A 115,343-nucleotide genomic window follows, 5' to 3' on the forward strand; every position below is an offset into this window, starting at 1 on the left:
CCAGGCCGTACTCGAAACCATCGGCAAAACGGGTCGAGGCATTGACCATCACCGACGCGGAATCCACCTCGGTGAGGAAGCGCCGCGCATCCGTGAAGTTCTCGGTGATGATCGAGTCGGTGTGCTGCGAGCCGTAGTGGTTGATGTGCTCGATGGCCGCGCCCAGCGAATCGACGATGCGAATCGCCAGGATCGGCGCGTTGTACTCGGCAAACCAGTCGTCCTCGCTCGCTTCCAGCACATCACTGCCGAGCAGCGCGCGGGTGGCGGCATCACCGCGCAGCTCCACGCCCTTGTCGCGGTAGATGGCGGCCAGCGGCGGCAGTACGCGCGCGGCGATGGCTTCATGCACCAACAGGGTTTCCATGGCATTGCACGGCGAATAGCGCTGGGTCTTGGCGTTGTCGCAGACGCGGATGGCCTTGTCGAGATCGGCGGCAACGTCGACATAGACGTGGCAGACGCCGTCCAGGTGCTTGATCACCGGCACCTTGGCGTCGCGGCTGATGCGCTCGATCAGGCCCTTGCCGCCACGCGGCACGATCACGTCGACGAACTCCGGCATGGTGATCAGCGCGCCCACGGCAGCGCGATCGGTGGTTTCCACCACCTGCACGGCGGCGGCTGGCAAGTCAGCCTCGGCCAGGCCCTGCTGGATGCAGCGGGCAATCGCCTGGTTGGAATGAATGGCCTCGGAGCCGCCACGCAGGATGGTGGCGTTGCCGGACTTCAGGCACAGGCTGGCGGCATCGATGGTCACGTTCGGCCGCGACTCGTAGATGATGCCGATCACGCCCAGCGGCACGCGCATCTTGCCGACCTGGATGCCCGATGGCAGGTAGCGCATGCCTTCGATCTCGCCAATCGGATCGGGCAACGTGGCGACCTGGCGCAGGCCCTCGATCATCGAGTCGATGACCTTTGGCGTCAGCGCCAGGCGGTCGACCATGGCTGGCTCCAGGCCGCTGGCGCGCGCGGCGGCCAGATCCAGCTCATTGGCGGCGGCAAGCTCGGCGCGGGCGGCGTCGAGGGCGTTGGCGGCGGCCTGCAGGGCGCGATTCTTCTGCGCGGTGCTGGCCCGGGCGAGCACCCGCGAGGCCTGGCGGGCAGCCTGGCCCAGGCGGGTCATGTAGTCGTGCACGGACTCGGTCATGGCGGCGGAGGTCTGACGGTTGAAAAAAGGGGCTGATTATAGCCGGCCCGCGCCCCCGCGCACAGCCACGCCCGGCAAGCGGTCGGCAATCACTTGAAACCAGGGTTTGCGCCGCCTCTCGGGTAGACAGCCCGTTCGCGCCATGCCGTCGGTAACACGCCACGCCCAGCGCCAGAGCGACACCTGGCGCAACGGTGACACCCATGGCCAGGTGCCACCCGAAGGTTGGGTAAACAAAAACGGGGCGACTGTTTACCTTGGCAATCAAGCCCCGCCCGCTTCGCTGCCTCCAGCGCACCGGCGCCGCTGCTGCCATCAACACATGAAGTTGTCAGAGGCCCGCCATGCGCTACCGCACCCACTACAACGCCAGCCTGCTGAGTGGCGCACCGGATGTACTGACCATCGATGGCTGGCACCTGCAGTACCTGGCCTTTGCGAGCCGCGAGCGCGATGGGCGAGCGCCAGTGCTGTTGCTCGGTGGTGCCTTCCAGAGTTTTCGCTCATTCGCCCGCGAGGTCGACGAACTGCTGCGCGCCCATCCGGTGATCCTCCTCGACCTGCCGAGCCAGGGTGGCAACGCACAGCTCGCAGCCGAACTGAGCCTGGAGCAGTTGGCCGACCTGATCGCCGGATTCGTCGAACAATTGCAACTACCAGCGCTGATGCCCATCGGTCTGTCCTACGGTTCGGCCCTGGCCGCCCTGTTCGCCGCGCGCCACCCGCAGCATTGTGCGCGCCTGCTGCTTTCGGGCATCGCCGCCTTCGGCCGGCCAGGCGCCCGGCGGCTATTGGAGGAAGGCCTGGAACTGCTCGACGAGGGGCGCATGAGCGAATTTGCCCAAGGCGCAGTGACCAACCTGCTCAACCCCCTGCACCTGCAGGACACCGGCATCGCACCGGTGTTTCGCAAGGCGCTGCTGCGGCAGATCCAGCGCCTGACTCCAATAGAGATCGAGCGCTATCGGCAGAACAGCCTGCGCCTGCTGGCCTTCAAAGGCTTCGCCCGTCATCCACTCTGCCCGACGCTGGTGCTGGCCGGTGAACACGATCACTTCACCCAGCCCTGGGAGCACGCCCGCTTCGCCGCATCCTGCCCGCGCGCCGAGCTCGCCCTGATCCACCAGGCCGATCACCTGGCCCAGTTCGAGCGGCACGACGCCTGCGCAGCCCTGTACCAGCCGTTTCTCGCCGGCCACCGGCTGCCACTGCGTGCGGCTGGCAGCACCCGCGTGCCGCGCGAGCATTGGTTGACCCTGGAAAAGCGCAGCGAACCCAGGCGCGCGCCTCTGCAGCGCCAAGCCCTGCTGCGCCACGCCAGCGGCCAGCAGTGGCCCGTGGAACTCGACGAGCTCGGCTTCTTTGGCGGACATCTGCACGGCGACTTGCCGACCGACCTGCCCCAGCGCGGCTGGCACCTGCATCAACCCGGGCTTGCGCCATTGGCGCTACTGCCCCTGCGCCGCGACGCCCAGGGCCTGGCCTTCGTCTTCGCCCTTACCGAGGCCGAAGCCAGCCTGGCACTGGCCGAGCGCATCCACCCGGCACAGCTGCCGGCGGTGGCCTGCGCCTAGGCTCACACCCGCGCCTGAATCACCCGCACCAGGCCCGGCGCACGCGCAGGCTCCAGACCCAGGCTGGCCGAGTCGGTATCCGGATCCAGCACCTGAGCCTGCCTGAAGCCACAGCGCTGAAAGCCCGCGACGATCTCGGCGTGGTCGCGATAATGCAGCGGGTAACTGCCCCGGGTGAGCCGGCCGATCAGCTCGACGCCCCAGCGCAACTGGCGGTAGCGCGGATGCTCGCGCAGATCCGGATAAAGGTCGGTGACATAGCTGGCCTCGGCGAAGCCGCGCAGTTGCTCGGCCAGGCGCGTCCAGAACGCTTCGACGACTGCCAGAGGGAAGTAGTTGACCAGGCCCTCGGTGATCACCAGCAGCGGCCGCCGATGATCCAGCTCGGCGAACAGACTGGCCAGGCCATGCGCCCCCCGCTCCGCGAGGATGTCCACGCTGCGCACCTGATGCTCAAGGCTCAACCAACCCGCCTCGCGCAGCAGCAGGCGCTTGCGCGCAGCCATGGCCGGCAAGTCCGCCTCCACGTAACGCACATGCGGATAACGCTGGCGGAAGCGCCGCCCGCGCGGCGACAGGCCACAGGCGATTTCCACCACCTGGCAGACACCGTCTTGTTCGATGGCCTTGCGCAGCAGCGCATCGATCTGCAGGTGGCGCTGCAACAGCAGCCGTTCGATATCCAGGCCGAAGCCCGCTCGCGCACCCCAACTGAGCGGCCAGAGCAGGCGGTGCACGAAGCGGCCGAACGGGGTCACGAAGGTCGGATCGGAAAGTTGGTGGCGATACCAGACGTAACCGGTGTAATGCGCCGACGGACTGATATGGGCACTGCTGACTCGGGCGCGTTCAGGCATTTTTAAGATACTTGTTGTTATGCTCGCCGCCCCAGATTAGATCGCCGCGAGCCCCTTCGACAGATCATGCCCGCCGAACCCACCCTTAGTTTGCCCTGGCCCGGCGCACGCCCGCTGGCCGACGCCTTCTTCGACCGCGACGCACAGCAAGTGGCGCAGGAGCTGCTCGGCAAGGTGATCCGCCACCGCGCCGGCGACCTCTGGCTCAGCGCGCGGATCATCGAGACCGAGGCCTACTACCTGGTCGACAAGGGCAGCCACGCCTCGCTCGGCTACACGGAAAAACGCAAGGCGCTGTTCGCTGATGGCGGGCATATCTACATGTATTACGCACGCGGCGGCGACTCGCTGAACTTCAGCGCGCACGGCCCGGGTAATGCGGTGCTGATCAAGTCCGCACACCCGTGGATCGATGCCATCAGCGGTGCCGAGTCCCTGGCCGCCATGCAGCGCAACAATCCCGACAGCCAGGGCCGAGCGCGCCCGGCCGAACGCCTGTGCGCCGGGCAGACGCTGCTGTGCAAGGCGCTCGGTCTGAAGGTGCCGGACTGGGATGCACGGCGTTTCGACCTGACCCGCCTGTTCGTCGAGGATGTCGGCGAGCGCCCGCAACACATCATCCAGTGCGCGCGCCTGGGCATCCCCCACGGGCGCGACGAACACCTGCCCTATCGCTTCGTCGATGCGGCCTACGCCCGCCATTGCACGCGCAACCCGCTGCGTCGTGGCCAGGTCGAAGGTCGCGACTATCAATTGATCACTTCTTGTGGAGGTGCCGCATGAGCGCCTGGCTCGACACACTGACCAGTTGGCTGGGCAGCAACCCCGAGTGGCTGGGCCTGGCGATCTTTCTCATCGCCCTGCTCGAATGCCTGGCATTGGTCGGCATCGTCCTGCCGGGCGTGCTGTTGCTGTTCAGCGTTGCCCTGCTCGCCGGCAGCGGCGTGCTCAGTCTGTGGCAGACGCTGCTGCTGGCCTATGCCGGCGGCTTGTGTGGCGATGCGCTGTCCTACGCCCTGGGCCGGCGCTTCCAGAACAGCATCACGCGCCTGCCAATCCTGCGCAGTCACCCGCAATGGCTGGTGCATGCCGAGGCCTACTTCCGCCGTTACGGCGTGGCCAGCCTGCTGGTCGGGCGCTTCATCGGCCCACTGCGCCCGATGCTGCCGCTGGTCGCCGGCATGCTGAACATGCCGCTGGTTCGCTTCATCGCCGTCACCCTGGTGGCGGCGGCTGGCTGGGCCGTGGCCTACCTGCTGCCGGGCTGGGCCACCGGTGCGGCGCTGCGCCTGCCGATGGCGCAAGGTTTCTGGACGGAAGCGGCGGTGCTGCTGGTGGCCCTGGCCGTGATCCTGCTGCTGACTATCCAGGCCAGCCTCACGGAAAAACGCCGCGCCAGCCTGATCGCCGGCGGTCTCAGCCTGCTTCTGCTGTTGGGGATGATGCTCGGTTGGCCGCATCTGGATGCACTCGACCAGGGCCTGCTGGCCCTGGTGCAGGAACAGCGCCACCCCGAGCTGGACAAGTGGATCGTCGCCCTGACGCGCCTGGGCGACTTCCGCACGCAACTGATCGCCGCCGTGGTGCTCGGCATTCTGCTGCTGGCAGCCAGGCAATGGCGCCATCTGTTGTTCGCCAGCTCGACCCTGCTGCTCACGGCCCTGGCCAATGCCACCCTGAAAAACAGCTTTGCCCGCGCCCGCCCGGACATTCTCAGCGATCCGCTGACCAGCTTCAGCTTTCCCAGCGGCCACAGTTCGGCGTCGTTCGCCTTCTTCCTGGTACTCGGCGTGTTAGCCGGGCGTGGCCAGTCCGCGCGCCTGCGCCTGGCCTGGCTGGTGGTGGCGAGCCTACCGGCGCTGGCCATTGCCCTGTCGCGGGTCTACCTCGGCGTGCATTGGCCCAGCGACATCATCGCCGGCGCCCTGCTGGCCTCGGCGGTGTGCGGCCTGAGCCTGTCCTTCTGGCAACGCCAGGGCACGTTGCCGCCGCTGCCGGCGCGCCTGTGGTGGCTGGTACTGCCGGCCTGCCTGGCGGTACTCGGCGGCATGGCCACCTGGCAGTTGTCGGCGGCTTTGCTGCGCTACAGCTATTGAAGTCAGGCGTCGCCCTGCAGCTGTTCGAGCAACACCTGCAGGCGCTCCAGACGCAGGGTCGGATCGTCCTGCTGCAGCAGTTCGAGTTTCTGCGCCGGCTCCAGCGGCAACAGGTAAGCCAGTTGGTTGGCCAGTTGCTGCTGACCGTCGACCAGGCTGGCCATGCCCAAACCGGCCACCAGCGGATGCTCGGCCAATGCCGTGAGCAGCGCGGCCAGGTCGGCGTGCTCGGGCAGCAGCGGGCAATCGGCCTGCTCGTCCAGCCAGTGCACTTCGGCCACAGTCAACTGATCGGGCAACACCTGGGCACGTTCCACACGAAAACGCCGACCGCCTTCGACCCGAATGCCCAGCAGACCATTGGGCCGCTGCTGAAAATCCCGCACCAGCGCTTCGCAACCGACGGCAGCGAACTCACTGGCGGCCTCGCCCACTTCCCGCCCCTCGACGATGCACACCACGCCGAAGCCGCTGCCCTGCTTCATGCAGCGGCTGATCATGTCCAGATAGCGCGCCTCGAATATCTGCAAGTCGAGCATGCAGCCGGGAAAAAGCACGGTATTGAGCGGAAACAGAGGCAGGTTCATCGGCAGGCGGCCTTGCGCAGCTTATCGGTGCTGCGCAGTGTGCCAGAGAGCAGCGGCTGACTCACACCAGCAGGGCGATGGCCAGCGGCAGCAGCACGGCGGTGATCACCCCCATTAGGCTCATCGCCAGGGCGGCGAAGGCGCCGCACTCGTCGCTCTCCTGCAGCGCGCGCGCCGTGCCCACGGCATGGGCGGTGATGCCCAGAGCCATGCCCTGCGCGGCCGGGTGATGCACACGGCACAGGCGCAGGACGGACGGCCCAACGATGGCGCCGATGACCCCGGTGATCATCACGAACACCGCAGCCAGCGCGGCAATGCCACCGATCTGATCGGCCACCAGCATGGCAATCGGCGAGGTCACCGACTTCGGCGCCATGCTCATCAGCATGATCGGTTCGGCGCCGAATGCCCAGGCCAGGCCGACACCCATTACGGTGGCGAAGGTGCCAGCCAGCGCCAGGGTGATGATGATTGGCCAGAACAGTTGGCGAATGCGCCGCAGATTCAGGTACAGCGGCACGGCCAGGGCCACGGTGGCCGGGCCGAGCAACAGGGTCAGTGCGGCCACGCTGTTCTTGTATTCGGCGAAGCTCAGGCCGCTGAGCAGAAGGATGCCGATCACCGTCAGCATAGACACCAGCACCGGCTGCAGGAACACCCAGCGCGTGCGCTCGTAGGCGGCCATGGCCACCTGATACGCGCCGAGGGTGATGCCGATGCCGAACAGCGGGTGATGAGTCAGCGCCTGCCAGGCGCCCAGCCAATCAGCAGTCATGCGTCCTCCCGACGTTGCTGGCGTTCGATCAGTTTCTGCATCAGCCAGCCGGCGAAGGCCACCGAGATCAGCAGCGACAGCAGCAAGGCACCGGCCACCGACCAGAAGTCAGCGGCGATATCGCTGGCGTAGGCCATCACGCCCACCGCCGGCGGCACCAGGATCAACGGCAGGTATTTGAGCAGGCTGCTGGAGGCGACACTGAGCGACTCGCCCACCTCGCCGCGCAGCATGAGAAAGACGAACAGCAGCAGCATGCCGATGATCGGCCCCGGCAGCATGGGCAGTAACAACACATTGAGGACGGTGCCGAGCAATTGGCACAACACCAGCCAGGACAGGCCGCGCAGCAGCATGGTTGAGGTCTCCAGAAAACGAGCGATGGCCGCAGAGGGGGATCCGGGCATCTTTCAGGGCATGTCGGCCATTATAAGCGCGATGCCCTCTCCCTGGCCCTCGTCTTGCTTCTTCAGCCTGGCCTATGCCACGTCATTCATTGCGCCTAGGCAGGCTTGACCCGCTGCTGCCCCCATGCTGATCTAGCTCGCAGCGGTTCCACGTAGACAAGAAAAAACCTGCGTCCTCAAGGAGGAAACATGCCGTTAGTACCCGTAGCAGAACTGAAGGATCACGTCGGCAAGGAGCTCGGCAAGTCCGACTGGCTGACCATCGACCAGCAACGCATCAACCAGTTCGCCGAATGCACCGGCGACCACCAGTTCATCCACGTCGATCCGGAAAAGGCCAAGCACACCCCGTTCGGCAGCACCATCGCCCACGGTTTCCTCTCGCTGTCACTGATTCCCATGCTGATGGAAAACATCATGGTGCTGCCGCAGGGCCTGAAGATGGCGGTCAACTACGGCATGGACAGCGTGCGTTTCATCCAGCCGGTGAAGGTGGATTCGCGCGTGCGCCTGGTGGTGACCCTGACCGACGCCAACGAGAAAAACCCCGGCCAATGGCTGCTCAAGGCCCGCGCCGTACTGGAGATCGAAGGCCAGGAGAAACCGGCCTATATCGCCGAACCGCTGACCCTCTGTTTCGTCTGACCCCTCCGGCGGGCCTGCATGGCCCGCCTCGCCTCGCACGCCGATCACCGCCCCTGGATTGTCTACTGCAGCAGCACGCGCCCGCATGCATGGGGCATACTGCGTGCCGTTGTTCTCGACCAGGATGTCCGTCATGACCTCGATGCCCCTGCGCCTCGCGCCCCTTTGCCTGAGCCTGCTGCTCGTCGCCTGCGATGACGTACGCCAGGTGCTGCCGCCCAATGCCGTGCTGCCGGATGGCGGGCAATACCGCGGCGAACTGGTGAACGGTCTGCTGCAAGGCGCCGGCAGGCTCGATTACCGCAATGGCAGTTGGTTCGTCGGCCAATTCAAGGACGGCTTGCTGGAAGGTCCAGGCGAATGGCAGGGGCCAGGCGGCGAGCACTACCAGGGCGAGTTTCATGAGGGCATGTTCCATGGCCAGGGGGTGCTCACCTACAGCGACGGCAGCCGCTACGAAGGCGAGTTCGCGCGCAACCGATTCAATGGCGAAGGCGTGCTGGAACAACCCGGGCAACGTTATCAGGGCGAGTTTCGCGATGATCACTTCAACGGCCTGGGCACGCTGACGCTCACTGACGGCAGCAGCTTCCAGGGCCTGTTCGTCAACGGCCAGCCCGACGGCCAGGGCGTGCGCAAGGATGGCTACGGCAACCAGTACAGCGGCCAGTTCAGCCAGGGCCTGCTCAATGGCCAGGGCAGCTATACCGGCAGCGATGGAGATGCCTACAGTGGCGGTTTCCAGAACGGCGAATTCAACGGCAAGGGCCGCTATCAGAGTGCGGGTGGCGACGTCTGGGCCGGTGAGTTCGTCGACGGCGTGATGCAGGGCTCCGGCGAATACATCGGCGCCGATGGCAGCCGCTACCTGGGTCAGTTCGAAGACTGGCAGTACGAAGGCGAAGGCCTGCTGACGCTGGCCGATGGCAGCGTCTACCAGGGCCATTTCTCCGCTGGCGAATACAGCGGCGAGGGCCGCCTGGATCAGGCCGATGGCACGCGCCAGGCCGGTACCTGGCAACGCGGCCGGCTGATTCGCGACGCCGAAGGTCGCCTGCTGCCGGACAGCCTCGAACAAGGCCTGCTCAACCAGGGGCGCCTGCTCGAAGAGGCCATTGCCGCCATCCCCGCCTCGACCCCGGCGCGCGAACTCTATGCCTTGACCCTGGCCGGCGATGGCAAGCAGAGCGTGTTCATGCGCGAGGCCGACTACGTTGCCCGCCTGCTGCGCGAACGCTTTGGCGCCTATGGCAGCATCACCCTGGTCAACCACCGCGACCACCTCGCCGACCGCCCGCTGGCCACGCGCGAGAACCTGGCGCGCGCGGTCAAGGCCATCGCCGAACGCAGCGGTGCGGAAGATCTGGTGTTCATCTACCTGACCAGCCACGGCTCGCGCCATCACGAACTGAACCTCGACCAGCCACGCCTGCAACTCGACGATCTGCCGGCCAGCGAACTGGCCGCCGTGCTTGCCCCGCTGAAGGAGCGCAACAAGGTGGTGGTGATCTCCGCCTGCTACTCCGGCGGTTTCATCCCGCCGCTGAAGGATGACAAGACCCTGGTCATGACCGCTGCGCGTGCTGACCGGGTGTCCTTCGGCTGCAGCGAGGAGAACGACTTCACCTACTTCGGCCGTGCATTGTTCGCCGAGGCACTGGGCGAAACCGACAACCTCGAACGCGCATTCGAACTGGCCAAGGAACGCGTTGCCGAACGTGAACAGAGCGACGGCTTCGAACCCTCCGAACCGCAGATCTGGGCACCTCGCGAGGTGCTCCAGCAATGGCGCAACCTGCGCCAGAGCCAGGCCGAGCGCGCCTTGAGCGCCGTGGCCAGCAAGCCTGCAACCGACTAAGCTCAGCTGTAACGGACAAGAGACACGCGCATGCACCTGACCCCGCAGCACATCGTTATCGCAGGGGCCACCGGCCTCACTGGCGAGCACCTGCTCGACCGCCTCCTCAGCGAACCCACGGTGGCCCGCGTTCTCGCGCCCAGCCGCCGTCCGCTGGCCAGCCATCCGCACCTGGAAAACCCGGTCGGTGAACTCGACCAGCTCCTGCCCACACTCACCGGGCCGGTAGACACCGCCTTCTGCTGCCTGGGCAGCACCATCAAGCAGGCCGGCTCGCAGGAGGCCTTCCGCGCCGTCGATCACGACCTGGCGCTGGCCTTCGCCCGCCGTGCCCGGGAACTCGGCGCCCGCCACCTGGTGGTGATCAGCGCGCTCGGCGCCAACCCGCAATCCTCGGTGTTCTACAACCGCGTCAAGGGTGAAACCGAAGAAGCGTTGAAAGCCATGGGCTGGCCGCAACTGACCATCGCCCGCCCTTCGCTGCTGCTCGGTGCGCGCCGCGAGTTTCGCCTCGGCGAACGCCTGGCCGCGCCGCTGCTGCGCTGGCTTCCGGGCAAATACCGGGGCATCGACGCCTGCGCCCTGGCCCGCGCACTCTGGCGCCTGGCGCTGGAAGAACAGGACGGCGTGCGCGTGATCGAGTCGGCCGATCTGCGCCGTCTGGGGCGCTGACATGAGCACCCTGATCGATGCGCTGCAAGGCGCCGACATGCTGGAAATCGACGGCCTGCACGCCTGGCAGTTCGAACTGGATGACGCCCTGCTGCAACAGGCGGACGCCGACGCCACGCAGCCACTGCTGTGGATCGAATGCATGGACGGGCGCACCGCACGGCGCTGGCAGTTCAGCCTGGCCGCGGTGCGTGCCGCCACGCACGATGCGCCCAGCGACAGCTGGACGCTCGCCGATGCCAACGGCCCGCATGTACTGAAATGCTTCGCCGCCTTCCGTGGCGATAACCTCGACGACGAGGATGACGACGAAGCGCCATGAACCTTTACGAGCGCCACGTGCTGCCGCATCTGATCGACTTCGCCTGTGGCATGGGCGCGGTGATGAAGGCACGTTCGCAGCTCGTGCCACAGGCCCAGGGCCGTGTGCTGGAGATCGGCATCGGCAGCGGCCTCAACCTGGGTTTCTACGACCCGCAGCGGGTCGAGGTGGTGGTCGGGGTCGATCCGTCCGCTGCCATGCAGCGCCTGGCCCGTGAACGCGCCGCGCGCTGTCAGGTGCCGGTGGAGATGATCGCCCTGGAACTGGGGCAGATTCAGGCGGCGGACGCCAGCTTCGATGAGATCGTCTGCACCTTTACCCTATGCACCATCCCCGATGCGGTATCAGCCCTGCGTGAAATGCGCCGCGTGCTCAAGCCCGGCGGGCGCCTGCTGTTCTGCGAACATGGCCTGGCACCGGATCTGCCGGTGGTGCGCTGGCAAAAGCGCCTGACGCCACTGTGGAAACCGCTGGCTGGCGGCTGCCATCTGGATCGTGACATCCCCGCGCTGATCCTTGCTGGCGGCTTTCATATCCGCCAACTGGAAACCGGCTACCTCAGGGGGCCACGGCCGATGACTCACGTCTATCGAGGTTGGGCCGACTGAGCCACAGCGCTCAGGTGGCAACACGCAGCGCCAGCGGATCGACCAGCCCGGCGGCGATGGCCATGCCCACCAGTTCCGGCAACGTCTCGGCCTGCATGCGCTTCATCACCCGCGAGCGATACAGGTCGACGGTCTTCACGCTGATATCGAGCTGCTCGGCCACTTCACGATTGGTGTAGCCGCGCACCAAAGGCAGTAGCACGTCACGCTCACGCGGGGTGAGCTGATCGAGCCGCGCCTGTACCTCGGCCAACCGCGCATCGCGCCGTGGCCGGGCCGGACGGCGCTCCAGTGCCTGCTGCACGCTGTCGAGCAGCAACTGCTCGTTGTAGGGTTTCTCGATGAAATCCACCGCGCCGGCCTTGAATGCACGCACCACGATGGGCACGTCGGCATGACCGCTGACGAAGATCACCGGCAGGTCGATGCCACGCGCACGCATCTCCTCCTGCACATTCAGCCCCCCCATGCCGGGCATGCGCACATCGAGCAGCACGCAGGCATTGGCTGTCGGGTCGCAAGCCTCGAGAAAGGCCCGACCGCTGGTGAAGGGCACGCCTGTCAGCCCCACCGACTCCAGCAGCCAGAGCGTCGAGTCGAGCATGCCTTGGTCGTCATCGACCACATAAACCCGTTGTTGCATCTGTGTGCAGCTCCTCTTGTTGTTATCAGATCGTAGGGCGGACTCAGGAGCGAAGCGAACAGTCCGCCAATTCGCGCCACGCCACCGTCCAAACGGCGTACTGCTACGCGAGTACGCCCTACATCCAGTACGCCCTGCCTCGGATTACCTCTCGCTTTCCTCAACCTTGCCCAGTGGCAAACGACACTCCAGACACAGCCCGCCGCCCTCGGCCGGGAAGGCTTCCAGCGCACCGCCAAAGCCTTCGATGATGCTGCGACTCATGGACAAGCCGAGCCCCAGGCCATCGGCCTTGCTGGTGTAGAACGGCGTGAACAGCTTGCCCATCTGCTCGTCGCTGACGCCCGGTCCCTGATCGATCACCCGGATCGCCAGGCTGCCGTCCACTTCAACCGCCTCCAGACGCACCTGCGAGGGTGCGCCGGGGTGGCGTTCGCGGTTGGCATCGATGGCATTGCGCAGCAGGTTGAGCAGTACCTGTTCGAGCAGCACACGGTCGGCGAAGACCGGCGGCAGATTGTCCGGCAACAGGTCGCTGACCGCCACCTGCGCCGTACCGGCCTCCCAGTTGCACAGGCGCACAGCCTCGCGCGCCACCTCGGCCAGATCCAGTGCCTGCATGCGCCGCTGGCCCTTGCGCAGGAAGGCGCGCAGACGCTTGATCACGGCCGAGGCGTGGTTGGCGTGCTCGGTGATGCGCGCCAGGCCCTGGCCCACCTTGTCCACGCCGGCCGAATCGCCCCCGACACCCTGCAAATAGCGCTGGCTGGCACTGGCATAGTTGACCACCGCCGCCAGCGGCTGGTTGATCTCATGGGCGATGCCCGAGGCCAGTTCGCCCAGAGTGATCAGCCGCGTGGTGTGCGCCAGCTCGTCCTCCAGGCGGCGCTTGTTCTCCTCGGCCTGGATGCGCGCGGTAATGTCGCGCGACACACTGACCACCTCCACCACCGCACCGGTGTAGGTCTCGCGAATCGCGCGGCTGGCGGTCTCGAACCACAGGTAATGGCCATCGCGATGACGAATGCGATAGGTCATGGTGTGGTAGCCATCCTGCTCCAGTGCCTCGCGCGCCTGCTTGGCTTGCTGAGCCTGATCCTGCGGATGCAGCAGACTGTCGACCGCCATGCCGCGCAGCTCTTCCGGCCAGTAGCCGAGCAACGTCCAACTAGCGGGCGTGGCGTCGAGGAACACGCCGTCCGGGGTGTGCCGGGAAATCAGGTCGGTGGTGTTCTCGGTGATCAGCCGGTACAGCCGCCGTGCCCGCGCGGCCTCACGCTGCTCGCGAATTTCTCGGGTCGCTTCGCGGCAGCGCGCCAGCACCCGCTGCTCTGCCACATCGGGGATAAAGCTCCAGATCAGGATGCGCTCGCCATCCTGCGCTTCCACCGACTCCACGGCCCGCGACTGTTCCAGGCAGGCGCGTACCAGCGGCAGATGGTTGACCGGCAGCAGCTCGCCCACCTGCGCCAGCGAGCGTTCACCGAGCAGCCCCTGCAACGCCGCGTTGCTCTCCAGCAGGCGCGCATCGGAGTCCAGCAGCAGCGCAGGCTGCGGGTCGGCCGACAGCAACGGCGCACTGCGCGCCAATCCCGATGCCAGTTCGACCATCTGCACCAGCAGTTCGCGCAACCAGGGCAGCCATTCCAGACCAGCCGCTTCATCGACCTGCAACAACAGCACGCCCGGTTGCCCAGGCTGCAGTTGCAGGGCCAGCGCCTGACCATGATGCAGCGCGGCGCGGCGCAGACGCCCGGCCAGCCAGCACGGCAGCCGGCGCAGGGCGTCGAAGGTCAGACTCGCCTGCTCACCGAGCGCCGCAAATAGCGCTTCGTCGCTGGCCTCCAGCGGGTCGCCCATGCCCGGTGGCAGACGCGGCCCATCATCCTCCTGAGCGTAGGTGCGGCTGGCCGGCTGCCAGGCCAGATACCAGGCCTGGCGCACCTGCGGGCAACCCAGCAAGGCCTGGCGCAGGGCCTCGGCCCGCGCGCCCAGCGGCGGCGCCTCGCGCTGGATACGCAGCCAGGACTGCAGGGGAACGGCTGAGAGATGAGCGTCATTTTTCATATAGTAATTATTCTATAAAACCTTGGTACAACTTCCATACAAATTTGAAATGACCTATAAATCATCACCAGCAAGCTTCGGTAATGCCCGCATCATTACCGGAATAATCAGAGCTAACAATCAGCCAAAGGTGTATCCGCCATGTCGATCTACGAGCAGGGCCTCGGCCGCGCCGCCGTCAACCATGTTGCCCTCAGCCCCCTGAGCTTCATCGAACGTACAGCGGCGGTCTACCCGCACTACCCGGCCGTGGTGCATGGCTCGATTCGTCGCAACTGGGCCGAAACCTACGCGCGCTGCCGACGCCTGGCCTCGGCGCTGGCCGGCCGTGGCATCGGCCAGGGCGACACGGTGGCGGTGATGCTGCCGAATATTCCGGCGATGCTCGAAGTGCATTTCGGCGTGCCGATGATCGGCGCGGTGCTCAACACCCTCAACGTGCGCCTGGATGCCGAAGCCATCGCCTTCATGCTGCAGCATGGCGAAGCCAAGGTGGTGATCGCCGACCGCGAGTTCTTCGATGTGATCCACGCCGCCATCGGCATGCTCGATCACCCGCCGCTGGTGATCGATGTCGACGACCCCGAGTACGGCGAAGGCCAGGCGGTCAGCGACCTGGACTACGAGGCCTTCCTCGCCGAGGGCGACCCCGAGTTCGCCTGGCAGTGGCCGACGGACGAGTGGCAGGCCATCAGCCTCAACTACACCTCCGGCACCACCGGCAACCCCAAGGGCGTGGTCTATCACCACCGCGGCGCCTTCCTCAACGCCATGGGCAACCAGATGACCTGGAACATGGGCAACCACCCGGTCTACCTGTGGACGCTGCCGATGTTCCACTGCAACGGCTGGTGCTACCCCTGGACGATCACCGCCCTGGCGGGCGTGCACGTGTTCCTGCGCCGCGTCGACCCGGCGAAGATCCTCACCCTGATCCGCGACGAGCAGGTCACCCACCTGTGCGGCGCGCCCATCGTGCTCAACGCCCTGGTGAACATGCCGGCCGAGGCCAAGGCGGCCATCGATCACCCGGTCAAGGCCATGGTCGCCGGTGCCGCGCCACCCGCGAAGGTGATCGGCGCGGTGGAAGAAATGGGTATCGCCGTGACCCACGTCTACGGCCTCACCGAGGTCTACGGGCCGGTGACCCTGTGCGCCTGGCATGCCGAATGGGACGAGTTGCCGCTGGAGGAACGTGCCACCATCAAGGCGCGTCAGGGCGTGCGCTACCCGACCCTGGAAGGCGTGATGGTCGCCGACCCGAAAACCCTGGAGCCGGTACCGCGTGATGGCCAGACCATCGGCGAGATCTTCATGCGCGGCAACACCGTGATGAAGGGCTACCTGAAGAACCCCAGCGCCACCTCCGAAGCCTTCGAGGGCGGCTGGTTCCACACCGGCGACCTGGGCGTATGCCACGCAGACGGCTACGTGGAAATCCGCGACCGCCTCAAGGACATCATCATCTCCGGCGGCGAGAACATCTCCACCATCGAGGTCGAGGGCGTGCTCTATCGCCACCCGGCGGTGCTGGAGGCGGCCGTGGTCGCCCGCCCGGACGAGAAATGGGGTGAGACGCCCTGCGCCTTCATCACCCTCAAGACCGGCCAGCTGGTCAACGACAGCGACATCATGACCTTCTGTCGCGACCACCTGGCCAGCTTCAAGGTGCCCAAGACCGTGGTCTTCACCCAACTGCCGAAGACCAGTACCGGCAAGATCCAGAAGTTCGTCCTGCGCGACATGGCCAAGGCCCTCTGATCCCTTGTGGGAGGGGCTTCAGCCGCGAGCGTCGCCGCTACGACTGCATGGATGCAGGAGGTAGAGCGAAGCAGGATGCCCGAGCCGAAAGCGCCTCCCACAGACCGCAGCCCACCGTTTTCACAACAACAAGAACCGGCCCAGGCGGCCAACGGAGAACCCTCATGCAAATCTTCAAGCGCCGTGATGGCGACGAACAACCGCACTGGCCCCTCGGCCCGTTCAAGCTACGCCTGCCCTTCGTGCATTACCGCTGGGAAACCGCCGAGATGCTGCAGGCGCTGATCATGTTCGTGGTCAGCCTGGCGATGATTCCGCTGCTGGAGAAGTACCTCGGCCTGCCCTACGACGTGGCCTTGGCCTACGTGGTGGTGTGTGGCATCGGCTTCATGTTGCCGGCGCTGCTAGGCGTACCACTGGTGCCCGGCTGGATCACCCCCGGCATCCCGGTGGTACTGCTGTTTCTCGGCAACTACGAGCCCGGCCCGCAAGCGATCCAGGCGCTGTTCGCCCTGCAGTTCCTGGTGTTCGTGATCTTCCTGCTCCTCGGCGTCACCCGTCTGGGCAGCGCCCTGGTGCGGCTGATCCCCAACTCGATGAAGGGCGGCATCATCATCGGTGCCGGTATCGCCGCACTGATGGGAGAGATCAGCGCTGGCGGCCGCCTGGCCAACACGCCGATTTCCCTGGTGCTGGGCAGCCTGATCTGCCTGTACCTGATGTTTTCGGTGTCGTTCAAGGGCCTGACCGAGCGCGTGCCCTTCGCCCGCAAGATCGTCAACTACGGCATGGTGCCGGGCATGCTGATCGCCATCTTCATCGGCATCGCCGTGGGCGAATACAAGATGCCGGACGTGAAATGGGGCATCACCGCGCCGGCCTTCGGCGAGATGTGGAACTACCTGCCATTCAATGTCGGCTTTCCCGGCCTGGACGTATTCATGCTGGCGGTGCCCACCGCAGTGATCGCCTACGTGATCGCCTTCGGCGACATCATCGTCGGCCAGTCACTGATGCAACGCGCCGATGAACTGCGTACCGACGAGGTGATCGAAAACAACGTCGACCGTATCCACCTGGTCACCGCCATCCGCAACGCCCTGCACGCCTTCTTCGCGCCCTACCCGGGCCTGGCCGGCCCGCTGTGGACGGCCGTGGCGGCGACCATGGCCGAGCGCTACAAGTACGGGCGCAAGGCGATGGACTCGATCTACAGCGGCGCCGGCACCTTCTGGATCACCGGTTTCGCCGCGCTGTTCATGCTGCCGCTGGTCAGCTTCTTCCAACCGGTACTGCCGATCGCCCTGTCGCTGACGCTGATCCTGACTGGCTATATCTGCCTGATGGTCGGTTTCGAACAGCTCAACAACAACACCGAGCGCGGCATCGCCGGCACCATGGGAGTGGTGCTCGCCGTCTACGGTGCAGGCTGGGGCCTGGCCGCAGGCGCGGCGCTGTATATCCTGGTCGAACGCACCCATCTGCTTAAATTCACCAGCATCAAGGACAAACCGAACGAAGCGGCCGAGGCCGACTGAGTTCTTTCGTTCACCCAGCGCCGCGCCTGTCGCGGCGCTTCCGCTGTCGAGGTTGCACCATGCCCGAATTCAATGCCCCGTTGCGCGATATGCGCTTCGTCCTCCATGAAGTGTTCCAGGCGCCCAGCCTGTGGGCGCGCCTGCCGGCTCTGGCGGAAACCGTCGATGCCGACACCGCCGACGCCATCCTCGAAGAGGCGGCCAAGGTCACCGGTACGCTGATCGCCCCGCTCAACCGCAGCGGCGACGAGGAAGGCGCGCAATGGGTCGACGGCGACGTGCGCACTCCAACCGGTTTCCGTGAGGCCTACGCCACCTACACCGAGGGCGGCTGGGTGGGCCTCTCCGGCAACCCGAATTACGGCGGCATGGGCATGCCCAAGATGCTTGCCGTGGCCTTCGAGGAAATGCTCTACGCCGCTGGCTCCAGCTTCGCCCTGTACTCAGCGCTGAGCTCCGGCGCCTGCCTGGCCATCGACGCCCACGCCAGCGAGGAGTTGAAGACCACCTACCTGCCACCGATGTACGAGGGCCGCTGGGCCGGCTCCATGTGCCTGACCGAGGCCCATGCCGGCACCGACCTCGGCATCATCCGCACCCGCGCCGAACCGCAGGCTGATGGCAGCTACCGCATCACCGGCAGCAAGATATTCATCACCGGCGGCGAGCAGGATCTGACCGAGAACATCATCCACCTGGTACTGGCCAAGCTGCCGGACGCGCCGGCCGGGCCGAAAGGCATCTCGCTGTTTCTGGTGCCCAAGGTCATGGTGAACGCCGACGGCGGTCTGGGCGAGCGTAACGCGGTGAGCTGCGGCTCCATCGAGCACAAGATGGGTATCAAGGCCTCGGCCACCTGCGTGATGAACTTCGACGGCGCCACCGGCTACCTGATCGGCGAAGTGAACAAGGGCCTGGCGGCGATGTTCACCATGATGAATTACGAGCGCCTGTCCATCGGCATCCAGGGCATCGGCTGCGCCGAGGCGTCCTATCAGTCGGCGGTCGGCTACGCCCGCGAGCGCATCCAGAGCCGCGCCGCCACCGGCCCGGTCAACCAGGACAAGGTCGCCGACCCGATCATCGTGCACGCCGACGTGCGCCGCATGCTGCTGACCATGAAGGCGCTGAACGAGGGCGGTCGTGCCTTTGCCTGCTACGTTGGCCAGCAGCTCGACCTGGCCAAGTACGCCGAGGACGCCGGCGAGCGGCAGAACGCCGAAGCGCTGGTCGCCCTGCTCACCCCGGTGGCCAAGGCCTTCTTCACCGACACCGGGCTGGAAAGCTGCGTGCACGGCCAGCAGGTATTCGGCGGCCACGGCTACATCCGCGAATGGGGCCAGGAACAACTGGTGCGCGACGTGCGCATCGCGCAGATCTACGAGGGCACCAACGGCATCCAGGCACTCGACCTGCTCGGGCGCAAGGTGGTGGCCAATGGCGGCGCCGCGCTGCGCCTGTTCGCCGGTGAAGTGCGTGATTTCGCCCATGCCCATGAATCGCCCTTCGGTGATCGCCTGGTGGAAGCGCTGGAACGTCTGGAAGCAGTCAGTGGCTGGCTGCTGGAGCAAGCCAAGAGCGAACCCAACGCAGTCGGTGCCGCCTCGGTGGAGTACCTGTATCTGTTCGGCTACGTCGCCTACGCCTATATGTGGGCGCGCATGGCCGCCGTCGCACAGGACAAACACAGCGAAGACGAAGCCTTCTACGGCGGCAAGCTGGCCACCGCCGAATTCTTCTTCACCCGCCTGCTGCCGCGCACCCTGAGTCTGGAAGCAAGCATCCGCGCCGGTAGCCAGCCGCTGTATGGCCTGGCTGCCGAGCAGTTTTAGCAGGGCGGGTGCAACCCGCCGCCGAGCCGGCGGCCCTGCAAGGTTGAGCGTGTTGCGCGGTCGCTTCGGCGCCGCGCCTTTTTATTCCTCGTAGCCGGATGCAATTCGGCAAGAGTCGGCGGGCCGTGCCCAGAATTGCCCTGGGCTACAATCCCCTCCGCACCACAACCAATAACAAGAGTCCCTCATGCGAACCCTGACCACCCTCACCGGTAACAGCCAGAAACTCGACGGCGGCGCCATGTTCGGCAATGCCCCCAAGGCCCTGTGGCAACGCTGGATGCCGGCCGACGAGCAGAACCGCATCGACCTCGGTTGTCGCGCCCTGCTGGTGCAGGAAGACGAGCGCAACATCCTGGTGGAAACCGGCATCGGCGCCTTTTTCAGCCCCGAGCTGAAAGAGCGCTTCGGCGTACAGGAAGACCGCCACGTCCTGCTCGACGAACTGGCGAAGCTCGGCCTGAGCGACGCCGACATCGATATCGTGGTGCTCACCCACCTGCACTTCGACCACGCCGGTGGCCTGCTTGCCGCTTGGCAGGCGGACACGCCGGCGCGCCTGCTGTTTCCCAACGCACACTTCATCACCGGGCGCCGCCAGTGGCAGCGTGCGCGTCAGCCTCACGCCCGTGACCGCGCGTCCTATATCCCGGAGCTGCTGGATCTACTGGAAAACAGCGGCCGCCTGCACCTGATCGACGACCAACCGCACTGCGAGCTGCTCGGCCCGGACTGGCGCCTGCACTGGAGCGATGGCCACACTCCCGGCCAGTTGCTCCCGGAAGTGGCGATGCCCGGCGGGCCGGTGGTATTTCCGGGCGACCTGATCCCTGGCGCGCCTTGGGTGCACCTGCCCATTACCATGGGCTACGACCGTTTCCCCGAAGGGCTGATCGAAGAGAAACAGGCACTGCTGGCCGACCTGCTCGCCCGTGGCGGGCGCCTGGTGTTCACCCATGACCCGCAGATCGCCATCGGCCGGGTGTCATGCGACGAAAAAGGCCGTTATGGCCTGGATGAAGCGGCAAAGCAGGCCCATCTGCTGGCAACGTGATAGCGCAAGGTATTGACGCAGAGTGCGCCCGACGCGCAGCATGGCCGCTTCATACAGCCGTGGTCGTGACCACAACGGCGCCCCAGGACGGGCCGCGCCAGGCCAGAGGGAGGCTGGCCGCGGCCACTCGACAGTAACTGGGGAACCGCTTCATGAGCCTGGCCTCCGTTCGCGCCTTCTTCGCCGCCAAGGCGCCCGATATCACCATCATCGAACTGCCGTCGAGCACCGCCACCGTGGCGCTGGCTGCCGAGGCCCATGGCGTGACGCCAGGGCAGATCGCCAAGACCCTGGCCTTTCGCATCGCCGAACGCGACGTGCTGATCGTCGCCCGTGGTGACGCGCGCATCGACAATCGCAAGATGAAGGAGTGCTTCGGTGCCAAGGCGCGCATGCTCGATGCGCAAACGGTGGTCGAGCTGACCAGCCACCCGGTCGGCGGTGTCTGCCCGTTCGGCCTGGCTACGCCGCTGAGCGTCTACTGCGACCGTTCGCTACTGGCCTTCGACGAAGTGCTGCCAGCCGCCGGTGCCACGCATAGTGCCGTGCGCATCGCCCCGCAGCGCATGGCCGAGCTGGTGGAGGCCGAGTGGATCGACGTCTGTCAGGAAGTGGAAACCGAGGCCTGCTGACATACGCCAGCTTTTCCGGATTGCATGCGAGTTACAGCCCGCCACTGATCCCCAGATTCACACCCAGCGCGGTGGCCAGCGAGAGTGGCAACAACAGCGTATCGAGCAGCGCACTGGCCGGTAGATCGAGCCCGGCATAACGCGGCGCCTCAGCACCGAAGCGATCCAGCGGGCAGCAGCCGCCATTGATCGTGTACCAGTCCAGCCGGGTGCCGGCGTACACCACCGGTGCACCGGGCTTGGCTGCATCCAGGGTGCGCACGGTGGCGCACCCCGTCAGGCTCAGCAGCACCAGGCCAGACAGTAACAAGGGCTTTTTCATCCGCGCGTCGTCCTGATTTCGACCAGCTTGCCGTCGAGAAAGCGCAGGTAGCGGTAGACACCGTTACGCGGGCCATAGATCCATTGCTCGACCGTCACGCCACCGCCCTGCTGGGTACTGGCCGGGATGACTTCACGCTGATCCGGCTCACCACAGATGCGCAGCACATCGGTGGTGAGCTGGCCTTCATCGATCAATGCATTGCCGCAACGCATGGACGCCTGCGCCAAGGGCAGCAACCCAACCAGCAGTGTGGCGCCGAGTACGGCGCGAATGGCAATGGACATGCAGGTGCTCCCTAGTCTTCCGATACCAGATGATGCTCGCCCCAACGCGGCAGCATGTCCTGGGGAATGCCCAAGCAGTTGAGGATGCGTGCAACGACGAAATCCACCAGATCATCCAGCGTCTGCGGCTGATGATAGAAACCGGGCGACGCCGGCAGGATGGTCACGCCCAGATTCGACAGCTTGAGCATGTTCTCCAGGTGGATACTCGAATACGGCGCCTCGCGCGGCACCAGGATCAACTGCCGCCGCTCCTTCAGCGCCACGTCGGCAGCGCGTTCGATCAGGTTGTTGCAGGCGCCCGTGGCAATGGCCGACAGGGTACCGGTGCTGCACGGCACCACCACCATGGCGGTCGGCGCGCCGGAGCCGGAGGCCGCTGGTGCCATCCAGTCTTCCTTGCCATAAACACGCACCTGTCCGGGCGCCGCGCCGGTGTACTCGGTGAGGAACTGCGCCATGGCCTGCGGCTTGGCCGGCAAGGCCACGTCGGTTTCGGTGGCCATGACCAGTTGCGCGGCCTTGGAAATCAGGAAGTGCACTTCGCGATCTTCCTGCACCAGGCAATCGAGCAGGCGCAGGCCATATTGCGCGCCAGAGGCGCCGGTCATGGCCAGGGTAATGCGTTCGGGGCCGCTCATGGATGCTCCGTAGGGCGGGTGCAACCCGCCGGTTCTTGATCTGTGGCGGGTTTCATCCGCCCTACTGCTGGGCTATGCGTTTCAAGCCAGAGCCTTGGCCAGCTTGCCATGCAGGCCACCGAAACCACCGTTGCTCATGATCACCACCTGGGTGCCAGGACGCGCCAGCGCTTTTACGCCGTCGATGATCGACTCCAGCGAATCGCACACCCGCGTCGGGTTGCTTGCCTGCGCCACGGTGGCGGCCAGATCCCAGCCCAAGTTCGGCGGTGCGTACCAGAACACCGCATCAGCCTGTTCGGCGGACTCGGCCAGGCCATCACGGTGGGCGCCCAGCTTCATCGAATTGGAGCGTGGCTCGATCACCGCGATCACCTGGGTGTCATCACCGACGCGCTTGCGCAGGCCATCCAGGGTGGTGGCGATGGCCGTCGGGTGATGGGCGAAGTCGTCATAGACGGTCACGCCGTTCACCTCGGCGACCTTTTCCATACGCCGCTTGGCGTTGATGAATTTGCCCAGCGCCTCGATACCCAGCGCCGGCACCACGCCGACATGGCGCGCCGCAGCGAGCACAGCCAGGGCGTTGGCGACGTTGTGCTGGCCGGTCAGGTTCCACTCAACGGTACCCTCGACCTTGCCATCGAAGCTCACCTCGAAGCGCGAGCCGTCGGCGCTGAGCAGGCGCGCCTGCCATTGACCGTCTGCACCGGTGGTCTGCACCGGCGTCCAGCAGCCCATCTCGATTACCCGCGCCAGCGCGGTTTCGTTGGCCGGATGAATGACCAGACCTTCGCTGGGGATGATCCGCACCAGATGGTGGAACTGCCGCTCGATGGCCGCCAGATCCGGGAAGATGTCTGCGTGGTCGAATTCCAGGTTGTTGAGGATCGCCGTGCGCGGGCGGTAGTGGACGAACTTGCTGCGCTTGTCGAAGAAGGCGCTGTCGTACTCGTCGGCCTCGACCACGAAGAACGGCGTGTCGCCCAGCCGTGCGGAAATCCCGAAATTCTGCGGCACGCCGCCGATCAGAAAGCCCGGCGCCATGCCGGCGTGCTCCAGCACCCAGGCCAGCATGCTCGAACTGCTGGTCTTGCCGTGGGTGCCGGCCACCGCCATCACCCAGCGGCCCTGCAACACGTGGTCGGCCAGCCACTGCGGGCCGGACACATAGGGCAGGCCCTTGTTCAGCACGTACTCGACCGCAGGGTTGCCACGGCTCATGGCGTTGCCGACCACCACCAGATCGGGCGCCGGCTGCAGGTGCGCGGGGTCATAGCCCTGCATCAGCTCGATGCCCTGGGCTTCGAGCTGGGTGCTCATGGGCGGGTAGACATTGGCATCGGAGCCGGTGACGCGGTGGCCAAGTTCCTTGGCCAGAACGGCCAGCGACCCCATGAAGGTGCCGCAGATACCGAGAATGTGGATATGCATGGATGACCTCTGAAACGGGCCGTTTCAGCCCGGAAAGCTTGGCGCAGATTAGCACAGCGGCCCAACCGCCCCCATGCCCATCACTGCCGACTTTTGACCGGAGCCTGCGCAAAAGGTCGCACCCCGCCAACGATTTTCTCCAAAGCCAGGATGGACGAATGGGGCTTGCCAAGCATTCGGCATTGGCCATAGGCTCGACTGGTCTGACCGGTAATACCACAACAATGAATAGCGTTCGCGACGATACCTTCACAAGTACGGCGAACGCGACCGAACGGAGACCCCCGCCATGCTGCTCAAGCTCTGCTCACGCTCGATATTCCTGCAGGTCATCATCGGCCTGATCCTCGGCATCCTCGTCGGCGTCACGCTGCCTGAGCTGTCATCGCACCTCAAACCTCTCGGCGACGGCTTCATCAAGCTGATCAAGATGCTTATCGCGCTGATCGTCTTCTGCGTCGTGGTCAACGGTATTTCCGGGGCGGGTGATCTGAAGAAGGTCGGACGCATCGGCCTGAAGTCGGTGATCTACTTCGAGGTGCTGACCACGGTTGCTCTGGTCATCGGCCTCGCCGTGGCCTATGGCCTGGGGCTGGGCTCGGGAGCCAACATCGACCTGGCCAGCCTCTCCGGCAATGATGCAGCGGCGCTGAATTCCGGCGCGCACCTGCGTGGCCCGATCGAGTTCATCCTCGGCCTGATTCCCACCTCGGTATTCAGCGCCTTCGCCGAGAACAACATCCTCCAGGTGCTGCTGTTCGCCGTGTTGTTCGGCAGCGCACTGAACCTGGTGGGCGAACAGGCCGCCGGGGTGTCGAGGCTGATCGGCGAGGTCAGCCACGTGATCTTCCGCATCATGGGCATGATCGTGCGCCTGGCGCCCATCGGCGTGTTCGGTGCGGTGGCCTTCACCACCAGCCGCTACGGCCTCGAATCGCTGAGCCACCTGGGCGCGCTGGTCGGCGTGTTCTATCTCACCTGTGTGCTGTTCGTGGTACTGATCCTGGGCAGTGTGCTGCGCATCTGCGGTTTGCCGCTGCTGCCATTTCTGCGCTACTTCCGCGAGGAACTGGTGATCGTCTTCGGCACCGCCTCGTCCGATGCGGTATTGCCACAGGTGATGCGCAAGCTGGAACGCCTCGGCATTCGCAGCTCCACCGTCGGCCTGGTGATCCCCACCGGCTACTCCTTCAACCTGGACGGTTTCTCCATCTACCTCACCCTGGCCGTGGTGTTCATCGCCCATGCCACCGGCACGCCGCTTTCGGTTGGCGATCTGCTGACCATCCTGCTGGTGTCGCTGGTCACCTCCAAGGGGGCCCACGGCATTCCCGGCTCGGCACTGGTGATCCTCGCCGCCACCCTCACGGCGGTGCCGGCCATCCCTGCTGCCGGGCTGGTGCTGGTACTCTCCGTGGACTGGTTCATGGGCATCGGCCGGGCGCTGACCAACCTGACCGGCAACTGCGTCGCCACCGTGGCTATCGCCCGCTGGGAGAACGACATGGATCTGGCCCAGGCGCAGCGGTGCATCGCCGATCACGTTCAGGCCCGCGCGAATGGGGCTTCAGACACCTTGGCGCAGCCCGGTCGCACGGACGCCTGAGGCCCGGCAACCAGGCATGATGGCTCCATAACAGAGGGAAGGCTCAATGTTCGCGTCATCCAAACGCGTCGACTCGATCGTGCAGAAGCTGCTCGAACCCATCGAGCGCGGGCAGTGGGCGGCCGGGCAGATGCTGCCCGGCCAGCGTGAACTGGCCGAGCAACTGCAGATCAGCCGGCCGAGCCTGCGTGAAGCCATCACAGTCCTGGAAACCCTGGGCGTGCTGCGCTCCCTGCCTGGCAAGGGCGTATTGGTACTCGACAGCACGCCGCCGCGACTGGGCGATGCCGCAGTTGAGAGCCCGCCTCACGCCGCCCCCCTGGAGAACGTGCTGCAACTGCGCTACGCGCTGGAACCCTTCATCGCCGGCCTGGTGGCGCAGTCGGTCGACGACAACGCGTTGAGCCAGCTGCGCCTGCTGGTGATGGACATGCGCGAGGCCGTCGAGGATCGCAACACGCAGGCGCTGGCGAGCGCCTACACGGCCTTCCACCGCAAGCTGATCGCCATCACCTCCAACCCGATCTTCCTCAGCGTCTCCCAGCAAACCGCAGGCGCCCTGGCGCGCAGCGAAGGCCCGACGCTGCGCGAGCCGGAACACGCCGAACAGATCCTCGACGAACACGAGACCATCCTGCGCGCCATTCGCCGTCGCGACAGCGAGCTGGCCAGCCGCGCCATGCGCCAGCACATTCTCAACGAAGGCGATCGCCTCGGCCTGCAATTGCAGTTGCCGCCGACCTGAAGCGCTGCGACAGGCATGCCGGGGAACGCGACAACGCCATACCGAGCAGACCCGAGTAATTCAAACGCTTGCTTGGATTGCGCTTTCAACTGGCTTTGAGGCAGCATCGACTGGCCCGCTGGCACAACAGCTGCATCGCCACTCCAGCCCTTCTACAGAAGCCGAGGCCTTACCATGCGCATCGTCCAAGCCACCCTGGAGCACCTGGACCTGTTGACCCCGCTGTTCGTCAAATACCGCGAGTTCTACAACGAACTGCCCTACCCCGAGTCCTCGCGCAAATTCCTCGAGAAGCGTCTGCGCCGCAAGGAGTCGGTGATCTACCTGGCCATGCCCGACGACGAAGACAAGCTGCTCGGCTTCTGCCAGCTCTACCCCAGCTACTCCTCGCTGTCGCTCAAGCGCGTGTGGATCCTCAACGACATCTACGTGGCCGAAGATGCTCGCCGGCAACTGGTCGCCGACCGCCTGCTGCATACCGCCAAGCAGATGGCCAAGGAAACCAACGCCGTGCGCATGCGCGTGGCCACCAGCCGCGACAACGAAGTGGCGCAGAAGGTTTACGAGTCGATCGGTTTCCGCGAGGACGAGCAGTTCAAGAACTACGTCCTGCCGATCAACGAAGACTGAGATACCGGCCGCGCGCTGGCTTGCCGCAAGCATCCAGCGCCCTTAAGGTGGCCGGGTTTTCAGCCGCGAATCTTTCCCCATGTGGTCACTCAAGGCCTGGCGTCGCCGCCGCATCCTCGAACGCAACCCGATCGCCCCGCAGCTGTGGGGCGAGGTGCGCAAACGCCTGCCGATTCTCGACGGCCTGGATGATCTGGAACTGCAGCACCTGCGTGAACGCGCCGTGCTGTTCCTCCACGACAAGCACCTGACCGCCCTGCCCGGCGTCGAACTCGGCCCGTTCGAGCGCCTGTTGCTGGCGGCTCAGGCCCAACTGCCACTGCTGCACCTGGGTGATCTGGACTGGTATCAGGGTTTTCACGAGATCGTCCTCTACCCTGGCGACTTCCTCAGCCCGCAGCGCCACCGCGATGCCGCCGGCATCGAGCACGAATGGGACGACGAGCGCAGTGGCGAGGCCTGGCAGCAAGGCCCGGTGATCCTCGCCTGGCCCGGCGTCGAAAGCAGTGGCGGCTGGGGGGGCTACAACCTGGTGATCCACGAACTGGCGCACAAGCTGGATATGCTCGAAGGCGGTGCCAACGGCCTGCCGCCGCTGCACAGCGACATGCGCGTGCAGGACTGGGCAACGGCCATGCAGAGCGCCTATGACGCACTCAACGCCGAACTGGATGCCAACCCCGACGCCGAAACGGCCATCGATCCCTACGCCGCCGAAGCCCCGGCAGAATTCTTCGCCGTGACCAGCGAGTACTTCTTCACCGCCCCGGATCTGCTGGCAGACGCCTTCCCCGAGGTCTACCGGCAACTGGCATTGTTCTACCGCCAGGACAGCCTCGCCCGATTACAGCGTTTGCAGGCGGAACACCCTGACTACAAAGCGGTCGAAAACGCGACCAATGGCTGAGTAGCCCGCCGTAGTAACGCACCGCGAATACGCCTATAATGCGCCCCACTTTTTTGGCCCTCCCTGGGAGTTTCCCCCATGAGCTACAGCAAGATCCCGGCTGGTAAAGACCTGCCGAACGACATCTACGTTGCCATCGAAATCCCGGCCAACCACGCGCCGATCAAATACGAAATCGACCATGACACCGACTGCCTGATGGTCGATCGCTTCATGGCCACGCCGATGTTCTACCCGGCCAACTACGGTTTCATCCCGCACACCCTGGCTGACGACGGCGACCCCCTCGACGTGCTGGTCGTGACCCCTTACCCGGTTGCTCCGGGTTCGGTGATCCGCGCCCGTCCGGTCGGCGTCCTGCACATGAGCGACGAAGCCGGCGGCGACGCCAAACTGGTTGCCGTTCCGCACGACAAACTGAGCGTTCTGTACAAAGACGTCCAGGAATACACCGACCTGCCCGCGCTGTTGATCGAGCAGATCAAGCACTTCTTCGAGAACTACAAGGATCTCGAGAAGGGCAAGTGGGTCAAGGTAGAAGGCTGGGGTGGCGCTGAAGAAGCCCGCGGCCTGATCATCAAGGCAGTCGCGGCTTACCAAAAATAAGCCCTGACCACCTCCTAAAAGCCGGCCATAAGCCGGCTTTTTTATTGCCTGCTTCCGGGCAAAAACCAACCTCAGTTTCAACCATGAGACCGCCTCGCAGAGCGATACTGGCGCCATGCCTGCATTCGGCTCTGGTAAAGTCCGCAGCACGCCATAAGGACGTAGCTGGTCATGGATAAAAAATCGCTTTCCGAGCGCGACATCTGCAGCAAATACATCACCCCCGCCATCACCGCTGCGGGCTGGGATCTGCACAAGCAGGTGCGCGAGGAAGTCAGCTTCACCAAGGGCCGCATCATCGTGCGCGGCAAGCTGCACAGCCGTGGTGAGGCGCGCCGGGCCGACTACATCCTCTATCACCAGCCCAACCTGCCCATCGCCGTGATCGAGGCCAAGGACAACAAGCACTCCCTCGGCTCGGGCATGCAGCAGGCGCTCGGTTATGCCGAATCGCTCGACGTGCCCTTCGTGTTCTCCAGCAACGGTGATGGCTTTCTCTTCCATGACCGCAGCGGCACCGGCAGCCAGGTGGAAACCGCGCTGAGCCTCGACCAATTCCCCAGCCCGGACGAACTCTGGCAACGCTATTGCCAGTGGAAGGGCCTGGATGCCCCGGCCCAGCAGAAGGCGCAGGCGCCGTACTATGACGACGGCTCTGGGCGCGCGCCTTACTACTATCAGATGAACGCCATCAACCGCACGGTCGAGGCCGTCGCACGCGGGCAGGATCGCATATTGCTGGTGATGGCCACCGGCACCGGCAAGACCTACACCGCCTTCCAGATCATCTGGCGCCTGTGGAAGTCCGGGCAGAAGAAACGCATCCTCTTTCTCGCCGACCGCAACATTCTGGTCGACCAGACCAAGAGCAAGGACTTCAAGCCCTTTGGCCCGGCGATGACCAAGATCGCCAAGCGGCAGATCGACAAGTCCTACGAGATCTACCTGTCGCTGTACCAGGCCGTCACCGGCGCCGAAGAAGACAAGAACATCTACAAGCAGTTCTCGCCCGAGTTCTTCGACCTCATCATCATCGACGAATGCCATCGCGGCAGCGCCGCTGCCGACTCCGCCTGGCGCGAGATACTCGACTACTTCTCCAGCGCCACCCACATCGGCCTTACCGCCACGCCTAAGGAAACCAAGGAGGTTTCCAGCAGCACCTACTTCGGCGAGCCGGTGTACAGCTACAGCCTCAAGCAAGGCATCGAAGACGGCTTCCTCGCGCCCTACAAGGTGGTGCGCATCGACTTCGACAAGGATCTGCAAGGCTGGCGCCCGCCCAAGGGCATGCGCGACAAGAACGGCGAACTGATCGAAGACCGCATCTACGACCTCAAGGACATGGATCGCCACCTGGTCATCGAAGCGCGCACCTGGACAGTGGCGGCCAAGGTCACCGAGTTCCTCAAGGCCACCGACCCGTACCAGAAGACCATCATCTTCTGCGACGACATCGACCACGCCGAACGCATGCGCTCAGCTCTGTTCAACCTCAACCCCGAGCGCATCGCCGAGAACCGCAAGTACGTCATGCGCATCACCGGCGATGACCAGGAAGGCAAGGCCGAGCTGGACAACTTCATCAACCCCGAGCAGCGCTACCCGGTCATCGCCACCACCAGCAAGCTGCTGACCACCGGCGTGGATGCCCAGACCTGCAAGCTGATCGTGCTCGACCAGCACATCAAGTCCATGACCGAGTTCAAACAGATCATCGGCCGTGGCACGCGCATCAACGAGGACTACGGCAAGTACTGGTTCACCATCATGGACTTCAAGAAAGCCACCGAACTGTTTGCCGACCCGGCCTTCGATGGCGAGCCGGTGGTGATCTACAGCCCCGAAGGTGACGCAACGCCCGTGCCACCGGACAGCCCGCTGGACGATGAAGACGGCATCGTCGACGGTGGCGATTGGCTGCCCGAAGGAGACGAAACCGACGACGGCGACGAGAGCGGCAAGAAGCGCATCAAGTACGTGATCGACAGCGTACCAATCTACGTCATCGCCGAGCGCGTGCAGTACTACGGGCCGGACGGCAAGCTGATCACCGAGTCGCTGCGCGACTACACCCGCACCTGCGTGCAGAAGCAGTTCGCCTCGCTCGATGACTTCCTGCGCCTGTGGAGCAGTGCCGAGCAGAAGAAAGCCATCATCGACGAACTCGCCGCCCAGGGCGTGATGTGGGAAGCGCTGGCCGAAGAAGTCGAGGCCAAGCGCGGCCAGGCCCTCGACCCCTTCGACCTGATCTGCCACATCGCCTTCGACCAGCCGCCGCTGACTCGCAAGGAGCGCGCCGAGCAGGTGAAGAAGCGCAACTACTTCGCCAGGTACTCCGGCGCCGCCCGCCAGGTGCTGGAAGCCTTGCTCGACAAATACGCCGACACCGGCATCGAGCATATCGAAGACATCCGCATTCTCCAGCTCGACCCGTTCCGGCAGATCGGCGCGCCGATGGAGCTGGTCAGAGCCTTCGGCGACCGCGCCGGCTACGACAAGGCGCTGCATGAGCTGGAAACCGAGCTTTACGCCAGCTAGCCAGCGCCGCCAGTAAGGTGGGCAACGGTGCAGCCTTGCCCACCTTACCCACCAACCCCATTACAATTCCCCGCTTTGCCGTACCTGCCCGGAAGTCACCATGTCCATCAGCTCAACCATCAAATCCATCCAGGACATCATGCGCAAGGACGTCGGCGTCGACGGCGACGCTCAGCGCATCGGCCAGCTCGTATGGATGCTGTTTCTCAAGATCTTCGATGACCGCGAGCTGGAATGGGAACTGATGAATAGCGACTACCGCTCGCCGCTGCCCGACAGTTGCCGCTGGCGCACCTGGGCGGCCAACCCGGAAGGCATCACTGGCGATGAACTCAAGCACTTCATCGACAACAACCTGTTCCCGCAACTGCAGAACCTCCACGAGTACAGCACCACCCCGGCGGCCTATGTGGTGCGTGGTGTGTTCGAGGACGCCTACAACTACATGAAGTCCGGCCACCTCATCCGCCAGGTGATCAACAAGATTCAGGAAGGCGTGGACTTCAACAAGGCGCAGGAACGTCACGCCTTCGGCGACATGTACGAGCAACTGCTGCGCGACCTGCAGAACGCCGGCAATGCCGGCGAGTTCTACACCCCGCGCCCGGTCACCGAGTTCATGGTGCGTATGGTCGACCCCAAGCTGCACGAGAAGGTCATGGATCCGGCATGCGGCACTGGCGGCTTCCTCACCTGCGCCATCGAGCACAAGCGCAATCGCTACGCCAATACCGCCGAGGACGAACGCGTGCTGCAAGCCAGCATCTTCGGCGTGGAGAAAAAGCCGCTACCGCACCTGCTGGCCACCACCAACATGATCCTGCACGGCATCGAGGTGCCCAGCCAGATCAAGCACGACAACACCCTGAGCCGCCCGCTGATCAGTTGGGGGCCGAGCGAGCGGGTCGACTGCATCGTCGCCAACCCGCCGTTCGGCGGCATGGAAGAAGACGGCATCGAAAGCAACTTCCCCGCAGCCTTCCGCACCCGCGAGACCGCCGACCTGTTTCTGGTGCTGATCATGCACCTGCTCAAAGACGGTGGCCGCGCCGCTGTGGTGTTGCCCGATGGCTTCCTCTTTGGCGAAGGCATCAAGAGCCGCATCAAGGAAAAGCTGCTCACCGAATGCAACCTGCACACCATCGTTCGCCTGCCCAATGGCGTATTCAACCCCTACACCGGCATCAAGACCAACCTGCTGTTCTTCACCAAGGGCACGCCCACCAAAAACGTGTGGTTCTACGAGCACCAGTACCCGGCTGGCGTTAAGAACTACTCCAAGACCAAGCCAATGCGCATCGAAGAGTTCGCCGTTGAAGAAGCCTGGTGGGGCAGCGAGGCCGACGGCTTTGCCGCACGGGTGGAAAACGAGTTCGCCTGGAAGGTCAGCCTGGACGAGATCAAGGCGCGTAACTGGAACCTGGACTGCAAGAACCCGCACGTCGGTGAGCAGATCAGCCACGACCCGGACGAGCTGCTGCGTAATTACGCCACGCTACAAGGCGAGATCGGTGAGTTGCGTGACCAGCTCAAGGCCGTGCTGAATGAAGCGTTGACTCGCGCCTAGCCTGCACGGAGGAAGACCATGAACAGTGAGATCGTGATTTACCAAAGCGACAGCGGCAGCATCAGCGTCAAGCTGGAGCGAGAAACCGTCTGGCTCAGCCTGCAACAGATGGCCGAGCTCTTCGCCAGGGACAAATCCGTGATTTCCCGCCACCTGCGCAACGTATTCGCCGAAGGGGAATTGGAGCGCGCCGCAGTGGTTGCAAAAAATGCAACAACTGCCTCTGATGGCAAAACCTATCAGGTCGAGTTCTTCAACCTCGATGCCGTGCTGTCGGTGGGCTATCGGGTCAACTCCAAGCAAGGCACACGCTTCAGGCAATGGGCCAGCCAGGTACTCAAGCAACACCTGACCCAGGGCTACAGCCTCAACCGCGAACGCTTCGAAGCCAACGCCCGCGAGCTGGAAGCGGCACTGGAGCTGGTGCGCAAGACGGCGCGCGTGCCAGAACTGGATAGCGAGGGTGGCCGTGGGCTGGTGGAAATCGTCAGCCGCTACACCCAGACCTTTCTCTGGCTGCAACGCTATGACGAAGGTCTGCTCAGCGAACCCGTCGGCAGCCCCGGTGGTGAATTGCCCAGCCTGGCCAGCGCGCGCCAGCACCTGCTGGGCCTGAAAGCCCAGTTGATGGCCCGAGGCGAAGCCAGCGAACTGTTCGCCCGCGAACGCAGCGACGGCCTCGCCGCGCTGCTCGGCAACCTGCAGCAGAGCGTGTTTGGCGAGCCGGCCTACCCCAGCCTGGAAAGCAAGGCCGCGCACCTGCTGTATTTCGTGGTCAAGAACCACCCCTTCGCCGATGGCAACAAACGCAGCGGCGCCTATCTGTTCGTCGACTTTCTGCACCGTAACGGCCGCCTGCTTGACGCCCAGGGCAACCGGCGGATCAACGACACCGGCCTGGCCGCGCTGACCCCGCTAGCCGCCTAGCCCGTCCTCCGCACAGAAAGACACATTGATAGCCTTGATCATGAACATGCTCGCCCCGGAACCTCGCCCATGACCGCTTTGCTCACCGATAACCTGCCACTGCTGGCCGGCGCGCCCAATGGCATCAAGAAACTGCGTGAGCTGATTCTGGAGCTGGCGGTGCGCGGCAAGCTGGTGCCGCAAGATGCGAATGATGAGCCGGCCAGTGAGTTGCTCAAGCGGATCGAGAGAGAAAAAACACAACTCATTGACCAGAAGGTAATTCGCAAGGGGAAGCCTTTACCTGATATCGAACAAGATGAAATGCAGTTCAAGCTGCCTGTAGGTTGGGAGTGGATACGGCTAGGTCAAATTGGTGATTGGGGAGCCGGTGCCACTCCTGCTAGGGGGAACTCCAGCTATTACGGCGGAGAAATGCCATGGTTCAAGTCAGGTGAACTTGTTGCAGATTTCATTTCTGTTTCGGAAGAAACAGTTACTGAGCTAGCGCTCAAAGAATGCTCATTACGCCGAAACAAGCCCGGCGACGTGCTAATTGCAATGTACGGCGCGACCATTGGTAAAACAGCAATCTTGAACGTGGAAGGCACAACAAACCAGGCTGTCTGTGCCTGCACGCCGTTCAATGGTGTGTTCAATAGATATTTGCTGCTTACCCTAAAAGCGATGAAATCGAATTTCATTGGGCAAGGTGCTGGTGGGGCGCAGCCAAACATTTCACGAGAAAAAATTGTCGCCACCGTAACGGGGCTTCCGCCTCTTGCCGAACAACACCGCATCGTCGCCAAAGTCGATGAGCTGATGACTCTATGCGACCGGCTGGAAGCCCGGCAGGCCGATACCGACAGTGCCCACGCCCAACTGGTGCAGGCGCTGCTGGACAGCCTGTCCCAGGCCCGCGATGCCGAGGATTTTGCGCAAAGCTGGCAGCGTCTGGCCGAACACTTCCACACCCTGTTCACCACCGAATCCAGTATCGACGCCCTCAAGCAAACCCTGCTGCAACTGGCCGTGATGGGCAAACTGGTGCCGCAAGATCCTAACGATGAACCGGCCAGTGAGTTGCTTAAGCGGATTGCTGAGGAAAAGGCGCAGTTGGTGGCAGAAGGCAAGCTCAAGAAACAGAAACCGCTAGCGGATGTTGACGAGGAGGAAAGGCCATTCGATTTGCCGAAAGGGTGGCAGTGGGTAAGGCTTGGACAGGTAGTAGAAGCAATTACTGGGCATGCATTTAAGAGCTCGGAATATAGAAACTCTGGGACATTTGTATTGCGAGTTACCAATATCAATCCAGATGGCACGCTTGACCTAACAGACGCAAAGTACATTGACCCAGCTGCGGCCAATTCCACCTATCAAAGCGTGAATTTAGAGGCAGGCGAGATCTTGCTCGTTATGGTTGGCGGTAGCCTTGGGAAGATCGGGGTTGTCGATGAAAGCTGCTTGCCAGCCGTTCTAAATCAAAATATGTGGAAAATTTTTCGCCCACAAAGCGTTAATCGCGACTATCTGATTTATGGCCTTCGACTTATCAATGCGACACAGCTAAAAATAACCAATTCGACACATGGACACTTGGCACAGGGCGAATATCTTTCAAAGCTATTCCCTCTTGCGCCTGAAAAAGAACAACACCGCATCGTCGCCAAAGTCGATCAACTGATGGCGCTCTGCGACCAACTCAAAGCCCGCTTGAACCAGGCCCGTCAGGTGCATGAGCAACTGGCCTGTGCCCTGGTCGAGCAGGCCGTGGCCTAACCAACAGGAGTGCAGGGATGCCCATTCGCACGCAAATCTGGACGGTCGGCGCGCAGCCGGCGCCGCTGAAAAACGCCGTGCTGGCCAGCGAGCAGTTTCTCGAAGACATGATCGTCAGCGCTCCGGCGCTGCTCTCCGAGGACTGGCTGCTGATCGGCCGTCAGGAAAGCACCGGCCAGGGCGGGCGCATCGACCTGCTGGCGCTGGCGCCGGATGCCTCGCTGGTGCTGATTGAGCTCAAGCGCGAGCGCACCCCGCGCGAGGTGGTGGCGCAGGCGCTGGACTATGCGGTGTGGGTCGAGCGGTTGCAGGCCAACGATATCGAGGCCATCTACCAGCGCTTCAAACCCGGCGCCGACCTGGCGGCGGACTTCCAGGCGCGCTTTGGCGCACCGCTGGAGGCCGAGGCACTGAACCAGAGCCATCAGATCGTCATCGTCGCCGCCGAGCTGGATGCCAGCAGCGAGCGCATCGTCGGCTATCTGAGCGAGCGCGATATCGCCATCAACGTGCTGTGCTTCCAGGTGTTCCAGTTGGGCGAACAACAACTGATCAGCCGCGCCTGGCTGCTCGACCCAACCGAGGCGCCGCAGGCCAGCAGTGCCAGTAAACCGGGCACGCCAGCCGAGCCGTGGAATGGCGAGTTCTATGGATCCTTCGGCCACAGCAGCACGCGCGACTGGGCCGAGGCGCGGCACTTCGGTTTCATCTGCGGCGGTGGCGGCAGTTGGTACAGCAACAGCCTGAAGATGCTCGCCCCCGGCGACCGTGTGTGGGTCAACGTGCCCGGCGCCGGTTACGTGGGCGTGGCCAAGGTCACCGGCCACGCCACCCCGGCCAGGGACTTCTGCCTGCCGCACAACGGCGAGGAACGGCCGGCGCTGGAACTGCTGCAGGCGGACTACCACCGCGAGTTCGTCGACGATCCCGAACGCTGCGAATACTTCGTGCCCGTGCAGTGGCTACACAGCCTGCCGCTGAACGAAGCGGTGAAGGAGGTCGGCCTGTTCGGCAACCAGAACACCATCTGCCGCCCGACCACGCCGAAATGGCGCTGGACGGTGGAGCGACTCAAGGAACGCTTCGGTATTCACTGAAGCGCGCCAAACCCAGCCAACACCCTCAAACGGACAAGGACGCCCCATGCAGCTCCCCATACCAAGCTTTCTGCTGGAGCAACTCGATATCGGCCTGAACCACGCCGTCGGTTATGTGCTGCGCGGTCTCAAACATTTGGCTCTCTGGCTGACGGGCCTGACCGCCCTGATCGCGGCAACCTGCATCGTGTTCGAATACGGTGAAGGGCTGGCCGATATCTCCCAGTTCGAATGGGCCTTCATGGTGCTGGCAACGCTGCTGGCCTGGCGGCATTGCCATTACGCCCGGCAATTCGGCTATGGCTTCTGGCGCGGCCTGGCGCGAGGACTGAGCGCACAGGGCACGGCGTTGATCACCCAGTTCACCCTGCTGGGGGTAATGATGCTGTTAATGCTGTGGGCCATGAGCCAGCCCTTGGAATGGCAGATCACTGCGGATGCCATGAACGATGGCGATATAACTCTCAAGACCTACGAAATCACTGGCCTGGCTATGGTGCTGCTGGCCCTGTATCTCGGCGCGCCTACTCGCCCACTCGATGCTGTAGCCACCCAGCCGAAACAGCAGGCGCTGCGCCAGGAACCCACCCTCGCCTCTACTCCCGACAAGGACGTCTCGCTGTGAACTACCTGTACCCGCTGTGTGCATTGACTCTTTTCAGCCTGCCGTTACAGGCAAGCCAGGCCAATACCGATGCCGCCCGATTGATCGACGGCTGCCGCGAGTTGGTCAGCATCTACGGCAAACGCGACGAACTGCGCTTTGCCGCTGCACAGTTCACGTCGCTCTCCGAGGCGATGCGCGCCGGTTATTGCCGAGGCGTGCTGGACGAGTACCAACGCAAGAATACCTGCAACACCAACGACTGGCGTGAGCAGGCCAATACCATCGTCAGCCATGCCTTCGAGCAACCGCAGGATGTCGACACCTTGCTGGCAACTGCCTGTGGCCGTTGAGCAAGGGCTGACTCTGCCCCAGGCGGTGGAGCGCCTGTTCGGTATTCCCGTGGCTCGCCATCCGGTGCTGCGCAATGCGGTAAACACCTTGGTCAAGGCGCTGAGCCAAGCCAAGGTGTTGCAGTTACAGGAAGAAGAAATCAGCTACGTCACGAACGGCCGCAAACGTTGGACGCTGCCGCGCAGTGATCTGGTCGGGCTAAGCAATGCCATAGTGCTGCACGGTATCTTCGGTGAACCGAAAACGGTTCTGCGCCTGTTCGAGCAACCCAAGGTTCGCCGCGAGCATGCCGACTGGGCCCGGAGCCTGCTGCTGGAGCGGCAATCGGTCGCCAGTCTGGGGCTGATCAATCAGGAGTTGCTGCGCTTGCTCGACCTGCTCGAATCGGACGTTGACCTCAAGCAGGTGCGCTTACCCAACCCCTTCGATAACAACACCCTGCCGCAGATGGGCCTGGACGACTATGGCGGCAACCTGCTGCGGGCACTCGCCTGCCAGACTGCGGCCCTGTCACTAGGCGACAGCATGATGGCTCACTACCTCAATGGCGAACTGGAACAGGCGCACTCGGCAGCACTCGCCCTGAACACCCAGAACCCCCTGCTACTGCAGTATCGCCAGATGATCCTGCGCCGCTACGAAGAAGCACGCGCCTTCGATGAGCTGCTGGATACGTGGCGATGAACGGTCTTGGTAGTGGATTCCACACCTGAACACTGGCTCCGTCATCACAACGGAGCCAGTCATGCATACCATTCAATCAATCCTCACCCGCTGCCCTCACCAGGTCAGCCCCTGCCATCAGCACAAAGCCCTGGAAATCGATCAGGCGCTGCGCCAGGGCACGCCCTTCACTGCCCTGGGTGGCAAGCGCGTGCGCTGTCGTCACGGCCTGGTGCGGTTCAAGCTGGGTTGCGCCTGGCGTCTGCTTTACCGCATCAGCGCCAACGGCTACGTGCCGCACAGCCTGGTCAGCCGCCAGTGTTTCGAACGTGAACTGAAACGAAGGCGGGCTCTCAAGCCCTGATTCCTTTCATTCATTGGAGAAACCCCTATGACTGCAATCATTGCACTGAAACAACCACTGCTGGCCGCCGATGGCCTGGAGTTGCAGGTCAGCCTGCTGGATTTTGCACGCCTGAAGCACAAGTACACGGCCTCATCCGAGGCGGAAATGAGCGCCGAGCAATGGGAGGAGGCGGAGCTGGAGTACCGCCGCTTCCTGACGCTCAAGTGCCTGTATCCGGCGGTGGCACTGGTGCCGAGCAAGCAGGTCGATGCCATCTGGCATGCACACATTCTCGATACCCGCGCCTACCGCGAGGACTGCCATCAGGTATTTGGCCGCTTCATCGACCACTACCCCTACTTCGGCATTTACGGTCAGGAGGACTATCAGGAACTGACAAATGCGTTCGCTCATACCGTCGCGCTTTACGAAAAACACTTCGGTGCCTACCCAGGCGGCGGTAATGAGGCCCAAGCCATGCGCTGTAAAGATCACGCCTGCCATGTACCGACAACCTGCGCCTGCCGCGTGCCTGGCGCTTGTCAGTAAACAGCCTCAACTCTGAAACAGGGATCAGCAGAGTGATGCCTGCAACGCTGGCTGATATCTGACCCGCCCCCCCCTGAAGCTCTCACCTCAAACGGAGGTGGGAGCTTCAGGGGGTTATGCCCTGAAAACCACTGCCTGATCAGTCAGAAAATACGCCGTAATACGCTTTTCCATTGGCATCTTTGCCCACCGTCCGGCACAGTCGCCTGCGCCATGCCAGCGGTCTTTGCCGCTATGCTTTAATCGACTTCCAGCAAGGATCAGCCTGGGCAACGAGAATTATGATGACCCTCACCGTACGCAATCGCATCATCGCCAGTTTCACGCTGATCATCGCCATTCTGGCTCTTCTGGCTGCGGCCTCCTTTTTGCGCCTCAAGCAGATCGAGGACGGCGCGCAAAGCATGCTCACGGATTCCATACCGGGCTCTTACTACATCAGCAAGGCGCAGAACGAGTGGGCACGGCACATGCTGGAAACCCGTCGTGCGTTGATCGAAGCGGTCAACGGCAGCAATGTCGGCAACATTGCAAGCCATGTCGAAGCCTTCACTCAGATCGAGGAGAGTCTCAGAGAACTGCTCGATCAGTATGCGCGCACCATACACCTGGAAGACGACAAGGCGCTGTTCGAGCGCTTCGAGCAGCAGCACAAGCTGTATCTGAGCAGGCATGCGCAATTGCGTGACCTGCTGAGCCGCAACCTGCCTGGTGAAGCCAGTGACTTCAGTTTCCAGAATGTGTTTCCCGCCTGGGACGCTGGGCAGAAGGCGCTTGACGAGCTAACCGAAAGCAATCGTCTGCAATCAGACCGCGCTGCGCAGAGTATCCGTGATGAAGTGCTCGGTCTGGAGGTCGATCTGCTGCTGGCCATTTTGTTCGCTGTGGTAGCAGCAGGTGTGTCCGGTTGGCTGCTGATGCGCGCCATCACTCGTCCCGTGCAAAGTATCGTCGGCGCTCTCAAGGAGCTGGAAAACGGCGACTTGTCGACCAAGCTCGATCTGCAGCGCCGTGACGAGTTCGGCGCCATCGAGCAAGGCTTCAATAGCATGGTGACCGAGCTCAAGGCGCTGGTTGGCAATACGCAGCGCTCGGCGGTGCAGATGACCACCTCGGTCACCGAGATTGCCGCCACCTCGCGCCAGCAGCAGGCTACCGCGACGGAAACCGCCGCCACCACCACCGAGATCGGCGCCACCTCGCGGGAGATCGCCGCCACCTCGCGCGATCTGGTGCGTACCATGAGCGAGGTGTCCGACACCGCCGAGCAGACCTCCATCCTCGCCGGCACCGGCCAGCTCTGCCTGGCGCGCATGGAAGAGATCATGCATCAGGTGATGGGCGCCGCCGACGTGGTCAACGGCAAGCTGTCGATCCTCAACGAGAAGGCCGGCAACATCACGCAGGTGGTCACCACCATCGTCAAGGTGGCCGACCAGACCAACCTGCTCTCGCTCAACGCCGCCATCGAGGCGGAGAAGGCCGGTGAGTATGGCAAGGGCTTCGCCGTGGTCGCCGTGGAGGTGCGTCGCCTGGCCGACCAGACCGCCGTGGCCACTTACGACATCGAGCAGATGGTGCGCGAGATCCAGTCGGCCGTGTCGGCCGGCGTGATGGGCATGGACAAGTTCTCCGAAGAGGTGCGCCGTGGCATCGGCGAGATGACCCAGATGGGCGATCAGCTCAACCAGATCATCCAGCAGGTGCAAGCCCTGGCACCACGCATCCTGATGGTCAACGAGGGCATGCAGGCGCAGTCCACCGGTGCCGAGCAGATCAACCAGGCGCTGGTGCAGTTGAGCGAGGCGAGCAGCCAGACGGTCGACTCGCTGCGCCAGGCGGGTAGCGCCATCGACGAGCTGAACCAGGTGGCCAACAACCTGCGCGTTGGCGTCAGCCGCTTCAAGGTCTGAACATGTCAGCCTCCAGCAAGGCGTCGGCCGGCGAACTGCATCTGCAGTTCCAGCTCGGCGAGGATCGCTATGCACTGGCCGCCCGTGAGGTGGTCGAGGTGCTGCCGCTACGCCGCCTCAAGCAGATTCCCGAGGCGCCGGAATGGGTGGCCGGCTTGCTCGCGCATCGCGGCAAGATGATCCCGGTGCTCGACCTCAGCCGCCGCGTGCTCGGTCGCCCTGCCCTGGCACGCAACAGCACGCGCCTGGTGCTGGTGCATTTCGCTACAGCGCAGGCCGCAACTGGCGCCGTGCTGGGGCTGATTCTCGAACAGGCGAGCAACACCCTGCGTCTGCCGCAAGAGGCTTTCCAGAACAGCGGCCTGGAAGCAGGCCAGCCCGATTATCTCGGCCCCGTGCAGGGCAAGGGCGCGGGCCTGATCCAGCGTATCGAAGTGGCCGGCCTGCTCGACGCCAGCATGCGCGCCCTGCTGTTCCAGGCGGCGGACAGGGGCTGACGGCATGATCGAACACATCGAGCGCCTGCTCAAAAGCCGCATCGGGCTGGATGCCGAATCGATCGGCCGCAACGTGATCGAACGCGCCGTGCGCCAGCGCATGGCCGCGCTCGGCCAGAACACGCTGGAACAGTATTGGACGACCCTCGGCGGCTCGTCGCGCGAGCAGCAGGCCCTGGTCGAAGCCGTGGTGGTGCCGGAAACCTGGTTCTTCCGTTACCCCGAATCCTTCAACGCGCTGGCCAGCCTGGCCCTGGAGCGCCTGGTGCAGTTGGCCGGCAGTCGCCCACTACGGCTGATCAGCCTGCCCTGCTCCAGCGGCGAAGAGCCCTATTCGATCGCCATGACCCTGCTCGATGCCGGCCTGCTGCCCAACCAGTTCCACATCGATGCACTGGATGTCAGCGACAAGGTACTGGAGCGCGCGCGCCATGGTCTGTATGGGCGCAACTCGTTCCGGGGTGAACAACTGGCGTTTCGCCAAAGCCATTTTCACGAGCAGGCCGATGGTTTCCTGCTCGATGCGCGCGTGCGCGATTGCGTCAACCTGCGCACCGGCAACCTGCTCGACCCCGCGTTGTTCGCAGGGCAAGCACCGTACGACTTCATCTTCTGCCGCAACCTGCTGATCTACTTCGACCGCCCGACCCAGGTGCGCGTACTGGAGCTGCTCAAGCGTCAGTTGCAGGAAGACGGCACCCTGTTCATAGGCCCGGCCGAAGCCAGCCTGGCCAGCCAGAGCGGCCTGAAGGCCATCGGCCGGCAGCAGACCTTCGCCTTTCGCCTGACACCACCAAGGCCTGCCCCCCTCGCGGCTCAACCCAGCACGCCACGGCTGCGCCAAACACCGCCACCGGTGGCACGGCCCGTCGTGGCGGCGCGTCCACGACCACGCCCAGCAGCGCCCGCACCCACCGCACCGGCAGCGGCGCCGAACGACATCTGGCAAGAGGTCGCCAGCCTGGCCAACGCCGGGCGCAGCGAGCAAGCCCGGCAGCACTGCGAGAAACACTTGCAGGCACACGGGCCGAGCGCCGAGGGCTACTACTGGCTGGGCCTGCTCAGCGATGTGCAGGGCCAGGGTGAGCAAGCCTGCGCCTACTACCGCAAGGCCATCTATCTCGACCCGCAGCATCGTGAGGCGCTTACCCATCTGGCCACGCACCTGGAGGCCCAGGGCGATGCCAGCGGTGCACAGCGCCTGTATCGCCGCGCCCAGAACACGGAGGTAGACAAGCGTGACTGAGATCCCGGTCGAACAAACACAGGTGGACGATTGCTGGAACCGCATCGGCGTGTTCGGTGACAAGAGCTGCCCCCATCTGCAGCGCCACATCCACTGCCGCAACTGCGAAGTCTATGGCGCTGCCGCCATCGCCCTGCTGGATCGCTACAGCAGCCTGCAGAACGAGTTGCCTGCTGAAGAAGAGGCCGAGGCACTCTCTGCGCCGGTCGGTGAGCAGCGCTCCTTGCTGATCTTCCGCCTCGGCGAGCAATGGCTGGCCATTGCCACCCGGCGCCTGGCCGAGGTGATGCCGGTGTCGCCGATTCACGTCCTGCCGCATCGCAGCAATCAGGGCCTGCTCGGTGTCACCAATGTCCGTGGCACCCTGGTCGCCTGCCTGTCGTTGCCAGACCTGCTCGGCCTGCCGAGCCAGAGCACGCCACGCGAACAGCGGCGCGTGGTGCCGCGCATGCTGATTCTGGAAAGCGAAAGCGGCCCGCTGGTGACCCCGGTCGATGAAGTCAGCGGCACCCAACGCGTGCCCGTGGCCCGTATTGCCAGCGCGCGTCACGACGACAGCCTGACCATCAGCCGCTTCACGGCCGGCGTGCTGCAGTGGCAGGATCGCAGCATCACCGTGCTGGATGACGAAGCGCTGTTGCAACACATGATCAGGAGCCTCGCGTGACACCCGATCAGATGAGGGATGCATCGCTGCTGGAACTCTTCCGCCTGGAGGCGGAAGCGCAGAAGCAGGTGCTCGACACAGGCCTGATGATTCTCGAGCGTGACCCGCTCAACGCCAGTCAGCTGGAAGCCTGCATGCGCGCCGCGCACTCGCTCAAGGGCGCGGCACGCATCGTCGGTCTGGATCATGGCGTACAGGTCGCCCATGCCATGGAAGACCTGCTGGTGGCGGCGCAGGAGCAGCAATTACGCCTGTCCCCGGAATATATCGATGCCTTGCTGCAAGGCTCCGACATGCTCCTGCGGATCGGCCAGACGCAGACCGACCCAGCGCTCGATGGCCAGGTTGCGAGCCTGACCGCCCACCTGCGGATACTGTTCGGTCAACCCGCAGCACGGCCGCAAGCACCCGCCGAACCGCACGCAGTCAGCACGCTCAGTTCCGTTGTGGCCAGCTCGACAGCCAGCGATCTCCAGGCGGACGAGCGCAATGCCCGAGTGCTGCGCGTATCCGCCGAGCGCTTCGATCACCTGATCGATCTTTCCGGCAAATCACTGGTGGAGTTCCAGCGCACCAAGCCGCTGAGCGATGCCCTGCATCGCCTCAAGCGCCAGCAGGAGTCGGCACGGCGCACCCTGGAATCGCTGCGGGAACATCTGCTCGGCACCGAGCTGGATGCCACCACCCAGGCGCTGTTCAATGAGAGCCGCAACCTGCTGATCGAATGCCAACAGCAGTTGCAGGCGCACCAGGAGCTGTTCGACGACTTCGTCTGGCATGGCGGTCAGCGTACCCAGCAGCTCTATGACCTGGCCCTGGCCTCGCGCATGCGCCCCTTCGCCGATGTGCTGGGTGGGCATACGCGCATGCTGCGCGACCTTGGCCGCTCGCTGGGCAAACAGGTGCGCCTGGAAATCGAGGGCGAGAACACCCAGGTCGACCGCGACGTGCTGCAACGCCTGGAAGCACCGCTGACCCACCTGCTGCGCAACGCCGTCGACCACGGCATCGAGCCACCCGCCGAGCGCCGGCGCAAGGGCAAGGCCGAGGAAGGTCTGGTGCAACTGCGCGCCCGCCATCACGCCGGCATGCTGGTACTGGAAGTCAGCGACGATGGCGCCGGCATCGACCTTGAGCGGGTCGCCCAGGCGGTGGTCAACCGCCAGTTCGCCACGGCCGAACAGGTGATGCAGATGACCGAGGAAGAGCTGCTGGCCTTCCTCTTCCTGCCCGGTTTTAGCCTCAGCCAGCAGGTCACCGAAGTGTCCGGGCGCGGCGTCGGCCTCGACGTGGTGCAACACGAGATTCGCCGCATGCGCGGCAATGTCCGCCTGTTGCGCAGCCCGCAGGCGGGTTGCCTGTTCCACCTCGAGCTGCCGCTGACCCTGTCGGTGGTGCGCGCCCTGGTGGTGACCATTGGCGGCGAGGCCTATGCCTTCCCACTGGCGCAGATCGAACGCATGCTGCGCCTACCACGCAGTGCCATCGTCCAGCTCGAAGGGCGCCAGCAGTTCTGGCTGGAGGACGAGCACGTCGGCCTGCTTTCGGCCGCGCAACTGCTGCAATGTGCGGAAGCCCAGGGCGAGCAGGAGGACATCCCGATCGTGCTGATCCGTGACCGCGAACGCTGTCATGGCCTGGCAGTCGAAGCCTTCGTCGGCGAATACACCCTGGTGCTGATGCCGCTCGACGCCCGCCTGGGCAAGGTACGCGATGTCACGGCCGGCGCCCTGCTGCATGACGGCACGCCGGTGCTGATTCTCGATGTCGACGACCTGCTCAACTCGGTCGGCAAACTGCTCGGCAGCGGCAATCTGGAGCGGGTCGACCACGGCAGCCTGGCCCGTCAGGCGCACAGCAAACGCGTCCTGGTGGTCGATGACTCGCTGACGGTGCGCGAACTGGAACGCAAGCTGCTGCTCAGCCGTGGCTATCAAGTGGAGGTGGCCGTGGATGGCATGGACGGCTGGAACGCCCTGCGCGCCGGGAGCTTCGACCTGCTCATCACCGACATCGACATGCCGCGCATGGATGGCATCGAACTGGTCAGCCAGGTGCGCCAGGATCCGCGCCTGCGCTCGTTGCCGGTGATGGTGGTGTCCTACAAGGATCGTGAAGAGGATCGCCGCCGCGGCCTGGAGGCCGGCGCCGACTACTACCTGGCCAAGGCCAGCTTCCACGACGAAGCGCTGCTGGACGCCGTGCAGACCCTGATCGGTGAGGCCCGCGAATGAAGATCGCCATCGCCAACGACATGCCCCTGGCCGTCGAAGCCATGCGCCGCGCCCTGGCCGGCGACGCCCAGTACGAACTGATTTGGGTAGCTGAAAACGGTGAACAAGCCGTGCAGCGCTGCCAGGAAGCGCTCCCGGACCTGCTCCTGATGGATATGCAAATGCCCGGCATGGACGGCGTGGAAGCGACCCGCCGGATCATGCAGGACACCCCCTGCGCCATTCTCATCGTCACCTCCGACGTCGAGCGCAACATGACCCAGGTGTTCGATGCCATGGGCGCCGGCGCCCTGGACGTGGTCGCCGTGCCATCGCTCGGCCCGCAGCAGACGCTCGACTCGGCGACGCTGCGGCGCAAGATTCACAACATCTCCTGGATGGTCGGGCACAAGACCTCGCACTCGGCAAAGGCCGCGCCCACGCGCCAGACGGGGAATCGCGGCAACCGCCTGGTGGCCATCGGTGCCTCGGCGGGTGGCCCGGCCTCACTGGTGGAGTTGCTGCGGGAAATTCCTGCGGACTTCGCCGCCAGCATCGTCCTGGTTCAGCATGTCGACGAAGTATTCGCCACCGGCATGGCGCAGTGGTTGGCCAGCGAGTCGCACATGCCCGTGCGCCTGGCGCGCGATGGCGAAACGCTGAAACCGGGCGCCGTGCTGCTGGCCGGCACCAACAATCACCTCTACCTGACCCAGCAGGGGCATCTGGAATATCGCCGCGAGCCTCTCGACCAGATCTATCGTCCCTCTATCGATGTATTCTTCGAAAGTGTGGCCAACCACTGGCAGGGTCACGCCGTCGGCGTGCTGCTGACGGGCATGGGCCGCGATGGCGCACGCGGCCTGAAGCAGATGCGCGAACGAGGTTTTCATACCATTGCGCAGGATGAAGCCAGCAGCGCAGTCTATGGTATGCCCAAGGCTGCCGTGGCAATCGAGGCCGCAGCCGAAGTACTGCCGCTGAACCGAATCGCGGCCCGCCTGGTCGAGCGACTGGGCCGAACTCATTCACATATTGGCGGAGACAGGTAATGCAGCGGCCCCAAGGGAATACCAACCATCATCATGGATCGCATGAGTACCCCATGATGGTGCTGCTGGTCGACGATCAAGCCATGATCGGCGAGGCCGTGAGACGAGCCCTGAGCGCAGAGAGCGACATCGACTTCCACTTCTGCTCCGACCCACAGCAGGCTGTGAGCCTGGCGCAACAGATCAAGCCGACGGTGATCCTGCAGGACCTGATCATGCCCGGCTTCGACGGCCTCGACCTGCTCGTGCAATACCGCAACGCCCCCAGCTTGCGCGACGTGCCGATCATCGTGCTGTCGAGCAAGGAGGATCCCCAGGTCAAGAGCGCGGCCTTCAGCGCCGGCGCCAACGACTATCTGGTCAAGCTGCCGGATGAAATCGAACTGCTGGCGCGCATCCGTTATCACTCGCGCTCCTACCTCACCCTGCTGCAACGCGATGAGGCCTATCGCGCCCTGCGCGAGAGCCAACAGCAACTGCTCGACACCAACCTGGTGCTGCAGCGGCTGATCAAGTCCGACGGCCTTACCGGCCTGGCCAACCGCCGCTACTTCGACGAGTACCTGGAACTCGAATGGAGCCGAGCCCTGCGTGAGCAGAGCGAACTGTCGCTGCTGATGATCGACGTGGACTACTTCAAGGCCTACAACGACCAGAACGGGCACGTCGATGGCGACGACGTCCTGCGCCGCGTAGGCGATACCCTGCGCGCCAGTTGCTCGCGCTCGACCGACCTGGTCGCGCGTTACGGCGGCGAAGAGTTCGCCGTGATCATGCCGAGCACTGCAGCCGGCGGGGCGCGCCTGCAGGCCGAGAAGATTCGCCGCGCCATCGAAGCGCTGGAAATCCCCCACGACCTGCCCAACCCCGGCTCCTCGATCAGCGTCAGCATCGGCCTGGCTACTTTGCGTCCGTCGATGGGAAGCGAACCGCTGAGCCTGGTGATCAAGGCCGACGAAGGGCTGTACCTGGCCAAACACAGCGGGCGGAACTGCGTCGCTCAGGTCAGCGACGACACCTGATCATGGCAGCGTATAGCTGACCGGTAATCGCCCACATTTCCTGCTGCCCCCACCTGCCCCAGGACGGGCTGCAGGCCGCGTTCTTCCTGGCTTCCAACGTTCCCACCAGAGGTCATGGCCCACGCCATGGCCTCATGCGCAAGGGCTGCCGATTGACTGAATTAACCAGTTAGTACATTTTCTCGGGCGTTCGTCACAACAACAAGAGACGCCCCCATGACACCCTGCATCCTGGTGCTCAACGGCCCCAACCTGAACCTGCTCGGAACCCGCGAACCGGCCACCTATGGCCACGAAACCCTGGCCGACATCTCCCGCCTGTGCGCCGACACCGCTGCCGAGCACGGCCTGACCATCGAGTTTCGCCAGACCAACCATGAAGGTGAGCTAATCGACTGGATCCACGGTGCACGCGGACGCTGTGCCGGCATTCTGATCAATCCGGCGGCCTGGACGCACACCTCGGTAGCCATCCGCGACGCCCTGGTGGCCAGCGAACTGCCGGTGATCGAAGTGCACCTGTCCAACGTGCACAAGCGTGAGCCCTTCCGCCAGCATTCATTCGTCTCGGCCATCGCGGTCGGGGTGATCTGTGGCCTGGGCAGCCAGGGCTACCGTCTGGGGCTCGAATATTTCGGCCAGTCGCTCAAGGGGTAAGACACATGTCCAGCGTTTCTTCCGGCATCCTCGCCGGTCTCATCGGCCGCGGTATCCAGGCCTCGCGCACGCCGGCCATGCACGAGCGAGAAGGCGACGCCCAAGGCTTGCGCTATCTCTATCGACTGATCGACCTGGATCAACTCGACCTCGATATCGATGCCCTGCCCGGCCTGCTTACCAGCGCCCAGCAGATGGGCTTTACCGGCCTGAACATCACCTTCCCGTGCAAGCAGGCGATCATTCCGTTGCTCGACGAACTGTCTGCCGAGGCCCGTGGCATCGGCGCGGTCAACACCGTGGTGCTCAAGGACGGCAAGCGCGTCGGGCACAACACCGATTGCCTGGGTTTTGCCGAGGGCTTTCGGCGCGGCCTGCCCAACGTCAGCCGCCGCCGTGTGGTGCAAATGGGCGCCGGTGGTGCCGGCGCGGCAGTGGCGCACGCACTGCTGGCAGAGGGTGTCGAACGCCTGTGCCTGTTCGAGGTGGAGCCCGGCCGCGCTCAGGCGCTGGCGAATAACCTCAACGCCCACTTCGGCGCTGGTCGCGCCGTTGCCGGCGAGGATCTGCCCGGTGAAGTCGCAGCCGCTGACGGCCTGGTCAACACCACGCCCGTGGGCATGGCCAAGCTGCCGGGCACACCGCTACCGGTGGAGCTGCTGCATGCCGGGTTGTGGGTTGCCGAGATCATCTACTTCCCGCTGGAAACCGAACTGCTCCGTCACGCCCGCGCGCTCGGCTGCCGCACGCTGGATGGCGGCACCATGGCGGTGTTCCAGGCAGTCAAGGCGTTCGAGCTGTTCAGTGGCCGTGCCGCCGATGCCGAGCGCATGCAGGCGCACTTCGCCAGTTTCTGAAGCTGTGAATCGACAAGCCCCTGGCCGCAATGCTGCGGCCAGGGGCTTTCGTTGGTGCTCTGCGGAGACTAAGGGCGGCTATCAGCGCTGGATATAGCGCAGCACCGCATCGCAGATCATGGTCTTGTGCCGCTGACGGATGTCCTCGTCCGGCAGGTCGATCTGGAATATCTCGCCGAAGGTATGCCGGTTGGACACGCGATAAAAGCAGAACGAGCTGATCAGCAGGTGCACGTCGAGCACATCGATGCCTGGACGGAACACGCCCTCCTCCTCGCCGCGACGCAAGGTCTTGCCGAGGGTATCGAGCACCACGTTACTCATCTGGCGGATGGCCGGCGACTGCTTGACGTACTCGCCGTAGTGGATGTTCTCGATGCTGACGATACGCACGAAATCGACGTTGTGGTCGTGGTGGTCGAAGGTGAACTCCACCAGCCGACGGATCGCCAGCGCTGGCGGCAACGACTCCAGATCGAGGCGGCTCTCGGTGCCACGGATGTCGCCGTAGAGCTTGACCAGTACCTCGACGTAGAGCTGCTCCTTGCTGCCGAAGTAGTAGTAGATCATCCGCTTCGACGTCGCGGTGCGTTCGGCAATGGCGTCCACACGGGCGCCGGAGAGGCCCTGCTGGACGAACTCGGTGACGGCAGCCTGGAGAATGTTCTCGCGGGTCTTCTCCGGGTTGTTCTTGCGCGCCTTGCGCACGGCCTCGGTGGGCACGCTGGCAAGGCCAATGGCGGCTTCGGTCATACGGCTGTGATCTTTTTATAGGTATGGACAGGGATGAAGTATGGCAGGCCGGCAGATGGCTGGGCAGCACTGAGACGACACGTCACAGCCTGCCCACGCTCACAGCCGGGGCCGCTTCAGGCCACCGTTGCGCGCCTTGGCCATGGCCGCCAGGCGCACCGCGACGTTGGCCGCACCGTAGCCTACGTAGCCATTCTTGCGCTGGATGATCTCGAAGAAGAAACGCTCCTCGAACGGTTCGGTATAGACGTGGAACAGCTCGCCGCCCTGAGCGTCACGGTCGTACAGGACGTTGTAATAGGCCAACTCGCTGAGGAACTCGTCGTCGAAGTCGAAGCGCGCGGCCAGGTCGTCGTAGTAGTTCAGCGAAATCTCCAGCAGCGGCACACCGGCCTCCTTGGCCCTGGCCACCTCGGCGAAGATGTCCTCGCAGGAGAAGGCGATATGGTGCACGCCAGAGCCACGGTAGCTGGACAACGCATGGGCGATGGCGGTGTTGCGGTTCTCCGAGATGTTCAGCGGCAGGCGCACCGAACTGCAGCGACTGCGGATGGCACGGCTCTTCACCAGGCCGTACGGGTCGGGCAGCACCACTTCGTCGTCGGCCTCGAAATCCAGCAGGCTCTTGTAGAACAGTACCCAGCTATCGAGCGAATCGGCCGGCAACGCCAGGGCCATATGGTCGATGCGCTGTAGGCCGCCACTGGTCTGCGCGGCTGCATCCAGGCTGAAGTCGGTGTCGTAGAGGCTTTGCCCCTCGGCGCCCTGCTCGACCAGATAGATCAGGCTGCCATCCGGCGCGCGTACCGCCGGCACCTCACGCTCGTTGGGGCCGACCAGGCCACGATAGGGCTGGCCGCGGTAGTCGCAGGCGCGTTGCAGAGCCGCCGACTCGTTCTTGACCCGCAGCGCGGTGGCGCACAACGACGGGCCGTGTGCCTCGAAGAAGTTGTGCGCGAAGGAATAGGGCTCGGCGTTGAGCACGATATTGATATCGCCCTGGCGCAGTAGGCTGACATCCTTGGAGCGGTGCTGACCGGCGCGGGCGAAACCAAGGCGCTCCAGCCAGTTGCCCAAACGGGCACCGACCGCCTCGTCGACGGCGAATTCGAGAAACTCCACCCCTTCGTAGCGGCTGGCAGGCGGCGGCGTGAACAGCACACCTGGCTCGATGGCGTGGCCTTCCTTCTCCAGGCGCTTGTGGGTCTTCTCTTCGAGATACAGCAGCGAGCGCAGACCATCGGCGGCATTCTGCCGGGTCGGCGCGGCGCGGAAGCCGTCGTTGAAGATTTCCAGCGACAGCGGGCCGCGATACCCCGTGCGCAGGATCGGCGCGAGGAAACCGGCCAGGTCGAACTCGCCCTGCCCCGGGAAGCAGCGGAAGTGGCGGCTCCACTCCAGCACGTCCATGGCCAGGATCGGCGCATCGGCCATCTGCACGAAGAAGATCTTGTCGCCGGGAATCTCGGCGATGGCGCTCGGATCACCCTTCAGCGAGAGGGTGTGGAAGCTATCGAGGATCATGCCCACCGCCGGGTGATCCGCCTGGCGTACCAGGTTCCACACCTGCTGGTAGGTATTGACGTGTCGGCCCCACGCCAGCGCTTCATAACCGATACGCAGGCCCCGTGCGCCGGCACGCTCGCCGAGCAGGCGCAGGTCATCGATGAGGATCTCATCATCGCCCAGGGAGTCGGCGGCGACGTTGCTGCACACCAGCACCAGATCGGTGCCGAGTTCCTGCATCAGATCGAACTTGCGCTCGGCGCGGTCGAGGTTGCGCTGCAGGCGGTCGCGACGGCAGCCCTCGAAGTCACGGAACGGCTGGAACAGGGTGATGGCCAGGCCCAGATCGGTGCAGTGCTTGCGAATTTCGCTGGGGCTGCCGTCGTAATAGAGCAGGTCGTTCTCGAAGATTTCCACCCCATCGAAGCCGGCGGCGGCGATGGCTTCGAGCTTCTCGGGTAGGGTACCGCTGAGGGAAACGGTGGCAATTGAACGCTGCATGCTGGTGTTCCTTATTGTTCGCGCCGACTCGGCCATCAGCACGTTGAGTTGGATCGAGCGACCTATGGGGTAGTCGGTCATTCGCCCCGGCACGAAAAATGGCGTTGTACGGTTTGTTTTCGTGGTTGGATCGATTATTCGCGCGTAAAGTCGGCGCAGCAATTCGAAGTGTACGAACTAGTTAGTTTTGTGTTCGATTAACGAACAGAAGGCCGGTTATCGCGATTGACGCTTTTTCGATCACTGGCGCAGCATGAGTTCCACGTTGCAGTCACTGCGCCAGGCATCTCCTTGTCAGCCTAGCTGCTTGGATGATTCTGCGATGGTAACCAGGCGTCACGGCATAACAATTTCAAGAAACGGGTAACACCCATGAACACCATCAGCTACCTGCTCACTCCCTGCCGACTTGCCGCGGCCTCTCGATCGAGCGCGATGTACACCGCGCCTCTGACCTGATTCCTTAAAACCAAACACCATCGGACGGCGTTCGCCGGGTCGCTCTACACGAGCCCCGTCGTATCTGCGTGCACGCTTTTCCCAGGCCACGGCCAGGGAGATGCGCGCCGGCCCGCTAACAAAAACAACGGAGACAACCATGGCTTCATCCTCACAAGCCAAGAAAGCGACCGCCAGTGGCTGGATCGGCTCTGCTCTCGAGTACTACGACTTCTTCATCTATGCCCAGGCGGCGGCGTTGATCTTCCCGCAGATCTTCTTCCCGTCGACCGACCCGAAAATGGCCATCATCGCCTCCCTGGCGACCTACGGCGTGGGCTACCTGGCCCGCCCGGTCGGTGCCTTCGTGCTCGGCCACTGGGGTGACACCCGCGGGCGCAAGAACGTGCTGCTGTTGTGCATGTTCCTCATGGGTCTGTCGACCATGGCCGTTGGCCTGCTGCCGACCTACCACGACATCGGCATCCTCGCGCCGATCGCGCTGGTGGTGCTGCGCCTGATTCAGGGTTTCGCCGTGGCCGGCGAGATCTCCGGTGCCAGCTCGATGATCATGGAGCACGCGCCCTTCGGCCGCCGAGGCTATTACGCCAGCTTCACCCTGCAGGGCGTACAAGCCGGCCAGGTGATGGCTGCTGCGGTGTTCCTGCCGCTGGCCTACTTCATGCCCAACGATGCGTTCAATGACTGGGGCTGGCGGATTCCGTTCCTGATGAGCGCCGTGGTTCTGATCGCAGGCGTCATCATCCGTCGCGAAGTACATGAAACACCGGCCTTCGTTCAGGAAGAAAACAAGCAGAAAGTCGCCAAGTCGCCGATCTCCGAAGCCTTCAGCAATAGCTGGCAGCGCATGGTGCTGGTGATGTTCATGGCCCTGATGAATGTGATCCCAGTCGTTGCCACCATTTTCGGCGCAGCCTACGCGGTGCAGCCTGCCTACGGCATAGGCTTCGAGAAGAGCGTCTACCTGTGGATTCCGGTGGCGGGCAATATCGTCGCGGTACTGGTAATTCCCTTCGTCGGCAACCTCTCGGACAGGATCGGCCGTCGCCCAACCATGATCGCCGGCTGCCTGGGCTCCGGTCTGCTGGCCTTCGCCTACCTGTATGCGATCAGCATCCATAGCGTGCCGCTGGCCTTCGCCCTGTCGATCCTGATGTGGGGCATGATGTACCAGGGCTACAACGCGGTGTTCCCAAGCTTCTACCCGGAGCTGTTCCAGACCCGCTACCGCGTATCGGCCATGGCCATCGCGCAGAACATCGGCACCATGCTGACCGCCATGCTGCCGGCCCTGTTCGCCGCCATAGCCCCACCCGGTTCGGACAACATCCCTTGGGTCATCGGCAGCCTGGCCTTCGTCATCACCTGCGTGTGCGCCCTGGCTGCCTACCTGGCACCGGAAACCTATCGCCTGTCGATGGACGACCTGGGCAAGCCCGAGGCCAAACCGATGGACAAGGTGCAGTACGACAGCGGCCGCGACAGCAGCATGCTCACCGCCAGCCACTGATCGAAAGCTGAAACGCAATAAGGCCCCTGCTGGGGCCTTATTGCTTTATGCCTTCCAATACCGGGAGTGGCGATAAGGCGTGGAGATCTCCGCAAGCGAGCCCTTCGGCTAAACGCTAGGAGGATCAGGACTTGCGCTGAATCCAGGCCGCCGCCAGGCCGCTCAGGCAGATGATCACGATACCGACCAGGGCCGTGGTGTCCGGCATGTGGCTGAACACCAGCAGCCCGAGCAGGCCGGCAAAGACGATCTGCACATAGCCGAACGGGGCCAGCAAGGCCGGCGCCGCATGGCGGAAGGCGTGGGTCAGCAGCAGATGGGCGCCCATGCCGCAACCGCCCAGCGCCAGCATCATCAGACCATGCGTGAGGCTGGGCACCTCCCAGACGAAGGGCACCAACAGGCTCATGGCCAGGGTGTTGACCAGGCCGGCGCAGAAGTTGCTGGTGGTGGCGCTATCCACCTCGCTCAGGCGTCGGGTAAGGATCTGATAGAAGCTGAAGCACAGCGCGGCGCTCAGCGGTAGCAGCACGGCCGGGGTGAATAGAGCGCCGCCCGGATGGACGATCACCAGCACGCCGATGAAGCCGATGATCACCGCGACCCACTGCCCCCGACTGACGCGCTCGCCGAGCAGCGGCACCGAAAGCGCCGTCACCAGCAAAGGCGCGAGGAAGATCACCGACGTCGCCTCGGCCAGCGGGATGAACATCAAACCGGAGGTGAACAGCAGGCTGACGCCCAGCAGACACAGCGCCCGCAGCACCTGCAGCCCCGGACGCTTGGTACGCAGTACGCGCAACCCCGATTGCGGCAGGAAGATCCCGGCCATCAACAGGGTATGCACCAGATAGCGCGCCCAGACGATGAGGATGATCGGATAGAAACCCGACAGGTACTTGGACATGGTGTCGTGGCTGGCGAATAGAAAGGTCGCCAGCACCATCAGGCCAATGCCCTTGAATGGCTGGTTGGGGCCGGATAGCGGGGTAAGGCTCATGAATTACCTGAGACAGCGCACAGGGCGCGAGATTGATAGCAAGACAACTAACTATACACCCATAGCCTGCTCAGGCGCCTCGGCCAATCGTCCGAAGGCCAGGGCGAATTCATCCGCACTCTGCCAGCACTCTGCGGGTTTTCTCCAGCGCCAGAGTCGCTCGCTGCAGGGCACTGACGCCCTGCTCCAGCAACTGCCGGGTGGGAATTTCCAGGCTCAGCGGGATGTTCGCCGGCAGGGTACGCAACAGCCCCTGCAGATCGCAGTCGCCGTCACCGGGGAAACGCCGTTCGTTGCGGGCCTGGCGCAGGATTTCGTCCATGTCGTCAGGACGCGGCCCAGCGACGTCGCACAGCTGGGCGTAGCGTAGGCGTGAGGGCGGGATGCTGGCCAGATCCGCCAGGCGCGAGGCGCTGCGATCGAAGTGGAAAGCATCGACCAGCACGCAACCATTGGGACGATCCGCCGCCGCGACGATGCGCGCGGCCTGGGTCAGATCGCGGGCGTTCGTCCAGGGCATGAACTCCAGGTGCGGGTGCAAGCCATAGTGCAGCGACAGGTCGCAGAGCGCGGCGAAGTTGTCGGTCTGCCGTGCTTCATCTGGGTCGTTGCCGGCCACCAGCAGCTCGCTGGCGCCGCACTCTGCCCCAACGGCGAGGATCGCCTCGAAGTCGGCAACGCGGGTATCCGGCTTCAGCCGCAGGATTTCCACATCGAGCACCTGGACGCCGGTATCGCGCAGACGCTGCAGTGTCTGCGCGCGCAGGCCGGCATCGGCCACCAGCGGGAAGTGATACTCCTCGGGCGTGGCCGGCACCAGGCGCAGGCCAACATGGCTGTAGCCGGCGCGGGCAGCGACCTCGACCATCTCCGGCGGTGACAGCTCGAGCACAGTGAGGGCAGCCAGGGAAAGAATGCGTTCGCTCATGGGGAATCTCTCGCTCAAAGAATCTGTGGAGCGCAGGCGCGCCCCGTTTCGGCGGCCTGGCGAATGGCCTCGACCAGCGCCAGGGTGCGCCCAGCATCGGCAGCGCTGACCAGCGGCGCCACCTGGCCACGGGCGACCCGGACGAAGTGCTGCAACTGCAGGCGCAGCGCTTCGTCGGCGTTGAACGTCTCCTGCGTGCGCAGCAGTGGCTGGTGCCAGCCGGCGCCGTCCTCGGCGTAATGCCAGCGCTTGAGCTGGGGAATGCTCAGGGCGCCACGGGTACCGGCGAGCAGGTAGCAGGGCTGGTCGGCCTGCTGCGGGTAGACCGGGTTCTCTCCGGAATCCAGCTCCCAGCTCCATGGCGCGGCAACCGCATCGGAGCCGGTCAGGCTGCCCAGCGCGCCGTTGTCGAACTGCAGCAGCACGGCGACGCTGTCTTCGTTGGCAAAACCACGCACGGCATTGCTGGTGATGGCCTGCACCTGGCGCACTTCGCCACAGAGATGGCGCAACAGGTCGAGATCATGGATCAGGTTGGTCAGCAACATGCCGGCACCGGCCTCTCGACGCCACGGGATGTCGTAGTAGCTGTCGGGCTTTTGCACCTGCCACAGGGCCGTGACGGTGGTCAGTCGCCCCAGCGCGCCCTGCTCGATCAGTTCACGGGCGCGGGCGATCAGCGGGTTATGACGGCGATGATGGCCGACCAGCACCGGCACGCCCGTGCGCTCACTGGCCGCGACCAGTTCACGTACTTCATCCAGATGCACGCCCACCGGTTTTTCCAGCAGCACCGGCACACCGGCGGCGAGGCAATCGAGCGCGGTGCTGACATGCAGGGCATTGGGGTTGGCGATGATCACCGCTTCGGGACGAGCCTCATCCAGCATCTGCCGGTAATCAGCGAAGTACGCTACACCGCACTCGGCAGCGAACGCCTCGGCCTGCGGGCCAGGGTCGGCGATGGCACACAACTGCGCTTCGGCCAACGTCTGCAGGTGCTGGTGATGCTGACGGCCCATGACACCGGCGCCGATCAGGGCAATACGCAAGGGGGAAGTCACGCGTGGTTCCTCTTGTTGTCGTGCTCGCGTGGGTGCGCCGAATGCAGCAGGCGCAGACTTTTAATATTTAGAACTCAGTTCCAAAAAATCCGCAAGACGAAAATTCAAGGCGTACGACAGCACCCAGAAGTTGGCGTGGAGGGCTCACTGAGCGAGCCAAGGCCCGCCGCAACGTCAAATCGCGATTAACAACGCGTGGGAGGGGCTTTAGCCGCGAACCTTTGTCGCGGCTAAAGCCCCTCCCACGTTTTTTGTGCTGATTGCTACCCGGCCCGGGCGTTTCGCGGCTGAAGCCGCTCCTACGACAGGGTGGCAGTGTCAGCCGCTCAGGCGAACAGCTCGGAGGCGGGACTGGCGGCGGCCAGCTCGTTAGCGGCGGCCAGCAGCTCGGGAGCCAGTTGCTCGATGCGGCTCAATGGCAGGCGCGCGCTGGGCCCGGCGATACTGAGTACGCCGATGGCCCGCCCCTCGAGCGGATGGCGCACCACCGCTGCCAGCGCAGCAGTGCCCAGCGACGAGCTTTCCATCACCCAGGCATAACCCTGCTGGCGCGCCAGTGCGAGGCGTTGCAGCAGCTCCTGCTCGCTGCGCGGCGCGTTGGGGCCGAACTCGGCCGGGTCGGCCACGCCCTGGCGCGCCACCAGCGCCAGCGCCTCGGCATCGCTCATGCTGGCCAGCCAGGCATGCCCGGACGCGGTGTAGAACAGCGGCGCGTCGCGGCCCATGTCCGGGTCGTAGCGCAAGCCAGAGCGGGCGCCCTGGCTCTTGGCGATCCAGGTCTGCCGCTCGCCTTCGATCACCCCCAGGCGTACCAGCTCGCCACTGCGCTCGGCCAGCCCATCGAGGATCGGCTGCACCACGTCGGCACCGCTGTTGGCCAGGTAGCGAAAGCCCAGGGCGACCAGCTTGGTCGACAGGCGATAACGACTGGTGCGTTCGTCCTGGCGTACGTAGCCCAGGCGAATCAGCTCGGCAAGCATGCGATGGGTCGCGCTCTTGGGTATCTCCAGCTCATCGGCCAGCGCCTGCAGTTGCACGCCGCGAGCATCGCGGGTGAGGCTTTCGAGGAGGCTGAGCGCACGTTCGATCTGACTGCCGGCCATGGGGGAATCCTGAAAAATGTGCGCCGATTCTAAGAGACAAGCGGCCCGCCTGACAGCCCACCCCTCTGGATGCAGGCGAACAGACGCGCGATACTGCGATGACGGCAGGAATGTACTAACTGGTTCGTTCTTGTTCGTTTATCGAACAAAACCCGATTTAACGAATTGAAATGGCCAGTAGGGTCGGCCCACTATGCCGACACGCCTGAAACGTAGCGCGCTCTGCCAGACACCTTGCGCCGCGTCCACTTCAGCAGCCAATAAATATAAGAAGGTCGATTGCCATGTCTCAGCCCAAGCACTTGCGTGCCCCGGCCACACCAGCGTCCGCTTCGGTCGCTCAGCGTTCCAGTATCAGCGTCCTGCTCGAAGACTGGACCTCCCTGTCATCCTTTGCCGTACCGGTGATGGCACCTGCCGCCATCACCGGCGAGCCCGCGCGCGTCCGTCGCGGCATGCTTGCACGGCTGCCCTGGGTACGACACTTCAGCGCCGTCTGACCCACCCCGATTTATTCCCCGCACTCACTCTGTCGGAGCGATAGCATGAACAAGACAGACAAGATGCTGGTCGGCGAGCGCACCTGCTGCGCGCTGCTGCTGGTATTCAGCCTGGCGATCTTCTACCTGGCCTACCAGATTTCCGGCTTCTCCTCAGCCAACTCCCCGGGCGCCTTCCCTCTGGGCGTGGCGCTGGTAATGCTGCTGTCGGCGATCAAGATCACCTTCGAGATGTTTGGCAAGGCCAAGCCGGACTGCGACGGCTGGCTCGATGCCTTCCAGCAGTTCCGTCGTCAGCATTTCCCCAAGGCGGTTCTGATCTTTGGTCTGCTGGCCGTGGTCTACCTGGCGGCCATTCACTGGGCCAGTTTCTACGTCAGTACCTTCTTCTTTCTGGTGCTGTCGATCGTCTACCTGCGTGGCGGCAGTCGCGTGCTCAACGCGGTGGTGATCGCCGGCGTGCTGCTGCTCCTGATCTATCTGCTGTTCAGCCTGGCTTTCAGCGTTTACCTGCCATAACGAGGCACCTGAGATGAGCGATAACTTTTCCTACCTGCTGATGGCCTGGAGCGACCCGCAGCTGCTGATGCTGACGGCGCTGGGCACCTTCGCCGGTATCTACATCGGCGCCATCCCTGGGCTGTCGGTGACCATGGCGGTGTCGATCCTGGTGTCCTTCACCTTTTCCTGGGACGTCAACGACGCGCTGGCACTGATCGTCGGCATCTTCATCGGCGGCGTGTACGGCGGCTCGCGTAGCGCCATTCTGTTGAACATCCCCGGCGCGCCCTCCTCGGTCGCCACCGCGTTCGACGGCTACCCCCTTGCGCAACAAGGTGAGGCCGGGCGCGCCATCGGCCTGAGCACCGTGATGTCGGTGATCGGCGGCCTGGTCGGCACCCTGGTACTGGCCAGCGCCGCACCGGTGATCGGTGACCTGGCACTGAAATTCGCCCCGCGTGACTACTTCCTGGTCGCCGCCATTGGCCTGCTGCTGGTGGGCAGCCTGTCCGAAGGTTCGCTGGCCAAGGGCATCTTCGCGGCGGCGCTGGGCGCAGTGATCGGCCTGGTGGGCATGGACCCGGTCACCGCCGAAGGGCGCTTCACCCTCGGTCAGGTCGAGCTGATGGGCGGCATCCACTACGTGGTGCTGATGATTGGTCTGTTCGGTGTCGCCGAAGCCTTCTATCAACTGCACAACCTCGACAGCCCGGCCGTGCGCCAGAAAGTCGACAAGATCCTGCCGTCCTTCGCCATGGTGCTGAAGTTCCTGCCGCTGTCGATCCGCACCTCGCTGATCGGCGTCATCGTCGGCGTGCTGCCCGGCGTGGGTGGCGACATCGCCGCGCTGATGGCTTACGACCACGCCAAACGCACCGTGAAGAACCCGACCAAGCCCTTCGGCAAGGGTGCCTACGAAGGCCTTGTAGCACCGGAAACCGCCAACAGCGCGGCGGTCGGCGGCGCCTATGTGCCGATGCTGACCCTGGGCATGCCCGGCGATGCGGTAACCGCCGTAATCATCGGCGCCCTGGTGGTGCACGGCCTGAACCCCGGCCCGATGCTGATGGTGGAAAACCCGCACATCTTCTACTTCACCGTCGGCAACCTGCTGCTGGCCAACATTTTCCTGATGGTCTTCGGCCTGATGGGCGTGAAGCTCTTCGCCAAGTTCGTGGAGATGCCCAAGGCCGTGCTGATCCCGCTGATCCTGGTGCTCTGCGTAGTCGGCACCTACTCGATCAACAGCAGCATGACCGAGGTGTACTGGATGCTCGGCTTCGGCGTGCTCGGCTACCTGATGAAGATCTTCGGCTTCCAGATGGGCCCGATCATCCTCGGCGCCATCCTCGGCCCACTGATGGATACCTCATACCGCCAGGCCATGTCCTCGGCCGGCGACCACCCGCTGGAGCTGCTGCAGGGTCTGGTCACCAGCCCGCTGTCGATGATCCTGACCAGCGGCGTGGTGCTGATCCTGCTGGGCAACACCCCGCTGCTGAAGAAGATCAAGAACAAGTTCAGCCCGGCTTCGGCCCGCAGCTGATCGCCAATTCACCCGGCATGCCCCGGCCTACAGGGGCTCACAACAACAACCGATGGAGAGTCTCCACATGTTCAAATCGCTACTGACCGGCGCCGCCCTCGGCCTCAGCGCCCTCACCATGGCTCTGCCGGCCCATGCCGAATACCCCGAGCGCAGCATCCAGGCGGTCATTCCCTGGGGCGCCGGCGGTGCTACCGACAACGTCATGCGCAGCCTGACCCCGTACGTGGAGAAGGAGCTGGGCGGCAAGTTCATCCTCAACAACCGTCCGGGCGGCACCGCCGTGATCGGCAGCACCTTCGTCAAGACCCAGCGTCCCGACGGCTACACCGTTCTGCTCGGCGCCGAGAACCCGCAGCTGTACAAGGTGCTGAAACTGGCCGACTTCGACTACGCCGACTTCTACCCGGTGAGCATCATCGGCCAGAACGTGGTGGTGATCGCCGCCAACGCCGACGCGCCGTTCAACAACATGGCCGAGCTGCTGGCCGCCGCCAAGGCCAATCCGGACACCCTGCGCATGGGCTCCACCGGCGCCGGTGGCCTGCCGAGCACTGTCAGCGCGATGATCAACGCAGTCGACGAGTTGAAAGTGCGTGAAGTGACCTTCGGCGGCGACGGCCCCGGCATCACCGCGCTGATGGGCAACCACATCGACTTCATGCCGCTGAGCCTGGCCGCCGCGCGCGAGCTGGTACGCAGCGGCAAGCTCAAGGCCCTGGCCGTGTTCGCCACCGAGGAAACCCCGGAACTGCCGGGCGTGGAGCCGATCACCAAGTCGCTGCCGGCCATTGCCGAGTACCTGCCGTGGGGCCCGTTCTGGGGCGCCTTCGTGCGCAAGGACACCCCGGATGACGTCAAGCAGAAGCTGGTCGAAGCCTATGCCAAGGCCGTGGCCAACCCCGAGTTCCAGGGCTTCCTGAAGAACTTCGGCGCGCAGAGCCTGAACCTCAACGGTGCCGAGGCCGAGGAATTCCTCAAGCGCTGGCAGTCGGTTACCACCTGGTCGATGTACAAGGCCAAGGCCATCGAGATTGCCCCGGACTCGGTCGGCATTCCCAAGCCCTGATGCCTGGCTGATCCGCCGCCGGCCGGCCTGAGCCGGCGGCCCCTTACCCCTCGTTTTTAGCGTATCTGCGCACGCGGAGGGGGTCGTGCGCGCTGCACACTCTGTCAACCAAGAGGAACAACAACAATGAAATCCACCCTGACCCATCTGCTACCCAGCGTCCTGGCGCTGGCTGTCATCGCCGCCCTGCCGGTCGGCGCCCAGGCCGCCGGCTTCGTCGACGACGCCAAGGTCTCGCTGAACCTGCGCAACTACTACTTCAACCGCAACTACCTCAACGGCACCGACCCGACCGTTAATGGCGAGCGCCAAGGCCAGGCCGAAGGCTGGACGCAGAGCTTCATCCTTGACGCCCGCTCCGGCTACACCGAAGGCACCGTCGGCTTCGGCCTCGACGTGCTCGGCCTGTACAGCCTCAAGCTGGACGGCAACCGTGGCGCCGCCAACACCCAACTGATGCCGATTCACGACGACGGTGAAGCCGCCGACCAGTTCGGTCGTACCGCCGTGGCGGCCAAGGCGAAGATTTCCAAGACCGAGCTGAAGGTTGGTGAATGGTTCGCCGTGCTACCGATCCTGCGTGCCGACGATGGCCGCTCGCTGCCGCAAACCTTCAAGGGTGGGCAGATCACCTCCAGCGAGATCGACGGCCTAACTCTCTACGGCGGCCGCTTCAACGGCAACAGCACGCGAAATGACGCCAGCATGGAGCGCATGTCGTTCAGCCTCAGTTCCAGTCAGGTGTTCAAGTCCAGCGCCTTCGACTTCGCTGGCGGCGAGTATCGCTTCAACGACAACCGCACCATGGTCGGCGTCTGGCATGCCGAGCTGCAGGACGTATACAAGCAGAACTTCCTGCAACTGACCCACAGTCAACCGGTGGGTGACTGGGTACTGAGCGGCAACCTCGGTTACTTCAACGGTCGCGAAGATGGCGCTGCCAAGGCCGGCGAACTGGACAACAAGGTCTATCAGGGCAGCTTCTCGGCCAAGACCGGCAACAACACCTTTACCGTCGCCTACCAGAAGCTCAACGGTGACACCAAATTCCTCCGTGTAGACGGCACCAGCGGCGGCACCCTGGTCAACGACGGTTTCACCAACAGCTATGACGCTGTCAACGAGCGTTCTTGGCAGTTGCGCCACGACTACAACTTCGCCGGTCTCGGCATTCCAGGCCTGACCCTGATGAACCGCTACGTCAGCGGCGACAACATCCACACCTCCGACGGCCGCAAGGACGGCGAAGAGTGGGGCCGCGAGTCCGAGTTGGCCTACACCATCCAGGAAGGCAGCCTGAAGAACCTCAGCGTGCGCTGGCGCAACTCCGACGTGCGCCGCGACGTGGGTCAGGATCTGCACGAGAACCGCCTGATCATCAACTACCCGCTGTCCCTGCTGTAAAGGCTGCACCGCTTCACGATTGACTCCAATGTGTTACGGCACCTTTGGCCCGTCCTTGCGACGGGCCTTTTTCTGCCCCGAGTTCGAGGACTTACCGCCATGCGCTGGATTATCGAACGCACCGCCGATCTCAAGGTCGGGCACAAACTGCTGATCGGCTTCTCGCTGGTGATGCTGCTGACCCTGGCCGTCGCGTTGGGTGGCTGGCGCACTGCCGCCGATATCCTGCGCCACAACGCGCAGTTCGCCCATGCAGCCGAACTGCAGCAAGGCATCCTGCAATTACGCCTGCTGGAAAAGGATCACCTGCTTGCGCCACAGGCCGGGCATGATCGCCAAGTGCTCGCCGCACGCGACAGTATCGCCACGCAACTCGCACCACTGCACGACGCGGCCCTGCCCGTGGCTGGCCTGCTCAGCGGCATCGATGAATACCGCAAACGCTTCGAGCGTTTGCGCAGCGCGCAGAAGGAAGCCAGCGCCGCGCAGACCGGCATGGCCATTCGCGCCGACGAAGCGCTGATCCAATTCGACATGGTCACCCAGGATCAATTCAGCCTCCTCCGCGACCAGTTGCTCGACGGTGCAAGCGATACCAGCAACACTCTCGAGCAAGCCGAAGCCGCTGCACGACTGCGCCAGTTGCTGCTGCAGCTGCGCCTGGCCGAAGCGGCCTTCATCAACACCGGTGAAGCGGCACAGGCCAGTGACTGGCAACGCCAGTTCGACAGCATGATCGATGCCGCCAAAGCGCTGCACCCGAACCTGGCCAGCCTGCAACAGGCCTCCCTGGACGAGGCCATACGGGCACTGCAGGAATATCGCGACTCATTCGCCCATTACCGTGACAGCCTGGCCAACGAGGCCGCCAGCCGCGTACAACTGAGCGAGCTGGCGCAAGGCATGCTGGAGCAGGGCAATACGCTGCAACAGCAACAACAACAGGCCATCGCCGCAGAAAACCGCCACGCCCTGCTGCGTTTGGCGCTGCTGACCAGCGCCGCGCTGCTGCTAGCCTTTGGCGCCACGTGGCTGATTCGCCGGCTGATCGTCAGCCCGCTGCAGCAATGCCTGCGCCTGGCCGAACAGGTCGCGGCGGGTGATCTCGGCGGCCAGCACCTCCGTGCCGGGCGCGATGAAGCCGGACAACTGCTGACCGCCCTGCAACGCATGCGTGAAAACCTGCGCGAGCTGATCGGCCAGATCGACGGCAGCGCCACCCAGATCGCTGCCGCCGCCGAACAGTTGTCCGCCGTGAGTGAACAGACACGCGCCGGTGTCCACGAGCAGAGCCTGGAATCGAACCAGACCGCCAATGCCATGCAGCAGATGGTCAGCAGCGTGCAACAGGTCGCTGGCGACGCCGAACAAGCCTCGCAGGCGGCCCGCCAGGCCGAGCAGCAAAGCCATGATGGCGACCAGCGCGTACGCGAAGTGATCACTCGCATCGAACGCCTGGCCGCTGAAGTGCTCGACACCGGCACCACCGTCGGCCAGGTACAGGCCGAAAGCCTGCGCATCGGCAGCGTGCTGGACGTGATCAAATCGGTCGCCGAGCAGACCAATCTGCTCGCTCTCAACGCCGCCATCGAAGCAGCACGCGCCGGAGAACAGGGTCGCGGCTTCGCCGTGGTCGCCGATGAAGTGCGCGCCCTGGCCCGTCGCACCCAGGACTCCACCCGCGAGATCGAAGCCCTGATCGAAAGCCTGCAGCAACGAGTTCGCCAGGCCGTGACCCAGACCGAGTCCAGCCAGCGACTAAGCCAGGACGCGGTCGCCAGCGTCGAACAGGCCGGGCACAGCCTGACGCGCATCAACCAGGCGGTGGCTGTGATCGAACGGATGAACCAGCAGATTGCCAGCGCCGCCGAGCAACAGAGCGCGGTCGCCATGGAAATCAACCGCAGCCTGGATAACGTGCGCAGCATCGGTGAGCAGAGCGCCAGCGCCACCGAACAGACCGCCCTGTCCAGCGCTGAACTGGCCAGGCTCGGCGGTGAACTGCAGGAACGTATCGGCCGCTTCCGCAGTTGAGGCAGAACGCTGCATTTCCGTGGGGGCGCTCTAGCTGCGGTAGCTAAACAATCGCGGCTAAAGCCCCTCCCACAGGTAAACACTCGAATCGGCGCCCACGCCTTCAGGCCACCCCGTGGGAGGCGCTTCAGCGGCGACGGCTCTTGAGCCTATCCACAGTGAAACTGGTGCCTGCACCATTCCAGCGGCGGCAAAGCGCACGACGAATGTCCGCTAACCGCACGACATCCCAAGTCCTTCTCTCCCGTCACCCTTGGCGCCTCCGTGCGCTCAACGTAAAATCCGGAACACCGTTCCAATAAATAAAACCCGGAGACCTGCCATGCCCCATGCTCAACTCGATTGCGACCTGCTGGTGGTCGGCTCCGGCGCGGCTGGATTGGCCGCTGCCGTCAGCGCCGCACACCTGGGCAAACGGGTGATCCTGGTGGAGAAGGACGCGGTGCTGGGCGGCGCAACCGCCTGGTCAGGCGGCTGGCTGTGGGCGCCGCGCAACCCGCTGGCCCAACGTGCGGGCATCGTCGAAGACATCGAGCAGCCGCGCACCTACCTGCGCAACGAGCTGGGCGAGCATTATCGCCCCGAGCTGGTGGACGCCTTTCTGCAGAACTGCCCGGAGATGGTGGCCTTCTTCGAGCAGCACACCGCACTGCAGTTCGTCGATGGCAATGGCATTCCCGACATGCACGGCGACACGCCCGGCGCCGCCACCGGCGGCCATCAGGTGATCGCCGCGCCCTATGATGGCCGCGAGGTGCTCGATTTGCTGCCGCGCCTGCGCAAGACCATGCGCGAGACCTCCTTCATGGGCATGCCGATCATGGCCGGCGCTGATCTTGCCGCCTTCCTCAACATGACCCGTTCACCCAAGGCACTGCTGCACGTCATCCGCCGCTTCACCAGCCACCTCTATCACCTGGCTCGCTATGGTCGCGCCATGCACCTGGTCAACGGTGTGGCGCTGGTCGCCCGTCTGGCGCGCTCGGCGCAGGATCTCGGTGTGCAGATGCTGGAATCCACGCCCGCGCAGCGCCTGATCGTCGAGAGCGGCAGCGTATGCGGCGCCGTGGTGCTGCATGCCGGCGAGGAAATGCCTATCCGCGCCAAAGCGGTGGTGCTGGCGGCCGGAGGTTTTCCCAACGATGCACAACGGCGCCAGGCGATGTTCCCGCGCGATGCCAGCGGCCATGACAACCTCGCCTTGCCGCCGCTCAGTTGCTCCGGCGATGGTTTGCGCCTGGGAGAATCCGCCGGAGGGCGTGTCGCCGACGACCTGCGCTCGCCAGTAGCCTGGGCGCCGGTGTCGAAGGTGCCCTACCCCGACGGCAGCATCGGCCACTTCCCGCACATCATCGACCGCGGCAAGCCCGGCATCATCGGCGTGCTGCAAAACGGCCAGCGCTTCGTCAACGAGGCCGATGGTTACTACGACTACGTCGACGCCATGCTCAAGGCGATCCCCGAGGATCAGGAAGCCTGCTCCTGGCTGATCTGCGACCACCGCTTCCAGCGCCGTTATGGCCTCGGCTTCGCCCGCCCGGCACCGCTGCCGGTGTCGCCGCATATCCGCAACGGCTACCTCAAGCGCGGCGACACCCTCGAAGAGCTGGCCGTTGCCTGTGGCATCGACCCGCTTGGCCTGGTCGCCACCGTCAACGCATTCAACCGCCACGCGCGCCTTGGTGAAGACCCGCAATTCGGCCGCGGCAGCACGCCCTTCAACCGCCGCAGCGGCGATGCCCAGCACGTCGGCCCCAACCCCTGCGTGGCGCCCATCGAGCACGGCCCGTTCTATGCGGTGAAGGTGCAGCCGGGATGCTTCGGCACCTTCGCCGGCTTGCGCACTGACGGGCAGGCGCGCGTGCTTGATGACGAAGGCCAACCGATACCAGGGTTGTATGCAGCAGGCACCGATATGGCCAGCCCGCTGGGTGGGCACTATCCGTCGGGCGGCATCAACCTCGGGCCGGCGCTGACCTTCGGCTATATCGCCGGACGCCACGCGGCCAAGATATGAGACTCACCCGCCACGGATGGCGGGCATAAAAAAGCGCCGCCCGAATGCGTGGTTCGGGCAGCGCTGCATTGCTCGTAGGAATCAGTCTTCCAGCGATTCGACGCCCAGCTCGTCCCACACGGCTTCGGCCAGGTGGAAGGTGGCGTTGGCCGCCGGGATGCCGCAGTAGATGGCGCTCTGCATGATCACTTCCTTGATCTCTTCGCGGCTCACTCCGTTGTTCTTCGCCGCGCGCAAGTGCAGCGTCAGCTCGCCCTCGCGGTTCATGCCGATGAGCATGGCGATGGTGATCAGGCTGCGTGTGTGACGTGGCAGGCCCGGGCGCGTCCAGATATCGCCCCAGGCATGACGGGTGATCATCTCCTGGAACTCTTCGTTGAACGGCGTCAGGTTCTGCAGGCTGCGGTCGACGTGGGCATCGCCCAGCACTGCGCGGCGCACCTGCATGCCGGCGTCGTAGCGTTGTTTCTCATCCATCGATCAATCCTCGAAGAAGGCGTGTGCTCAGGCAGTCAGGAAGACCAGCACGCGCTGGCTGAAGTCATCGCCGGCCTGCACGTTGGACAGGTGCGCGGCGTGGAACTCCACCAGTTCGGCGCCTGCGATGCGCTCCTGCATGAAGCGGCCATGCTCGACCGTGGTGACCGGATCGCCGCTGCCGCAGACGATCAGCGTCGGCGCCTTGATGTTGCCGAGCTGCTCGCGGTAATCGGCATCACGCACCGCCGCACAGTTGGCTGCGTAGCCTTCGGGCGAAGTCTGCGCCAGCATGCCGACGATGGGCTCGACCTTGTCCAGATTGGACTCGGCGAAGTCGGCGGTGAACCAGCGCGAGATCGACGCATCACGCAGATCACGCATGGCCTGCGCGCCACCGGCCAGCACGGTTTCGATGCGCGGGTTCCACACCTCCGGCGCACCGATCTTGGCGGCGGTGTTGCACAGCACCAGGCGCTCGATGCGCTCGGGCGCGTTGATGCCCAGCCACTGGCCGATCAGGCCACCCATGGACAGGCCGCAGAAATGCGCCTTGGCAATGCCCAGCGCATCGAGCAGGGCCAGCACGTCGCGGCCGTTCTGTTCGATGCTGTACGGGCCCTCGCTGACCAGCGAGGCGCCGTGACCACGGGTGTCGTAGCGCAGCACCTGGAAGTGCTGAGTGAAGGCCGGGATCTGGGCGTCCCACATGTGCAGGTCGGTACCCAGCGAATTGGACAGCACCAGCACCGGCGCACCGGCCGGGCCTTCGAGCAGGTAGTTCAGATCGCCATCGGCGAGACGTACGGCAGGCATGGACAACTCCTAAGAGGAAAATTGCGTGTGTTCGGCAACGGCCCGCTCGACCCAGCGGCGGGCCTGGCCCAGGTAATGGGCTGCATCGAGCAGGCGATCCAGCTCGTCAGCAGAAAGTTGTGCGCTGACCTCGGCATTGGCGCCGAGCACCGCGCGCAGATGAACGCCCTCCCGCACCGCCTTTTTGCAGCACTGTTCGATCAGGTGATGAGCCGCGTCGCGGCCGATTTTCTGCGCCAGGGCGATGCTCACCGCCTCGGCCAGCACCAGGCCCTGGGTCAGCTCCAGATTGGCGCGCATACGTGCGGCATCCACCTCCAGCCCCGGCACCACCAGCAGCGACTGCTGCAGGGCGCCGGAGACCAGGCAGCACAGCTCCGGCAGGGTGTCCCACTCGGCGTGCCACAGACCGAGGCTGCGCTCGTGTTCCTGCGGCATGGCGCTGAACATGGTCGCCACCAGGCCCGGCGCGCGGGTGGCGGCGCCGATCAGCACCGCGGCGCTAACCGGGTTGCGCTTGTGCGGCATGGTCGACGAGCCACCTTTGCCCGGCGCTGACGGCTCGAAGACTTCGCCGGCTTCTGTCTGCATCAGCAAGCTGAGGTCACGACCGAGCTTGCCCAGGCTGCCGGCGATCATCCCCAGCAGGCTGGCGAATTCCACCAGGCGATCGCGCTGGGTGTGCCAGGGCTGCTCGGGCAGGGTCAGTTCCAACTCCTGCGCCAGTGCACCGCTGACCGACCAGCCGGTATCACCGAGCGCCGCCAGGCTGCCGGAAGCGCCGCCGAACTGCAGGCTCAGCAGGCGTGGCTTGAGTTCGCTCAGGCGCTGGCGATGACGGGTGATCGCACCGAGCACGCCGGCCAGCTTCATGCCGAGGGTGACCGGCGTCGCCTGTTGCAGCCAGGTGCGGCCAGCCAGCGGGGTGTCGATATGGCGTTCGGCCTGCGCCGCCAGGGCATCGGCCAGCTGCGACAGATCGCTTTCCAGCAGGCCGATGGCGGCGCGCAGTTGCAGCACTAGGCCGCTGTCCATGGCGTCCTGGCTGGTAGCGCCAAGGTGTACGTAGCGCTCGGCCTCGGGGTCAGTGGCGGCGATGCGCTTGCCCAGTGCCTTGACCAGCGGGATGGCGGAATTGCCAGCAGTGGCGATAGCCTGGGCCAGCGCCGGGTAATCGTAGAGTTCGGCCTTGCAGGCGGCCGCGATGGGCGCCACGGCCTCGGCGGGAATCAGCCCCACGCGCGCCTCGGCCCGTGCCAGGGCGGCCTCGAAATCGAGCATGCCCTGCACTCGCCCGGCGTCGCAGAAGATCGCGCGCATGGCCGGCGCAGTGAAATAGGCATCGAAAAGTTGGTTGCTCACGCGCGCAACGCTCCTGGGAAAAATGTACGGCTAGTGTGGCATCAACCGGCGGCGCCGCGCACGGAGGGTGTCCGTGGGAGGGGCTTTAGCCGCGACGGATTAAAAGCGTCGCCGCTGAAGCGCCTCCCACAAGTCGTAAGGTGGGCCGGGCGGAGATCCGTTTCAGCCCACCATGATGAACTCAGGCAGTAGGGTGGGCTTTAGCCCACCGCCGTAAATGGTGGGCTAAAGCCCACCCTACAGCGTTCGGCAGGCCGTCACACCCGCTCGATGGCCAGCGCCAGTCCCTGGCCGACACCCACGCACATGGTTGCCAGGCCGAGTTTGCCGCCGGTCTTTTCCAGGTGGTGCACGGCGGTGAGCACCAGGCGGTTGCCGCTCATGCCCAGCGGGTGACCGAGGGCGATGGCGCCACCGTTCGGGTTGACCTTGGGGCTGTCGTCCGGCAGACCGAGGTCACGGGTAACGGCCAGGCCCTGGGCGGCGAAGGCTTCGTTCAGCTCAATCACGTCGAACTGCTCGATGCTCAGGTTCAGCCGCGCCAACAGCTTGCGCACCGCCGGCACCGGGCCGACGCCCATGATGCGTGGCGCCACACCGCCGCTGGCCATGCCCAGCACCTTGGCTCGCGGCTTCAAGCCGTACTTCTGCACTGCTTCAGCCGAGGCCAGGATCATCGCCGAGGCGCCATCGTTGAGGCCCGAGGCGTTGCCGGCAGTGACGGTCTTGCCTTCACCATTGACCGGCTTGAGTTTGGCCAGGCCTTCGGCGGTGGTGTCGGCACGCGGGTGCTCGTCACGGTCGACGACGATATCGCCCTTCTTGGTCTTGATCACCACCGGGACGATTTCCTCGGCGTAGTAACCGCTCTCCTGAGCGGCCGCCGCCCGCTGCTGGCTGCGCAGGCCGAAGGCGTCCTGGTCGGCGCGGCTGACGCCGTAGTCCTCGGCGACGTTGTCACCGGTGACCGGCATCGGGTCGACGCCATACTGCGCCTTCATCAGCGGGTTGACGAAGCGCCAGCCCAGGGTGGTGTCTTCCAGCTTCTGGCCACGGCCAAAGGCGCTGTCGGCCTTGCCCATCACGTAAGGCGCGCGGGTCATGGACTCGACGCCTGCAGCGATGGCCAGCTCCATTTCCCCCGAAGCGATGGCGCGGAAGGCGGCGCCCACCGCCTCCATGCCCGAGGCGCACAGGCGATTGAGGGTCACGCCCGGCACCGTTTCCGGCAAGCCGGCGAGCAGCAGCGCCATGCGCGCCACGTTGCGGTTGTCTTCGCCGGACTGGTTGGCGCAGCCCATGAACACTTCATCGACCGCCGACCAGTCGACCTGCGGGTTACGCTCGACCAACGCCTTGAGCGGAATCGCCGCCAGGTCGTCGGCACGCACCGCCGACAGCGCGCCATTGAGGCGGCCAATCGGCGTGCGGATGGCGTCGCAGATAAATACGTCGCGGCTCATTCGTCACCTCCAGCCTGACCGTGAGCGGTGGCGGTACGCGCTTCCAGGTCACGCAGTGCAGCCAACTCCTCGGCAGTCGGCGCCTCGGTAGTGGTCACGCTGTCGGCGAAGCGAATCTGCCAGCCGGTGTTCTCGATCACCTGCTCGCGGGTCACGCCCGGATGCAGCGAGGTGACGATGAACTCATTGGTACCGGCTTCCGGCTCCATGATGCACAGGTCGGTGATGATCGCCACCGGGCCGTCGCCCGGCAGGCCCAGGCGCTTGCGGTGGTCACCGCCCTCGCCGTGGCCGACCGAAGTGATGAAGGCCAGCTTGTCGACGAAGGTGCGATGGCCCTGCTTGAGGATGATCAGCACCTTCTTCGCGCTGCCTGCGATTTCCGGCGCGCCACCGGCACCCGGCAGGCGCACTTTCGGCGCGTTGTAGTCGCCGATCACGGTGGTGTTGATGTTGCCGTACTTGTCGACCTGGGCTGCGCCGAGGAAGCCGACGTCGATGCGCCCGCCCTGCAGCCAGTAGCGGAAGATTTCGCCGGTCGGCACCACGGTGTCGGCGGTTTCCGCTAGCTCGCCGTCACCGATGGACAGCGGCAGCACGCTCGGCTTGGCGCCGATGGGGCCGGATTCGTAGATCAGCACCACTTCCGGGGCGTGGGTCAGGCGCGCCAGGTTGGCGGCCTTGGACGGCAGGCCGATGCCGACGAAGCAGACGCTGCCATTGCCGAGGCGGCGTGCGGCTGCCACGGTCATCATTTCATTGGTGTTGAACGCGCTCATCACTTGGCCTCCCCGTTAACCTTCGCCTGGTACTGCGCAAAATCCTCGGTGCCGCGGATGTATTCATCGATCCACGCGGTGAAGGTTTCACGGTCGCGGGCAATCGGGTCCCAGGCCTGGTAGAAGCGGTTGTCACGCTCGTAATAGCCATGGGCGTAGGACGGATGGGCACCGCCGGGTACCACGCAGACCGCGCTGATGGCCCAGGTCGGCAGCACGCAGGCGTTCATCGGCGCCTCAAGGTCGTCGACGATTTCTTCGACGGTGACGATGCAACGCTTGGCGGCCAGGGCGGCTTCTTTCTGCACACCCAGGATGCCCTGAATCAGCACGTTGCCCTTGCGGTCGGCCTTCTGCGCGTGGATCACGGTGACGTCCGGGCGCACGCTGGGGATCGCCGCCAGCTTCTCACCGCTGAACGGGCATTCGATGAACTTGATGTCCGGGTTGACCTTGACCAGGTCGGAGCCCTGGTAGCCGCGCAGCACGGCGAACGGCAGGTTGGAAGCGCCAGCTACATAGGCGTTGGCCATGGCGGCGTGGCTGTGCTCGCTGATCTCCAGCTTGTGCGGCCAGTGCTTCTCGACTGCGTCGCGCAGGCGGTGCAGCGAGCCGACACCAGGGTTGCCGCCCCAGGAGAAGGTCAGCTTGCGCGCGCAACCGGCGCCAATCAGCAGGTCATAAACCAAGTCCGGGGTCATACGCACCAGGTGCAGGTCTTTCTTGCCCTGGCGGATCAGCTCGTGAGCAGCGGCAGTAGGAATCAGGTGGGTAAAGCCTTCGAGGGCGATGCAATCGCCGTCGTGGACATGGCGCGAAATAGCCTCGCGCAGGGTGATGATGTCGGCCATCGTGGTGTTCTCGTCAGGTGGCAGTTACCGGGTGACTGCCACCTTAAAAAACGACCCGAAGGAGAACAATCCGATAATCGCCATACGGGGCGATTATCGAACGACTTCCATTTTCAGGTCGGACGGAACAACTGGCTGCTCAACTCGCGACTAGCACTGAGCATCAACGGCAGGAAGCGCTTCTCCAGCTCGGCAGTCGGCACGCGGCTGGCGTGGGTGCTGATGTTCATCGCGGCCAGCACATGACCGGCCGAATCGTAGACCGGCACCGCCAGCGAACGCAGGCCCTGCTCCAGCTCCTGATCGACCACGCACCAGCCCTGGTGGCGCACGCGCTGCAGGCATTCCCACAGCGCTTCGGGGGTGTGCAGGGTGCGGCTGGTCTTGGGTTGCAACTCGGCGTGGGCCAGGTAGTCCTGCAACTGGTCATCGTCCAGCGCGGCCAGCAGGATGCGCCCCATCGATGTGCAGTAGGCCGGCAGGCGGCTGCCGACGCTCAGATCCACCGAAATCAGCCGCTGGGGAATCGCCGAGCGGGCGATGTAGAGCACCTGCTCACCTTCCAGCGTGGCCAGGTTGCAGGCCTCGTGCAGTTGCTCGCTGAGGCGGTCGAGAAACGGCTGCGCGGACACTGCCAGCGGTGTCGAAGATAGGTAGGCATGGCCCAGCGTGAGCACCTTGGGCAGCAGCGAATAGGTGCGCCCGTCGGTGGTGACGTAGCCCAGCTTCATCAGCGTATACAGGCAGCGGCGTACGGCCGCGCGCGGTATCTCGGTGCGGTGGCTTATCTGTGCGATGGTCAGGTGGCGCTTGCGCTCCTGAAAGGCGTTGATCACCGCCAGACCACGGGCCAGGGAGGTCATGAAATTGGGGTCGCCGGCGAACTCTTCGATGCGCTTGGCCGGCGACACGTAGGGAGGTGGCGCTAGGCTGGCAAGGGGCGGACGGGTTTCGCTCATGGGGCCTCCGAAGCAGGGCTTACAGCACCTGGCGATTATCGAACCATCGTGCGGTTATCGTAAATAGGCGAAAACAGGTGGCCCGTGGGAGGGGATTCAGTCGCGACTGCCGTAGATTCGAATTGGCTTGTCGATACCCAATAGAAGCTCGCCGCTGAAGCGCCTCCTACAGGCTTCAGCCTGGTAATAATCCCTGCCAGCGCAGCAACGCGAGCACCGCGCTGACGCTGAAGAAGGCCAGCACGGTGCAGGCCACCAGAGCGGCGGCACAGCGTTCTTCGAGGCCGAAGCGCTGACCGAGGATGGGAAACACGCTCATCATCGGCGCACTGGCGAACAGCAGGCCGGCGACCATCAGTGCCGGATCGACACCCGGCATCAGCCACAACGCGGTGAACATCAGCAACGGATGCAGGATCAGCTTGCCGATGGAGGCCTGCGCCACATCGGCGGCCATGCCACCGACCTTGAGCCCGTTGAGCGAAGCGCCGATGACGAACAGCGCCAACGGCGCCGATGCCCCCGCCAGCATCTCGATCGCCCGCGCTGGGACGACCGGCAGGCGCAGCTCCAGCAGCGACATGCTCAAGCCCAGCACGATGGCGATGATCAGCGGATTGCGCAGCAGGCGCAGCAGCGTTTCGCGCACCACTGTCCACCCCTGCCCGCCCTGGCGGCCAGCCTCGGCAATGGCCAGCGCCAGCGGAATCATCAGCAGGTTCTCCACCAGCATGCCCAGTGCCATGGCCAGCGCGGCCGTGTGGCCGATGACCATGGCCGCGATGGGGTAGCCGATGAAACCGCTGTTGGACACCGACATGCCCATGGCCAGAATCGCACTGGAAGACAGGCTCTGCCCGCGCCAACGCAGCGTCAGCAGCAGGCCAAAGCCGAACAGGCTCAGCGAGGCCAGGGCATAGGCGCCCAGGTAGGGCCAATTGAGCACTTCGCCCAGGCTGCGCTCGACCAGCGCCTTGAACACCAGCGAGGGCAGCGCGAAGTGGATGACGAAGGTGCCCATGCCACGGGCCTGCTCGCGATTGACCAGGCCGATACGGGCGGACAGAAAGCCCAGGCCGATGATGATGAAGATAGGGGCGGTGATGCTCAGAACAGCCAGCATGCCAGGGGCTCGCGTCGACAAAGATCGGAAGGTGTCATGCCGCACACTCGAGGCGCAACTGAGCCAGACGACTGCGCGTTCTTGAGAAGTCGCCATGGGCGACGCCCGTGCATAGCTCGTCCAGCGCATGCGTGCTGTGCAGCCACAGCTCGCGACCGCTGTCGTAGGCGATGTCGATGAAATTGACCAGGCGCTGCTGCTCATCCAGCGAGCAGCGCGCCAGCACGGGCACTTCACCGAGGACGATGTGGGTGAAGCGCTGGCATAGCTGCAGGTAGTCACTGCTGGCCAGCGGTTGCTGGCACAGCGCGGCAAAATCCAGCCACAGGGTGCGAGCGTCCATGCCGCGCAGTGTCAGGCTGCGGCGCGCCAGCGGCAATTGCACGGTGGCGGGCAGATGCCCCAGGCGCTCCTGCAGACGACTCGTCGGCGCCTGCAGGTAGAGGCCCCAGTGCTGCGTACTGGCCGCGCGATAATCGACACCGGCATCCATTTCCAGCACCAGGCAGCGCTTTTCCAGCAGCGTGGCGAAGGGTTTGAAACGGCTGTGATACAGCGGGTTTGGGCAAAGTTGCGCGGGGGCGTAGTTGGAGCTGAACAGGAGGATGCAACCGCGCGCGATCAAAGGTTGCAAGAGGCGACCAAGCAGGATCGCATCACCGATGTCGTGCACATGAAATTCGTCGAGGTAGAGCAGGCGCGCTTCGCTGGCCAGCTCATCGGCCACGCGCAACAGAGGATCGGCGTGCCCAACATGGGTCAGCATGCGTTGCTGCACTTCCTGCAGCAGCGCATGTACGTGAACGCGGCGTTTATGGGCCACGGGTGCGGCCTCGAACAACGCCGCCAGCAACAGGCTCTTGCCGCGTCCGACGCCACCCCAGAGGTACGCGCCAGCCGCCGTTCGCCGCCACCAGGCAGACGGCCGCAAGCGCGCCTGCAGCCAATCGGCCAGACGGACAAGCATGCGCTCTTGGGCGTCATCCAGATGCAGGCCTCGCGCCGCGATCGAGCGTGAGGCCTGCTGATACAACTCAGAAGTCAAAGAAGACCGTCTCTCCCTCACCCTGGATGCGGATATCGAAGCGATAGGCCGGCTTGCCATCGACTTCGCAACGTTTGGCGATCAGCGTCTGGCGACGCTCGGGCTGCTCGATCAGATTGAGCACCGGATCCTTGGCGTTGGCCTCGGCTTCATCCTCGAAATACAGACGGGTATTGAGGTGAATGTTGATGCCACGGGCGAACAGCGTGACGTTGACATGCGGCGCCATCGGTACACCGGCGGCGTTTTTCACCACACCCGGCTTGACCGTGTAGGCGAACCACTCGCTACCGGCATCAAAGGTGGTAGCGGTACGGCCAAAGCCGTTGAAGGCTTTGGACTGGTCGTAATCCTCGTCGTAGTTGCCTTGATGGTCGGCCTGCCACAGTTCGAGGAAGGCATCGCGTACCAGGTGGCCATTGCCGTCGTAGACGTGGCCAACCAGCACGATGTGCTCACCCGGCGCATCGGCTTTGGCCATCTGGTTCCAGATTTCCTGCTCGCGGGTCGGGTTGCCGGCCGCAGCCAGGGCCAGGCCGATATGCACATAGGGGCCGGCAGTTTGCGAAGGGGTTTCCGGCAGCAATTCAACAGGCATGGTCATCCCTCCTTATTTATTTTCGAAATGGGTCTGGCGCTGGCCACGCAGCACGATGTCGAAGCGATAGGCCAGGCAATCCATCGGATTGGCCGTAGCCATGTCCAGCTTGGCGATCAGCGTCTGCACCGCGTCCGGGTTGGCGATGGACTTGACGATGGGGCAAAGCGGAATCAGCGGGTCACCCTCGAAATACAGCTGGGTGATCAGGCGCGTGGAGATCGACGGGCCACTGATGGAGAAGTGGATATGTGCCGGACGCCAGTCATTGGGGTTGTTGCGCCACGGATAAGGGCCAGGCTTGATGGTGCGGAAGATATAGCGACCTTCGCTGTCGGTCAGGGCACGGCCAACACCACCGAAGTTGGGGTCGAGCGGCGCCAGGTAGCGGTCGTTCTTGTGCCGGTAGCGGCCGCCGGCATTAGCTTGCCACATTTCCACCAGGGTATGCGGGATCGGCTTGCCGTACTGATCCATCACCCGGCCGGAAACGATGATGCGCTCACCGATGGGCAGGCCACCGTTGTTGAAGTTGAGCAGCAGGTCGTTGTCGTGCTCAGCACGCTTGAGGTGCGAGAAATCAGGGCCGGTGGTTTCAGAAACCGACTGCGGGATGCTCACCAGCGCCTGACGCGGCGAGCGGGCAATGGAGGTCTTGTAGTCGGGGGTGAAGGCTTTCGGGTGCCAGTTACGGTCACGAATGACGAAACGGCGATTGTCCTCGGCAGGCATTGCGCACTCCTGTTATGGGTATTGTGGAGTCGCCCCAAGGACATGTTCCTCGGGGCATTGAGCGCAGTCTCGATCAAGGCAGCCCGGCTGAAAATTGAAAAGATGCCGCCAATACATAACCAATAGGTTATGGAAAGACACCTTCCCGGTAGGCCTGCGCCACTTCGCGCAGCACATCGCAGAAGCGCTCGGCGGCCAGCGGCAGGCCCAGAGCGCCATTACGGCAGATGCCCACCGAACCGCCCGGCTCACGCACATGCAACTGCAGCTCGATCAGCTCGCCACGCTGCACATCCAGACAAACCGCGTCCTGCGGCGCCACCCATAGCGCGTCACTGCACAGCACGTAGCGCCGGCTCAGCGCTGGCGACAGGGTTTCCAGACGCTGGCGCGAGGGCGTCACGCCGCACTGCACGAACAGGCTGTCGGCATGCTTGCGGATGGTGGTGCCAGCTGTCGGCAATACCAATGGGTAATCACCCAGTTGTCCGAGCGCTTCCTCACCGACGACCAGCAACGGATGGCCCGGCCGTACCACCAGTGTCATCGACTCGCTATACAGGTGTTCGAAGGTCAGGCCCTGGATGTCCGGGCTGTCGGTCATGCGGCCGATCACCAGATCCAGCTCACCAACGCGCAACTGGCTGAGCAGATAGGCCCCCGGCCCGGTGGCGACGCTGACCACAAGCGCCGTATGCCGCTCGTGCAGACGCCGCACCACCTCGGGGATCAGCAGACTTTCGACGGTAGAGAGCACACCGACACGCACCTGCCCTGCCTCGTGTTCGCCGTCGCGCAGGCTGTTCACGCCATCGCGCAACGCCTGCACGCAAGGGCCGGCGTAACGCATGAAGGCCACACCCGCAGCGGTCAGGCTGACGCCCTGTTTGCCCCGTTCGAACAGGCTGGCGTCGAGGATTTCCTCCAGTTCCTTGAGCGTCTTGGAGATGGCCGGCTGGCTCACGGCCAGGGCATCGGCCGCCTTGGCGAAACTGCGCTGGCGAGCGATTTCGAGAAAGCACAGCAGGTGGCGAAACTTGATACGGGTGTCGATGTTCATCAGGGGCACCGGAGGCGGACGCCTGCGATGATGCCGCAAAGCGTCAGCGACTCACAGTCATGCAGCGCTCAGTAGCCACTCGGCTCAGGGCTGCGCTGCCCACGGGCATGGCAGGCGCTGGCCATGGCCTCATCCTTGAGCAGACGTCCACCGGCGACCTTGCGCACGATCCAGGGCAGCTTGCTGACCCGGCCGCCACCGAGGCGCGCCAGCACGTAGGCCATCGCGCACTTCTCGAACAACTCGGCATTGAACAGCAGGCGATTGCGCGTGATGCCGAGCACCAGCAGACGGCCGTCGACCAGGCCGGCATTGCCGCCAGACGCCAGGGCTTCGGCCAACTTCCCGGCTTGCGTGGGTGCCCAGTTGCGCCCCAAGTGCCGGGCCTGTTCATCGAAGATGCCCGGCATCGCTTCGTCCAGCCCCGCCAGTTGCAGGCTCCAGCGCGGGCTCAGCGTCGCTACGGCGCCAGCATCCGCCCGCGTCCGATACGCCTGGGCGTGCGTGGCGGCGACACCCGTGCCGGGGTCATTCAGGTCGAGGCTGCGCACCACACCACCCGGCTCCAGAAACAGCATCTTGCCCTCGCCAACCAGACGCATCGACAGCGCATCGCCCTGTCGATTGAGCAGGCCTTTACCACTCAGCCGCGCGGCGGCCTTGATCAGTTCGTCCTGCATGCTCATATCACCATCTTGAACACGTCTTCGAAGCGGTTCAGGGCTTCGTCGACGATCTCGTCGGTATCGGCAGCACTGGTATAGAGCCGGCTGCCAGCCAGCGTCACCAGACCATGCGCCATGTAGGCGGCGCCCATTTCTTCCATCATGTGCTTGCGCGGATTCACCTCGCGCATCAGCTGGATCGGGTTGCGCACGTTGAGCAGCAGCACACCGGAAGTCTGCAGGTGTACCACCGAGCCCTGGTTGTAGACGACGTAGGGCAGGCCCAGGCGCTCGATGATCTGCGCCAGCCCGGTGGCCATGCGATCACCCGCCCGACCGGCGATGGCGCAGGCGTTGCGTTTTTCCATTTCCAGCAAGGTGTGGTAACCCGCCACGCAGGACAGCGGGTTGGCCGTCAGGGTGCCGCCAACGAAGGCGCGCTTGCCCTGTTTGCCGCCGATGCCGCCGGCGAGCATCATCATGATGTCGCGGCGCCCGCCGATGCCGCCGGCCATTGGGTAGCCGCCGGTCAGGCACTTGCCGAAGATGGTCAGATCCGGCATCACCCCGAAGTAGCCCTGCGCACCGCCCATGCCGACGCGGAAGCCGCTGACCACCTCATCGAAGATCAGCAGTGCGCCGAACTCGTCGCAGAGCTTGCGCAGGTTGGCATTGAAGTCCTTGTGGGCCGGCCGCGTTCCGCTTTCCGGCCCCAGCGGCTCGACGATAATCGCCGCCGTGCCGCCGCGCAGGCGGTTGAGCCAGAGGCGGCGGCGGATGGCCGCCAGGTCGTTGGGGAAGCTTTCCTGGGTGTAACTCGTGGAGCCACTGGGGATGCCCAGCGCCTCGCGCCGGCCGGTGCCGGGAATGCGCATGCCGTAGACCACCTGATCGCTCCAGCCGTGATAGGCGCCGCCGATCTTGATGATCCACTTCTTGTTGGTATAGGCACGGGCCAGGCGGATGGCGCCCATCACCGACTCGGTACCGGAGGCCAGCATGCGGAACATCTCCACCGAGGGCACGTGCTTGCAGACCAGTTCCGCCAGCTTGACCTCGTACTCGTGCAGCAGCCCCGTGACCGGCCCGCACTCGCGCAGGGTCTCGATCACCTTTTCCTGCACCACCGGGTCATTGCTGCCGAGCAGCGTGGGGCCGCCGGCCTGGAGGAAATCGATATAGCGGTTGCCGTCGATATCTTCCAGGTGAGCGCCCAGGGCATTTTTCATCGCCAGCGGGAAGGGATAGTTGAAGGCCAGGTTGTGCTGGATACCGCCAGGAATGACCTCGGCAGCGCGACCGGCGAGCTGCTTGGAGGCACGACAGTTGTGCTCGAAGTAATCGTGCACCTTCTGCATGTGCTCGCGGCGGATCGGGCGGATCGGTTGCGTGATCAGCGCCTTGAGCCGGGCATCGACGGCTGCAGTGTCGGGCCAGCGCGAGATGCCGGAGGTGGCGGGAATCGGGGCAGTGGGAGCGTTCATTGTGGCTGTCCTTTTAATAGTCGTTGAGGCTGGCGAGGGCGTGCCGGCACAGTGCGTGGTTGGGCTGCGCATGCAGCGCGCGGCAGAACCAGTCGCGCGCCTCCTGCTCCAGCAATTCCATGACCCGCCCAGCCTGCTCCAGGGTGCTGGCAATGCCGATGGCACCGTGGTTGCGCATCAGGTAGGCATTCACATCGGGTCGTACGCGGCGGCCAATCAGCCAGCTCAACAGCCCGGAGCCGGAAGGGCCGTAGGCGCACATCGGCACCTGCCGACCGATCACCCGACGGGCCTCGACACCGCTGATCGGCAAGGCCCGGCCAAGCAGGGTGAAGGCGCTGGCGATCGGTTGATGGGTATGCAGACTGGCCTGGCAGTCGGGGCGCGCCTTGAGCATGCGGGCGTGCAATCCGCTTTCGACGGAGGGTTTGCCGTCACCGGCAAGCTGCTCCAGCGTATCCAGGCGCAGGATGCAGATGTCCGCCGGCGACATCGCGTAGTAATCACTGGCCGAGGGCGTGACGGCGAAGCGCTCGGCGTCGATGCGCAGCGCCAGGTTGCCGCCGATACCGGCGAGAAAGCCCTTGTCGGCCATCGCCACGGCGGTACGCACCACGGTTTCCCTGGCCCGCTGTTCAAGACTCATTGAGCACCTCGATTCAGTTGTGCATAGAAAGGCGCGAGCGCTTTGTGCGCGGCGCGGAAGTTCTCGTAGCTGCAGTCGTAGAGCGCATGCCGGGCGCTGTCCGGCTCGAAGGAGCGGCGGATCGCCACCCGCTCGGGAATGTCGGCAAAGCTCATCGCGCCAATACCGACCCCGGCCAGGAAGGCCGCGCCCCGGGCATTGGCCTGGATCGGCTGCTCGGGCAGGCGCACGGTGACGCCGAGTACGTCGGCGAAGATGCGGCACCAGACCTCCGACTGCCCGCCACCGCCGACCAGGGTGATCGCCTCGGTCGGATGGCCGATGAAGGCTTCGACGGCCTGCATCATCCAGCGCGTATTCAGGGCAACGCCCTCGAGGAAGGCGCGCACCATGTGCTCGCGGGCATGTTCGAGAGTCATGTTCACCAAGCCCGCGCGCAGGTTCGCGTCATCCACCGGGCTGCGCTCGCCCATCAGCCAGGGCAGGTACAGCAACCCGCGCGAACCGGCAGGCACACCGGCGGCGACTTCATCGAGGATGCGATAGACGTCAGGCCCCGCCTCGTTCTGCAGCAGGGCGTCCTTGGCGTAGAGGATGCGATCCCGCAGGAAGCTCAGGTTGGCCCCGGCGGCCGACTGCATGGCCATCATCAGGTAGCGGTCAGGCAACGCGCAGGGCACGGCGGCGATCTGCCGGAACACGTCGGTTTTCTTCTTCGCCACATGCGCACCGATCCACGAGGAGGTGCCGATGTACAGGTGCAGCGTGTTATCGGCGACCGCACCGGAGCCCAGTGCGGCGGCCGTGTTGTCGACCGCCCCTGCGACCACCGGCAGGCTCGACGACAGGCCGAGGCGCTCGGCCACCGCCGGCAGCAAGGTGCCGATGACCTCCTGGCAGCGCACCAGTTCGGGCAACTGATCGCGCCGCAGCCCGGCCATGTCGAGCAGGCGCTCGTCATAGCGGATACGGCTAGGGTCGCGGTTGTCGGTGACCCAGTTGCACAGCGCCGAATCGACGGTGGCAGCGAGGCGGCCGGTCAGGCGCAGGTTGATGAAGTCGAGCACGTTGAGAAACTTGTCGGTGCGCTCGTACAGCGCCGGCAGCTCATCACGAATGAAGGCGATATGGCCGAAGCTGTCCTTGCCTGACAGCGCCGGCGCGCCGCCGGTCAGGCGCAGCCAGCGCCACAGCTTGAGTGGATCGTAGCCGGCGACTCGCGGCAGCGCGCCGCCAACCCGGCGCCGTACCGCCTGCTGCCCGCGCATGTCCATGTACAGCAGGGCGCGCGCCAGCGGATTGCCCTCGCGATCCACCGGCAAGGTGCCCTCGCCCTGACAGGAGCAGGCCATCGCCACCACCGCCCGGCGCACGGCGGCATCCCCATCCAGCACCTCTTCGGCACTCTCCAGCAACGCCTGCCACCAGTCTTCCGGGCACTGCTCGACGCCGGCGCCCGGCAATACATGGGTGCGCACGGGGCGGAAGGCGAAGCGGGTGACGCGCCCGTCCAGGCTGACCAGCGCCGTCTTGCAACCGGAGCTGCCGAGGTCAACGGCAAGCACCAAAGGATCATCAGAGCTCAAGGCAGCCACCTCATATTTTTTTTCTTTGCTCTTCCCATTTTTTGTCGCTCGGGCTAAAACATAAGCATTGCTCATGTTTTAAGAGGATGTAGGGGTGACCGAAACTTTGTCAAGCGATCCGAAAAAGACCCGCAAACCACGGGTGCCGAAGCAGGAGCGCAGCCAGGCGCGGCTCGAGGCGATTCTCGATACCTCACTGCAACTGATCGCCGCCAATGGCTACGAGGCCGTCTCGATGCGCGAGATCGCCCGCGAATCCGGCCTGCCCATCGCCTCGCTGTACATGTATTTCCCGACCAAGCTGTCGATCGCCAAGGAGGTCTGGCTGCGTTACACCACCGCCATCAACGCGTCCCTGGAAGAGGTGCTCAAGACCGTCAGCGACCCGACCACGCCCGCCGACTCGGGCGCGCTGATCGAACACCTGATCGACCTGATGGTGGGCATCCAGAGCAGCCACCCCGGCTTCGTCGAGATCTGGGGCTGCGTCGCCGCGTCGGCGGAGCTGCGCGAACTCAACCGTGAGGACACCTTCCGCGCCGCGCAGGTGCTGGCGACCACGTTCCGCGTGAGCAATCCGTCGCTCGACGCGACGCAGGCCGAAGGCCTGGCGCTGCTACTCACCGAAGGCGCCACAGCGGTCACCAAACTGATCCTGACGCTGCCTGAAGAAGAGCGCCCGGCGCGCATCAGGCAGCTCAAGGACAGCCTTCGACTCATTCACAGCAGCACCGTCGGTTCACTCACCCAACCGGCCGGCTAGCGCCTGGCGTTCGCGCGGGCGCTGGCGCCCGCAAAAGCCTCAGGTGTCGGCGGTCATTTCGAGCGCAAGCAGAGGTCACCATGTTGCATAAGAAGAAAAAGATGGCATTGGTTGTGGGGCTTAGCCTTTGTGGGGCAAAGGCGCCAGCTTTCCAGATCGACACCGGGCCGAACGTCACCACCACCCTGGAAAGCGTCGCCGAGTTCACCTCGATCTACCGCACGGGCTCGCCCGAGCACATCGAGCGCGGTGGCGAGAACATCTTCATCAACAACAACGACGGTAGCGAGTACTACGACAAGGGCTTCGTCTCCAATGAGTTCAAGCTGACCTCGGAGCTGCACGTACGCACCCAGCAGGATGGTCTGTTCGTCCGTGGCACCGCCTGGTACGACACCCAGATCATGGACAACGACCCCACCGGCGACGGCTTCGCGACGCACAACACCGACAGCGACGCGCGCTACCCGTCCGACCTGAAGAACCGCTCCGGGCATCGCGCGCGCCTGCTCGACGCCTACCTCTACACCAACCGCTACCTGGGCGAGATGCCGGTGAGCGTGCGGCTCGGCCGCCAGGTGCTGAACTGGGGCGAAGGCATCTTCTACGCCGACGGGCTCAACGTGATCAACCCGGTGGATCAGGGCCGCGTGGTGCTGCCCAACGCCAGCTTCAAGGACGCACTGCTGCCGACCAACATGATCTCGGCCCAGCTCGGCCTGACCGACGCGCTCAGTGTCGAGACCTTCTACGGGCTCGAGTGGAAGGGCCATGAAGTGATGCCAACCGGCGCCTTCTTCAACAATCAGGACTATTTCGGCAAAGGCAGCAATGGCGTGCTGATCGACCTGCGCAACCAACTGGGGCCACTGGCCGAGCTGGTACCGGGGCTGAACGGCGAAAACGGCATCGTCGCCGGCGCTCGCTACGGCCGCGAGCATGACGCACATGACGACGGCCAGTACGGCTTCGCCCTGCGCTACATGGTCGAGGACTGGAACAACACCGAGTTCAGCCTCTACTACCTCAACTACCACAGCAAGGTGCCGTTCCTGCGCCTGCAGAAGGGCGTGTCCGGCGCTTGCAGCACTGGCAGCGGAGGCCGCTTTGCCGACCTGTGCGGCTTCGCCCAGACGTTCGACCCCACCTCGGTGCCGCTGGTCGATGGCCTGGCCTTTCTCGACAGCAGCCGTTACGACTTCATCTACCCCGAAGACATCCGCCTGTTCGGCTTCAGCGTTTCCGGTACGGTCGGCGATACCAGCCTGGCCGGTGAGCTGACCTACCGCCCCAACGCGCCGTTGGAGCCGTCCATGACCTACGAGCTGGAACAACTGGCCGAGGGCGCGCTGACCGCAGGCGGTGCCAGCGGCGTCGGCATCGATCTCGGCGAGTTCGGTGACGGCTCCAACAACGACGGACGCCGCAGCATCGATCTGTACAAGCGCCACGAGCTCTACACCGGCTCGGTATCGGCCATCCACACCTTCGGCCCGACCGCCGGCCTGGACGACCTGACGATGCTGGCCGAAGCGGCCTTCAACCATGTGCCCGGCAGCCTGCTGGATTCGGTCAACTACGCCTATCTGGACTCGTTCGCCTGGGGCTACACGGTGAACTTCACCGGCCTGATCCAGGACGTGCAACCGAACCTCGACCTGATGCCCGCCATCACCTTCCGCCAGGACGTCTCCGGCACCTCGCCGACGATCAACGAAAACTTCGTGCAGGGGCGCAAGTCGGCCACGCTCGAACTCGGCCTCAAGTACAGCGACAGGTTCGGCGGCAAGCTGGCCTACACCTCGTTCTGGGGCGCACGCAAAGACAACTCGCTCATCGATCGCGACCACCTCGCGCTCAACGTCTCTTACTCCTTCTGAGGGCGGAAACAACAATGAATAAGAATGTTCTGTGCATGAGTGCCCTGCTGTTCGCCATCGGCCTGCAGGTGCCGCTGCTCGCTCATGCCAAGGTCAGCGAAGAACGTGCCGCTCAGCTCGGCAACTCGCTCACGCCGTTCGGCGCCGAGCGCCAGGGCGATGCCGCCAAGGGCATCCCCGAATGGACCGGCGGCCTGAAAACGCCACCCGCCGGGTACCAAGGCCCCGGCAGCTTCCATGTCGATCCCTTCGCCGATGAAAAGCCGCTGCGCGTGATCGATGCGCAGAACATGGCCGCAGACGAGAGCAATCTCAGCCCCGGTGTGCAGGCCCTGCTCAAGTCCTTCCCCACTACCTTCAAGATTCCGGTCTACCCCAGCCACCGCAGCGTGGCAGCCCCTGACGACATCTACCAGAACACCCAGCGCAACGCCCTCAATGCCACCCTGGTCGAAGGCGGCAACGGCCTGAGCGGCGCCTACGCCGGGATCCCCTTCCCGATCCCCAACGATGGCCGCGAAGCGATCTGGAACCACATCACCCGTTGGCAGGGCCGCTACATCGATGAGATCGCCAACACCGCGCAGGTCACCACCAGTGGTAGTTATTCGATCATCCGCGAACGCATGCAGATGCTCTCCAACTACTACGACCCCAGCAAGAACGTCGGCACCCTGGAAAACGTGCTGCAGAACTTCATGAGCGAGCTGCTGCCACCGTCACGCGAGGCCGGGCGCAAGCTGCTGGTGCGCGATTTCATCAACCAGGTCGAAGAACCACGGGCCGCCTGGGTCTACACCCCGGGGCAGCGTCGTGTGCGCCGCGCGCCCACACTGGCCTACGACACACCCAACGACGGCATCTATGCCGACGATACCGACATGTTCAACGGCGCCACCGACCGCTACGACTGGAAACTGGTCGGCAAGCAGGCCTTGCTCGTGCCCTATCACAACTACGCCATGGAGCAGCCCGGCGTCGCCGCGGAAAAACTGCTCATGCCCGGCCACCTGAACCCGGACTACACGCGCTGGGAGATGCACCGCGTGTGGATCGTCGAAGCCACGCTGCGCTCGGGCCAACGCCACGTGCATGCCAAGCGCCGCTTCTACCTCGACGAGGACAGCTGGTACGCCCTGATGGTGGAGAACTACGACTCGCGCGGCGCGCTCTGGCACATCAACCTGGCGTTCAGCAAGAACGCCTACGAAGTGCCCACCATCACGCCAGTCAACGTCGTGTACCACGACCTCAACGCCCGCACCTATACCGCCATCGGTCTGCGCAACAGCGAAAAGGCACCTCGCCAGTTCCTCCTTCCGGCACCGCCTCCTGGCTACTGGACCCCGGCCACGCTGCGCCGCACCGGCACGCAGTGAGGCTCGATGCGGCGGGAATGCCCGATTCCCGCCCAGTGACCGGGGCGCAACGCTCCGGTTCTCCCCTGAACGACGCCGAGGCGCCCTGCGACCATGAACGACTCCTCATGCACGGCCATCCCATTGACGGCCGCAACGCCCCTGGCACCGGCCAAGCGGCGCTGGGCCGTGGCTCTGCTCTTTGCCCTGGTGCTCTGCGCCAACCAGACCCAGGTGTGCTTTCTCATCCCGCAGCAGACACAGATACAGCTGCAGTACGGCCTGGGTGAGCTCGCCAGTAGCCTGAGCATCCTGATCATCCCCATTCTCTGCATCCTGCTGTCCGTTCCGGCGGGACGCCTGATCGACCGTGCAGGTTTCAGGCGTGGCATGACGCTGGGCAGCGGCGTACTGGCGCTGTCACTGCCGCTGCGCGTCGATGACAGTTTCTTCGGCCTGATGCTCGGGCAACTGCTCATCGGCATCTCCCAACCCCTGCTGCTCAACGGCATCTCGCGCATGGCAATCGAGTGGTTCGAAGAGCACGAACGCGGAACGGCCATCGGCATCGCCACCGCCGGCCTGTTCCTCGGGCTGGCGATGGGGCTTGCCCTGCCACCCATGCTCGTGGCGAAGACCGGAATCGCTCAGGGCCTGCTCATCACCGGCCTGGTCGGGCTGCTTCCAGCCGGGCTGCTCTGGCTGTGTAGCGCCAGCGCGCCACCCTCCCCGCGTGGAGAACCGGCGCAGAACATGAGCCTGGTGCACCTGTTTCGCTCAACGGGCATGCGCCCGGTATTGCTCACGACCCTGGCTGGATGCGGGCTGTTCAACGCCCTGGCGCTGAGCCTGGAACCCATGCTGACGGAGCATGGGCTGGGCGCCGAGACGCTCTCGGCGGCAGGAGCACTGATGATCCTCGCCGGTGTGATCGGCTCGCTGTTCATCGACTCGCTGGCCCAGCGTGTCGGCGGCAAATTCATCGTACTCGCCGGCTGCGGCGTGTGCGTCATCCCCATGCTATGTCTGCTCTATTACGCCACGGCGCCCACCTTCGTCCTGCTCTACGCCGCCCTGCTGGGCGCCTGCCAACTACCGGGCTATGCCTTGCTGATCGCCATGTCCGAACAGATCGCCGGCAAGGCACAGGCCGCACAGGCCAACGCGCTCATCACCCTGGCGGGCAACCTGGGAGCAGGTAGCGGCATGGGCCTGGCGGTACTGATCCACGCTGCGCTTGGCCATTGGGCTTATGTGATCGTCTTCCTCACCATTCTGGCAGTGCTGCAGACGCTGATCGTGACGTTGTGCAGGTCCATGCGCCGACTCTGAGCTTACATATCGAGTCGAACCTGCCACGACAGCAAAACGACAGCATCAATACAACCTAGCAGCAGGTGATGGCACGCCCAGACAAACGTGTCCTACCTGCACAAGAACGCCAGGCTCATCGGACTTACATTGCAGTTGTGCAATCTAGATTGCGCTCAGCTCACAAGTCCAAAAATAAGAGCCCATACCCATGAAAACCTTGCTTGTCACCACGCTAGGACTCATCGCCCTCGCAACACTCGACATGGCCGTAGCAGCCGATGGCCCACCTCCGCCCAGCGTTGGCCAGCCATCGGGCATCAACCTGGGTAACACCAGTTTCTATGACGGTTTCGCCGGCCCACCCGGCCTGAGCTACCTGGCTTACCTGAAATACGACAGTGCCAGCTCGTTCAAAGGCAGCAACGGGAAAGAGAACACCGCACTCGACGACCCCAAGCTGAACGTCATCACCCTGCTCAACCAGTTCAGCTACTACTCACCCGAAACCATAGGCGGTGGTGCTCACCTGGGCTGGAGCATGGTAGTGCCAATCGTATCCCTGGATGGCGAATTCGGTGATGCGGGTGCGCAGCTCAAAGACAATTCGCTGGGTATGGGCGATATCACCACCGGCCCGCAAATCCAGTTCGATCCCATCGTCGACGCGCATGGCCGCCCGGTATTCGTTCAGCGGGTGGCATTCGATGTGATCCTGCCGACCGGCAAGTACGACGAGCACAAGGACTTGAACCCCGGCTCCAATACTTATTCGCTCAACCCCTACTGGGCGGCCACCTGGATGCCAGCCCCGCGCTGGGAACTGAGCTGGCGCCTGTACTACCTCTACAACTTCAAGAACGACGACCCGGCCAGCAGCTCGCCGGTTCCGTTCAAAGGGCAAGTGGTACAAGACACGCAAGCAGGCAAGTCGGCCTGGCTCAACTTTGCGGCGTCCTATGAAGTCATCCCGAACCTGTCAGTCGGCATCAACGGCTACTACTTCAAGCAATTGAGCGACGACAAGGTGAACGGTGATCGCCTGGAAGATTCTCGCGAAAAGGTCATGGGCATCGGCCCTGGCCTGTTCTGGAAAATCAGCGAAGGCGACGGTTTCTGGGTAAACGCCTACCACGAAACCAATGTCGAGAACCGCGCCAAGAACGATTTCTCCGTCCAAGTGCGCTTTGCGCATGCGTTCTGATCACCGAGAGGCACAGCAGTCATGAATGCGCTCGACGCCGTCAACAGCAAGAAAACCCTCTCAGCCATCTGCATGATGATGGTGATTTCCCTGGGCACGTTGCAGATCCAACCGATTCTGGGCGGCGCCTTCGTCGACCAATTGGCGATCCCGCTGAATGCCATCGGCACCATCTTCGCCGCCGAACTGATCGCAATGGCCCTGGCCTGTGGTATCGGCGCGTTGCTGATGCCACATGTCAACCGCCGCAAGTTCGTACTGCTGGCATTGATCGCCCTGGTTGTCGGCAATTTGCTGAGCACCCAGGCCAATAGCTGGATGGCATTGGTCGGCAGCCGCCTGCTCAGTGGGCTCGCCGGGGGTTCGGTGATGGCGGTGGTGTATGCCACCGCTGCGCTGCGCAGCGCCAAGGACTCGACCTTCGCCGTGATCAACATGGGCAACCTGCTCTGGGGCATGCTACTGGTGTCCTCGACACCCTTCGTGCTCCAGGCCGCCGGTATCTCGGGGGTGTTCATGGTGCTGGTAGGCGCCAGCGTCATCGCCCTGCTCGGCTTCGGACGCATCCCAGAACGATATGATGACCTGGTCGAGCAAAGCGAAACCAGCGAGCCGCCGCTGACGATCACCGCCCTGCTGCTGATCTCGCTGTTCGCCCTGCTGTTCTTCGGCCATTCGGCGCTGTGGGTGTATCAGGAGCGCATCGGCAAGAGCATCGGCCTGGAGCCTCAGCAAATTGGCGCCATCCTGGGTGCCAGCATTCTCGCCGGGGCCATCGGCGCCGGGCTGGCCGGCATCATCAAACGCCGTATCGGCCTGCTCCTGCCACAACTGTTCGGCTTCGGCGTAGCGCTGGTCGCCACATTGATCATGGTCTACGGCACCAGCCCGCTGGCATTCGCCATCACCGCTGGCCTGATCCACCTCGGCTGGTTCTTCAGCTTGCCCTACTTGTTTTCCATGACCGCCGAACTCGATCCCAGTGGACGCCTCGCCGGCCTCGGCAACGCCGCCATCTTCATCGGCCAAGGGGCTGGCCTTCTGGGCGCGGCACTGGTGGTCGGTGGCGGCAACCTGCGCGCGGTCGGCTGGCTGGCCGCCGGTACTTACATCCTGGCCCTGTTGATCGCGCTCGTGGTGGTTGCACGCTTCCGCCAACGTTCTCGCGCTCAGCAGAGCAGACTGGTGGCACAGGCCGCCTGATTCTCAGCCGTTCACAGCAAGGAAAATCTCATGAGCATTCTTTTTCCCGAAACGCCCGAGTTCTCTGGTGCGCTGTATCGCCCAAGTCGTGTGGAAGCCGATGTCATGGATCTGGAGATCGAAGGCAGCCTGCCTGCTGCCATCCGTGGCGCCTTCTATCAGGTATCGCCCGATCCACAGTATCCACCGCTGCTTGGCCAGGACATCTTCTTCAACGGCGACGGCATGATCAGCGCCTTCTTCTTCGCCGACGGCAAGGCCTCGCTGCGCCGCCGCTACGTGCAGACCGCACGCCTGCTGGCGCAACGCCGCGAAGGCCGCTCGCTCAATGGGATCTACCGCAACACCTATACCAACGACCCACTGGCCGCCGCCAACAACACCACCGCCAACACCGCAGTGCTGAAGTACGGTGACGTGCTGCTGGCCTTGAAGGAAGACGCCCTGCCCTACGCCATGGACCCGCAAACCCTGGAAACCCTGGGTGTTTACGACTGGAATGGGCAGATCAAATCCGCCACCTTCACCGCCCACCCGAAGATCGACCCGCTGACCGGCAACCTGCTCGCCTTCAGCTACGAGGCCAAGGGCGACGCCACGCCGGACATGGCCTATTTCGAGATCAGCCCGGACGGCAAGCTGCTGCATGAAATCTGGTTCGAGGCACCTTATGCCGCCATGGTGCACGACTGCGCGGTGACGCCGAATTACATCGTGCTGCCCTTCATTCCGCTGACGGTGGACGTGGAGCGCATGAAGCGTGGCGGTCAGCACTTCCAGTGGCAGCCGGATCTGCCGCAACTGTTCGCCGTGCTGCCGCGCCGTGGCAGCACCAGCGATGTGCGCTGGTTCAAGGGGCCTGCCGATGGCTTCCAGGGGCATACCCTCAATGCCTTCGAGGAGAATGGCCTGATCCATGTCGACATGCCGGTGACCGGCGGCAACGTCTTCTATTTCTTCCCGCAGGAAGACGGCTTCGTCCCATCCCCCGAAACCCTGTCCTCCAGCCTGCATCGCTGGACATTCGATCTCAATGCCACGAGCGATCGTGTCGAGCCCAGGCCGCTGAACCATTACCCGTGCGAGTTTCCGCGTGTCGATGACCGCTATATCGGTCAGCCCTACGAGCATGGCTTCATGCTCGCTTTCGACCCGACGCGCCCGTACCGGGCAGAGAACGGCCCCATGCCGTTCCAGTTCTTCAATCTGCTGACCCACTTCAACCTCAAGACCGGCGTCAGCGACAGTTGGTTCGCCGGCGACAGCGAGTGCTTCCAGGAGCCGATCTTCGTGCCACGTTCGGCGGATGCGCCCGAAGGTGATGGCTATGTCATCGCTCTGCTCAACCACATTGCCGACTACAGCAGCGAACTGGTGGTGCTCGACTCTCGCGACATGGCCGCCGGCCCCGTGGCGCGCATCAAGATTCCGTTGCGCATGCGCATGTCACTGCATGGCTCCTGGTCTCCCGCCGAGTAAGCGATGCCTCCACGCAGCCAACAACGCCGCTCGCCATGAGCGGCGTCTTCGTGCAACACATAGGCAGAGCCCTGGCCGGAGCGCGTGCGCCCCTCGTCTTCAGCCTGCACACCACGGCCGCGGCGTTGCTCGCCCTGGCGCTGGCCAACGCGGCCGGCATTCATCACCCCTGGTGGGCGGCGATGACGGTGTGGCTGGTCGCCCAGCCTACCCGTGGCCTGTTCATCGAACGCTGCATCGCACGTCTGATCGGCAGCGTTGCCGGGGCGCTGGTCGGCGGCTTGCTGCTGTACTTCTTCTTCGCCTGGCCCAACCTGCTGCTCTGCCTGCTGGCACTCTGGCTGACGCTGTGCGCCGCCATCGGCAACTTCTTCCGCCACTTTCGCAACTACGCCTGGGTGCTGGCCGGCTACACCGCCGCCATCGTGGCCCTGTTCGGCCTGGCCGACCCGGTGCTCGACCCCGAGCTTGCCAGTGGACGCGTGATCTGCACCCTGCTCGGCATACTCTGTTCCTCCTGCGTGTCCTGGCTATTCACGGCCAAGTCGGAGCCGAGCGTGCTGCTCGAGGAACGTCTCGATGCACTGGTCAACGACTGCCTGCACGGGTGCATGAGCGCGCCACTGCACACGCAGGACACCAGTGATCTCAGCCGTGTGCTGGGCGCCATCAAGACCCTCGATGGCGTACTCGACCTCGCCGCCGCCGGTTCACGCGCGGGGCGCCAGCGGGTTCGCCACGCCCATGAGGTGATCGATGCCTTGCTGGTCGTCGTCGCCCTCGTGCACACCCTGAGCGAGACGCGCAACACGCCCCTGTGCGAGGCACGCTTCGACGATGACCGCAACGAGTTGGAAAACCTCGAAGCCTTCATCGCCGCGCTGCGGGCGCAAACGCCCGAGTGCCCGCAACTGCTACAGGCACTCGAACGGCTGCAGCAACGCCTCAAGCATCCGAGAAGTGGCGTCAACTGGCGCGAACGCCTGCTCAACCATGATTGGCGCGCCGCCAGTACCTCTGCGGTTAGGCCACTGTCGGCGCTGATCGTCGCCGCCCTGCTCTGGCGCCTGAGCGGCTGGGACGAGGGCGCCATCATGACCATGACCGCCGTGCTGTTCGCCTCGCTGTTCTCCAGCCACAACGATGCCAAGGCGGCGGTCAAGGATGTATTCATCGGCTCGATACTGGGCGCCAGCGCAGGCATGGTCGCGCGCCTCTGGCTGTTGCCCCAGGTGCAGAACGACTGGCAATTGCTGCTTTGCATCGCCCCCTTCCTGCTGATCGGCGCAGCGCTGATGGCCCGTGCCCGCACCGCCAAGCTGGCCATCGACCTGAACATGACCTTCCTGCTCACGGCGCAACCCGGCGTGCATTTGCCCAGCGACCTGCACCAGGTCGCCCTGCAGACCCTGGCGATTCTGCTGGGCGTACTGGCTGCGGCGGCGGGCTTGCTGCTGTGGTATCCCGCGCTTCCGGCAGGTCGGCGCCTGGCCTTGGCCCGGCGCATCGCCCGACAAACCCGGCGCGCGACAACGCCGCAGGGATTCGCCGTGGCCCATGCGCGCGCGCGGCCCCTGCTGCGCTCGCTGGTGGTGAGCGACGGCCAGGCGAGCGCGCTGGTCAAGGCCGCGCTCCGTTGCGTCGCCGCGACGGCCCCCTATCGGGCAGACGACTCGCCGGACCTATCGGCCTTGGCGCAGGCCACGAGCAACGCCGAACAGGCCGCGCGAACCCTTGCCCGCCTCGCGAGCACAACCTGATTCCTTCCACCCACCCAGGAGCTTGAACATGAGCCTCATCGCCACCCCATGGCATGACTTCACCGGACAATTCATCGCAGGCCGCTGGTGCGCTGGCAGCTCTGGCAAGGTACTGGACGATCACAACCCCTACGACGGTGCCCTGTTGACCCGCATCAGCCTCGCCAACCAGGCCGATCTCGACCTGGCCTATCGCAGCGCGGCCAGTGCTCAACGCGACTGGGCCGCCCTGCTGCCAAGTGAACGGGCGGCGGTATTCTTGCGCGCCGTGACGATCCTGGATGCACGCCAGGACGAGATCGTCGACTGGCTGATCCGTGAGTCGGGCAGCACCCGCACCAAGGCGCAAATCGAATGGGCCGCCGTACGCGCCACCCTGCTGGCGGCCGCCAGCATGCCAACCCGCGTGCAGGGGCGCATCCTGCCGGTGGACATTCCCGGCAAGGAGAGCCGCGTGTATCGCAAGCCACTTGGCGTGGTCGGCGTCATCAGCCCCTGGAACTGGCCGATGCACCTGTCCAACCGCTCGATCGCACCGGCCCTGGCATTGGGTAACGCCGTGGTGGTCAAACCCGCCGATGACACCCCGATAACCGGAGGCCTGCTGCTCGGCAAACTCTACGAGGAAGCCGGGCTACCGCCTGGCGTGCTCAACGTGGTGGTCGGCGATGTGGCCGATATCGGCGATGCCTTCACCCTGCACCCGATTCCCAAGTTCATTTCCTTCACCGGCTCCACCCGCGTCGGGCGGCATATCGGCGGCCTCGCCATGAGCGGCCCGACCCTCAAACGCGTGGGCCTGGAGCTGGGCGGCAACGCCCCCTGCGTGGTGCTTGACGACGCCGACCTGGAGCGTGCGGTACAGGGCGCCACGGTAGGCCGCTTCCTGCATCAGGGGCAGATCTGCATGAGCAGCAACCGCATCATCGTCGATGCCAGCATTCATGATCGCTTCGTAGAAGCCTTCGTCGAGCGGGTACGCACTCTCAAGGTGGGCGACCCCAACGACAGCGATACGGTGATCGGCCCATTGATCAACTCGCGTCAGCTCGAAGGCGCAGTGTCGCGTATCGAGGCCGCCAAGCAATCGATGGCGCAACTGGTGTTGGATGGGCGCGTCGACGGCCTGCTCCTGCCGCCACACATCTTCATCGACGTCGCCAACGAATCGCCCCTGGCCCAGAGCGAGCAGTTCAGCCCGATCGCGCCGGTGATCCGCGCACGCGATGAAGCGCATGCGCTGGAGTTGGCCAACGCCACCGAGTTCGGCCTCTCCAGCGCAGTGTTCACTCGCGATGAAGCACGCGGCGTACGCTTCGCCCAGCAGATCGAGGCAGGGATGACCCACGTCAACGACATCTCCGTCAACGATGACCCCAGCAACCTCTTCGGTGGCGAGAAGAACAGCGGCCTGGGGCGCTTCAACAGCGACTGGATCATCGCCGAACTCACCACCGACCATTGGGTGTCGATCCAGCACACCCCACGCCCCTACCCCTTCTGAGCCCCATCGCCCTGCAGGGCTGGCAACACCAGCCCTGCAGGGGCACAGCTCACGACCACTGGTCGCCCTTCCCCTTCTGCCCCCCTATCGCGGCAACCCGCGCGCCAGAGCGATTCGGCGCCGCGCACGCCGCACCGCAAAAACAAATAATTTCCATATTGTGGGATTTTAAATAAATCCCACTTTACAGGATTTAATTTGAAGCCTAGATTAACCCCATCGCGAACCAATACGCGAATGCCTGTGCATCACGATAAGAACAAGAGGCCTAAGCCGTGCATCAATCAACCGCGACAAGCGTCCTCGGTGACGTGATCGACAATCGCCAGATCGGCGCCAAGCAATACGAAGTGCTCGCCCTCTGCCTGCTGGTAGCCGTGCTCGATGGCTTCGATACGCAAGTCGTGGGCTTTCTGGTCAAGCCGATGGCCGACAGCCTGGGCATCGCCCCCTCCGCCTTCGGCCCGGTGTTCGCCGCCGCCCTGTTCGGCCTGATGGTCGGCGCCTTGCTCCTGGCGCCGCTGGCCGACTGCATCGGGCGCAAGAAGGTACTGATCGCCTCGGTGCTCACCTTCGGTCTGTTCGCTCTGCTCACTGCGTTCGTCGAGCGCTACGACGAGTTGCTGCTGGTGCGCTTTCTGGCCGGCCTAGGCCTGGGCGGCGCGATTCCCAACCTGGTGGCGCTGGCGTCCGAGTACATGCCTCGGCGCGCTTCGCGCTCAGCCGTGACCCTGGTGTTTTGCGGCATGCCACTGGGCGCCATGCTGGCCGGGCTCACCACGCAACAGGTGCTGAGCCTGTGGGGCTGGCATGCCATCTTCATCATCGGTGGCATGCTGCCCATCTTCGTGGCGCTGCTGATCGCCGCACGCCTGCCCGAATCCATGGAATACCTGACCCGTTCGCCACAGCGTCACTCGCAGTTGGCGCGCGCGCTCAAAGGCCTGTTTCCGGCTGTCAGCACCCTCGCGGTGACCCGCCGCGAGACCTCGCCTGGCAAAGCCGAGCGTATCCCGGTCAGCCTTCTGTTCAGCGACGGCATGTGGCGCCGCACCCTCCTGCTGTGGCTGCCGTACGCCATGAACCTGCTGATCCTCTATTCGATCATGAGCTGGATTCCCACGGTTCTGGCGACGGCCAACGCGCCACTGTCGACCGGCATCGTGGCGATCATCCTGTTCAGCCTCGGTGGCGTGATCGGCTCGGTGGTGCAGGGCCATGCGATGAATCGCCTCGGCACCTACCAGGTGCTGCTCGCTGAATTCCTCTGTTACCTGGCGCTGGTGCTGTCACTGAGCCTGCTGCCGGTACGCCTTGATGTTTTCTTGCTGACCATGTTCGTCCTCGGCATCTGCGTGCAGGGCGCGCAGGCGGGCCTGAATGCAGTGGCGGCGGAAATCTACCCACAGAGCATTCGCTCCACCGGCATCGGCTGGGCACTGGGCGTCGGACGCATCGGCTCGATTGTCGGTCCGATCTTCGGCGGCCTGATGCTCGGCCTGGGCTGGTCGCTGCAGCAAATTTTCATGGCGGCGCTGCTGCCTGGCGCCCTGGCCCTGGGCGCCGTGTTGACCATTGTTCTCAGCCAGGTACGAGCCGCGCCTCGACACGCGGCTTGACCCCCAACCACCACACCCACAAAGGGACATGACATGAAAATCGCCAGCTTCACCCACCAGGGCCGTGAATCCTACGGCATCGTGACGGGTGAACAGATCATCGATCTGCACAGCCTCAAGGACAGCCTCGGCCAGGATCTCAAGGAAGCCATCGCGCGCAATCGCCTGGTCGAACTGAACGCCGACAGCCTTGCCGATCTGCCGCGCCTGGATCTCGCCGACATCGCGTTCCTGCCGGTCATCACCCGCCCGGGCAAGGTGCTCTGCATCGGCATCAACTACGCCACGCATGTCCGCGAGACAGGCCGCGAGATGCCGACCTACCCGATGATCTTCACCCGCTTCGCCGACAGCCAGACGGCCCACGACCAAGCGATCCTGCGGCCCAAGGCCTCGCACAAGCTGGACTTCGAGGGCGAGCTGGCGGTGGTCATCGGCAAGCCCGCGCGCCATGTGCAAGAGGCCGATGCCCTCGACTACGTGGCCGGCTACGCCTGCTACAACGACGGCAGCGTGCGTGACTGGCAGAAGCACACCATCCAGTTCGTACCGGGCAAGAACTTCCCGCAGACCGGCGGTTTCGGCCCCTGGCTGGTGACCGCCGACGAGATCGCCGATCCGCAGACCCTGGAACTGACCACCCGCCTCAACGGCGAGGTGATGCAGCACACCAGCACCGCCGACATGATCTTCAGCGTGCGCAAGCTGATCGAATACTGCACCACCTTCACCGAGCTGGCCCCCGGCGACGTGATCGTCTCGGGCACCACGGGCGGCGTTGGCGCGTTCCGCGAACCGCCGGTATGGATGAAGCCGGGTGATGTGGTCGAGGTGGAAATCGCCTCCATTGGTATCCTGCGCAACACCATCGCCGACGAGTAACGAGAAATGGACGGCCTGTCTAACAACACCCAGCCCAGCTCCAGCCTGACCACGCCCCCTGCGAAAGCCTCCAGCCTCGAACGCATGCTGCGTGTGCTGGATATCTTCACCGAGGCCAACCCGATCTGGGCCGTGGATGACATGGGCGCGGCCCTTGGCTACACCCGCTCCACGGTGTATCGCTACGTGCGCGAGCTGGCCGATGCCGATTTGCTGTTCCAGGTCGAGGCCGGTCGCTATGCGCTGGGCTCACGCATCATCACCTGGGATCGCCAATTGCGTGTCAGCGACCCACTGGTGCGCGCGGCCAAGCAGCTCGAAAGCGAGCTGCCGCAGTGGAGCGCCCATCAGGTCTGGCTGGTCTGCCGGTTGTTCAAGAATCAGGTCGTCTGCATCCACCAGAGCGGAGGCCTCACCGACGAGGTCAGCTACGCCCGTGGCACACCGCGCCCGCTGTTCATGGGCGCGACGTCCAAGGCGATCCTCGCGCACCTTGGCGCGCGCCAGCACAGCCAGTTGTTTCTGGAAAACCCGGAGCTAATCCGGCAGAGCAACCTGGGGCAGACCTGGGAAGAGTTTCGCCGCTCGCTGCAACGCATCCGCCGTCGCGGCTTCGTGATCACCGCCGCCGAGGTGGACGCCGGCTTCTACGGCCTGGCGGCACCGCTGTTCGACGGCGATGGCCGCGTCGTCGGCAGCATTTCCTGCGTGCGGCCACTGGAGGAACACGATGAACGCCTGGATGAACAGCACGGGCAACAGATCATGACCCTGGCCGACAACCTGACGCAGTTGGCGGCGGCCCTGTCGCACAGGCCCCCACAACTGGATTGAGCCTCACCCACTCAAAAAGGGAACAACAATGACAACCCTTCACATGCAGTCTGACGTCCTTATCGTGGGCGCCGGACCGACCGGTCTCACCCTGGCGAATCTGCTCGGCCAGGCCGGTATCGCCACCATCATCCTCGACCGCAAGGCCAGCACCGTCGCCGAACCGCGCGCGGTGTCGATCGATGACGAGTCACTGCGCACCATGCAGGCCATCGGCCTGGAGCACGAAGTCCTGCGTGATGTCGTGCCCGGCTACGGCGTGCATTACTTCGACCGTCCCGACGGGCACTGCTTCGGCAAGGTCGAGCCCACCTCCGCCACCTACGGTTTCCCCAAGCGCAATGCCTTCCGCCAGCCGCTGTTCGAGGCCACGCTGCGCCAGGGCATGGATCGCTTCGCCTCGCTGACCCAGTGCTTCAACCATGAACTGCTGAGCTTCACTCAGGACGGGCAACGTGTGCAGGCCCAGGTCAGAAATGCCCAGGGCGAAGACATCACCATCAGCGCCAGCTACATGGTCGCCTGCGACGGTGGCCGCAGCCCGGTGCGCAAGCAGCTTGGCGTGGCCATGGTCGGCTCCAGCTTCCAGTCACGCTGGCTGGTGGTCGACACCGACCAGGACGACGACCCCTTCTGGCAGACCCGCGTCTACTGCGACGCGCGCCGCCCCATCGTCGAGGTGCCTGGCCCGCACAAAACCCGGCGCTTCGAGCTGATGCTGCATCCGCAGGAAAGCGATGAGCAGATGCTCAGCGACGCCAAACTGCGTGAACTGCTGCGCCCCTTCCGAGGCGACAAAGCCACCTCGGTGGTACGCAAGACGGTGTACACCTTCCATGCCCGCGTCGCCGAACGCTGGCAGGTCGACCGGGTCTTTCTCGCGGGCGACGCCGCCCACCTGACCCCGCCCTACGCCGGCCAAGGCATGAACAGCGGCATTCGCGATGCGCACAACCTGGGCTGGAAGCTGATTCAGGTACTGCGCGGCGGCATGCACCCGGCCATGCTCGACTCCTATGAACAGGAACGTCGCGACCATGCCTGGGCGCTGATTCAACTGGCGCTGAACCTGGGCGTGGTGATGGCCCCGGCAAGCCCGTTGCGGGCACGCGTGATCGCCGGCCTGTTCCGCGTTATCGGCCATATCCCGCCGTTGCGCGACTACTTCCTGCAGATGCGCTTCAAGCCCAAGCCACGCTTCACCAAGGGGCTGGTGGTCAGCAGCGCCATCAAAGCGCCCTATCGCACTGGCGAGATGTTTCCCCAACCCGTCCTGCAGGACAGCAGCGGCCGTGACTGCAAACTCGATGACATCATTGGCGCTGGCTTTGCCCTGATCCAGTGCGGTCACTCCGCCAGCAACGCCCTGGAAAGCCTGCAGCATCCATTGTGGAAAACGCTCGGCGCCCGCCACATCGTCATCGAGCCCGGCGACTCGCCGGTCAGCCCGGCGCAAGAGGGCGGCCCCTGCATCCTGCGCGATGCTCAGCACGCCCTGCCAGCAGCCTTCTTCGAATCGCGCGCGATCATCGTGTTGCGCCCGGATCGTTACATCGCCGCCCTCTTCGACTGCCACGACGAGATGCATGTCGCCGACTCGCTGCAGTGCCTGTTCAACCCTGCCCGCGCCACGCCAGCCAGCCCTGTGGCCATGGCCGCCGAAGCGCTTCGCTAACCTATCGGGAGCATGACTGATGACCACCTTGCAAACCTCGACACCTGCTCGTCTGCTTTACCTGCACCTGGGCAGCAAGGAACCGCAACGCCAGATCGACTTCTATCAGCGCATGATGGATCTGCAATGCACGCACCAACCCGATGGCAGTGCCGTGCTGCTGGGCCCCAACCGCGCCGTGCAGATCAGCCCGGCGGACAAGCCGGGCCTGCTGGCCGCCGCTTACCGCCTGGCCAGCCCGCAACACCTGAGCGAGCTGCGCCAGCGCCTGGAGGAAAAAGGCTGCCCGGTGGAGAACGTCGACTCGCCACTGCTCGATGCAGGTGCCTTCAGCATCCGCGACCCCCAGGGCCGGGAGACCATTTTCGGCATCGCCAGCACGCTGCAGCACGCCGACCTGCCGGGCATGCCAGGCCGCCTGCAGCATGTGGTGTTCCAGACCACCGAGCTGGAGGCCATGATCGACTTCTACGTCAACACCGTCGGCTTCACCATTTCCGACAACGTGGTGGATGAGGAAACCGGCCAACTGACCACCTGCTTCCTGCGCTCGGACGACGAACACCACTCGCTGGCCTTCTTTCGCGGCTCGCGCAACGAATGGGATCACCACTGCTACGAAACCAGCGGCTGGAACGACATCCGTGACTGGGGTGATCGCTTCGCCAAGGAGCACATCACCATCTTCTTCGGCCCCGGTCGGCATGGCCCCGGCAACAACCTGTTCTTCATGGTGGTCGACGCCGACCGCAATCGCCTCGAGCTATCGGCCGAACTGGAAATCACCCCGGCCGGGCAAGCGCCCGGCAACTGGCCACAATGCGAGCACACCCTCAATTCCTGGGGCCGTGCCTGGATTCGTAGCTGACCTATCGTGCATTCAACCGGGCTCACGCCCACTCTCATGCGGAGAATAACAATGACTGATAAAGCGCCTGCCCCCTACACCCTCTCTGGGCACCAGTACATCGATGGTGCCTGGGTCAGTGGCCAGTCCAAGCGTACCCTCGATGATCGCGACCCATTCACCGGCGAGTCATTGCTCGCCATGTCCATGGCGTCGTCCGAAGATCTCGACCGCGCCTACCTGGCCGCCCAGCGTGCCCAGCAGGACTGGGCCGCCACCACGCCTGCGCAGAAGACCGAACTGCTCAACCGCCTGGCCCGGATCGTCGAACAACGTGCCGAAGAAATCACCTCCTGGCTGATCCGTGAATCCGGTAGCACCCGTATCAAGGCCAGCTTCGAATGCAACGCCTCGCTGAATCTGGTGCGCGAATGCGCCAGCATGCCGTTCCAGGTCGAAGGCCGCATCCTCACCAGCCACAAGCCTGGCGAGCAAAGCTTCGTGTTCCGTGAACCGCTGGGCGTGGTCGGCGTCATCAGCCCCTGGAACTTCCCGCTGTACCTGAGCCTGCGCTCGGTCATCCCGGCAGTCGCCCTGGGCAACACGGTGGTGCTCAAGCCGGCCAGCGACACCGCCGTCACCGGCGGCCTGCTGATCGCCCACCTGTTCGAGGAGGCTGGTTTTCCTGCCGGCGTGCTCAACGTGGTGGTCGGTGCCGGCTCGGAAATCGGCGATGCCTTCGTCGAACACAAGGTGCCCAGCTTCATCTCGTTTACCGGCTCGACCGATGTCGGCCGTAACGTCGGGCGCATCGCCACCGGCGGCCAATACATCAAGCGCGTGGCTCTTGAGCTGGGCGGCAACAGCCCGCTGGTGGTGCTCGACGACGCCGATCTCGACGTCGCCGCTCACGCCGCCGTGGTCGGCCGCTTCCTGCACCAGGGCCAGATCTGCATGAGCGTCAACCGCGTCATCGTCGATCGCAAGGTCTACGGCGACTTCGCCGCGCTGGTGGCCGAGCGGGTGAAGGCGCTCAAGGTCGGCGACCCCAATCTGCCCGATACGGTCATCGGCCCGGTGATCAACCAGGCCCAGCTCGATGGCCTGCTGCGCAAGGTCGACAACGCGCACGCCGCTGGCCTCACGCAACTGGCCGGCGGCCAGCCCAGCGGGCTGGTGCTGCCGCCGCATGTCTTCGGCAACGTTCCGGCCAGCCAGGAACTGGCGATGGAAGAAACCTTCGGCCCCTTGCTGCCACTGGTGGTGGCCGACGATGAGCGCCACGCCCTGGCCCTGGCCAACGCCGGCGACTACGGGCTGTCCAGCGCCGTGTTCACCCGCGACATGGCACGCGGCCTGGCCTTCTCCCGGCAGATCGTGGCGGGCATGACTCATATCAACGACATCACCGTCGACGACCAGCCCAACGCTCCATTCGGCGGAGAGAAGAACTCCGGTCTGGGCCGCTTCAATGGCCACTACGCGCTGGATGAATTCACCCGTGCGCATTGGGTCACCTGGCAGGCGGGGGGGGCATCACTACCCGTTCTGACCGTTATCCTGAGCAACAATCGTCCGGCGCCATGCGCCGGACGATAGATAACAATAAAGAGAGTCCATGATGAGCACACTTGCCTCCGTAAGCACCGATCCGTACGCCCAGAGCGATCGTCCAAACAAATGGCGCGAGTTCATGAGCCATCATCTAGGGCAAACGCCGGAACATGTACGGCGCCTGGAAAGCAGCCACTTCGAGCCCCTGCATGAACATCCCTTCAGCGGCCGTCTGGAGTACGGCGCGCTGGGTGAGCTGCACTTGTGCCGAATGGTCTGCAGCCCACACCGTTTTGCCCGCAGCCTGAGCAAGACGCTGGCACCAACCGACACCCCCTGGCTGCTGATCCTGCAGATGAGCGAGGTCAGCCATTTCGAACAAGCAGGCAAACGCTACGTGCTGGCCCCCGGCGATATGTTGCTGCTCGATTGCGGCCGCCCCTTCAATGTCACCTGCATGAAGGGCTGTGAGTACCTCATGCTGCTGTGCCATGGCCTGGCCCCCATTCTGGGGACGACTCCCGCCCCTCACCTCAACAGCCGCAACGGCCTGGTGCGCATGTTGCAGCACCTGATCTGCGACACCTACAACCAGTTCCCGTTGATGAACGACAGCACCGCCGCCCAGCTCGGTCAGAGCATCAGCTCATTGCTGCGCAACACCCTGGATAATCATCAACAGCAGACGCGACTCGAGCATGACTTCCATTTCTTCAAGAAGAACCGGATCAAGACCTTCATCGAACAGAACCTGGCCGAGCGCGAGTTGAGCATCGAACGCATCGCTGAGGCTCTGGAATGCTCGGTACGCACCCTGCACCGGGCGTTCAAGGACGAAACCACCACGGGCCTCAACGAATACATCTGGCAACGCCGGCTGGCGCGCTGCGCCGAAGAGCTGCGCAAGGCAGACAACCTGTCGCGCTCGATCACCGATATCGCCTACGGCTGGGGCTTCAACAGCAGCTCACATTTCAGCAAGGCGTTCAGGGCCGAGTACGGCATGCCTCCGAGTCTGTTTCGCGAATCCGCCATGGCCGGCAAACCGCACTGACCCAGACGCAGCCCGCTTCCTGAGCGGGATCAGAGTTGGAACTGGCGCATCTTGTCCTGCAGCACCTGGCTCTCGTTCTTGATGCGCCCACCACTCTCGGTCAGGCTGCGGATACCGACGAAAATCGTCTCGCTGAGCTGATGGATACGGCTGACCGACTCGGTGACGCCATTGGAAACACTGCACTGCTCTTGGCTGGCCTGGGAAATCAACTGGTTCATCTCATTGATGCTCAGGATGCCCGTGCGTATCTGATCGAGGTAGTCATTGACCTGCGCCGAGGTGAGCACCGCTTCATCCAGGGTGCTCTGGCAGCTAGCCATGGATTGTTTGGCCTGCTCGGCAGCGCTCTGTAGCTGAGAGACGATGCGCTCGATTTCCTCGGTCGACTGACGGGTCTTGGATGCCAATGCCCGGACTTCATCGGCCACCACCGCGAATCCACGCCCCTGCTCACCGGCACGCGCCGCCTCGATGGCGGCATTGAGCGCCAGCAGGTTGGTCTGCTCGGCAATGGCACGGATCGTCACCACCATGGTGCTGATGCCCTCGCTGTCGGCAGCGAGGTGGCTGATCTTTTCCGCTGTACGACCGACCTGCTGACTCAACCGGGTGACGGTGGCCTGATTGTCTTCCATCTTTTGCCGGCCGACCTGCACCTGATCGGTCGCGCCGCGAGTACGCTCGAAGGTGCGCTGGGCATGCTCAGCCACGGCACTGGCCGATTGCGACAGCTGAGTCAACGAGGTGGCGACCATTTCCATCTGCACCACTTGCTGGCTGGCGGCATCGGCAGTGACCTGGGTCGAGCCGGTCATGTCGTCGAGCGAATGATCGAGCGATTTCGCCACGCCGTTGACGTCTCCGATGATCCCGGCCAGTTGCTCGAGCACCTGATTGAAGGTGCTCGACAGGTGGCCGATCTCGTCACGGCTCCTGACCTGCAGCCTGGCGCGCAGATCGCCGTTGCCCTGGGCGATCAGGGCCAGCGACTGGCTCACCTCACGCACCGGCCGAATGACCAAGCGACGGGTCAACAGAAACACCGTCAGCAGCACGGCGACCAGCATCACGCCATTGACGAACACGCTCTGCAACATGACGGTGACCAGCGTGGCCTCCACCCCATCGCGGTTGAAGCCCACCTCCAAGGTGCCCAACGCCTGCCCGCCCTCACTCAGTTTCAGCGTGCGGGTTATCGCGGGCGCGCCCCCCAACGCACGCGGCTCGACGACATGGATCTGACGCCCATCGGCATCCAGAAGCCGCATGGACGAAATCAGTGGATTGTCGGCCAGATCGCCCATCAGACGTTCGACATCACCGCCCTGCCTGACCGCGAGCGCAAGCGATAAAGCCCGCCCGGCCACGACCTCGATGCGTTCGATCTCGGCACGATGCTGACGCTCGAGCTCACCGGCGGTAAAGATGAAATTCGTCACACCAACGATCACCGCCACTGCCGTCATGACGACGGTGACCACCAGCATGATCTTTTGAATCAGCGAACTCATTGTCAGCGCCTCGGCAGTTGGATTCAGCTGTCGCCTTGATCGAGCCTAGCAACACAGAGGCTCGTCAAACGTTCAGATAGGTGGGGGAATAAAGGCGGGAATCCAGAACAGCGCAGCTCATGCACTCCCGCCTTCACATGCGTGACGCTGAGCGTCACCAGGTACTGATACAGATGCCCTGTAGCGCAAACGAACAAGGGCAACACCAAACACCCTCTGCATCGTCATGCATTGCAATCAACCTAGAACACCGGCGTTTTTCTCGAACGCCTCAACCGGACGCTCGTCACCACTGCCATTGCCCTCAAGCGCAGCCCCCAGCGCCGCATGGAACGGACAGCCGGCAAACGTGGGATCGTCCTTGTAGCGGCTGATGAAGTGCTCGGGAAACGCCGCATCCAACTCTTTCATCTCACTGCGCATACGTGCCTTCTCTTCGCTTGGCATGCGTATGCGCTCCTCGATGTAGCTCTGCGTGGGATCATCGGCGTTCGCTTCCATTTGCCAGAATACATAGCCCATGAGCTTGGGCAGCAGCTCGGCGGCGATCGGGTCTGGCGGATCGATGTTCATCGTCTTGAGCGTGGTCGGCAAAGACATCGACCGAATTAGCTGGTGGCCGAACCAGTGAAGTTGCGGAGGGAAGAAGCGGAAGACGAACTGCTCATGAATGGCCGTAGCAATCAGGTTGCCACGCTCAACGACAGGTCGCGGGGTATTTTCATAGTCCTCGCAGTAGGCCACCAGTTCATCGAAACTCTGCGGATACCCAGTGATCGGCTGATCGTTTTCCGCCCGAAACAGCGTCGACATATCGCGCCAGAACAAATGGGCAGCAATTTTTTCTTTTTCGGATATACCCGGAGCGCCCATCTTCAGCTTTAGCCGGTGCATGGTAATGGCAGTGAAGGCGCACACATAGACATAGTCTTCATTGTAAGAAAACGCACCGGGATATTGCTTGGCCCAATGCGCATGTAACTTGTTGATGCTCTCGACCGACTTCAGCGTGCGCTCGTCTTGCGGCCCGTAATACCACCACAGGGCATTGGCACTGCCGGTCTGCTCTACGCGTGAGGTGGAGCGTGACAAGACCTTTCCACCATCTTCGCGCCAAATGACTTTCGAGCCCCAGTCAGATACCACGAAGTTGGGAAAGGTCAGGGCATAGATGAAGTTCTGCATGAAATCATTGAGGCCATAGCTGCTCGATAGCCGCCATATCTCGATGTAATCCTGGTAGGGGTCAAGACTCTCGATTCTTGCCTGAATCCATTTTTTCGGTGCGCTCATGTTCACCTCTCTCCACGGTCATATCGAATGATCAAAATCCACACCTGGCACTCGGCAACTCAACCCTTTGCACAAGCTGCCACGGAGTAAACTTCCATTGCTTTACGGACAACAGAACCAGCACTCAACTTGAGCGCTCGACATGCGGCCTAGGGAAGATGAATCGGCACACGCTTGGCGCGTGATGCGGAAGACGGGGAAATGAGTGACACGGCAGGCATGCTGCGACGAGAAATAGTATTCATCGTTAGGGCTCTATTATTGGACTTGTGAGCAAGAACCTCGAAGGTTCCGTTTCATCCAATTTATGGAGTCACAGAGCCTGGGTCTTGCCCCGCCGCGCCAAAATAGCCTGAGCGCGTCACGCGCCTGCTGGGCTCCATTCGCCTGCTGCATGGCATTCAGGATCAAGCTGTCGACATGAGACAACGCTTGCCGATGTTCAACCGCCACGAACGCAAACGCCCGAACCTACACCGCCATCGGCCTGCGCAACAGCGAGAAGGCACCTCGCCAGTTCCTCCTTCCGGCACCGCCTCCTGGCTACTGGACCCCGGCCACGCTGCGCCGCACCGGCACGCAGTGAGGATCGATGCGGCGGGAATGCCTGATTCCCGCCCAGTGACCGGGGCGCAACGCTCCGGTTCTACCCTAGACGCCGACTCTAGCTCAGCAAGGCCATGCGAATGTGCCAGCGCCCGGATCAGGCGCTGGTTGAGAACAGTGCCAAGACTTATGCTGCACTCTTTTTGTGCGAGCCTGCCCGATGACTCTGTTCGATCTGCTGCTGTTGGCCCTCGCCGGTTTCGCCGCTGGGGGCATGAATGCCCTGGCTGGCGGCGGCACCTTCTTTTCCTTCCCTGCCCTGCTCGCCGCCGGCCTGCCGCCGGTGACGGCCAACGCCACCAACGCCGTGGCGCTGTGGCCGGCTAGCCTGGCCGGTGCCTGGGCCGCGCGCGCCTCGCTGCGGCCGTTGGGGCGTTATCTGATTCCACTGTTGTTGGCCGGGTTGGCCGGCGGCCTGCTCGGCGGTCTGTTACTGCTGGCCGGTGGCGATGATGTATTCCGCGTGCTGATCCCCTGGCTGCTGCTGGCCGCCACCGCCCTGTTCGCCGCCAGCCCCTGGCTGGGTCGTTGGCTGGCGGCACGGCGCAAGGAGTCAGAGCACCCGCCGCACACACCGCTGTCGCTCGGCGCGCATATCGGCGTATCGATCTATGGTGGCTACTTCGGCGCCGGCATGGGCATTCTGCAACTCGCCGCGTTCTCCATCGAAGGCCACCCGCTGGCCCGCGCCAACGCCCTGAAGAACCTGATCTCTGCAGTGATCTACAGCATCGCCACGCTGACCTTCATCATCGCCGGGCGGGTGAGCTGGTACGAGCTGGCCATTCTGCTAACCGGTGCCACACTCGGCGGCTATGCCGGCGGTGCGCTGAGCGAGAGGCTGCCGCCGGCACTGCTGCGCAGCTTCGTCATCCTGGTGGGGAGCACGATGACCCTGTACTACTTCTGGAGCACTTACTTCTCTGCGTAATAGTAGGAGCGGCTTCAGCCGCGATTGCCGGTGTGCGGCTGGACACCGCTCCTACAAGCGCCTATCGATCAGCCCGCTGATTTGCCCGAGTGGCGCGCCTCTGCTAGTGTCGCGCGGTTTCCAAGCTGCCCGAGACCTGCCGCCATGGCCCGCAAGAAAGCCGCCCCCGACTTCGAACACTCCCTCGCCGAGCTGCAGGCTCTGGTCGAGCGCCTGGAGAGCGGCGAGCTGTCGCTGGAGGACTCGCTGACCGCCTTCGAACAGGGCATCGGCCTGACCCGCGAGTGCCAGGCCGCCCTGGCCCAGGCCGAGCAGAAGGTGCAGATCCTCCTCGAACGCGATGGAGAACTGCAGCCAGCTCCCTTCGAGGCAGGCGAGCCGACATGATCAAGGCGTACCAGACACGCTGCCAGGCGCGTGTCGACTCGGTGCTCGACCACCTCTTCCAACCGCCACGCGCCGAGCTCGAACGCCTCTACCAGGCCATGCGCTACAGCGTGATGAACGGCGGCAAACGCGTGCGCCCGCTGCTGGTCTACGCAGCCTGCGAAGCGCTGCAAGGCGATATCGAGCGCGCCGATGGCGCCGCCTGCGCCGTGGAGCTGATCCACGCCTACTCGCTGGTGCACGACGACCTGCCAGCCATGGACGACGATGACCTGCGCCGCGGCCAACCGACCACGCACAAGGCCTTCGACGAAGCCAGCGCCATCCTCGCCGGCGACGGCCTGCAGAGTCTGGCCTTCGAGGTGCTTGCCGACCGCCGCCGCAACCCGCACGACGCCGAGACGCGCCTGCAGATGATCAGCGCGCTTGGCGCCGCCGCCGGCCCCGCCGGCATGGTCGGCGGCCAGGCCATCGACCTCGGCTCGGTCGGTCTGCAACTCGATCAGCAGGCGCTGGAAGTCATGCACCGGCACAAGACCGGCGCACTGATCGAAGCCAGCGTGCTGCTCGGCGCCCTGGCCAGCGGCAAGTCAGACGACCTCAGCCTCAAGGCCCTGCTGCAGTATGCCCGCGCCATCGGCCTGGCCTTCCAGGTGCAGGACGATATCCTCGACGTGGAAAGTGATACCGCCACCCTGGGCAAAACCCAGGGCAAGGACGAAGCCCACGACAAGCCCACCTATCCTGCCCTGCTAGGTCTCGACGCAGCCAAGCAGTACGCCATCGAGTTGCGTGATCTGGCCCTGCATGCCTTGCGCCTGTTCGGCGACAGCGCCGAACCGCTGCGCGAGCTGGCGCGCTATATCGTCGAGCGACGCAGCTAGGCCGTTCTTGTGGGAGCGGCTTCAGCCACGATGGCCGCCCCGCTCCATCATCATTTGCATCTATGTCGGCATGATCGCCGCATAAGGCTTGCTTTACCCCTGAGACCAGCCTCCTAAGATGGCTCCATAACGACAAGACGTCCGGAGCCGCCATGCCCTTCCCCGCCCTGCTGATCGCCAACCGTGGCGAGATCGCCATTCGCATCGCCCAGGCCTGCGCCGACCTCGGCATCCGCAGTGTCGCGGTGTACGCCGAGGATGACAGCGCCTGCCTGCACACGCGCAAGGCCGACCTGGCCGTGGCGCTGGTCGGTCGCGGTGTCGCGGCCTATCTGGATATGGATCAGCTCATTGCCATCGCCCATGAACAAGGCTGCACGGCCATCCACCCCGGCTACGGTTTTCTCGCCGAGAACGCCGAATTCGCCCGTCGTTGCCAGGCCGCCGGGCTGACCTTCGTCGGCCCGACACCCGAGACCCTGCAACTATTCGGCGACAAGGCCGCCGCCCGAGATATCGCCGAGCGCTGCGGCGTACCACTGGTGCCCGGCATCAACCAGGCGGTGACGCTGGAGCAGGCCGCCGCCTTCCTCGCCGAACACGGCAGCGTGATGCTCAAGGCCCTGGCCGGCGGCGGCGGGCGCGGCATGCGCGCGGTGGATGATCCGGCGCAACTGGCCGAGGCCTTCACCCGCTGCACCTCCGAAGCCCAGGGCGCCTTCGGCAGTGGCGCGTTGTACGTGGAAAAGCGCGTGCGCCGCGCCCGGCATATCGAAGTGCAGGTGCTCGGTGACGGCAGTGGCACAGTCAGTCACCTGTGGGCGCGCGACTGCAGCCTGCAGCGCCGCCACCAGAAGCTGGTGGAAATCGCGCCCAGCCCCGATCTGGATGCCGCCACCCGTGACGCCATCATCGCCAGCGCCCTGCGCCTGGCCGCCGAGGTGAGCTACCAGGGTATCGGCACCTTCGAATTCCTCCTCGACCTCGACCAGCCGGGGCGCTTCTACTTCATGGAGGCCAACCCACGCGTGCAGGTGGAGCACACCATCACCGAGCAGGTCACCGGCGTCGACCTGCTGCACACGCAACTGCACCTGGCCGCCGGCAGCAGCCTGGCCGAGCTGAACCTGCTCACGCCACCGGCGACCAACGGCTATGCCGTGCAGGTGCGCCTGAATCTGGAAAGCCTGCTCGCCGACGGTACGGCGCGCCCGGCCGCCGGCGTGCTCGCGGCCTACCAACCGCCCTCCGGCCCAGGCCTGCGCGTGGATGGTTGCGGCTATGCCGGCTACACCGTCAGCCCGGCCTACGATTCGCTGATCGCCAAGCTGATCGCCAGCGCCAACGACTACCCCAGCGCCCTGCGCCGTGCCTATCGGGGGCTCTGCGAGTTCCGCCTCGACGGCGTGGCGAGCAACCTGCACCTGCTGCAAAACCTGTTGCACTGCGAGGCGGTGATCGCCAATCAGCTCGACACTACCTATGTCGAGCGCCACTTGGGCGAGTTGCTGGCCCCTCGCGAGCAGGCCCATCCACATCGCTACTTCGCCACTGACTCCTCGCTGCATAGCGCCAAGACCACTGTCGACGCGCCGCCCGGCACCCTGGCGCTGAATGCGCCCAGCGCCGGCGTGCTGGTCAGCCTGGAGGTGGCCGAGGGCGATGCCGTGGCCGCTGGCCAGCGCATCGCCGTGCTGGAAGCGATGAAGATGGAATTCGAGGTCAAGGCCGAGCACAGCGGCATCGTCCGTGCGCTGGCCGTGGCCCCCGGTGACGCCATCGGTGAGGGCCAGCCGCTGGCGTTCCTGCAGCCTGCCGAGGTGGATGGCCTAGACACCCATGGCGAGCAGGCAGTCGACCTGGCGCATATCCGCGCCGACCTGGCCGAGGTGCTCGAGCGCCACGCACGCCTGACCGATGCACGTCGCCCCGAAGCTGTGGCGAAAAGGCGCAAGACCGGCCAGCGCACCGTAAGGGAAAATCTCGCGGACTTGCTCGATACCGACAGCTTTATCGAATACGGTGCCATGGCCCTGGCCGCCCAACGCCGGCGCCGTTCGCCCGAGGAACTGCTGGAGCTGAGCCCGGCCGATGGCCTGGTCGCCGGTATCGGCACGGTCAACGCCGCGAGCTTCGGTGCCGAGGCCGCGCGCTGCATGGCCATCGCCTACGACTACACGGTGTTCGCCGGCACCCAGGGAGTGATGAACCACAAGAAGACCGACCGCATGCTGGCCCTGGCCGAGCAGTGGCGCATGCCCGTGGTGCTGTTCGCCGAAGGCGGCGGCGGGCGGCCGGGGGATACCGATTTCGTCGGCGTAGCCGGGCTGGACTGCCACACCTTCGTCGCCATGGCCAAACTCTCCGGCCTGGTGCCGACGGTGGGCGTCGCCTCCGGCCGCTGCTTCGCCGGCAACGCCGCGCTGCTCGGCTGCTGCGACGTGATCATCGCCACCCGCAATGCGAGCATCGGTATGGCTGGCCCGGCGATGATCGAAGGTGGCGGTCTCGGCAGTTTCACCCCCGAGCAGGTCGGCCCGACCAGCGTGCAAGGCCCCAACGGGGTGATCGATGTGCTGGTGGAAGACGAAGCCGCAGCAGTCGCCGTGGCCAAGCAATACCTGGGCTATTTCCAGGGCCCGGTGGCCGACTGGCAGTGCAGCGATCCCCGCGAGCTGCGCCATGTGATCCCGGAAAACCGCCTGCGCGTGTACGACATCCGCCAGGTGATCGAGCTGCTGGCCGACGACGGCAGCGTGCTGGAACTGCGCCGCCAGTTCGCCCCCGGCCTGGTCACCGCGCTAATCCGCATCGAAGGCAAGCCGTTCGGGCTGATCGCCAACAACCCCGCGCACCTGGGTGGCGCCATCGATGCCGTGGCCGGCGACAAGGCCGCGCGCTTCCTGCAACTGTGCGAGGCGCATGACCTGCCCATCGTCTCGCTGTGCGACACCCCCGGTTTCATGGTCGGCCCGGAGGCGGAGAAGCAGGCCACGGTGCGCCACGTCTCGCGCCTGTTCGTCACCGCCGCCAGCCTCACGGTGCCCTTCTTCACCCTGGTGCTGCGCAAGGGCTACGGCCTCGGCGCCCAGGCCATGGCGGCCGGCAGCTTCCATTCGCCGCTGTTCACCGCCGCCTGGCCCAGTGGCGAATTTGGCGCCATGGGCCTGGAAGGCGCGGTGCGTCTGGGTTTCGCCAAGGAGCTGGCGGCCCAGCCGGACGAGGCCGCGCGCCAGGCGCTGTTCGACAAGCTGGTGGCCAAGGCCTACGACAACGGCAAGGCGCTGAACATGGCCAGCTATCTTGAGATCGACGCAGTGATCGACCCGGCCGACAGCCGTGCCTGGCTGCTGCGCGGGCTCAATGCGGCGCCACGCCCGCCGCGACGCGACGGCAAGAAACGTCCCTTCATCGACACCTGGTAAACACCCATGCATATCGATCACCGCCTGCTCGCCGTCAACGGCATCGAACTCAGCCTGTACAGCGCCGGCCCCGAGCACGGCAAGCCGGTGTGGCTGCTGCATGGCTTTCCCGAATGCTGGTACGCCTGGCATCCGCAGATCGAGGCGCTGGCCGCCGCCGGCTATCGGGTGTTCGCCCCGGAAATGCGTGGCTATGGCGCCAGCAGCGCGCCAGCCGATCCGGCAGCCTATGACCTGCTCACCCTGTGCGGCGATATCCAGGCCGCCATGGACATGCTCGGCCAACGCGAAGTGGCGGTGGTCGGCCATGATTGGGGCGCGCCGGTGGCCTGGCACCTGGCGCTGCTGGAGCGCGAGCGGGTCAAGGCGCTCGGCGCACTGTCGGTGCCGTTCGGCGGCCGGCCGAAACGCCCGGCCATCGAGATGATGCGCGAAGCCTACGCCGGGCGCTTCCACTACATCCTCTACTTCCAGCAGCCGGGCGTGGCGGAGGCTGAACTGGACGACGACATCGGCCGCAGCCTGCGTCTGCTGCTTGGCGGCCTCGGCGATGCCCTGCTGGCGACGGACAAATCGGCCGATGCGCGGCTGTTCGATGGCATGCCGGATGATCTGCCGCTACCGCCCTGGTGCAGCGAGGTGATGTTCGCCCACTACCTGCGCACCTTCGAGCGCCACGGCTTTCGCGGCGCGCTGAACTGGTACCGCAACTTCGAGCGTAACTGGCAGCGCAGCGAGCCCCTGGCGGGTCTGCAAATCACGCAGCCAACACTGTTCCTGCTCGGGGAAAACGACCCGGTCGGCCGCTTCGAGGCACCGACGCTGAAACGCATGGGCGACAAGGTGCCGCACCTGGAACGCCACGACCTGCCCGGCGCCGGCCACTGGCTGCAGGCCGAATGCGGCGAGCGGGTCAGCGCCCTGCTGCTGGATTTCCTCGCACGCAACTACCGGTAACGCCGATGTGGTCAGCAGATTGGGCTGTTTTCCTGGCATCAGGTAAACTGCCGCATCTTTTACGCCTATAACGATTCGCCTGATGCCGACCACTTTCCACGAGATCCCCCGCGAGCGCCCGTTGACGCCGCTGCTCGACAGCGCCAACACGCCGGACGAACTGCGCCGCCTGGCCGAAGCGGACCTGGAAACCCTCGCTGACGAACTGCGCCAATACCTGCTCTACAGCGTTGGCCAGAGCGGCGGGCACTTCGGTGCCGGCCTCGGCGTGATCGAGCTGACCATCGCCCTGCACTATGTCTTCGACACCCCCGACGACCGCCTGGTGTGGGATGTCGGCCACCAGGCCTACCCGCACAAGATCCTTACCGGTCGTCGCGAACGCATGGGCACGCTGCGCCAGAAGGACGGCCTGGCTGCCTTCCCGCGCCGTAGCGAGAGCGAGTACGACACCTTCGGCGTCGGCCACTCCAGCACCAGCATCAGCGCCGCCCTGGGCATGGCCATCGCCGCCCGTCTGAAAGGCGAGAAGCGCAAGAGCGTGGCGGTGATCGGCGACGGCGCACTGACCGCCGGCATGGCCTTCGAAGCGCTCAACCACGCCACCGATGTCGGCGCCAACATGCTGGTGATTCTCAACGACAACGACATGTCGATCTCCAAGAATGTCGGCGGCCTGTCCAACTACCTGGCCAAGATCATCTCCAGCCGCACCTACGCCAGCATGCGCGAGGGCAGCAAGAAGATCCTCTCGCGCCTGCCCGGCGCCTGGGAAATCGCGCGCAAGGTCGAGGAACACGCCAAGGGCATGCTGGTGCCCGGCACCCTGTTCGAGGAACTGGGCTGGAACTACGTCGGCCCCATCGACGGCCACGACCTGCCCACGCTGCTGGCCACCCTGCGCAATATGCGCGACCTCGATGGCCCGCAGTTCCTGCATGTGGTGACCAAGAAGGGCAAGGGCTTCGCCCCGGCCGAGGCCGACCCCATCGGCTATCACGCCATCACCAAGCTGGAACCGGTGACCCCGGTCGCCGCGCCGAAGAAGCCAAGCGGCCCGAAATACTCCAACGTGTTCGGCCAGTGGCTATGCGACATGGCCGCCGCCGACAACCGCCTGGTCGGCATCACCCCGGCGATGAAGGAAGGCTCCGATCTGGTGGCCTTCAGCGAGCGCTTTCCCGATCGTTACTTCGACGTGGCGATTGCCGAGCAGCACGCCGTAACCCTGGCCGCCGGCATGGCCTGCGAAGGCGCCAAGCCAGTGGTAGCGATCTACTCCACCTTCCTCCAGCGCGCCTATGACCAACTGATTCACGACGTGGCCGTGCAGCACCTCGACGTGCTGTTCGCCATCGACCGCGCCGGCCTGGTCGGCGAAGACGGCCCGACCCACGCCGGCAGCTTCGACCTCTCCTACCTGCGCTGCATCCCCGGCATGCTGGTGATGACCCCGAGCGACGAGAACGAGCTGCGCCGCATGCTCACCACCGGCCACCTGTTCGACGGCCCGGCCGCCGTGCGCTACCCGCGCGGCACCGGCCCCAACGCGCCGCTCGATGCTGGCCTGGAGCCGCTGGAGATCGGCAAGGCAGTGGTGCGCCGCCAAGGCAAGGGCGTCGCCCTGCTGGCCTTCGGCGTGCAACTGGCCGAAGCCCTGCGCGTCGGTGAAACCCTGGACGCCACGGTGGTCGACATGCGCTTCGTCAAACCACTGGACGAAGCCCTGCTGCGCGAACTGGCAAGCAGCCACGCGCTGCTGGTGACCATCGAGGAAAACAGCATCATGGGCGGCGCCGGCAGTGCGGTCAGCGAATTCTTCGCCGCCGAGAACCGCCAGGTGCCGATGCTGCACCTCGGCCTGCCCGACTACTACGTCGAGCACGCCAAGCCGAGCCAGATGCTCGCCGAATGCGGTCTCGACGAGGCCGGTATCGAACACGCGGTACGCGAACGCCTCGCCCACCTGCAGGCCTGATTTCACGCCCCTTTCGGCCCAATAGTTGCAGCGCGACTGGGCTACGCCAGACGGCAAGGATCGTCTGGCGACCGACAGGGGCGTAGTCATGCAGTTACGTAGTCACAC

General features: G+C 64.4%; 100 protein-coding genes and 4 pseudogenes (2 of these 104 cut by a window edge). 69 read left to right on the forward strand and 35 right to left on the reverse strand.

Features of this window, described 5'->3' with window-relative positions:
- A pseudogene (locus VC352_RS14290) lies at window positions 1–1,162 on the reverse strand (glutamate-5-semialdehyde dehydrogenase); its annotated part reaches 113 nt to the left of the window's first position; the annotation flags it as partial.
- Between the two features lie 335 nt (window positions 1,163–1,497).
- On the opposite strand from VC352_RS14290, the gene VC352_RS14295 reads away from it, so the two are divergent.
- Complete coding sequence (locus VC352_RS14295; protein WP_322980223.1) at window positions 1,498–2,727, forward strand: alpha/beta hydrolase; 1,230 nt, start codon at window positions 1,498–1,500, stop codon at window positions 2,725–2,727.
- A gap of 2 nt (window positions 2,728–2,729) precedes the next feature.
- On the opposite strand, the gene VC352_RS14300 is transcribed toward VC352_RS14295, so the two are convergent.
- Entirely contained in the window at window positions 2,730–3,584 is an 855-nt protein-coding gene (locus VC352_RS14300) for a class I SAM-dependent methyltransferase (RefSeq protein WP_322980224.1), read from the reverse strand.
- Between the two features lie 66 nt (window positions 3,585–3,650).
- On the opposite strand from VC352_RS14300, the gene VC352_RS14305 reads away from it, so the two are divergent.
- Entirely contained in the window at window positions 3,651–4,367 is a 717-nt protein-coding gene (locus VC352_RS14305; protein ID WP_322980225.1) for a DNA-3-methyladenine glycosylase, read from the forward strand.
- Window positions 4,364–5,680, forward strand: a complete 1,317-nt coding sequence (locus VC352_RS14310) for a bifunctional DedA family/phosphatase PAP2 family protein (RefSeq protein WP_322980226.1) — start codon at window positions 4,364–4,366, stop codon at window positions 5,678–5,680. Before VC352_RS14305 ends, VC352_RS14310 begins: the two co-directional genes overlap by 4 nt.
- A 2-nt stretch (window positions 5,681–5,682) precedes the next feature.
- Here the strand turns inward: VC352_RS14310 and VC352_RS14315 are convergent, their stop codons facing one another.
- From VC352_RS14315 to VC352_RS14325, 3 genes are all read right to left on the reverse strand, one after another.
- Window positions 5,683–6,267, reverse strand: a complete 585-nt coding sequence (locus VC352_RS14315) for an LON peptidase substrate-binding domain-containing protein (protein ID WP_322980227.1) — start codon at window positions 6,265–6,267, stop codon at window positions 5,683–5,685.
- A 61-nt stretch (window positions 6,268–6,328) separates the two neighbouring features.
- Entirely contained in the window at window positions 6,329–7,045 is a 717-nt protein-coding gene (locus VC352_RS14320) for an LrgB family protein (RefSeq protein WP_322980228.1), read from the reverse strand.
- Entirely contained in the window at window positions 7,042–7,401 is a 360-nt protein-coding gene (locus VC352_RS14325) for a CidA/LrgA family protein (RefSeq protein ID WP_322980229.1), read from the reverse strand. The genes VC352_RS14320 and VC352_RS14325 overlap by 4 nt, the downstream gene beginning before the upstream one ends.
- 240 nt (window positions 7,402–7,641) lie before the next feature.
- Here VC352_RS14325 and VC352_RS14330 point away from each other — a divergent pair, with 240 nt between their 5' ends.
- The 5 genes from VC352_RS14330 (at window position 7,642) to VC352_RS14350 (ending at window position 11,557) form a co-directional block, all read left to right on the forward strand.
- Window positions 7,642–8,097 (forward strand): MaoC family dehydratase, encoded by a 456-nt coding sequence (locus tag VC352_RS14330; protein ID WP_322980230.1) that lies wholly within the window; start codon window positions 7,642–7,644, stop codon window positions 8,095–8,097.
- A gap of 133 nt (window positions 8,098–8,230) precedes the next feature.
- Window positions 8,231–9,955, forward strand: coding sequence for a C13 family peptidase (locus tag VC352_RS14335; protein ID WP_322980231.1), 1,725 nt, complete (start codon window positions 8,231–8,233; stop codon window positions 9,953–9,955).
- Between the two features lie 30 nt (window positions 9,956–9,985).
- Entirely contained in the window at window positions 9,986–10,627 is a 642-nt protein-coding gene (locus VC352_RS14340; protein WP_322980232.1) for an oxidoreductase, read from the forward strand.
- 1 nt (window position 10,628) lies between these two features.
- Window positions 10,629–10,949: a DUF5629 family protein gene (locus tag VC352_RS14345; RefSeq protein ID WP_322980233.1), complete on the forward strand. Its 321-nt coding sequence runs from the start codon at window positions 10,629–10,631 to the stop codon at window positions 10,947–10,949.
- The gene (locus VC352_RS14350) at window positions 10,946–11,557 is read left to right on the forward strand and encodes a class I SAM-dependent methyltransferase (protein ID WP_322980234.1); all 612 of its coding nucleotides are present in this window, start codon (window positions 10,946–10,948) and stop codon (window positions 11,555–11,557) included. The genes VC352_RS14345 and VC352_RS14350 overlap by 4 nt, the downstream gene beginning before the upstream one ends.
- A gap of 10 nt (window positions 11,558–11,567) precedes the next feature.
- Here VC352_RS14350 and VC352_RS14355 read toward each other — a convergent pair whose 3' ends face one another.
- Both VC352_RS14355 and VC352_RS14360 read right to left on the reverse strand, forming a co-directional pair.
- Window positions 11,568–12,200 carry a response regulator transcription factor gene (locus VC352_RS14355; protein ID WP_322980235.1) on the reverse strand — a complete coding sequence of 211 codons (633 nt, stop codon included), beginning with the start codon at window positions 12,198–12,200 and terminating at the stop codon, window positions 11,568–11,570.
- A 144-nt stretch (window positions 12,201–12,344) separates the two neighbouring features.
- Window positions 12,345–14,267, reverse strand: a complete 1,923-nt coding sequence (locus VC352_RS14360) for a sensor histidine kinase (RefSeq protein ID WP_322980236.1) — start codon at window positions 14,265–14,267, stop codon at window positions 12,345–12,347.
- Between the two features lie 141 nt (window positions 14,268–14,408).
- Here VC352_RS14360 and VC352_RS14365 point away from each other — a divergent pair, with 141 nt between their 5' ends.
- The 5 genes from VC352_RS14365 to VC352_RS14385 all read left to right on the forward strand — a co-directional run bounded on the left by VC352_RS14365 (window position 14,409) and on the right by VC352_RS14385 (window position 21,084).
- Window positions 14,409–16,028, forward strand: a complete 1,620-nt coding sequence (locus VC352_RS14365; RefSeq protein ID WP_322980237.1) for an acyl-CoA synthetase — start codon at window positions 14,409–14,411, stop codon at window positions 16,026–16,028.
- 164 nt (window positions 16,029–16,192) lie between these two features.
- Window positions 16,193–17,566, forward strand: coding sequence for a solute carrier family 23 protein (locus VC352_RS14370; protein WP_322980238.1), 1,374 nt, complete (start codon window positions 16,193–16,195; stop codon window positions 17,564–17,566).
- Window positions 17,567–17,625: 59 nt separating this feature from the next.
- A complete protein-coding gene (locus tag VC352_RS14375) occupies window positions 17,626–19,398 on the forward strand; it encodes an acyl-CoA dehydrogenase C-terminal domain-containing protein (RefSeq protein ID WP_322980239.1) in 1,773 nt (590 codons plus the stop codon).
- Between the two features lie 187 nt (window positions 19,399–19,585).
- On the forward strand, window positions 19,586–20,452 hold the full coding sequence (locus VC352_RS14380) for an MBL fold metallo-hydrolase (protein WP_322980240.1): 867 nt from the start codon (window positions 19,586–19,588) through the stop codon (window positions 20,450–20,452).
- Between the two features lie 152 nt (window positions 20,453–20,604).
- Window positions 20,605–21,084, forward strand: a complete 480-nt coding sequence (locus VC352_RS14385) for a YbaK/EbsC family protein (protein ID WP_322980241.1) — start codon at window positions 20,605–20,607, stop codon at window positions 21,082–21,084.
- Window positions 21,085–21,115: 31 nt separating this feature from the next.
- Here the strand turns inward: VC352_RS14385 and VC352_RS14390 are convergent, their stop codons facing one another.
- The 4 genes from VC352_RS14390 to mpl all read right to left on the reverse strand — a co-directional run bounded on the left by VC352_RS14390 (window position 21,116) and on the right by mpl (window position 23,768).
- Entirely contained in the window at window positions 21,116–21,406 is a 291-nt protein-coding gene (locus tag VC352_RS14390) for a YceK/YidQ family lipoprotein (protein ID WP_322980242.1), read from the reverse strand.
- Entirely contained in the window at window positions 21,403–21,693 is a 291-nt protein-coding gene (locus VC352_RS14395; protein ID WP_322980243.1) for a DUF2845 domain-containing protein, read from the reverse strand. Before VC352_RS14395 ends, VC352_RS14390 begins: the two co-directional genes overlap by 4 nt.
- An 11-nt stretch (window positions 21,694–21,704) precedes the next feature.
- Complete coding sequence (gene ubiX, locus VC352_RS14400; RefSeq protein WP_322980244.1) at window positions 21,705–22,334, reverse strand: flavin prenyltransferase UbiX; 630 nt, start codon at window positions 22,332–22,334, stop codon at window positions 21,705–21,707.
- 81 nt (window positions 22,335–22,415) lie between these two features.
- Window positions 22,416–23,768 carry a UDP-N-acetylmuramate:L-alanyl-gamma-D-glutamyl-meso-diaminopimelate ligase gene (gene mpl, locus VC352_RS14405; protein WP_322980245.1) on the reverse strand — a complete coding sequence of 451 codons (1,353 nt, stop codon included), beginning with the start codon at window positions 23,766–23,768 and terminating at the stop codon, window positions 22,416–22,418.
- A gap of 289 nt (window positions 23,769–24,057) precedes the next feature.
- Between mpl and VC352_RS14410 the strand changes: the two genes are divergently transcribed.
- The 24 genes and pseudogenes from VC352_RS14410 (at window position 24,058) to VC352_RS14525 (ending at window position 48,792) form a co-directional block, all read left to right on the forward strand.
- Complete coding sequence (locus VC352_RS14410) at window positions 24,058–25,374, forward strand: C4-dicarboxylate transporter DctA (RefSeq protein WP_322980246.1); 1,317 nt, start codon at window positions 24,058–24,060, stop codon at window positions 25,372–25,374.
- Between the two features lie 46 nt (window positions 25,375–25,420).
- Window positions 25,421–26,119: a FadR/GntR family transcriptional regulator gene (locus VC352_RS14415; protein WP_322980247.1), complete on the forward strand. Its 699-nt coding sequence runs from the start codon at window positions 25,421–25,423 to the stop codon at window positions 26,117–26,119.
- A 174-nt stretch (window positions 26,120–26,293) separates the two neighbouring features.
- The gene (locus VC352_RS14420; RefSeq protein ID WP_322980248.1) at window positions 26,294–26,749 is read left to right on the forward strand and encodes a GNAT family N-acetyltransferase; all 456 of its coding nucleotides are present in this window, start codon (window positions 26,294–26,296) and stop codon (window positions 26,747–26,749) included.
- Between the two features lie 79 nt (window positions 26,750–26,828).
- On the forward strand, window positions 26,829–27,656 hold the full coding sequence (locus VC352_RS14425; protein WP_322980249.1) for a M90 family metallopeptidase: 828 nt from the start codon (window positions 26,829–26,831) through the stop codon (window positions 27,654–27,656).
- Between the two features lie 78 nt (window positions 27,657–27,734).
- The gene (gene ppa / locus VC352_RS14430) at window positions 27,735–28,262 is read left to right on the forward strand and encodes an inorganic diphosphatase (protein WP_322980250.1); all 528 of its coding nucleotides are present in this window, start codon (window positions 27,735–27,737) and stop codon (window positions 28,260–28,262) included.
- 171 nt (window positions 28,263–28,433) lie between these two features.
- Complete coding sequence (gene hsdR, locus VC352_RS14435) at window positions 28,434–30,803, forward strand: EcoAI/FtnUII family type I restriction enzme subunit R (protein ID WP_322980251.1); 2,370 nt, start codon at window positions 28,434–28,436, stop codon at window positions 30,801–30,803.
- A 100-nt stretch (window positions 30,804–30,903) separates the two neighbouring features.
- Window positions 30,904–32,370, forward strand: a complete 1,467-nt coding sequence (locus VC352_RS14440) for a class I SAM-dependent DNA methyltransferase (protein WP_322980252.1) — start codon at window positions 30,904–30,906, stop codon at window positions 32,368–32,370.
- An 18-nt stretch (window positions 32,371–32,388) separates the two neighbouring features.
- Window positions 32,389–33,370 (forward strand): annotated as a pseudogene (gene rhuM, locus VC352_RS14445) (RhuM family protein).
- A complete protein-coding gene (locus VC352_RS14450) occupies window positions 33,367–35,055 on the forward strand; it encodes a restriction endonuclease subunit S (RefSeq protein ID WP_322980253.1) in 1,689 nt (562 codons plus the stop codon). Before rhuM ends, VC352_RS14450 begins: the two are co-directional and overlap by 4 nt.
- 17 nt (window positions 35,056–35,072) lie before the next feature.
- Window positions 35,073–36,152 carry an endonuclease NucS domain-containing protein gene (locus VC352_RS14455; RefSeq protein ID WP_322980254.1) on the forward strand — a complete coding sequence of 360 codons (1,080 nt, stop codon included), beginning with the start codon at window positions 35,073–35,075 and terminating at the stop codon, window positions 36,150–36,152.
- A gap of 46 nt (window positions 36,153–36,198) precedes the next feature.
- Window positions 36,199–36,777 carry a hypothetical protein gene (locus VC352_RS14460; protein ID WP_322980255.1) on the forward strand — a complete coding sequence of 193 codons (579 nt, stop codon included), beginning with the start codon at window positions 36,199–36,201 and terminating at the stop codon, window positions 36,775–36,777.
- Window positions 36,774–37,109, forward strand: coding sequence for a hypothetical protein (locus VC352_RS14465; protein ID WP_322980256.1), 336 nt, complete (start codon window positions 36,774–36,776; stop codon window positions 37,107–37,109). Before VC352_RS14460 ends, VC352_RS14465 begins: the two co-directional genes overlap by 4 nt.
- The gene (locus VC352_RS14470; RefSeq protein WP_206418641.1) at window positions 37,072–37,794 is read left to right on the forward strand and encodes a hypothetical protein; all 723 of its coding nucleotides are present in this window, start codon (window positions 37,072–37,074) and stop codon (window positions 37,792–37,794) included. Before VC352_RS14465 ends, VC352_RS14470 begins: the two co-directional genes overlap by 38 nt.
- Before the next feature lie 61 nt (window positions 37,795–37,855).
- Entirely contained in the window at window positions 37,856–38,137 is a 282-nt protein-coding gene (locus tag VC352_RS14475) for a hypothetical protein (RefSeq protein WP_322980257.1), read from the forward strand.
- 27 nt (window positions 38,138–38,164) lie between these two features.
- Complete coding sequence (locus VC352_RS14480; RefSeq protein WP_322980258.1) at window positions 38,165–38,668, forward strand: glycine-rich domain-containing protein; 504 nt, start codon at window positions 38,165–38,167, stop codon at window positions 38,666–38,668.
- 281 nt (window positions 38,669–38,949) lie between these two features.
- Window positions 38,950–40,581 carry a methyl-accepting chemotaxis protein gene (locus VC352_RS14485; protein ID WP_322980259.1) on the forward strand — a complete coding sequence of 544 codons (1,632 nt, stop codon included), beginning with the start codon at window positions 38,950–38,952 and terminating at the stop codon, window positions 40,579–40,581.
- Window positions 40,582–40,583: 2 nt separating this feature from the next.
- On the forward strand, window positions 40,584–41,078 hold the full coding sequence (locus VC352_RS14490) for a chemotaxis protein CheW (protein WP_322980260.1): 495 nt from the start codon (window positions 40,584–40,586) through the stop codon (window positions 41,076–41,078).
- Window positions 41,079–41,082: 4 nt separating this feature from the next.
- Window positions 41,083–42,324: a CheR family methyltransferase gene (locus VC352_RS14495; protein ID WP_322980261.1), complete on the forward strand. Its 1,242-nt coding sequence runs from the start codon at window positions 41,083–41,085 to the stop codon at window positions 42,322–42,324.
- Window positions 42,317–42,991 (forward strand): chemotaxis protein CheW, encoded by a 675-nt coding sequence (locus VC352_RS14500; RefSeq protein ID WP_322980262.1) that lies wholly within the window; start codon window positions 42,317–42,319, stop codon window positions 42,989–42,991. Before VC352_RS14495 ends, VC352_RS14500 begins: the two co-directional genes overlap by 8 nt.
- The gene (locus VC352_RS14505; RefSeq protein WP_322980263.1) at window positions 42,988–45,225 is read left to right on the forward strand and encodes a hybrid sensor histidine kinase/response regulator; all 2,238 of its coding nucleotides are present in this window, start codon (window positions 42,988–42,990) and stop codon (window positions 45,223–45,225) included. Before VC352_RS14500 ends, VC352_RS14505 begins: the two co-directional genes overlap by 4 nt.
- Window positions 45,222–46,256 (forward strand): chemotaxis response regulator protein-glutamate methylesterase, encoded by a 1,035-nt coding sequence (locus tag VC352_RS14510; protein WP_322980264.1) that lies wholly within the window; start codon window positions 45,222–45,224, stop codon window positions 46,254–46,256. The genes VC352_RS14505 and VC352_RS14510 overlap by 4 nt, the downstream gene beginning before the upstream one ends.
- Entirely contained in the window at window positions 46,256–47,278 is a 1,023-nt protein-coding gene (locus tag VC352_RS14515) for a PleD family two-component system response regulator (RefSeq protein ID WP_322980265.1), read from the forward strand. The genes VC352_RS14510 and VC352_RS14515 overlap by 1 nt, the downstream gene beginning before the upstream one ends.
- Window positions 47,279–47,494: 216 nt before the next feature.
- Window positions 47,495–47,935, forward strand: a complete 441-nt coding sequence (gene aroQ, locus VC352_RS14520; RefSeq protein ID WP_322980266.1) for a type II 3-dehydroquinate dehydratase — start codon at window positions 47,495–47,497, stop codon at window positions 47,933–47,935.
- Between the two features lie 5 nt (window positions 47,936–47,940).
- Complete coding sequence (locus VC352_RS14525) at window positions 47,941–48,792, forward strand: shikimate dehydrogenase (protein WP_322980267.1); 852 nt, start codon at window positions 47,941–47,943, stop codon at window positions 48,790–48,792.
- A gap of 81 nt (window positions 48,793–48,873) precedes the next feature.
- Here VC352_RS14525 and VC352_RS14530 read toward each other — a convergent pair whose 3' ends face one another.
- Both VC352_RS14530 and quiC read right to left on the reverse strand, forming a co-directional pair.
- The gene (locus VC352_RS14530) at window positions 48,874–49,545 is read right to left on the reverse strand and encodes a TetR/AcrR family transcriptional regulator (RefSeq protein ID WP_322980268.1); all 672 of its coding nucleotides are present in this window, start codon (window positions 49,543–49,545) and stop codon (window positions 48,874–48,876) included.
- A gap of 99 nt (window positions 49,546–49,644) precedes the next feature.
- On the reverse strand, window positions 49,645–51,552 hold the full coding sequence (gene quiC, locus VC352_RS14535) for a 3-dehydroshikimate dehydratase QuiC (RefSeq protein ID WP_322980269.1): 1,908 nt from the start codon (window positions 51,550–51,552) through the stop codon (window positions 49,645–49,647).
- Window positions 51,553–52,150: 598 nt separating this feature from the next.
- Here quiC and VC352_RS14540 point away from each other — a divergent pair.
- Window positions 52,151–53,521, forward strand: coding sequence for an MFS transporter (locus VC352_RS14540; RefSeq protein WP_322980270.1), 1,371 nt, complete (start codon window positions 52,151–52,153; stop codon window positions 53,519–53,521).
- Window positions 53,522–53,645: 124 nt separating this feature from the next.
- Here VC352_RS14540 and VC352_RS14545 read toward each other — a convergent pair whose 3' ends face one another.
- The 4 genes from VC352_RS14545 to VC352_RS14560 form a co-directional block, all read right to left on the reverse strand.
- The gene (locus VC352_RS14545; RefSeq protein WP_322980271.1) at window positions 53,646–54,521 is read right to left on the reverse strand and encodes a DMT family transporter; all 876 of its coding nucleotides are present in this window, start codon (window positions 54,519–54,521) and stop codon (window positions 53,646–53,648) included.
- Between the two features lie 109 nt (window positions 54,522–54,630).
- On the reverse strand, window positions 54,631–55,449 hold the full coding sequence (locus VC352_RS14550; RefSeq protein ID WP_322980272.1) for a sugar phosphate isomerase/epimerase: 819 nt from the start codon (window positions 55,447–55,449) through the stop codon (window positions 54,631–54,633).
- A 14-nt stretch (window positions 55,450–55,463) separates the two neighbouring features.
- Window positions 55,464–56,513: a Gfo/Idh/MocA family oxidoreductase gene (locus VC352_RS14555; protein WP_322980273.1), complete on the reverse strand. Its 1,050-nt coding sequence runs from the start codon at window positions 56,511–56,513 to the stop codon at window positions 55,464–55,466.
- A gap of 326 nt (window positions 56,514–56,839) precedes the next feature.
- On the reverse strand, window positions 56,840–57,616 hold the full coding sequence (locus VC352_RS14560) for an IclR family transcriptional regulator (RefSeq protein ID WP_322980274.1): 777 nt from the start codon (window positions 57,614–57,616) through the stop codon (window positions 56,840–56,842).
- Window positions 57,617–57,900: 284 nt separating this feature from the next.
- Between VC352_RS14560 and VC352_RS14565 the strand changes: the two genes are divergently transcribed.
- From VC352_RS14565 to VC352_RS14595, 8 genes and pseudogenes are all read left to right on the forward strand, one after another.
- Window positions 57,901–58,116: a hypothetical protein gene (locus tag VC352_RS14565; protein ID WP_322980275.1), complete on the forward strand. Its 216-nt coding sequence runs from the start codon at window positions 57,901–57,903 to the stop codon at window positions 58,114–58,116.
- A gap of 45 nt (window positions 58,117–58,161) precedes the next feature.
- Window positions 58,162–58,635: a tripartite tricarboxylate transporter TctB family protein gene (locus tag VC352_RS14570; RefSeq protein WP_322980276.1), complete on the forward strand. Its 474-nt coding sequence runs from the start codon at window positions 58,162–58,164 to the stop codon at window positions 58,633–58,635.
- Window positions 58,636–58,648: 13 nt separating this feature from the next.
- A complete protein-coding gene (locus tag VC352_RS14575) occupies window positions 58,649–60,163 on the forward strand; it encodes a tripartite tricarboxylate transporter permease (RefSeq protein ID WP_322980277.1) in 1,515 nt (504 codons plus the stop codon).
- Between the two features lie 67 nt (window positions 60,164–60,230).
- Window positions 60,231–61,232 carry a tripartite tricarboxylate transporter substrate binding protein gene (locus tag VC352_RS14580; protein WP_017362024.1) on the forward strand — a complete coding sequence of 334 codons (1,002 nt, stop codon included), beginning with the start codon at window positions 60,231–60,233 and terminating at the stop codon, window positions 61,230–61,232.
- Between the two features lie 126 nt (window positions 61,233–61,358).
- A complete protein-coding gene (locus VC352_RS14585) occupies window positions 61,359–62,636 on the forward strand; it encodes an OprD family porin (RefSeq protein WP_322980278.1) in 1,278 nt (425 codons plus the stop codon).
- Window positions 62,637–62,807: 171 nt separating this feature from the next.
- Window positions 62,808–63,815: pseudogene (locus VC352_RS25490) on the forward strand (methyl-accepting chemotaxis protein); the annotation flags it as partial.
- The gene (locus VC352_RS25495) at window positions 63,807–64,670 is read left to right on the forward strand and encodes a methyl-accepting chemotaxis protein (protein ID WP_416340186.1); all 864 of its coding nucleotides are present in this window, start codon (window positions 63,807–63,809) and stop codon (window positions 64,668–64,670) included. The pseudogene VC352_RS25490 and the gene VC352_RS25495, both read left to right, overlap by 9 nt.
- A 322-nt stretch (window positions 64,671–64,992) precedes the next feature.
- A complete protein-coding gene (locus VC352_RS14595; protein WP_322980280.1) occupies window positions 64,993–66,687 on the forward strand; it encodes an FAD-dependent oxidoreductase in 1,695 nt (564 codons plus the stop codon).
- 81 nt (window positions 66,688–66,768) lie between these two features.
- On the opposite strand, the gene pcaC is transcribed toward VC352_RS14595, so the two are convergent.
- The 16 genes from pcaC to VC352_RS14675 all read right to left on the reverse strand — a co-directional run bounded on the left by pcaC (window position 66,769) and on the right by VC352_RS14675 (window position 82,342).
- Window positions 66,769–67,164 carry a 4-carboxymuconolactone decarboxylase gene (pcaC, locus tag VC352_RS14600; RefSeq protein WP_322980281.1) on the reverse strand — a complete coding sequence of 132 codons (396 nt, stop codon included), beginning with the start codon at window positions 67,162–67,164 and terminating at the stop codon, window positions 66,769–66,771.
- A gap of 27 nt (window positions 67,165–67,191) precedes the next feature.
- On the reverse strand, window positions 67,192–67,980 hold the full coding sequence (gene pcaD / locus VC352_RS14605; RefSeq protein ID WP_322980282.1) for a 3-oxoadipate enol-lactonase: 789 nt from the start codon (window positions 67,978–67,980) through the stop codon (window positions 67,192–67,194).
- A gap of 9 nt (window positions 67,981–67,989) precedes the next feature.
- Window positions 67,990–69,342, reverse strand: coding sequence for a 3-carboxy-cis,cis-muconate cycloisomerase (locus VC352_RS14610; RefSeq protein WP_416340181.1), 1,353 nt, complete (start codon window positions 69,340–69,342; stop codon window positions 67,990–67,992).
- A gap of 257 nt (window positions 69,343–69,599) precedes the next feature.
- Complete coding sequence (gene pcaF, locus VC352_RS14615; RefSeq protein WP_322980283.1) at window positions 69,600–70,805, reverse strand: 3-oxoadipyl-CoA thiolase; 1,206 nt, start codon at window positions 70,803–70,805, stop codon at window positions 69,600–69,602.
- Window positions 70,802–71,584 carry a CoA-transferase subunit beta gene (locus VC352_RS14620; protein ID WP_322980284.1) on the reverse strand — a complete coding sequence of 261 codons (783 nt, stop codon included), beginning with the start codon at window positions 71,582–71,584 and terminating at the stop codon, window positions 70,802–70,804. Before VC352_RS14620 ends, pcaF begins: the two co-directional genes overlap by 4 nt.
- A complete protein-coding gene (locus VC352_RS14625; protein WP_322980285.1) occupies window positions 71,584–72,435 on the reverse strand; it encodes a CoA transferase subunit A in 852 nt (283 codons plus the stop codon). Before VC352_RS14625 ends, VC352_RS14620 begins: the two co-directional genes overlap by 1 nt.
- Before the next feature lie 113 nt (window positions 72,436–72,548).
- Window positions 72,549–73,394 (reverse strand): IclR family transcriptional regulator, encoded by an 846-nt coding sequence (locus VC352_RS14630; RefSeq protein WP_322980286.1) that lies wholly within the window; start codon window positions 73,392–73,394, stop codon window positions 72,549–72,551.
- Window positions 73,395–73,569: 175 nt separating this feature from the next.
- Window positions 73,570–74,517, reverse strand: a complete 948-nt coding sequence (locus VC352_RS14635) for an AEC family transporter (protein ID WP_322980287.1) — start codon at window positions 74,515–74,517, stop codon at window positions 73,570–73,572.
- Between the two features lie 34 nt (window positions 74,518–74,551).
- Window positions 74,552–75,583 (reverse strand): cell division protein ZapE, encoded by a 1,032-nt coding sequence (zapE, locus tag VC352_RS14640; protein WP_322980288.1) that lies wholly within the window; start codon window positions 75,581–75,583, stop codon window positions 74,552–74,554.
- Complete coding sequence (gene pcaG, locus VC352_RS14645) at window positions 75,552–76,160, reverse strand: protocatechuate 3,4-dioxygenase subunit alpha (protein ID WP_322980289.1); 609 nt, start codon at window positions 76,158–76,160, stop codon at window positions 75,552–75,554. Before pcaG ends, zapE begins: the two co-directional genes overlap by 32 nt.
- A 12-nt stretch (window positions 76,161–76,172) precedes the next feature.
- Window positions 76,173–76,892 (reverse strand): protocatechuate 3,4-dioxygenase subunit beta, encoded by a 720-nt coding sequence (gene pcaH, locus VC352_RS14650; RefSeq protein WP_322980290.1) that lies wholly within the window; start codon window positions 76,890–76,892, stop codon window positions 76,173–76,175.
- 127 nt (window positions 76,893–77,019) lie between these two features.
- Window positions 77,020–77,952, reverse strand: coding sequence for a pca operon transcription factor PcaQ (gene pcaQ / locus VC352_RS14655; RefSeq protein ID WP_322980291.1), 933 nt, complete (start codon window positions 77,950–77,952; stop codon window positions 77,020–77,022).
- A gap of 68 nt (window positions 77,953–78,020) precedes the next feature.
- Window positions 78,021–78,638 carry a hypothetical protein gene (locus tag VC352_RS14660; RefSeq protein ID WP_322980292.1) on the reverse strand — a complete coding sequence of 206 codons (618 nt, stop codon included), beginning with the start codon at window positions 78,636–78,638 and terminating at the stop codon, window positions 78,021–78,023.
- Window positions 78,635–80,101, reverse strand: a complete 1,467-nt coding sequence (locus VC352_RS14665; protein ID WP_322980293.1) for an aspartate aminotransferase family protein — start codon at window positions 80,099–80,101, stop codon at window positions 78,635–78,637. Before VC352_RS14665 ends, VC352_RS14660 begins: the two co-directional genes overlap by 4 nt.
- A gap of 13 nt (window positions 80,102–80,114) precedes the next feature.
- Window positions 80,115–80,747 (reverse strand): class II aldolase/adducin family protein, encoded by a 633-nt coding sequence (locus tag VC352_RS14670; protein WP_322980294.1) that lies wholly within the window; start codon window positions 80,745–80,747, stop codon window positions 80,115–80,117.
- Window positions 80,744–82,342, reverse strand: a complete 1,599-nt coding sequence (locus VC352_RS14675) for an FGGY-family carbohydrate kinase (protein WP_322980295.1) — start codon at window positions 82,340–82,342, stop codon at window positions 80,744–80,746. Before VC352_RS14675 ends, VC352_RS14670 begins: the two co-directional genes overlap by 4 nt.
- An 85-nt stretch (window positions 82,343–82,427) precedes the next feature.
- Here VC352_RS14675 and VC352_RS14680 point away from each other — a divergent pair, with 85 nt between their 5' ends.
- The 16 genes and pseudogenes from VC352_RS14680 (at window position 82,428) to VC352_RS14755 (ending at window position 103,260) form a co-directional block, all read left to right on the forward strand.
- Window positions 82,428–83,096 (forward strand): TetR/AcrR family transcriptional regulator, encoded by a 669-nt coding sequence (locus VC352_RS14680; protein ID WP_179622656.1) that lies wholly within the window; start codon window positions 82,428–82,430, stop codon window positions 83,094–83,096.
- Between the two features lie 101 nt (window positions 83,097–83,197).
- Window positions 83,198–84,976 carry a DUF1302 domain-containing protein gene (locus VC352_RS14685; RefSeq protein ID WP_322980296.1) on the forward strand — a complete coding sequence of 593 codons (1,779 nt, stop codon included), beginning with the start codon at window positions 83,198–83,200 and terminating at the stop codon, window positions 84,974–84,976.
- 35 nt (window positions 84,977–85,011) lie between these two features.
- Complete coding sequence (locus VC352_RS14690; RefSeq protein ID WP_416340187.1) at window positions 85,012–86,355, forward strand: DUF1329 domain-containing protein; 1,344 nt, start codon at window positions 85,012–85,014, stop codon at window positions 86,353–86,355.
- 93 nt (window positions 86,356–86,448) lie between these two features.
- Window positions 86,449–87,666: a CynX/NimT family MFS transporter gene (locus tag VC352_RS14695; protein WP_322980298.1), complete on the forward strand. Its 1,218-nt coding sequence runs from the start codon at window positions 86,449–86,451 to the stop codon at window positions 87,664–87,666.
- A gap of 190 nt (window positions 87,667–87,856) precedes the next feature.
- Window positions 87,857–88,849 (forward strand): transporter, encoded by a 993-nt coding sequence (locus VC352_RS14700; RefSeq protein WP_416340182.1) that lies wholly within the window; start codon window positions 87,857–87,859, stop codon window positions 88,847–88,849.
- A 21-nt stretch (window positions 88,850–88,870) separates the two neighbouring features.
- Window positions 88,871–90,052 (forward strand): MFS transporter, encoded by a 1,182-nt coding sequence (locus VC352_RS14705; protein WP_322980299.1) that lies wholly within the window; start codon window positions 88,871–88,873, stop codon window positions 90,050–90,052.
- Window positions 90,053–90,082: 30 nt separating this feature from the next.
- A complete protein-coding gene (locus VC352_RS14710; protein ID WP_322980300.1) occupies window positions 90,083–91,531 on the forward strand; it encodes a carotenoid oxygenase family protein in 1,449 nt (482 codons plus the stop codon).
- 35 nt (window positions 91,532–91,566) lie between these two features.
- Window positions 91,567–93,291 carry an FUSC family protein gene (locus VC352_RS14715; RefSeq protein ID WP_322980301.1) on the forward strand — a complete coding sequence of 575 codons (1,725 nt, stop codon included), beginning with the start codon at window positions 91,567–91,569 and terminating at the stop codon, window positions 93,289–93,291.
- Between the two features lie 28 nt (window positions 93,292–93,319).
- Entirely contained in the window at window positions 93,320–94,795 is a 1,476-nt protein-coding gene (locus tag VC352_RS14720) for an aldehyde dehydrogenase family protein (RefSeq protein ID WP_322980302.1), read from the forward strand.
- Window positions 94,796–95,070: 275 nt separating this feature from the next.
- Complete coding sequence (locus VC352_RS14725; protein ID WP_322980303.1) at window positions 95,071–96,414, forward strand: MFS transporter; 1,344 nt, start codon at window positions 95,071–95,073, stop codon at window positions 96,412–96,414.
- Window positions 96,415–96,447: 33 nt separating this feature from the next.
- Window positions 96,448–97,296 carry a fumarylacetoacetate hydrolase family protein gene (locus VC352_RS14730; RefSeq protein WP_322980304.1) on the forward strand — a complete coding sequence of 283 codons (849 nt, stop codon included), beginning with the start codon at window positions 96,448–96,450 and terminating at the stop codon, window positions 97,294–97,296.
- A gap of 6 nt (window positions 97,297–97,302) precedes the next feature.
- Entirely contained in the window at window positions 97,303–98,130 is an 828-nt protein-coding gene (locus VC352_RS14735; RefSeq protein ID WP_322980305.1) for an IclR family transcriptional regulator, read from the forward strand.
- Between the two features lie 28 nt (window positions 98,131–98,158).
- Window positions 98,159–99,805 carry a bifunctional 3-(3-hydroxy-phenyl)propionate/3-hydroxycinnamic acid hydroxylase gene (locus VC352_RS14740; RefSeq protein ID WP_322980306.1) on the forward strand — a complete coding sequence of 549 codons (1,647 nt, stop codon included), beginning with the start codon at window positions 98,159–98,161 and terminating at the stop codon, window positions 99,803–99,805.
- 19 nt (window positions 99,806–99,824) lie between these two features.
- Window positions 99,825–100,673: a VOC family protein gene (locus tag VC352_RS14745; RefSeq protein WP_322980307.1), complete on the forward strand. Its 849-nt coding sequence runs from the start codon at window positions 99,825–99,827 to the stop codon at window positions 100,671–100,673.
- Between the two features lie 51 nt (window positions 100,674–100,724).
- Window positions 100,725–102,204: pseudogene (locus VC352_RS14750) on the forward strand (aldehyde dehydrogenase family protein).
- A 69-nt stretch (window positions 102,205–102,273) separates the two neighbouring features.
- Window positions 102,274–103,260, forward strand: a complete 987-nt coding sequence (locus VC352_RS14755; protein ID WP_322980309.1) for a helix-turn-helix domain-containing protein — start codon at window positions 102,274–102,276, stop codon at window positions 103,258–103,260.
- A 29-nt stretch (window positions 103,261–103,289) separates the two neighbouring features.
- On the opposite strand, the gene VC352_RS14760 is transcribed toward VC352_RS14755, so the two are convergent.
- Both VC352_RS14760 and VC352_RS14765 read right to left on the reverse strand, forming a co-directional pair.
- Window positions 103,290–104,774 carry a methyl-accepting chemotaxis protein gene (locus tag VC352_RS14760; protein WP_322980310.1) on the reverse strand — a complete coding sequence of 495 codons (1,485 nt, stop codon included), beginning with the start codon at window positions 104,772–104,774 and terminating at the stop codon, window positions 103,290–103,292.
- Between the two features lie 237 nt (window positions 104,775–105,011).
- Entirely contained in the window at window positions 105,012–106,067 is a 1,056-nt protein-coding gene (locus tag VC352_RS14765) for a hypothetical protein (protein ID WP_322980311.1), read from the reverse strand.
- Window positions 106,068–106,833: 766 nt separating this feature from the next.
- On the opposite strand from VC352_RS14765, the gene VC352_RS14770 reads away from it, so the two are divergent.
- The 7 genes from VC352_RS14770 to VC352_RS14800 all read left to right on the forward strand — a co-directional run.
- On the forward strand, window positions 106,834–107,604 hold the full coding sequence (locus tag VC352_RS14770) for a sulfite exporter TauE/SafE family protein (RefSeq protein ID WP_322980312.1): 771 nt from the start codon (window positions 106,834–106,836) through the stop codon (window positions 107,602–107,604).
- Between the two features lie 144 nt (window positions 107,605–107,748).
- Complete coding sequence (locus tag VC352_RS14775) at window positions 107,749–107,991, forward strand: exodeoxyribonuclease VII small subunit (RefSeq protein WP_322980313.1); 243 nt, start codon at window positions 107,749–107,751, stop codon at window positions 107,989–107,991.
- Window positions 107,988–108,875: a farnesyl diphosphate synthase gene (locus VC352_RS14780; protein ID WP_322980314.1), complete on the forward strand. Its 888-nt coding sequence runs from the start codon at window positions 107,988–107,990 to the stop codon at window positions 108,873–108,875. The genes VC352_RS14775 and VC352_RS14780 overlap by 4 nt, the downstream gene beginning before the upstream one ends.
- A 152-nt stretch (window positions 108,876–109,027) precedes the next feature.
- Window positions 109,028–112,300 (forward strand): carboxyl transferase domain-containing protein, encoded by a 3,273-nt coding sequence (locus VC352_RS14785; RefSeq protein WP_322980315.1) that lies wholly within the window; start codon window positions 109,028–109,030, stop codon window positions 112,298–112,300.
- Between the two features lie 6 nt (window positions 112,301–112,306).
- Complete coding sequence (locus VC352_RS14790) at window positions 112,307–113,257, forward strand: alpha/beta hydrolase (RefSeq protein WP_322980316.1); 951 nt, start codon at window positions 112,307–112,309, stop codon at window positions 113,255–113,257.
- An 82-nt stretch (window positions 113,258–113,339) separates the two neighbouring features.
- Window positions 113,340–115,235, forward strand: a complete 1,896-nt coding sequence (gene dxs / locus VC352_RS14795) for a 1-deoxy-D-xylulose-5-phosphate synthase (RefSeq protein ID WP_322980317.1) — start codon at window positions 113,340–113,342, stop codon at window positions 115,233–115,235.
- 88 nt (window positions 115,236–115,323) lie between these two features.
- A protein-coding gene (locus tag VC352_RS14800) for a methyl-accepting chemotaxis protein (protein ID WP_322980318.1) crosses the window boundary here: on the forward strand, window positions 115,324–115,343 show its 5' portion. 2,206 nt of this gene lie beyond the right edge of the window; 20 of the gene's 2,226 nt are visible here — the first part of the coding sequence; its start codon is at window positions 115,324–115,326; its stop codon lies beyond the right edge, outside the window.

The sequence above is a fragment of the Pseudomonas sp. C11 genome (genome assembly GCF_034683865.1).
Classification (GTDB): Bacteria; Pseudomonadota; Gammaproteobacteria; order Pseudomonadales; family Pseudomonadaceae; genus Aquipseudomonas.

Excerpts from the sequence above, each read along its gene's own strand:
- VC352_RS14295 (WP_322980223.1), top strand. The coding sequence starts at position 1,498 with ATGCGCTACCGCACCCACTACAACGCCAGCCTGCTGAGTGGCGCACCG.
- VC352_RS14300 (WP_322980224.1), bottom strand. The coding sequence starts at position 3,584 with ATGCCTGAACGCGCCCGAGTCAGCAGTGCCCATATCAGTCCGTCGGCG.
- VC352_RS14305 (WP_322980225.1), top strand. The coding sequence starts at position 3,651 with ATGCCCGCCGAACCCACCCTTAGTTTGCCCTGGCCCGGCGCACGCCCG.
- VC352_RS14310 (WP_322980226.1), top strand. The coding sequence starts at position 4,364 with ATGAGCGCCTGGCTCGACACACTGACCAGTTGGCTGGGCAGCAACCCC.
- VC352_RS14315 (WP_322980227.1), bottom strand. The coding sequence starts at position 6,267 with ATGAACCTGCCTCTGTTTCCGCTCAATACCGTGCTTTTTCCCGGCTGC.
- VC352_RS14320 (WP_322980228.1), bottom strand. The coding sequence starts at position 7,045 with ATGACTGCTGATTGGCTGGGCGCCTGGCAGGCGCTGACTCATCACCCG.
- VC352_RS14325 (WP_322980229.1), bottom strand. The coding sequence starts at position 7,401 with ATGCTGCTGCGCGGCCTGTCCTGGCTGGTGTTGTGCCAATTGCTCGGC.
- VC352_RS14330 (WP_322980230.1), top strand. The coding sequence starts at position 7,642 with ATGCCGTTAGTACCCGTAGCAGAACTGAAGGATCACGTCGGCAAGGAG.
- VC352_RS14335 (WP_322980231.1), top strand. The coding sequence starts at position 8,231 with ATGACCTCGATGCCCCTGCGCCTCGCGCCCCTTTGCCTGAGCCTGCTG.
- VC352_RS14340 (WP_322980232.1), top strand. The coding sequence starts at position 9,986 with ATGCACCTGACCCCGCAGCACATCGTTATCGCAGGGGCCACCGGCCTC.
- VC352_RS14345 (WP_322980233.1), top strand. The coding sequence starts at position 10,629 with ATGAGCACCCTGATCGATGCGCTGCAAGGCGCCGACATGCTGGAAATC.
- VC352_RS14350 (WP_322980234.1), top strand. The coding sequence starts at position 10,946 with ATGAACCTTTACGAGCGCCACGTGCTGCCGCATCTGATCGACTTCGCC.
- VC352_RS14355 (WP_322980235.1), bottom strand. The coding sequence starts at position 12,200 with ATGCAACAACGGGTTTATGTGGTCGATGACGACCAAGGCATGCTCGAC.
- VC352_RS14360 (WP_322980236.1), bottom strand. The coding sequence starts at position 14,267 with ATGAAAAATGACGCTCATCTCTCAGCCGTTCCCCTGCAGTCCTGGCTG.
- VC352_RS14365 (WP_322980237.1), top strand. The coding sequence starts at position 14,409 with ATGTCGATCTACGAGCAGGGCCTCGGCCGCGCCGCCGTCAACCATGTT.
- VC352_RS14370 (WP_322980238.1), top strand. The coding sequence starts at position 16,193 with ATGCAAATCTTCAAGCGCCGTGATGGCGACGAACAACCGCACTGGCCC.
- VC352_RS14375 (WP_322980239.1), top strand. The coding sequence starts at position 17,626 with ATGCCCGAATTCAATGCCCCGTTGCGCGATATGCGCTTCGTCCTCCAT.
- VC352_RS14380 (WP_322980240.1), top strand. The coding sequence starts at position 19,586 with ATGCGAACCCTGACCACCCTCACCGGTAACAGCCAGAAACTCGACGGC.
- VC352_RS14385 (WP_322980241.1), top strand. The coding sequence starts at position 20,605 with ATGAGCCTGGCCTCCGTTCGCGCCTTCTTCGCCGCCAAGGCGCCCGAT.
- VC352_RS14390 (WP_322980242.1), bottom strand. The coding sequence starts at position 21,406 with ATGAAAAAGCCCTTGTTACTGTCTGGCCTGGTGCTGCTGAGCCTGACG.
- VC352_RS14395 (WP_322980243.1), bottom strand. The coding sequence starts at position 21,693 with ATGTCCATTGCCATTCGCGCCGTACTCGGCGCCACACTGCTGGTTGGG.
- ubiX (WP_322980244.1), bottom strand. The coding sequence starts at position 22,334 with ATGAGCGGCCCCGAACGCATTACCCTGGCCATGACCGGCGCCTCTGGC.
- mpl (WP_322980245.1), bottom strand. The coding sequence starts at position 23,768 with ATGCATATCCACATTCTCGGTATCTGCGGCACCTTCATGGGGTCGCTG.
- VC352_RS14410 (WP_322980246.1), top strand. The coding sequence starts at position 24,058 with ATGCTGCTCAAGCTCTGCTCACGCTCGATATTCCTGCAGGTCATCATC.
- VC352_RS14415 (WP_322980247.1), top strand. The coding sequence starts at position 25,421 with ATGTTCGCGTCATCCAAACGCGTCGACTCGATCGTGCAGAAGCTGCTC.
- VC352_RS14420 (WP_322980248.1), top strand. The coding sequence starts at position 26,294 with ATGCGCATCGTCCAAGCCACCCTGGAGCACCTGGACCTGTTGACCCCG.
- VC352_RS14425 (WP_322980249.1), top strand. The coding sequence starts at position 26,829 with ATGTGGTCACTCAAGGCCTGGCGTCGCCGCCGCATCCTCGAACGCAAC.
- ppa (WP_322980250.1), top strand. The coding sequence starts at position 27,735 with ATGAGCTACAGCAAGATCCCGGCTGGTAAAGACCTGCCGAACGACATC.
- hsdR (WP_322980251.1), top strand. The coding sequence starts at position 28,434 with ATGGATAAAAAATCGCTTTCCGAGCGCGACATCTGCAGCAAATACATC.
- VC352_RS14440 (WP_322980252.1), top strand. The coding sequence starts at position 30,904 with ATGTCCATCAGCTCAACCATCAAATCCATCCAGGACATCATGCGCAAG.
- VC352_RS14450 (WP_322980253.1), top strand. The coding sequence starts at position 33,367 with ATGACCGCTTTGCTCACCGATAACCTGCCACTGCTGGCCGGCGCGCCC.
- VC352_RS14455 (WP_322980254.1), top strand. The coding sequence starts at position 35,073 with ATGCCCATTCGCACGCAAATCTGGACGGTCGGCGCGCAGCCGGCGCCG.
- VC352_RS14460 (WP_322980255.1), top strand. The coding sequence starts at position 36,199 with ATGCAGCTCCCCATACCAAGCTTTCTGCTGGAGCAACTCGATATCGGC.
- VC352_RS14470 (WP_206418641.1), top strand. The coding sequence starts at position 37,072 with ATGTCGACACCTTGCTGGCAACTGCCTGTGGCCGTTGAGCAAGGGCTG.
- VC352_RS14475 (WP_322980257.1), top strand. The coding sequence starts at position 37,856 with ATGCATACCATTCAATCAATCCTCACCCGCTGCCCTCACCAGGTCAGC.
- VC352_RS14480 (WP_322980258.1), top strand. The coding sequence starts at position 38,165 with ATGACTGCAATCATTGCACTGAAACAACCACTGCTGGCCGCCGATGGC.
- VC352_RS14485 (WP_322980259.1), top strand. The coding sequence starts at position 38,950 with ATGATGACCCTCACCGTACGCAATCGCATCATCGCCAGTTTCACGCTG.
- VC352_RS14490 (WP_322980260.1), top strand. The coding sequence starts at position 40,584 with ATGTCAGCCTCCAGCAAGGCGTCGGCCGGCGAACTGCATCTGCAGTTC.
- VC352_RS14495 (WP_322980261.1), top strand. The coding sequence starts at position 41,083 with ATGATCGAACACATCGAGCGCCTGCTCAAAAGCCGCATCGGGCTGGAT.
- VC352_RS14510 (WP_322980264.1), top strand. The coding sequence starts at position 45,222 with ATGAAGATCGCCATCGCCAACGACATGCCCCTGGCCGTCGAAGCCATG.
- VC352_RS14515 (WP_322980265.1), top strand. The coding sequence starts at position 46,256 with ATGCAGCGGCCCCAAGGGAATACCAACCATCATCATGGATCGCATGAG.
- aroQ (WP_322980266.1), top strand. The coding sequence starts at position 47,495 with ATGACACCCTGCATCCTGGTGCTCAACGGCCCCAACCTGAACCTGCTC.
- VC352_RS14525 (WP_322980267.1), top strand. The coding sequence starts at position 47,941 with ATGTCCAGCGTTTCTTCCGGCATCCTCGCCGGTCTCATCGGCCGCGGT.
- VC352_RS14530 (WP_322980268.1), bottom strand. The coding sequence starts at position 49,545 with ATGACCGAAGCCGCCATTGGCCTTGCCAGCGTGCCCACCGAGGCCGTG.
- quiC (WP_322980269.1), bottom strand. The coding sequence starts at position 51,552 with ATGCAGCGTTCAATTGCCACCGTTTCCCTCAGCGGTACCCTACCCGAG.
- VC352_RS14540 (WP_322980270.1), top strand. The coding sequence starts at position 52,151 with ATGGCTTCATCCTCACAAGCCAAGAAAGCGACCGCCAGTGGCTGGATC.
- VC352_RS14545 (WP_322980271.1), bottom strand. The coding sequence starts at position 54,521 with ATGAGCCTTACCCCGCTATCCGGCCCCAACCAGCCATTCAAGGGCATT.
- VC352_RS14550 (WP_322980272.1), bottom strand. The coding sequence starts at position 55,449 with ATGAGCGAACGCATTCTTTCCCTGGCTGCCCTCACTGTGCTCGAGCTG.
- VC352_RS14560 (WP_322980274.1), bottom strand. The coding sequence starts at position 57,616 with ATGGCCGGCAGTCAGATCGAACGTGCGCTCAGCCTCCTCGAAAGCCTC.
- VC352_RS14565 (WP_322980275.1), top strand. The coding sequence starts at position 57,901 with ATGTCTCAGCCCAAGCACTTGCGTGCCCCGGCCACACCAGCGTCCGCT.
- VC352_RS14570 (WP_322980276.1), top strand. The coding sequence starts at position 58,162 with ATGAACAAGACAGACAAGATGCTGGTCGGCGAGCGCACCTGCTGCGCG.
- VC352_RS14575 (WP_322980277.1), top strand. The coding sequence starts at position 58,649 with ATGAGCGATAACTTTTCCTACCTGCTGATGGCCTGGAGCGACCCGCAG.
- VC352_RS14580 (WP_017362024.1), top strand. The coding sequence starts at position 60,231 with ATGTTCAAATCGCTACTGACCGGCGCCGCCCTCGGCCTCAGCGCCCTC.
- VC352_RS14585 (WP_322980278.1), top strand. The coding sequence starts at position 61,359 with ATGAAATCCACCCTGACCCATCTGCTACCCAGCGTCCTGGCGCTGGCT.
- VC352_RS25495 (WP_416340186.1), top strand. The coding sequence starts at position 63,807 with ATGCGTGAAAACCTGCGCGAGCTGATCGGCCAGATCGACGGCAGCGCC.
- VC352_RS14595 (WP_322980280.1), top strand. The coding sequence starts at position 64,993 with ATGCCCCATGCTCAACTCGATTGCGACCTGCTGGTGGTCGGCTCCGGC.
- pcaC (WP_322980281.1), bottom strand. The coding sequence starts at position 67,164 with ATGGATGAGAAACAACGCTACGACGCCGGCATGCAGGTGCGCCGCGCA.
- pcaD (WP_322980282.1), bottom strand. The coding sequence starts at position 67,980 with ATGCCTGCCGTACGTCTCGCCGATGGCGATCTGAACTACCTGCTCGAA.
- pcaF (WP_322980283.1), bottom strand. The coding sequence starts at position 70,805 with ATGAGCCGCGACGTATTTATCTGCGACGCCATCCGCACGCCGATTGGC.
- VC352_RS14620 (WP_322980284.1), bottom strand. The coding sequence starts at position 71,584 with ATGAGCGCGTTCAACACCAATGAAATGATGACCGTGGCAGCCGCACGC.
- VC352_RS14625 (WP_322980285.1), bottom strand. The coding sequence starts at position 72,435 with ATGGCCGACATCATCACCCTGCGCGAGGCTATTTCGCGCCATGTCCAC.
- VC352_RS14630 (WP_322980286.1), bottom strand. The coding sequence starts at position 73,394 with ATGAGCGAAACCCGTCCGCCCCTTGCCAGCCTAGCGCCACCTCCCTAC.
- VC352_RS14635 (WP_322980287.1), bottom strand. The coding sequence starts at position 74,517 with ATGCTGGCTGTTCTGAGCATCACCGCCCCTATCTTCATCATCATCGGC.
- pcaG (WP_322980289.1), bottom strand. The coding sequence starts at position 76,160 with ATGCCTGTTGAATTGCTGCCGGAAACCCCTTCGCAAACTGCCGGCCCC.
- pcaH (WP_322980290.1), bottom strand. The coding sequence starts at position 76,892 with ATGCCTGCCGAGGACAATCGCCGTTTCGTCATTCGTGACCGTAACTGG.
- pcaQ (WP_322980291.1), bottom strand. The coding sequence starts at position 77,952 with ATGAACATCGACACCCGTATCAAGTTTCGCCACCTGCTGTGCTTTCTC.
- VC352_RS14660 (WP_322980292.1), bottom strand. The coding sequence starts at position 78,638 with ATGAGCATGCAGGACGAACTGATCAAGGCCGCCGCGCGGCTGAGTGGT.
- VC352_RS14665 (WP_322980293.1), bottom strand. The coding sequence starts at position 80,101 with ATGAACGCTCCCACTGCCCCGATTCCCGCCACCTCCGGCATCTCGCGC.
- VC352_RS14670 (WP_322980294.1), bottom strand. The coding sequence starts at position 80,747 with ATGAGTCTTGAACAGCGGGCCAGGGAAACCGTGGTGCGTACCGCCGTG.
- VC352_RS14685 (WP_322980296.1), top strand. The coding sequence starts at position 83,198 with ATGGCATTGGTTGTGGGGCTTAGCCTTTGTGGGGCAAAGGCGCCAGCT.
- VC352_RS14690 (WP_416340187.1), top strand. The coding sequence starts at position 85,012 with ATGAGTGCCCTGCTGTTCGCCATCGGCCTGCAGGTGCCGCTGCTCGCT.
- VC352_RS14695 (WP_322980298.1), top strand. The coding sequence starts at position 86,449 with ATGAACGACTCCTCATGCACGGCCATCCCATTGACGGCCGCAACGCCC.
- VC352_RS14700 (WP_416340182.1), top strand. The coding sequence starts at position 87,857 with ATGAAAACCTTGCTTGTCACCACGCTAGGACTCATCGCCCTCGCAACA.
- VC352_RS14705 (WP_322980299.1), top strand. The coding sequence starts at position 88,871 with ATGAATGCGCTCGACGCCGTCAACAGCAAGAAAACCCTCTCAGCCATC.
- VC352_RS14710 (WP_322980300.1), top strand. The coding sequence starts at position 90,083 with ATGAGCATTCTTTTTCCCGAAACGCCCGAGTTCTCTGGTGCGCTGTAT.
- VC352_RS14715 (WP_322980301.1), top strand. The coding sequence starts at position 91,567 with ATGAGCGGCGTCTTCGTGCAACACATAGGCAGAGCCCTGGCCGGAGCG.
- VC352_RS14720 (WP_322980302.1), top strand. The coding sequence starts at position 93,320 with ATGAGCCTCATCGCCACCCCATGGCATGACTTCACCGGACAATTCATC.
- VC352_RS14730 (WP_322980304.1), top strand. The coding sequence starts at position 96,448 with ATGAAAATCGCCAGCTTCACCCACCAGGGCCGTGAATCCTACGGCATC.
- VC352_RS14735 (WP_322980305.1), top strand. The coding sequence starts at position 97,303 with ATGGACGGCCTGTCTAACAACACCCAGCCCAGCTCCAGCCTGACCACG.
- VC352_RS14740 (WP_322980306.1), top strand. The coding sequence starts at position 98,159 with ATGACAACCCTTCACATGCAGTCTGACGTCCTTATCGTGGGCGCCGGA.
- VC352_RS14745 (WP_322980307.1), top strand. The coding sequence starts at position 99,825 with ATGACCACCTTGCAAACCTCGACACCTGCTCGTCTGCTTTACCTGCAC.
- VC352_RS14755 (WP_322980309.1), top strand. The coding sequence starts at position 102,274 with ATGAGCACACTTGCCTCCGTAAGCACCGATCCGTACGCCCAGAGCGAT.
- VC352_RS14760 (WP_322980310.1), bottom strand. The coding sequence starts at position 104,774 with ATGAGTTCGCTGATTCAAAAGATCATGCTGGTGGTCACCGTCGTCATG.
- VC352_RS14765 (WP_322980311.1), bottom strand. The coding sequence starts at position 106,067 with ATGAGCGCACCGAAAAAATGGATTCAGGCAAGAATCGAGAGTCTTGAC.
- VC352_RS14770 (WP_322980312.1), top strand. The coding sequence starts at position 106,834 with ATGACTCTGTTCGATCTGCTGCTGTTGGCCCTCGCCGGTTTCGCCGCT.
- VC352_RS14775 (WP_322980313.1), top strand. The coding sequence starts at position 107,749 with ATGGCCCGCAAGAAAGCCGCCCCCGACTTCGAACACTCCCTCGCCGAG.
- VC352_RS14780 (WP_322980314.1), top strand. The coding sequence starts at position 107,988 with ATGATCAAGGCGTACCAGACACGCTGCCAGGCGCGTGTCGACTCGGTG.
- VC352_RS14785 (WP_322980315.1), top strand. The coding sequence starts at position 109,028 with ATGCCCTTCCCCGCCCTGCTGATCGCCAACCGTGGCGAGATCGCCATT.
- VC352_RS14790 (WP_322980316.1), top strand. The coding sequence starts at position 112,307 with ATGCATATCGATCACCGCCTGCTCGCCGTCAACGGCATCGAACTCAGC.
- dxs (WP_322980317.1), top strand. The coding sequence starts at position 113,340 with ATGCCGACCACTTTCCACGAGATCCCCCGCGAGCGCCCGTTGACGCCG.